105 protein-coding genes and 1 pseudogene (1 of these 106 running past the window's edge) are annotated in these 90,219 nt (G+C 27.0%); 56 read left to right on the top strand and 50 right to left on the bottom strand.

Going from position 1 to position 90,219, the window contains the following annotated elements; translation table 11 throughout:
* Window positions 1-33 precede the first annotated feature (33 nt).
* The 7 genes from MPF13_RS06810 to aqpZ all read right to left on the bottom strand — a co-directional run bounded on the left by MPF13_RS06810 (window position 34) and on the right by aqpZ (window position 4,358).
* Entirely contained in the window at window positions 34-693 is a 660-nt protein-coding gene (locus tag MPF13_RS06810) for an SCO family protein (protein ID WP_249981599.1), read from the bottom strand.
* Window positions 677-1,276 (bottom strand): toxin-antitoxin system YwqK family antitoxin, encoded by a 600-nt coding sequence (locus tag MPF13_RS06805; protein WP_249981598.1) that lies wholly within the window; start codon window positions 1,274-1,276, stop codon window positions 677-679. The genes MPF13_RS06810 and MPF13_RS06805 overlap by 17 nt, the downstream gene beginning before the upstream one ends.
* A gap of 3 nt (window positions 1,277-1,279) precedes the next feature.
* A complete protein-coding gene (locus tag MPF13_RS06800) occupies window positions 1,280-2,056 on the bottom strand; it encodes a YHYH protein (RefSeq protein ID WP_249981597.1) in 777 nt (258 codons plus the stop codon).
* 64 nt (window positions 2,057-2,120) lie between these two features.
* On the bottom strand, window positions 2,121-2,621 hold the full coding sequence (locus MPF13_RS06795) for a hypothetical protein (protein WP_249981596.1): 501 nt from the start codon (window positions 2,619-2,621) through the stop codon (window positions 2,121-2,123).
* A 5-nt stretch (window positions 2,622-2,626) separates the two neighbouring features.
* On the bottom strand, window positions 2,627-2,950 hold the full coding sequence (locus MPF13_RS06790) for a hypothetical protein (RefSeq protein WP_249981595.1): 324 nt from the start codon (window positions 2,948-2,950) through the stop codon (window positions 2,627-2,629).
* A 58-nt stretch (window positions 2,951-3,008) separates the two neighbouring features.
* Complete coding sequence (locus MPF13_RS06785; RefSeq protein ID WP_249981594.1) at window positions 3,009-3,587, bottom strand: RNA polymerase sigma factor; 579 nt, start codon at window positions 3,585-3,587, stop codon at window positions 3,009-3,011.
* A gap of 84 nt (window positions 3,588-3,671) precedes the next feature.
* Entirely contained in the window at window positions 3,672-4,358 is a 687-nt protein-coding gene (aqpZ, locus tag MPF13_RS06780; RefSeq protein WP_249981593.1) for an aquaporin Z, read from the bottom strand.
* Between the two features lie 141 nt (window positions 4,359-4,499).
* Between aqpZ and MPF13_RS06775 the strand changes: the two genes are divergently transcribed.
* From MPF13_RS06775 to lipA, 5 genes are all read left to right on the top strand, one after another.
* Window positions 4,500-4,706, top strand: a complete 207-nt coding sequence (locus MPF13_RS06775; RefSeq protein WP_249981592.1) for a membrane or secreted protein — start codon at window positions 4,500-4,502, stop codon at window positions 4,704-4,706.
* A gap of 12 nt (window positions 4,707-4,718) precedes the next feature.
* Window positions 4,719-5,822, top strand: a complete 1,104-nt coding sequence (locus MPF13_RS06770; protein ID WP_249981591.1) for a glycosyltransferase — start codon at window positions 4,719-4,721, stop codon at window positions 5,820-5,822.
* Entirely contained in the window at window positions 5,813-6,376 is a 564-nt protein-coding gene (locus MPF13_RS06765; protein ID WP_249981590.1) for an RNA polymerase sigma factor, read from the top strand. The genes MPF13_RS06770 and MPF13_RS06765 overlap by 10 nt, the downstream gene beginning before the upstream one ends.
* Window positions 6,377-6,378: 2 nt before the next feature.
* Window positions 6,379-7,599: an Nramp family divalent metal transporter gene (locus tag MPF13_RS06760; protein WP_249981589.1), complete on the top strand. Its 1,221-nt coding sequence runs from the start codon at window positions 6,379-6,381 to the stop codon at window positions 7,597-7,599.
* 124 nt (window positions 7,600-7,723) lie between these two features.
* A complete protein-coding gene (gene lipA / locus MPF13_RS06755; RefSeq protein ID WP_249981588.1) occupies window positions 7,724-8,593 on the top strand; it encodes a lipoyl synthase in 870 nt (289 codons plus the stop codon).
* A gap of 65 nt (window positions 8,594-8,658) precedes the next feature.
* Here the strand turns inward: lipA and MPF13_RS06750 are convergent, their stop codons facing one another.
* Both MPF13_RS06750 and pheT read right to left on the bottom strand, forming a co-directional pair.
* Entirely contained in the window at window positions 8,659-9,810 is a 1,152-nt protein-coding gene (locus MPF13_RS06750; RefSeq protein ID WP_249981587.1) for a tetratricopeptide repeat protein, read from the bottom strand.
* A 17-nt stretch (window positions 9,811-9,827) separates the two neighbouring features.
* Entirely contained in the window at window positions 9,828-12,254 is a 2,427-nt protein-coding gene (gene pheT, locus MPF13_RS06745; RefSeq protein WP_249981586.1) for a phenylalanine--tRNA ligase subunit beta, read from the bottom strand.
* A 132-nt stretch (window positions 12,255-12,386) separates the two neighbouring features.
* Here pheT and MPF13_RS06740 point away from each other — a divergent pair, with 132 nt between their 5' ends.
* Window positions 12,387-14,384, top strand: a complete 1,998-nt coding sequence (locus MPF13_RS06740; protein WP_249981585.1) for an LTA synthase family protein — start codon at window positions 12,387-12,389, stop codon at window positions 14,382-14,384.
* Here the strand turns inward: MPF13_RS06740 and MPF13_RS06735 are convergent.
* From MPF13_RS06735 to MPF13_RS06715, 5 genes are read right to left on the bottom strand one after another with little or no spacing between them, the layout of a single operon-like run.
* Window positions 14,377-14,937 carry a phosphatase PAP2 family protein gene (locus MPF13_RS06735; RefSeq protein ID WP_249981584.1) on the bottom strand — a complete coding sequence of 187 codons (561 nt, stop codon included), beginning with the start codon at window positions 14,935-14,937 and terminating at the stop codon, window positions 14,377-14,379. The two genes, MPF13_RS06740 and MPF13_RS06735, sit on opposite strands and share 8 nt — an antisense overlap.
* 1 nt (window position 14,938) lies before the next feature.
* Window positions 14,939-16,096: a peptidylprolyl isomerase gene (locus MPF13_RS06730; RefSeq protein WP_249981583.1), complete on the bottom strand. Its 1,158-nt coding sequence runs from the start codon at window positions 16,094-16,096 to the stop codon at window positions 14,939-14,941.
* A 7-nt stretch (window positions 16,097-16,103) separates the two neighbouring features.
* Window positions 16,104-16,802, bottom strand: coding sequence for an FKBP-type peptidyl-prolyl cis-trans isomerase (locus tag MPF13_RS06725; protein WP_249981582.1), 699 nt, complete (start codon window positions 16,800-16,802; stop codon window positions 16,104-16,106).
* A gap of 8 nt (window positions 16,803-16,810) precedes the next feature.
* Complete coding sequence (gldI, locus tag MPF13_RS06720) at window positions 16,811-17,341, bottom strand: gliding motility-associated peptidyl-prolyl isomerase GldI (RefSeq protein ID WP_249981581.1); 531 nt, start codon at window positions 17,339-17,341, stop codon at window positions 16,811-16,813.
* Entirely contained in the window at window positions 17,331-18,359 is a 1,029-nt protein-coding gene (locus MPF13_RS06715) for a DHH family phosphoesterase (RefSeq protein WP_249981580.1), read from the bottom strand. The genes gldI and MPF13_RS06715 overlap by 11 nt, the downstream gene beginning before the upstream one ends.
* Window positions 18,360-18,459: 100 nt before the next feature.
* Here MPF13_RS06715 and MPF13_RS06710 point away from each other — a divergent pair, with 100 nt between their 5' ends.
* The 4 genes from MPF13_RS06710 to MPF13_RS06695 all read left to right on the top strand — a co-directional run bounded on the left by MPF13_RS06710 (window position 18,460) and on the right by MPF13_RS06695 (window position 20,351).
* Complete coding sequence (locus MPF13_RS06710) at window positions 18,460-18,879, top strand: nucleoside-diphosphate kinase (RefSeq protein WP_249981579.1); 420 nt, start codon at window positions 18,460-18,462, stop codon at window positions 18,877-18,879.
* A gap of 165 nt (window positions 18,880-19,044) precedes the next feature.
* A complete protein-coding gene (locus MPF13_RS06705; protein ID WP_249981578.1) occupies window positions 19,045-19,278 on the top strand; it encodes a hypothetical protein in 234 nt (77 codons plus the stop codon).
* Window positions 19,271-19,822 carry a DUF1572 family protein gene (locus tag MPF13_RS06700; RefSeq protein ID WP_249981577.1) on the top strand — a complete coding sequence of 184 codons (552 nt, stop codon included), beginning with the start codon at window positions 19,271-19,273 and terminating at the stop codon, window positions 19,820-19,822. Before MPF13_RS06705 ends, MPF13_RS06700 begins: the two co-directional genes overlap by 8 nt.
* Window positions 19,823-19,847: 25 nt before the next feature.
* Window positions 19,848-20,351 (top strand): hypothetical protein, encoded by a 504-nt coding sequence (locus MPF13_RS06695; RefSeq protein ID WP_249981576.1) that lies wholly within the window; start codon window positions 19,848-19,850, stop codon window positions 20,349-20,351.
* A gap of 79 nt (window positions 20,352-20,430) precedes the next feature.
* Here the strand turns inward: MPF13_RS06695 and MPF13_RS06690 are convergent, their stop codons facing one another.
* Together MPF13_RS06690 and recF are read right to left on the bottom strand one after the other, a co-directional pair.
* The gene (locus MPF13_RS06690; protein WP_249981575.1) at window positions 20,431-20,727 is read right to left on the bottom strand and encodes a DciA family protein; all 297 of its coding nucleotides are present in this window, start codon (window positions 20,725-20,727) and stop codon (window positions 20,431-20,433) included.
* The gene (gene recF, locus MPF13_RS06685) at window positions 20,727-21,806 is read right to left on the bottom strand and encodes a DNA replication/repair protein RecF (RefSeq protein WP_249981574.1); all 1,080 of its coding nucleotides are present in this window, start codon (window positions 21,804-21,806) and stop codon (window positions 20,727-20,729) included. Before recF ends, MPF13_RS06690 begins: the two co-directional genes overlap by 1 nt.
* A 114-nt stretch (window positions 21,807-21,920) precedes the next feature.
* Between recF and MPF13_RS06680 the strand changes: the two genes are divergently transcribed.
* From MPF13_RS06680 to MPF13_RS06650, 7 genes are all read left to right on the top strand, one after another.
* The gene (locus MPF13_RS06680; RefSeq protein ID WP_249981573.1) at window positions 21,921-22,685 is read left to right on the top strand and encodes a tetratricopeptide repeat protein; all 765 of its coding nucleotides are present in this window, start codon (window positions 21,921-21,923) and stop codon (window positions 22,683-22,685) included.
* A 9-nt stretch (window positions 22,686-22,694) separates the two neighbouring features.
* The gene (gene ribH / locus MPF13_RS06675; RefSeq protein WP_249981572.1) at window positions 22,695-23,201 is read left to right on the top strand and encodes a 6,7-dimethyl-8-ribityllumazine synthase; all 507 of its coding nucleotides are present in this window, start codon (window positions 22,695-22,697) and stop codon (window positions 23,199-23,201) included.
* A 148-nt stretch (window positions 23,202-23,349) separates the two neighbouring features.
* Entirely contained in the window at window positions 23,350-23,625 is a 276-nt protein-coding gene (locus MPF13_RS06670; RefSeq protein WP_249981571.1) for a riboflavin synthase subunit beta, read from the top strand.
* Entirely contained in the window at window positions 23,625-25,439 is a 1,815-nt protein-coding gene (gene mutL, locus MPF13_RS06665) for a DNA mismatch repair endonuclease MutL (RefSeq protein WP_249981570.1), read from the top strand. Before MPF13_RS06670 ends, mutL begins: the two co-directional genes overlap by 1 nt.
* Window positions 25,440-25,441: 2 nt before the next feature.
* Window positions 25,442-26,170, top strand: a complete 729-nt coding sequence (locus MPF13_RS06660; protein WP_249981569.1) for a rhomboid family intramembrane serine protease — start codon at window positions 25,442-25,444, stop codon at window positions 26,168-26,170.
* Window positions 26,170-27,027, top strand: coding sequence for a rhomboid family intramembrane serine protease (locus tag MPF13_RS06655; protein WP_249981568.1), 858 nt, complete (start codon window positions 26,170-26,172; stop codon window positions 27,025-27,027). Before MPF13_RS06660 ends, MPF13_RS06655 begins: the two co-directional genes overlap by 1 nt.
* Before the next feature lie 3 nt (window positions 27,028-27,030).
* Window positions 27,031-28,047 (top strand): endonuclease/exonuclease/phosphatase family protein, encoded by a 1,017-nt coding sequence (locus MPF13_RS06650; protein ID WP_249981567.1) that lies wholly within the window; start codon window positions 27,031-27,033, stop codon window positions 28,045-28,047.
* Window positions 28,048-28,049: 2 nt separating this feature from the next.
* Here MPF13_RS06650 and MPF13_RS06645 read toward each other — a convergent pair whose 3' ends face one another.
* Together MPF13_RS06645 and MPF13_RS06640 are read right to left on the bottom strand one after the other, a co-directional pair.
* Window positions 28,050-29,219, bottom strand: coding sequence for an NAD(P)/FAD-dependent oxidoreductase (locus MPF13_RS06645; protein WP_249981566.1), 1,170 nt, complete (start codon window positions 29,217-29,219; stop codon window positions 28,050-28,052).
* The gene (locus MPF13_RS06640; RefSeq protein WP_249981565.1) at window positions 29,216-29,713 is read right to left on the bottom strand and encodes a GNAT family N-acetyltransferase; all 498 of its coding nucleotides are present in this window, start codon (window positions 29,711-29,713) and stop codon (window positions 29,216-29,218) included. Before MPF13_RS06640 ends, MPF13_RS06645 begins: the two co-directional genes overlap by 4 nt.
* A 91-nt stretch (window positions 29,714-29,804) precedes the next feature.
* Here MPF13_RS06640 and mtaB point away from each other — a divergent pair, with 91 nt between their 5' ends.
* The 4 genes from mtaB (at window position 29,805) to MPF13_RS06620 (ending at window position 33,515) form a co-directional block, all read left to right on the top strand.
* A complete protein-coding gene (gene mtaB / locus MPF13_RS06635) occupies window positions 29,805-31,118 on the top strand; it encodes a tRNA (N(6)-L-threonylcarbamoyladenosine(37)-C(2))-methylthiotransferase MtaB (protein ID WP_249981564.1) in 1,314 nt (437 codons plus the stop codon).
* Window positions 31,119-31,193: 75 nt separating this feature from the next.
* Complete coding sequence (locus tag MPF13_RS06630) at window positions 31,194-31,904, top strand: DUF6438 domain-containing protein (protein WP_249981563.1); 711 nt, start codon at window positions 31,194-31,196, stop codon at window positions 31,902-31,904.
* A gap of 2 nt (window positions 31,905-31,906) precedes the next feature.
* Complete coding sequence (locus tag MPF13_RS06625; RefSeq protein ID WP_249981562.1) at window positions 31,907-32,566, top strand: alpha/beta hydrolase family protein; 660 nt, start codon at window positions 31,907-31,909, stop codon at window positions 32,564-32,566.
* Window positions 32,567-32,612: 46 nt separating this feature from the next.
* Entirely contained in the window at window positions 32,613-33,515 is a 903-nt protein-coding gene (locus MPF13_RS06620) for a lytic transglycosylase domain-containing protein (protein ID WP_249981561.1), read from the top strand.
* A 3-nt stretch (window positions 33,516-33,518) separates the two neighbouring features.
* Here MPF13_RS06620 and MPF13_RS06615 read toward each other — a convergent pair whose 3' ends face one another.
* From MPF13_RS06615 to MPF13_RS06580, 8 genes are all read right to left on the bottom strand, one after another.
* Window positions 33,519-33,716, bottom strand: coding sequence for a YwbE family protein (locus tag MPF13_RS06615; RefSeq protein WP_284041150.1), 198 nt, complete (start codon window positions 33,714-33,716; stop codon window positions 33,519-33,521).
* A gap of 84 nt (window positions 33,717-33,800) precedes the next feature.
* On the bottom strand, window positions 33,801-33,992 hold the full coding sequence (locus MPF13_RS06610; RefSeq protein ID WP_077809452.1) for a cold-shock protein: 192 nt from the start codon (window positions 33,990-33,992) through the stop codon (window positions 33,801-33,803).
* 116 nt (window positions 33,993-34,108) lie between these two features.
* On the bottom strand, window positions 34,109-35,050 hold the full coding sequence (locus tag MPF13_RS06605) for an NAD(P)H-dependent flavin oxidoreductase (protein WP_249981560.1): 942 nt from the start codon (window positions 35,048-35,050) through the stop codon (window positions 34,109-34,111).
* Window positions 35,050-35,139: a T9SS type A sorting domain-containing protein gene (locus MPF13_RS06600; RefSeq protein ID WP_249981559.1), complete on the bottom strand. Its 90-nt coding sequence runs from the start codon at window positions 35,137-35,139 to the stop codon at window positions 35,050-35,052. The genes MPF13_RS06605 and MPF13_RS06600 overlap by 1 nt, the downstream gene beginning before the upstream one ends.
* 11 nt (window positions 35,140-35,150) lie before the next feature.
* Entirely contained in the window at window positions 35,151-36,731 is a 1,581-nt protein-coding gene (locus MPF13_RS06595) for a S8 family serine peptidase (protein ID WP_249981558.1), read from the bottom strand.
* Window positions 36,732-36,772: 41 nt separating this feature from the next.
* Window positions 36,773-37,960: a tRNA 2-thiouridine(34) synthase MnmA gene (gene mnmA / locus MPF13_RS06590; RefSeq protein ID WP_249981557.1), complete on the bottom strand. Its 1,188-nt coding sequence runs from the start codon at window positions 37,958-37,960 to the stop codon at window positions 36,773-36,775.
* Window positions 37,961-38,028: 68 nt separating this feature from the next.
* The gene (locus tag MPF13_RS06585; RefSeq protein ID WP_249981556.1) at window positions 38,029-38,721 is read right to left on the bottom strand and encodes a hypothetical protein; all 693 of its coding nucleotides are present in this window, start codon (window positions 38,719-38,721) and stop codon (window positions 38,029-38,031) included.
* Window positions 38,722-38,730: 9 nt separating this feature from the next.
* The gene (locus tag MPF13_RS06580) at window positions 38,731-39,447 is read right to left on the bottom strand and encodes a toxin-antitoxin system YwqK family antitoxin (protein WP_249981555.1); all 717 of its coding nucleotides are present in this window, start codon (window positions 39,445-39,447) and stop codon (window positions 38,731-38,733) included.
* 34 nt (window positions 39,448-39,481) lie between these two features.
* On the opposite strand from MPF13_RS06580, the gene MPF13_RS06575 reads away from it, so the two are divergent.
* The 6 genes from MPF13_RS06575 to MPF13_RS06550 are packed head-to-tail and all read left to right on the top strand — an operon-like array spanning window position 39,482 to window position 45,301.
* Window positions 39,482-40,078, top strand: a complete 597-nt coding sequence (locus tag MPF13_RS06575) for a HEAT-like fold family protein (RefSeq protein WP_249981554.1) — start codon at window positions 39,482-39,484, stop codon at window positions 40,076-40,078.
* A gap of 45 nt (window positions 40,079-40,123) precedes the next feature.
* Window positions 40,124-41,467 carry an adenylosuccinate lyase gene (purB, locus tag MPF13_RS06570; RefSeq protein ID WP_249981553.1) on the top strand — a complete coding sequence of 448 codons (1,344 nt, stop codon included), beginning with the start codon at window positions 40,124-40,126 and terminating at the stop codon, window positions 41,465-41,467.
* The gene (locus MPF13_RS06565) at window positions 41,467-41,886 is read left to right on the top strand and encodes a lipoprotein (protein WP_249981552.1); all 420 of its coding nucleotides are present in this window, start codon (window positions 41,467-41,469) and stop codon (window positions 41,884-41,886) included. The genes purB and MPF13_RS06565 overlap by 1 nt, the downstream gene beginning before the upstream one ends.
* Before the next feature lies 1 nt (window position 41,887).
* Window positions 41,888-42,652 (top strand): TerC family protein, encoded by a 765-nt coding sequence (locus MPF13_RS06560; RefSeq protein WP_249981551.1) that lies wholly within the window; start codon window positions 41,888-41,890, stop codon window positions 42,650-42,652.
* Between the two features lie 46 nt (window positions 42,653-42,698).
* Window positions 42,699-42,971 (top strand): hypothetical protein, encoded by a 273-nt coding sequence (locus MPF13_RS06555; RefSeq protein ID WP_249981550.1) that lies wholly within the window; start codon window positions 42,699-42,701, stop codon window positions 42,969-42,971.
* Between the two features lie 56 nt (window positions 42,972-43,027).
* Complete coding sequence (locus tag MPF13_RS06550) at window positions 43,028-45,301, top strand: TonB-dependent receptor (RefSeq protein WP_249981549.1); 2,274 nt, start codon at window positions 43,028-43,030, stop codon at window positions 45,299-45,301.
* A gap of 38 nt (window positions 45,302-45,339) precedes the next feature.
* On the opposite strand, the gene MPF13_RS06545 is transcribed toward MPF13_RS06550, so the two are convergent.
* Together MPF13_RS06545 and MPF13_RS06540 are read right to left on the bottom strand one after the other, a co-directional pair.
* Entirely contained in the window at window positions 45,340-46,647 is a 1,308-nt protein-coding gene (locus MPF13_RS06545) for an MFS transporter (protein ID WP_249981548.1), read from the bottom strand.
* Between the two features lie 84 nt (window positions 46,648-46,731).
* Window positions 46,732-47,547: a M48 family metallopeptidase gene (locus MPF13_RS06540; RefSeq protein WP_249981547.1), complete on the bottom strand. Its 816-nt coding sequence runs from the start codon at window positions 47,545-47,547 to the stop codon at window positions 46,732-46,734.
* 190 nt (window positions 47,548-47,737) lie between these two features.
* Here MPF13_RS06540 and msrB point away from each other — a divergent pair, with 190 nt between their 5' ends.
* The 13 genes from msrB (at window position 47,738) to MPF13_RS06475 (ending at window position 60,195) form a co-directional block, all read left to right on the top strand.
* Entirely contained in the window at window positions 47,738-48,226 is a 489-nt protein-coding gene (gene msrB / locus MPF13_RS06535) for a peptide-methionine (R)-S-oxide reductase MsrB (RefSeq protein ID WP_249981546.1), read from the top strand.
* A 45-nt stretch (window positions 48,227-48,271) separates the two neighbouring features.
* Window positions 48,272-49,768 carry a YfcC family protein gene (locus MPF13_RS06530; protein ID WP_249981545.1) on the top strand — a complete coding sequence of 499 codons (1,497 nt, stop codon included), beginning with the start codon at window positions 48,272-48,274 and terminating at the stop codon, window positions 49,766-49,768.
* A 198-nt stretch (window positions 49,769-49,966) separates the two neighbouring features.
* The gene (locus tag MPF13_RS06525; RefSeq protein ID WP_249981544.1) at window positions 49,967-50,491 is read left to right on the top strand and encodes a T9SS type A sorting domain-containing protein; all 525 of its coding nucleotides are present in this window, start codon (window positions 49,967-49,969) and stop codon (window positions 50,489-50,491) included.
* 4 nt (window positions 50,492-50,495) lie between these two features.
* Entirely contained in the window at window positions 50,496-51,185 is a 690-nt protein-coding gene (locus MPF13_RS06520; protein ID WP_249981543.1) for a hypothetical protein, read from the top strand.
* Window positions 51,169-52,305, top strand: a complete 1,137-nt coding sequence (locus MPF13_RS06515) for a hypothetical protein (RefSeq protein ID WP_249981542.1) — start codon at window positions 51,169-51,171, stop codon at window positions 52,303-52,305. Before MPF13_RS06520 ends, MPF13_RS06515 begins: the two co-directional genes overlap by 17 nt.
* 88 nt (window positions 52,306-52,393) lie before the next feature.
* Window positions 52,394-53,137, top strand: a complete 744-nt coding sequence (locus MPF13_RS06510) for a hypothetical protein (protein WP_249981541.1) — start codon at window positions 52,394-52,396, stop codon at window positions 53,135-53,137.
* A 148-nt stretch (window positions 53,138-53,285) separates the two neighbouring features.
* Window positions 53,286-53,927 (top strand): hypothetical protein, encoded by a 642-nt coding sequence (locus MPF13_RS06505; RefSeq protein ID WP_249981540.1) that lies wholly within the window; start codon window positions 53,286-53,288, stop codon window positions 53,925-53,927.
* Window positions 53,928-53,943: 16 nt separating this feature from the next.
* Window positions 53,944-56,031 (top strand): hypothetical protein, encoded by a 2,088-nt coding sequence (locus MPF13_RS06500; protein WP_249981539.1) that lies wholly within the window; start codon window positions 53,944-53,946, stop codon window positions 56,029-56,031.
* Window positions 56,032-56,100: 69 nt separating this feature from the next.
* Window positions 56,101-56,634, top strand: a complete 534-nt coding sequence (locus tag MPF13_RS06495; protein WP_249981538.1) for a DinB family protein — start codon at window positions 56,101-56,103, stop codon at window positions 56,632-56,634.
* Between the two features lie 14 nt (window positions 56,635-56,648).
* Entirely contained in the window at window positions 56,649-57,056 is a 408-nt protein-coding gene (locus MPF13_RS06490) for a hypothetical protein (protein ID WP_249981537.1), read from the top strand.
* 76 nt (window positions 57,057-57,132) lie between these two features.
* Complete coding sequence (gene ffh, locus MPF13_RS06485; RefSeq protein WP_249981536.1) at window positions 57,133-58,461, top strand: signal recognition particle protein; 1,329 nt, start codon at window positions 57,133-57,135, stop codon at window positions 58,459-58,461.
* Window positions 58,462-58,529: 68 nt separating this feature from the next.
* Window positions 58,530-59,405 (top strand): bifunctional methylenetetrahydrofolate dehydrogenase/methenyltetrahydrofolate cyclohydrolase FolD, encoded by an 876-nt coding sequence (gene folD, locus MPF13_RS06480; protein ID WP_249981535.1) that lies wholly within the window; start codon window positions 58,530-58,532, stop codon window positions 59,403-59,405.
* Window positions 59,406-59,490: 85 nt separating this feature from the next.
* Complete coding sequence (locus MPF13_RS06475; protein ID WP_249981534.1) at window positions 59,491-60,195, top strand: YwaF family protein; 705 nt, start codon at window positions 59,491-59,493, stop codon at window positions 60,193-60,195.
* On the opposite strand, the gene MPF13_RS06470 is transcribed toward MPF13_RS06475, so the two are convergent.
* The 10 genes from MPF13_RS06470 to MPF13_RS06425 form a co-directional block, all read right to left on the bottom strand.
* The gene (locus MPF13_RS06470; RefSeq protein WP_249981533.1) at window positions 60,192-60,560 is read right to left on the bottom strand and encodes a cupin domain-containing protein; all 369 of its coding nucleotides are present in this window, start codon (window positions 60,558-60,560) and stop codon (window positions 60,192-60,194) included. The genes MPF13_RS06475 and MPF13_RS06470 overlap by 4 nt on opposite strands.
* A 182-nt stretch (window positions 60,561-60,742) precedes the next feature.
* Window positions 60,743-61,309, bottom strand: a complete 567-nt coding sequence (locus tag MPF13_RS06465; protein WP_249981532.1) for a hypothetical protein — start codon at window positions 61,307-61,309, stop codon at window positions 60,743-60,745.
* A gap of 45 nt (window positions 61,310-61,354) precedes the next feature.
* The gene (locus MPF13_RS06460) at window positions 61,355-62,926 is read right to left on the bottom strand and encodes a helicase HerA-like domain-containing protein (protein ID WP_249981531.1); all 1,572 of its coding nucleotides are present in this window, start codon (window positions 62,924-62,926) and stop codon (window positions 61,355-61,357) included.
* A gap of 222 nt (window positions 62,927-63,148) precedes the next feature.
* A complete protein-coding gene (locus MPF13_RS06455; RefSeq protein ID WP_249981609.1) occupies window positions 63,149-63,904 on the bottom strand; it encodes a LytR/AlgR family response regulator transcription factor in 756 nt (251 codons plus the stop codon).
* A gap of 62 nt (window positions 63,905-63,966) precedes the next feature.
* Complete coding sequence (locus tag MPF13_RS06450; protein WP_249981530.1) at window positions 63,967-64,305, bottom strand: 2TM domain-containing protein; 339 nt, start codon at window positions 64,303-64,305, stop codon at window positions 63,967-63,969.
* Between the two features lies 1 nt (window position 64,306).
* Complete coding sequence (locus MPF13_RS06445; RefSeq protein WP_249981529.1) at window positions 64,307-64,606, bottom strand: 2TM domain-containing protein; 300 nt, start codon at window positions 64,604-64,606, stop codon at window positions 64,307-64,309.
* A complete protein-coding gene (locus tag MPF13_RS06440) occupies window positions 64,607-64,903 on the bottom strand; it encodes a 2TM domain-containing protein (protein WP_249981528.1) in 297 nt (98 codons plus the stop codon). It abuts the gene before it with no gap.
* Window positions 64,904-64,905: 2 nt separating this feature from the next.
* Window positions 64,906-65,229 carry a 2TM domain-containing protein gene (locus tag MPF13_RS06435; protein WP_249981527.1) on the bottom strand — a complete coding sequence of 108 codons (324 nt, stop codon included), beginning with the start codon at window positions 65,227-65,229 and terminating at the stop codon, window positions 64,906-64,908.
* Window positions 65,229-66,590 carry a 2TM domain-containing protein gene (locus MPF13_RS06430; protein WP_249981526.1) on the bottom strand — a complete coding sequence of 454 codons (1,362 nt, stop codon included), beginning with the start codon at window positions 66,588-66,590 and terminating at the stop codon, window positions 65,229-65,231. The genes MPF13_RS06435 and MPF13_RS06430 overlap by 1 nt, the downstream gene beginning before the upstream one ends.
* 38 nt (window positions 66,591-66,628) lie before the next feature.
* Window positions 66,629-67,042 (bottom strand): DUF2141 domain-containing protein, encoded by a 414-nt coding sequence (locus MPF13_RS06425; RefSeq protein WP_249981525.1) that lies wholly within the window; start codon window positions 67,040-67,042, stop codon window positions 66,629-66,631.
* Between the two features lie 611 nt (window positions 67,043-67,653).
* On the opposite strand from MPF13_RS06425, the gene MPF13_RS06420 reads away from it, so the two are divergent.
* From MPF13_RS06420 to argH, 11 genes are all read left to right on the top strand, one after another.
* A complete protein-coding gene (locus MPF13_RS06420; protein ID WP_249981524.1) occupies window positions 67,654-68,271 on the top strand; it encodes a GNAT family N-acetyltransferase in 618 nt (205 codons plus the stop codon).
* 4 nt (window positions 68,272-68,275) lie between these two features.
* Window positions 68,276-69,451 carry an argininosuccinate synthase gene (locus MPF13_RS06415; protein ID WP_249981523.1) on the top strand — a complete coding sequence of 392 codons (1,176 nt, stop codon included), beginning with the start codon at window positions 68,276-68,278 and terminating at the stop codon, window positions 69,449-69,451.
* A gap of 70 nt (window positions 69,452-69,521) precedes the next feature.
* Window positions 69,522-70,505 carry an N-acetyl-gamma-glutamyl-phosphate reductase gene (argC, locus tag MPF13_RS06410; RefSeq protein WP_249981522.1) on the top strand — a complete coding sequence of 328 codons (984 nt, stop codon included), beginning with the start codon at window positions 69,522-69,524 and terminating at the stop codon, window positions 70,503-70,505.
* A 148-nt stretch (window positions 70,506-70,653) separates the two neighbouring features.
* Complete coding sequence (proC, locus tag MPF13_RS06405; RefSeq protein ID WP_249981521.1) at window positions 70,654-71,445, top strand: pyrroline-5-carboxylate reductase; 792 nt, start codon at window positions 70,654-70,656, stop codon at window positions 71,443-71,445.
* Window positions 71,446-71,449: 4 nt separating this feature from the next.
* Complete coding sequence (locus MPF13_RS06400; protein ID WP_249981520.1) at window positions 71,450-72,580, top strand: aspartate aminotransferase family protein; 1,131 nt, start codon at window positions 71,450-71,452, stop codon at window positions 72,578-72,580.
* 19 nt (window positions 72,581-72,599) lie between these two features.
* Window positions 72,600-73,793 carry a glutamate-5-semialdehyde dehydrogenase gene (locus tag MPF13_RS06395; protein ID WP_249981519.1) on the top strand — a complete coding sequence of 398 codons (1,194 nt, stop codon included), beginning with the start codon at window positions 72,600-72,602 and terminating at the stop codon, window positions 73,791-73,793.
* A 1-nt stretch (window position 73,794) separates the two neighbouring features.
* On the top strand, window positions 73,795-74,559 hold the full coding sequence (gene proB / locus MPF13_RS06390) for a glutamate 5-kinase (protein ID WP_249981518.1): 765 nt from the start codon (window positions 73,795-73,797) through the stop codon (window positions 74,557-74,559).
* Window positions 74,560-74,565: 6 nt separating this feature from the next.
* The gene (locus tag MPF13_RS06385; protein WP_249981516.1) at window positions 74,566-75,504 is read left to right on the top strand and encodes an N-acetylornithine carbamoyltransferase; all 939 of its coding nucleotides are present in this window, start codon (window positions 74,566-74,568) and stop codon (window positions 75,502-75,504) included.
* Window positions 75,505-75,593: 89 nt separating this feature from the next.
* Complete coding sequence (argB, locus tag MPF13_RS06380; RefSeq protein ID WP_249981513.1) at window positions 75,594-76,373, top strand: acetylglutamate kinase; 780 nt, start codon at window positions 75,594-75,596, stop codon at window positions 76,371-76,373.
* A 1-nt stretch (window position 76,374) separates the two neighbouring features.
* The gene (locus MPF13_RS06375) at window positions 76,375-77,442 is read left to right on the top strand and encodes a M20 family metallo-hydrolase (RefSeq protein ID WP_249981512.1); all 1,068 of its coding nucleotides are present in this window, start codon (window positions 76,375-76,377) and stop codon (window positions 77,440-77,442) included.
* Window positions 77,443-77,554: 112 nt separating this feature from the next.
* Window positions 77,555-78,829 carry an argininosuccinate lyase gene (argH, locus tag MPF13_RS06370; protein WP_249981511.1) on the top strand — a complete coding sequence of 425 codons (1,275 nt, stop codon included), beginning with the start codon at window positions 77,555-77,557 and terminating at the stop codon, window positions 78,827-78,829.
* 71 nt (window positions 78,830-78,900) lie between these two features.
* On the opposite strand, the gene MPF13_RS06365 is transcribed toward argH, so the two are convergent.
* Both MPF13_RS06365 and MPF13_RS06360 read right to left on the bottom strand, forming a co-directional pair.
* On the bottom strand, window positions 78,901-79,497 hold the full coding sequence (locus MPF13_RS06365; RefSeq protein ID WP_249981509.1) for a hypothetical protein: 597 nt from the start codon (window positions 79,495-79,497) through the stop codon (window positions 78,901-78,903).
* A 3-nt stretch (window positions 79,498-79,500) separates the two neighbouring features.
* Window positions 79,501-80,286, bottom strand: coding sequence for a metallophosphoesterase family protein (locus MPF13_RS06360; RefSeq protein ID WP_249981507.1), 786 nt, complete (start codon window positions 80,284-80,286; stop codon window positions 79,501-79,503).
* A 251-nt stretch (window positions 80,287-80,537) separates the two neighbouring features.
* On the opposite strand from MPF13_RS06360, the gene MPF13_RS06355 reads away from it, so the two are divergent.
* Entirely contained in the window at window positions 80,538-81,155 is a 618-nt protein-coding gene (locus tag MPF13_RS06355; RefSeq protein WP_249981506.1) for a GDSL-type esterase/lipase family protein, read from the top strand.
* Window positions 81,156-81,187: 32 nt separating this feature from the next.
* Window positions 81,188-81,916: an esterase family protein gene (locus tag MPF13_RS06350; protein WP_249981505.1), complete on the top strand. Its 729-nt coding sequence runs from the start codon at window positions 81,188-81,190 to the stop codon at window positions 81,914-81,916.
* Here MPF13_RS06350 and MPF13_RS06345 read toward each other — a convergent pair.
* The 10 genes and pseudogenes from MPF13_RS06345 to MPF13_RS06310 form a co-directional block, all read right to left on the bottom strand.
* Window positions 81,905-83,197, bottom strand: coding sequence for a cryptochrome/photolyase family protein (locus MPF13_RS06345; protein WP_249981504.1), 1,293 nt, complete (start codon window positions 83,195-83,197; stop codon window positions 81,905-81,907). The genes MPF13_RS06350 and MPF13_RS06345 overlap by 12 nt on opposite strands.
* On the bottom strand, window positions 83,190-83,672 hold the full coding sequence (locus MPF13_RS06340; RefSeq protein ID WP_249981503.1) for an SRPBCC family protein: 483 nt from the start codon (window positions 83,670-83,672) through the stop codon (window positions 83,190-83,192). The genes MPF13_RS06345 and MPF13_RS06340 overlap by 8 nt, the downstream gene beginning before the upstream one ends.
* On the bottom strand, window positions 83,672-83,725 hold the full coding sequence (locus MPF13_RS15585) for a hypothetical protein (protein ID WP_349666025.1): 54 nt from the start codon (window positions 83,723-83,725) through the stop codon (window positions 83,672-83,674). Before MPF13_RS15585 ends, MPF13_RS06340 begins: the two co-directional genes overlap by 1 nt.
* A gap of 94 nt (window positions 83,726-83,819) precedes the next feature.
* A pseudogene (locus MPF13_RS15580) lies at window positions 83,820-83,972 on the bottom strand (tryptophan-rich sensory protein); the annotation flags it as partial.
* A gap of 42 nt (window positions 83,973-84,014) precedes the next feature.
* Window positions 84,015-84,146, bottom strand: a complete 132-nt coding sequence (locus tag MPF13_RS15575) for a hypothetical protein (protein ID WP_284041149.1) — start codon at window positions 84,144-84,146, stop codon at window positions 84,015-84,017.
* Window positions 84,133-84,834 (bottom strand): lycopene cyclase domain-containing protein, encoded by a 702-nt coding sequence (locus tag MPF13_RS06330; protein WP_249981500.1) that lies wholly within the window; start codon window positions 84,832-84,834, stop codon window positions 84,133-84,135. Before MPF13_RS06330 ends, MPF13_RS15575 begins: the two co-directional genes overlap by 14 nt.
* On the bottom strand, window positions 84,831-85,277 hold the full coding sequence (locus MPF13_RS06325; protein WP_249981499.1) for a sterol desaturase family protein: 447 nt from the start codon (window positions 85,275-85,277) through the stop codon (window positions 84,831-84,833). The genes MPF13_RS06330 and MPF13_RS06325 overlap by 4 nt, the downstream gene beginning before the upstream one ends.
* Window positions 85,277-86,119, bottom strand: a complete 843-nt coding sequence (locus MPF13_RS06320; protein ID WP_249981498.1) for a phytoene/squalene synthase family protein — start codon at window positions 86,117-86,119, stop codon at window positions 85,277-85,279. The genes MPF13_RS06325 and MPF13_RS06320 overlap by 1 nt, the downstream gene beginning before the upstream one ends.
* 1 nt (window position 86,120) lies before the next feature.
* On the bottom strand, window positions 86,121-87,587 hold the full coding sequence (crtID, locus tag MPF13_RS06315) for a bifunctional phytoene desaturase/3,4-desaturase (RefSeq protein ID WP_249981497.1): 1,467 nt from the start codon (window positions 87,585-87,587) through the stop codon (window positions 86,121-86,123).
* 60 nt (window positions 87,588-87,647) lie between these two features.
* A complete protein-coding gene (locus MPF13_RS06310) occupies window positions 87,648-88,553 on the bottom strand; it encodes a MerR family transcriptional regulator (RefSeq protein ID WP_249981495.1) in 906 nt (301 codons plus the stop codon).
* A 106-nt stretch (window positions 88,554-88,659) separates the two neighbouring features.
* On the opposite strand from MPF13_RS06310, the gene MPF13_RS06305 reads away from it, so the two are divergent.
* The 3 genes in view from MPF13_RS06305 to MPF13_RS06295 are tightly spaced (at most 8 nt apart) and all read left to right on the top strand, a layout consistent with a single transcriptional unit that may run on beyond the window.
* Complete coding sequence (locus MPF13_RS06305) at window positions 88,660-89,154, top strand: RNA polymerase sigma factor (RefSeq protein WP_249981494.1); 495 nt, start codon at window positions 88,660-88,662, stop codon at window positions 89,152-89,154.
* A gap of 3 nt (window positions 89,155-89,157) precedes the next feature.
* Window positions 89,158-89,772, top strand: coding sequence for a DUF8845 family protein (locus MPF13_RS06300; RefSeq protein WP_249981492.1), 615 nt, complete (start codon window positions 89,158-89,160; stop codon window positions 89,770-89,772).
* 8 nt (window positions 89,773-89,780) lie between these two features.
* A protein-coding gene (locus tag MPF13_RS06295; RefSeq protein ID WP_249981491.1) for a hypothetical protein crosses the window boundary here: on the top strand, window positions 89,781-90,219 show its 5' portion. It continues 71 nt past the right edge of the window; 439 of the gene's 510 nt are visible here — the first part of the coding sequence; it begins with the start codon at window positions 89,781-89,783; its stop codon lies beyond the right edge, outside the window.

Raw genomic sequence — 90,219 nt, 5'->3', positions numbered from 1 at the left:
AAAAAAAAAAAAAAAAAAAAAAAACTAACCTAGTTAATATTCTTGTTTTAATATTTCTATATGTCTTTTTAGTCTTTTAATATCTAAAGCTAGAGTACCATTATAAACACCTCTAATTCTACCTTTTGTATCTATTAAAACAAAATTTTCTGTATGTATAAATTCATTTTCATCCTTTGTCTTTTTAAAATCTTCATCTGCAAAATAGGAAGTTCTTGCTATGTTATAAATTTCATCTCTATCTCCAGTTACTAAATGCCATTTATTATCAATTACATTATTCTCTATGGCATATTTCTTTATTTTTTCTAAAGAATCTACCCAAGGCATTACAGAATGAGACAATAACAAAATGTCCTTATCATTTTTATATTCTTCTTGTAACTTACTCATGTTTTTAGCTAAAATAGGACAGATACTAGGGCATGTAGTAAAGAAAAAATCTGCTACATAAATTTTACCTTCAAAATGTTTATTACTTACAATTTTTCCATTTTGATTTGTAAATTTAAAGGGTGCTACTTTATGTATTCTATTATAATTAGCAGCAGTTTTTGAAATCCATTCTGGAGTAAAATCTTCTGAATTGTAAAAAGGAAGTGTCTTAGATTTATCTATTTCTTTTGTACAAGAAAAACTTAGTATGCAAAACAAAAAAAAGAATACAGCTTTCATTTTAATTATCAACTTCATTAATTACACTTACACAATTTTTTAATCCTATTAAACCATGTCTTTCATTATTTATAGTATAAAAATTTGCTCTAATTTTTCCATTTAATTGCCACATTTTTTGACTTCCATTTTCTTTTCCGTCAATAAAATTAAAATGTTTTGCAATTTGTCCATTTTGGTGCCAATCTTTTACATATCCATGGTAAACACCTTTATTATTTAACTGATATTCAAACATTTTACTACCATCTTTAAACCAACCTAAATGAGTACCTGTTTTTATTCCATTTTTATAAAAACGTTGAAAACTTTTATTTTTATTTAAATACCAACCAAAATATTTTCCTTCTCTTTTTCCTTCAAAATATTGAGATGTAGATTTAATATTTCCATTATCATAAAAATCATTAATTACACCAGAATAAACTTTATTTTCATAAAATAAGATGCCATTTTTTAAACTAAAATTTACATCATTCTTATTTTTTGTAATTGATGGAATTTTAATTTCTTTAATTATATCAATACTTTGATTGTTATCTTTATAATTACAAGAAGCAAAAAAATAAAAGAATAATATGCTATAAATAAAAGGCTTCAAAAATTATCTTGTTATAGTTCCTGCAGTTCCAAAAAATCCATTTCCATTTAAATAAGGAGCATCAGAAGTTATGTGATAATGATATATTCCGTCAGGAAAATCTGCAGTTGCAGAAGTATGACCATGATAATCATCTAAATCTGAAGAGGTAATTGTAGAACCGTTTTCTTCTGGACCATAGACAGGAAAACCGTCAGAAAGTAATCCTAAAAAAGCACTTTTACCAAATTCTTGTGTTAAATACGTTGGCTCTATATGATAATGATATTGTGTTCCTGCTGGGTGTCCTAACCATTGATCAAAAGAATCTATTTCATTTGTTAAAGCTGCTCCTCCTGCAGCATATTGATTAAAAAATACGACTCCATTTCTAGAAATACCAATTGGTCCCATTGGAGTATTTGATTTTATTTCTGCTTCTTTTGGTGTTAATGAAATTGTAAAAGTTATATTTTGCTCTCCAATAGAATTTGGGTTTTTTCTCCAATTAGAATTTGTTCCTGTATAGGCTTCATATAAAGGATGTGAAATATCCCAATATGGACTTGTATGATTAGGCAAATCTGTTGTTGTAAAAGTTACTGTATTTCCATTTACAGAATATGTTACAGCATCAATATTATCAAACATTTTTAAAATAGGTGTAATATTATATGATGTAGTTGTTGATTCTGTAACTTCTTCTTCAGAAATAGTTGCAGAAGAACTACAAGAACTTATAAAAATAATTGAGTATAAAATAAAAATTGCTCTTCTAAAAAATTGGTTTTTTTTCAACATAAGATTAAATATTTAATTCTTAGACCTCTAAAATTTTAAATAGTTTGAAAATTTATAAAAAAAATTATCTTGGTGGTGGAGGTGGCATTTCTTCATCTCCTGGAGGGCGATTCCTATCTCCACCTCTTGGAGGTCTATTTCCTCTTTCTCCTCCTTTTAATGCACTTTTAATAATTTTATCAAATTTTATAGTTTGTTCTTTTGTACATAAAGATCTAACTTTATTAAAAAAAGTGAAAATTTCTGTTTCTTTTTTAGCTTCTAACATACCTATATTATGGGTTAAAGAATCTAAATTAAAATCTTCTTTTTTAAAAAAGTTAAATAAAACATCTTTTTGTTCTTTAATATTATGCTGTATTTCCATCATGTTATCTCTATGAATTCTATCAAATTCTAGAAATTTATCTGTTTGTTTTTCTGAAAACTGCAACTCTTCTGCTAAAAAACTTTTTTCTGGTGGACCTACACTTTTTTCATGAGGTTTATTTATCAACATAAAAATTAAAAAACCATTTAGCAGAATTAATAAAAACAATATAATAGGAAGTAATTTTGTCTTCATAAAAATTAATTTAAAATAGAATTATTTTCTGATTGTAATGAATATTCTTGTGCAAAAGCATCTATACCAGATACTGTATTTGTATTATCTACAGAGTTATTAAAAAGATAAAAAATAGTACCAAAATTTAATAACAATAAAATACATAATGTAGCCAATTGTAATTTAGGTGTAAACCAATAAAAGATAGATTTTTTTTCTGCTTTTTCTACATTGATTTGTTGTAAAACTTTATGCTTAAAAAAATGATTTACTTTCACTTCTTCAATAGAATCTAATACTTTAAAAGTATCTTCTACTTGTTGGTTTATAACTTCTTTATTTTTCATTTTACTTTGTCTTAAAACCTTATAATTGTTTAGATGCAAGTTATTTAAAAAACTTGCGCTAATTTTCTGATTTATAAAAATATTCTAATTTTTGCTGTAAACCTTTCTTAGCCCTAAACATAATTGACTCTACAGAAGAAAGACTTTTACCTGTAATTTCTACAATTTCTTGATAACTTTTCCCATCTATTTTTGCTAAAGTAAATACTACTCTTTGGCTTTCTGGCAAAGTATTTATAGCTTTAAAAATGGTTGCAGATTTTTCTTTATTTTCTAATAAAATTCCAGGATGATTAACTTCTGTAAAATAACTTGTTTTATCTAAAGGAATTTCATTTCCTAAAATTGTTTGCATAAATGCAAACCTTTTTTTTGTATTCTTTTTTCTAATAAATTCTAAACATTTATTAGTAGCAATTCTATAAATCCAAGTGGATAGTTTTGACTCTCCTTTAAACTTATTTATAGATTTAAAAACCTCTAAAAAAACTTCTTGGGCAACATCTTCTGCATCTTCTTTATTAGGAATAAAAGAGATACAAGTACCAAAAACTTTTTGCTGATAATCGTCTAAAAGTTGACTATAAGCATTTTGTTTTCCTGCTCTTAATTGATTTATAAAATTTTCTTCGCTCAATTAGATATTTTAAAAAAGTAAACTTACAAAAAAACCAGATAAACATTACATTTATCTGATTTCACTTCGAATTAGGGACAAATATTATTCTTTATCAAAAAGTACTTTGTGTATTATTCCTCCTACAACAGCTCCTGCAATTGGTGCAACCCAAAATAGCCAAGATTGAGTAAGATATTCTCCACCTGCAAAAATTGCTTGACTCATAGAACGTGCAGGATTTACGGATGTATTAGTAATTGGTATGCTAATTAAATGAATTAATGTTAAACCTAAACCAATAGCAATTGGAGCAAACCCTTTAGGAGCTCTATCATTAGTACTTCCTAAAATGATTAACAAAAAGAACATTGTTAATAAAAATTCAGCTATAAATGCAGCTTGCATAGAATATTTATCTGGAGATAATTCACCATATCCATTTGCAGCAAAACCACCAATTGTTTCAAAACCAGATTTACCAGAAATAATTAAATATAATGAAGTAGCAGCCAACATTGCTCCTACTAATTGTGCTATGATGTAAGGAACTAATTCTTTTCCAGAAAACTTACCTCCTGCCCAAAGACCAAAAGATACAGCTGGGTTAAAATGACCTCCAGAAATATGACCAACTGCATATGCCATAGTTAAGACAGTTAAACCAAATGCAAGAGAAACACCAACAAAACCAATTCCTAAATCTGGAAATCCTGCAGCAAAAATAGCACTACCACAACCTCCAAATACAAGCCAGAAAGTTCCAAATAATTCAGCAAAATATTTTTTCATAATGTAAAGTTTTTAGTTAATTAATTAGTTTACAGTACTATTAAGACACTGCATTTTTTAAAAAGTCACAACAAAATAATTTTATTAGTTTTTTTAATTACATAATTAAGAATATGTATCTTTGTACTACAATTATTTTTTATGAAATTATTACTGCTTACTTTAGGTTTATTAGCTCTTGCTGTTGCTGGAATTGCAATTAAAATTTGGGCAAAAAAAGATGGTAAATTTGCAGGTACTTGTGCTAGCCAAAACCCGATGTTAAATGAAACTGGTGAATCTTGTGGGTTTTGTGGTAAAACTCCAGATCAGTTTGATACTTGTGCTGAACCTGAACATAAAAACTAATCTATTTTTTAAATGATTTTAACTGTACTTTTCTACTCTTTTGTAGTTTTTACAGCTATACAAATTATTTATTATTTATTATTTTCTACTTTTTTATTTGGTAATAAAAAGGATAAAAAAAAATCTTTAGAATTACCTATTTCTGTAATTATTTGTGCTAAAAACGAAGCGAAAAACCTTGAAGAGTTTTTACCTTCAATCATACATCAAGATTATACAGATTTCGAAATTGTTTTAATTAATGATGCTTCTTCAGATGCTACTGAAAGTGTCATGGAATCTTTTGCCAAAAAGCATTCTAAAATTAAAATTATTAATGTAGAAAATATTGAAGCCTTTTGGGGAAACAAAAAATATGCACTTACACTTGGTATAAAAGCAGCAACTTATGAGCATCTTTTATTTACAGATGCAGATTGCAAACCTGTTTCTAAGTATTGGATAAAAGAAATGTCTCAAAATTTCACCAAAAACAAAACCATTGTTTTGGGTTATGGAAAATATAAAAAAGAAAACTCTTTAGTTAATATTTTTGTTAGGTTTGAAACTTTATTAACTGCAATTCAATATTTAAGTTATGCTAAATTAGGTTCACCTTATATGGCAGTTGGTAGAAATTTAGCTTATAAAAAAAGTGAGTTTTTTAATGTAAAAGGCTTTATAAATCATATGCATATAAAATCTGGAGATGATGATTTATTTGTACAAGATGCTGCAAACAAAGTAAATACTACAATTTCTACATCAACAAATAGTTTTACAGAGTCCTTAGCTCCTAAATCTTTTAAAGATTGGTTTAGACAAAAAAGAAGACATATTTCTACAGCAAATCATTATAAATTTAAACATCAGTTTTTTTTAGCGTTGTTTTTTATCAGTAAGGTTTTCTTTTATATAACAGCTACTACTCTATTTTTCTTTTATTCATGGAAAATAATTTTACCAATTTTTCTATCATACTATTTCATACAATTTATAGTTATTGGTTTTTCTGCTAAAAAATTAAAGGAACCAATTATAACTTATTTTTTACCATTTTTAGAAATTGGGCTTCTACTATTTCACTTATCAATATTTATCACTAATTTGGCAGCAAAACCAAATCATTGGAAATAGATAAATCTAAACTTAACTTAAACATCTTAAAAGCTAAAAGCGGCAATCAATCTGCATTTAGGTTTTTATTAAATGTTTTTTGGGCAGACGTTTATAATTATCAATTAAAGCGTACACAAAGTGAAAATGATGCAGAAGATATTACTATCCAAACATTTTCTAAAGCTTTTGATAAAATTGAAACTTTTGATGATAAATATGTTTTTAAAACATGGTTGATTACTATTTCTAAGAATCTTCATATAGATTTAATTCGAAAAAAGAATGTATCCATATCTGCAGATACTTCTAAAGAACAAGAAGAACAAGCTTATTTGGTTGTAGATGAAAGCCCTACACCAGAAGATAAAATTATAACCGAACAAAACTTAGCAAAATTATTAAGAGACATTAAGCAGTTAAAACCTAAATACCAAGAAGTTATTCAGTTACGTTATTTCCAAGAATTAAGTTATAAAGAAATTGCTGAACAAATTAACGAGCCAATGAATAATGTAAAGGTAAAATTGTTACGTGCTAAAAAACTGCTTGCAGAAATCATTAAGAAATCTTAAAAATGAAAAAATCTTTCCTTCAATCTTTAGGTCCTGGATTATTATTTGCAGGAGCAGCTATAGGTGTTTCTCATTTAGTACAAAGTACAAGAGCTGGAGCAGAATTTGGTTTTGGATTAATTTGGGCTTTGTTATTGGTTCATATTTTTAAATATCCTTTTTTTCAATTTGGACCACGTTATGCAGCAGCAACAGGAGAAACTTTGTTAGATGGTTATCGTAAATTAGGAAAAGGAGTTTTAATAGCCTACTACATACTTAATTTTGCAACCATGTTTACCATACAAGCTGCAGTAACAATAGTAACAGCAGGTTTAGCTTCCCAACTATTTGGGTTTACAAATGATTTGGTTTTATGGTCTACAATTTTAATGTTTATAAGTTTACTTTTTTTAGTAGTTGGTAAATACAAATTGTTAGATAACTTAATGAAGTACATTATTTTAACCCTAACTTTTAGTACAATTATTGCAGTTTGTGTTGCCCTTTTTAGTAATAAAAGTCCTTTTGATGTAACTCAAATTTTACCATCTGGAACTGTAGAACTAACTTTTTTAATTGCTTTTTTAGGCTGGATGCCAGCTCCATTAGATGTTTCTATTTGGCACTCTATTTGGTCTGTAGAAAAAGACAAAACAACAGTTGTAAAAACAAAAAGAAGAGATGCAGTTTTCGATTTTAACATTGGTTATATAGGTACACTCTGTTTAGGAATTTGTTTTTTACTTTTAGGTGCATTAGTAATGTATAAATCTGGAGAAACGTTTTCTAATAAAGGTGGTGTATTTGCTTCGCAACTTATAAAATTATACACTAAAAATTTAGGAGAATTTTCTCATATATTTATTGCTATTGCTGCATTTACAACCATGTTTAGTACAACTATTACAACTATGGATGCTTCACCAAGAGCTATGAATAGAACTACTAAATTATTAGTTAATAAAGAACTAAAATTTGGGTATTGGTTTTGGATTATTTTTCTTTTTATAGGAACTTTTTTAATTCTAAAATACTTTATGGATGATATGGGTATTCTTATTAAAATAGCTACTATTTTATCATTTTTAACAGCTCCTTTTTATGCAATTTTAAACTTTAAATTAATTACAGGAATACATACACCAAAAAAACATCAACCTGGTATTATTTTAAAAATTTTAAGCATAATTGGTATTATATTTTTAATTGGTTTTAGTATTTGGTATTTACTAAGTTTATAATTTTTAAATTACTTTAAACATTTTAAAGAAAATAGTTAAGTTTTTTATAAAGTTCTATCTTCAATTTATTAAGACATATTTTCATTTTTTCCTTTGTATCTTTGCATTTCAAATTCAATAGAAAATGGCATTAGATTCTGTAATACTTCCAGAAAAACCTAAAAAACCAAAATGGTTACGTGTAAAGTTACCTGTTGGAAAAAAATATACTGAATTAAGAAGTTTAGTAGATAAATATAAATTAAATACAATTTGTACTAGTGGTAGTTGTCCTAATATGGGAGAATGCTGGGGTGAAGGAACAGCAACTTTTATGATATTAGGTAATATTTGTACACGTTCTTGTGGTTTTTGTGGTGTAAAAACAGGAAGACCAGAAACTGTAGAATGGGATGAACCAGAAAAAGTTGCACGTTCTATTAAATTAATGAAAATAAAACATGCTGTAATTACATCTGTAGATAGAGACGATTTAAAAGATGGTGGTTCTATTATTTGGGCAGAAACTGTAGATGCAATTCGTAGAGCTAACCCTAATACGACTTTAGAAACTTTAATTCCAGATTTTCAAGGAAACACAAAACAAATAGATAGAATTGTAGAAGTACATCCTGAAGTAGTTTCTCATAATATGGAAACTGTAAGAAGACTCTCTAGAGAAGTTAGAATTCAAGCTAAATACGATAGAAGTTTAGAAGTATTAAGATACCTTAAAGAAAAAGGTATGCGTACCAAAAGTGGTATAATGCTTGGTTTGGGTGAAACTGAAGAAGAAGTTTTACAAACTATGAAAGACTTAAGAAATGTTGGTTTAGATGTTTTAACAATTGGTCAATATTTACAACCTACCAAAAAACATTTACCTGTTCAAGAATTTATTACTCCAGAACAGTTTAAAAAATATGAAACTTTTGGGCTAGAATTAGGTTTTATGTATGTAGAAAGTGGTGCTTTAGTAAGATCTTCTTACAAAGCGCATAAACATGCTATTTAAAAAATAAAATATTATTAAATAAAAAAACCATCTCATTTGAGATGGTTTTTTTATTTCTGGTAAACTTAAATATTAAACCAATGTTGTACTTCTTTTACCCTATAAAAATTTGGATAGTTTTGTTTTAAATTGGTTTTTATCTCTTCTTTTGAAACTTCGAAATTAGAATTAATAGTTTTTAGAATATCTAAAGCTTTATTATTGTTTTTTCTTTCTATATATAATGCTAAAAGACTATCATATGAATCTATAAATTGTGGATATTCTCTTTTAATAAATTCATAATTTTCAATAGCTGATGTAAAATCTTTTTTCAAAACATAAACATTAGCTCTCATGTAATTTAAAAAAGTATCACCTTTTACTAAAGAATCTAATTTATTAATAGCATTTAATGATTTATCATATTCTTTTTTAATAATATATTTATCAATAGATATTAATTGAATACTTGGGTCATTTGGATATTTATCTTCATAATCTTTAAGTGCTTTTTCATATTGCTCTAAAGAAATATTACTTGAAATAGAAATGTTGATTAATTTGTAAATCTTCTCTTGTTTAGAAGTATTACTAATAGATTGATATAACTTTAAAGCTTTATCATATTTACCTAAAGAATTTAATTTTTGAATTCTTTTAAGTTTAGCCATATCTTTAACAAACCTACTTTTATTTATATCATTTGTAAGAAAATTACTACCATATAAAGCACTTTTATAAATAGTTCTATAAGAATCACTAATATTTTCTCCTGAAGTAAAATTGTAGGTATCTATAATTTTAGCTTCATTATTAATACTATTTACAAGATGGTCATGATAGTTTATACCATTATCTCCGAAAAATCTAAATAATAAATGATATTTACTATCATCATCTTTATAAAATTTTACAAACTCATAACTAGATCCATTTTTCTTTTCTTCATTTAAGATTTTACCAAAATTAAAATCTCTAGAAAAACCAATATAGAAACCTTTATTAAATTCAAAAACATTTTTTTTTGATGTTTTTATTAAAAATCTCTTAGCTAAAGAATACTTATCATATAATAAATTAATGCCTTCTATATCTTCATAAACATAGGCTTCTTGTAAATCATAACCAAGTTTTTCTACTTCTTTAAAACCAATTTCTTTTTTATTCGTTTTTACTTTGTCATTTCCACAAGAAGTGATAACTAATAAAATTAATAGAAAAAAAATCTTTTTCATAAAAAAGGAAAATAAGTTTATCTTAAAACAGCATCTAAATTCTTTTCAAAAGATTGCTGTAACTTTTGCATAATTTTATCTATCTGTTTATCTGCTAAAGTTTTTGTTTCATCTTGTAATAAGAAACTAACAGCGTAAGATTTTTTACCTTCTGGTAAATTACTACCTTCATAAACATCAAATAAATCTACATCTTTTAACAACTTTCTTTCAGATTGAAAAGCTAAATTATAAACTTCATTAAATGCAATTTTAGAGTCTAATAATAATGCTAAATCTCTTTTTACTGCAGGAAACTTTGGTAAATCACTAACTTTAATGTTTTTATTACCAACAAGTTTTAAAATAGTATCCCAATTAAAATCTGCAAATAAAACTTCTTGTTTAATGCCGAATTCTTTTAAAACAGAACGTTTAACTACACCAAATTCAACAACTTTAATTTTACCTAATCCAAGAGAAATTCCTTCAGAAAAAACATCATTTTTAGATGGAGATGTTTTTACTTTATCAATTCCTAATCTATTTAATAAAGATGTAATAATTCCTTTTAAATAAAAGAAGTCTGATGTTTTATTAGCTATACTCCAACTTTCTTTAGTTCTATTTCCTGTAACAAATAAAGTTAAGTGTTTGCTTTCTTCGTATTTTTCATTGTATTTATGGTATGTTTTACCAAACTCATAAAACTGTAAAGAATTATTTTTTCTATTTATATTATAAGCAACAGACTCTAAACCACTAAATAATAAAGATTGACGTAAAACTTTTAAATCGTTACTTAACGGATTTAACATTTCTACATTGGCTTCTTCATTAATATTCTCAGATAAAGATGCATACTCTGGCTTTGTTAAAGAATTTGCCATAGTTTCATTAAAACCTAAAGATGTTAATTGATTAGCAATAATATTTTCAACCTTAGTTTCTTTATTAGAGTCAAAAGAAATTGATGTATTTAATTTATGAGAAAACTCTATGTTATTATACCCATAAACTCTTAAAATTTCTTCAATAATATCTGCTTCTCTTTGAACATCTGTTCTATAAGAAGGAATTGTTAATCCAAGACCTCCATTAGTTTCACTATTAATTTTAATTTCTAAAGAAGCTAAAATGTTTTTAATAGTTTCTTTCGGAATTTCTTGTCCTATTAACCTATAAGCGCTTTCATAAGATAAAAACACTTGAAAATCTTCAATTTTTTCTGGATAAAAATCAGAAATATCTGATGCTAATTTACCACCTGCATATTCTTCAATTAACAAAGCAGCTCTTTTTAAAGCATATTCTGTCATATTTATATCAATTCCTCTTTCAAAACGAAAAGAAGCATCAGTATTTAGTGCATGACGTTTTGCTGTTTTTCTAACAGAAACAGGATTAAAGTATGCGCTTTCTAAAAAGATAGAAGTTGTATGTTCTGTAACTCCAGATTTTAATCCTCCAAAAACACCACCAATACAAAGAGGGTTAGAATCTGCATCACAAATCATAATATCTTCTGATGATAATTCTCTTTCAACTTCATCTAAAGTTGTAAATTTTGTACCTTCTTCTAATGTTTTTACAAGAATTTTGTTTCCTTTTATTTTTTGAGCATCAAAAGCATGCAAAGGTTGTCCTAGTTCATGTAAAACATAATTTGTAATATCTACAATGTTATTTTTTGGAGCTAAACCAATAGCTTTTAATCTATTTTGAATCCATTCTGGAGAATCTTTAACTTCTACATCAGTAATGGTAATACCACAATAACGAGGCACTAAATCTTTATTCTCTACTTCTACATCTAAACGTAAAGTTCTTTCATCTACATGAAAATTACTTACAGATGGAGATATTAATTCTAATTTAGTTTCTTGCTGAATTAATCCAGCACGTAAATCTCTAGCAACACCAAAATGGCTCATTGCATCAGATCTATTTGGAGTTAATCCAATTTCAAAAACATAATCTGTTTCTATATTAAAAACTTCTGCAGCTGGTGTACCAACAGCAAGTTCTTCATCTAAAACTAGTATACCATCATGACCTTTACCTAAACCTAATTCGTCTTCAGCACAAATCATTCCATGACTTACTTCTCCTCTAATTTTCCCTTTTTTTATTTTAAAACCTTCTCCTTTATCATCATATAAAGTAGTTCCAATAGTTGCAACAGGTACTTTTTGACCTGCATCAACATTTGGTGCTCCACATACAATTTGTACAGGTTCTCCAGTTCCTAAATCTACAGTAGTTACTTTTAATCTATCTGCATTTGGGTGCTGAATACAAGTTAAAACTTTACCAACTACAACACCTTTTAAACTTCCTTTTATAGATTCTTTGGTTTCAATTCCTTCTACCTCTAATCCTAAATCAGTTAACAATTCTCCTGTTTTTACAGGTTCCCAATCTACCTGCAAAAATTGCTGTAACCAATTGTATGAAATTTTCATATTCTATTTTTCGAGTTTATAAGCTGCAAATTTAATTAAAATCTACTTTTTTATACACTTTTTTTATTTTTAAATCGAAAGTTTATTTCATATAAACCTAAAATAAATACCTTTGTTTTCTAAATTTTTATAATGTTGAAAAGAATTCCTAATTATATAAAATACATTTTTACAAATGTTTTTTTCTTATTTGTATATGTTTTAATTTTAAGAATACTTTTTTATCTGTTTTTTGCTCAACTTAATGAGGTTTCATCAACAGAAATAAATACTGCTTTTTGGTTGGGTATACGTTTTGATATTAAATTAGCTGTAATTACATTTTTTCCTTTAGCTAGTATAATATTAATAGTTAATTATAGATTTTTTAAATATAATTTTTATAAGAAATTAGCTAATGTATATTTAGTTCTTGCTTACTTAACGCTTACTTTATTTTATCTTTTTGACTTTGGTTATTATGATTATTTAAGCATTAGATTAGATGCTTCTTCTTTACGATTTTTAACTAATTTAAAAATTTCTAGTCAAGTTTTAATTGAAAGTTACCCTATTTACAAAGGCTTATTAGGTCTTTTAATTCTTTGTTATTTAACATATAGATTATCAAAATTTATCTACAATATATATACAAATCAAAAAAAAACTATTTCTAAAAAAATAAAAGCGGTCTATTTAATTAGTACAGTTTTACTTTTGTCTTACGGAATTTACAATAGTATTACTCATTACCCTTTACGTTGGAGTCAAGCTTTTTTTTCAAAAAATAATGCTGTAAACCAATTTGCTTTAAACCCTGTATTATATTTCTTTGATAGTTTTGCTTACAGAAGTGAAGGTGTTAATATGGATGAGTTTAACAAATACTATCCTGTTATTGCAGATCATTTAAATTTACCAAAAAACAAAGTTTCTTTTAACAGAAAAGTTACTTTTGATACTACTTTTACTAAAAAACCAAACATTGTAATTGTAATGATGGAATCTGTTGGTGTAAAACCAATGAGTTATTATGGAAACCCTATTAACAGTACTCCAAAAATGGATTCTATCATTAAAAAAAGTTTAAGTTTTTCTAATTTTTATGTGCATAAATCTGGAACAGCTGCTAGTGTTTTTGCAAGTGTTTCTGGACTACCAGATATAGAAAACGTAAGAACTGCTTCTAGAAATCCTTTAATTCAAGATCAACGAATTATTTTTGATCAATTTCATGGTTATGAAAAGCTATATTTTTTAGGAGGAAGTGCAAATTGGGCTAATATTAGAAGTATTTTTCAATCTAATATAAATGGTTTAAAAATATTTGAAGAAGGTAGTTATAAAACCGAAAATAGAGCTGATGTATGGGGAATTGATGATTATGAATTATTTAAAGAGTCTAATAAAGAATTAGAAATATTATCTAAAAAAGACAAACCCTTTATTGCTTATATTCAAACTGCTTCTAATCATATACCTTTTACAGTACCAGATGAAAAAGAAAGCTTTAAACCATTACAAGAAAACGAAATTTCTGAAAGTTTAATAGAAAAAGCTGGTTTTAAGTCTGTTGCTCAATTAAATGCTTTAAGATATTTAGATTTTAATATTGGTAAGTTTTTAGAAAGAGCTAAAAAAGCTGGTTATTATGAAAATACCATATTTGCTTTTTTTGGTGATCATAATACTGCTATGAAAAGAACAGAAAACTTTACAAAAGAGCACGATTTAAATATACAATTACAGCATGTTCCTTTCTTTATTCATGCTCCTAATTATGTTAAAAATGAAACCATTTCTAAGAATGGAAAGCTAATAGATCTTTTTCCAACCATAGCAAGTTTAGCTAAAGTTAATCATACTAACTATACTTTAGGTAATGATTTATTAGATTCTATTCCAGGTAAAGACGCTTCATTTGTGTATTTAAAAATTAATGGAGAACCTGCTGTAGGTTTACTACAAGACAGTTTATATTACTCTAAAACAACAATAAATAAAACTGCAGCTTTATATAATTTAAACACAAAAGATTTAAATGATATTAAAGATAAAAACCCATTAATTACTAAAAAAATGGATAGTTTGTTGAATGCATTTTATCATTCAACAAAGTATTTATACTTCAATAATAAAAAGACTAAGTAAATAGTTTCTTATCTAATTTCTTAAATAAGAAAGCGTAGATATTTGCGAATATTATTCCAATAATTATTCCTGTTAAAATGTCTATTGGAAAATGAACACCTAAATACAATCTGCTATAAGCAAATATTAAAGGCCAAAATAGTATAAAATAAATATACTTGTATTTGTCTTTTAAAAGTAAAACTACAAACACTGTAAAAAATGTTGAAGTTGTTGCATGACCAGACATAAAACTAAAACTTTGAGGTTGTATTAAAGTTCTTAATAAATGTTTAATTTCTGGATCATTGTTAGGACGCAATCTCTCAAAAGAGTCCTTTATAAAGTTTGTAAATTGATCTGAAAAAGCAACTAGTAAAATCATTGATAAAATCATGAAACCACCACGTTTCCAACCAAAAGCTTTAATTGTTAAGTAGAATATAAAAATAAACAACGGACTCCAATATAATTGGTTTGTTATTACCAACCAAATTGGATCCCATTGTTCATTTCCTAAATTATTTAGGAAAATTAATATGTTTTTATCAAGTTGAATTAAATCTTCTAACAAATTATTTTCCCATTTTTATTACTTCAATTTCAAAAATCAAATCAGATTTAGCAGGAAAAGGTCCGTATTTTTCTTCTCCATAACCTAAATAATAAGGTATAAATAACCTTACCTTCTCTCCTTCTTTCATTGTTAAAACTCCTTCTTTAAAACCTGCAATCATTGGTCTGTTAACATCGTTTAACTGACAAATAAAAGGTTTTCCTTTTTTATCGGTTGTAGATTGTATCTTTTTACCATCTGCAGTATAAAGTGTGTAATTAATAGTTAATGGTTTATGATCTACTATTTTTTTACCAGAAGTTTTTTTCAATTTTAAAATTTGAAGACCAGAAGAAGTTTTTTCTGCTTTGGCAACATCCATTTTAGTAAAAAACTTTTCTTTTTCTACTAAATACTTAGAATATCTCGCTTTTTCAGCTTCTTCCTCTGCTTTTTTTCGTTCTTTTTCTGTATCAGAAAACTTTGCCAATTGTGCATCAAATACATTAGCTGCTTTAAATTTAGAAGCTTTAGCACCTAACTTAATTACATTTACTGTTATAATAGTATCGTTTTGTACAATTTTATTTACAACAGCCATTCTTAAAGAATCTATTGCATTGCTAAGTTTTAAAGAATCTTTAAATTTTGTTTGTAATTCTTTTAATTGAAGCGAATTGATTATTGTTTTTCCAAATACAGAATGCTTACCATCTAAATGTGGTATAGCTCTATGTGTTATAAAAAACTGACTATTATTAGTAGTTGGCCCACCATTTGCCATAGAAAGAATTCCTTTATCATCATGTCTAAACATTAAATCTCCATCTTTCTTTTTAGGAAATTCATCACCAAAAACATAACCTAAATTTTTTCTTCCAGATGTAGTAAAACCACCACCTTGAATAACAAAATTATTTACAACTCTATGAAAGATAATTCCTTCATAAAAATTTTTTCCTTTTAAAGAATCTACAAGTTTGCTATTTGTTCCTTTTACTAAAGAAATAAAGTTAGCCACTGTCATTGGTGCATCTTCAGCATATAATTCAAGTAAAATATCACCTTTATTGGTAACAATTTCTGCATAAACACCATCTTCTAATCCTTTGTACTTTTCTGGTGCACAAGAATTAAAAAGAACAACAAGTATTATTAAATATTTTAGATTCTTCATTAAAAAATTATTTAATTTCTAATAACTCTACTTCAAAAACTAAAGCCATTAAAGGTTTAATTACACCTGGTCTTGGGTTTGCTCCGTAAGCTAATTCTTCTGGAATAAAGAATTTATACTTAGAACCTACATTCATTAATTGTAAACCTTCTGTCCATCCTTTTATAACTTGAGTTACACCAAATTCTGCAGGAGTTCCTTTATCAACAGAACTATCAAAAACAGTACCGTCTAAAAGTGTACCATGATAATGTACTTTAACTCTAGATGCTGTAGTTGGTTTTTTACCTTTTCCTTCTTTTAAAACAATGTATTGTAAACCACTTGCAGTAGTAACAACTCCTTCTTTAGACTTATTAGCTTCTAAAAAATCTACACCTTCTTTTTTATAAACTTGAGATTTTGCTAAAGCTTCTTTTTGTTTAGCTAATTGCTTTTTTTGAAAGTAATTTCTTATTACATTTTGAACGTCTTTATTTTCAAGTAATAAATTAGTTGAATCTAAACCGTTTCTAATTGCTTGAGTTAAAACAGCTGTATTTACTTCATCAAAACCAGTTTTTAATTGACTAGACATAGTTAAACCAATTGCATAACTAACAGAATCTATTTCTGTTTCTAAAGATTTTACTTCTTTTACTTGGTTACCACATGATACCATTGATGCAACAACTGCAATTGATAAAATACTTTTTATTATTCTCATTTTTCTATTTATTTAATATTTATTAATGTTACTGTACTTTTTATTGATTGATTAACTCCTATTTTATTTCCATCTCCAGAAATACCAAAAGCATTATAAGATGGAATGACAAATGTAATGGTTTCTCCTACTTTCATCAACTTTATTCCTGATTGAAGTGCAGAAATAAAATCTTCTTTATCTACTTTGTATGTTTTAAGGCCTAAATTTTCTTTGGTATAAATTACATTACCATTTAAATCTGTAATATTATAAGTCAAAGTTACTTCATCTTCAGCTTTTGGTGTTGGCAACACACCATCTATTTTTGTAACATACGTGTACCAAAAACCTTTGGCAGAAACCAAATAATTTGTTGTAGAATCTTTTTTAATTAAATCTAAAATTTTTTCATCTTCAACTTTATTTAATCTTTTAGATTCTTTAATAGTTTCTTTTAAAATAGTTGTAGATGGTTTGGGTTTAATTGGTTTTCTAGGTGCCACTTTAGAGCACCCCAAACAAAACACACAAACAAAAATTAAAATTTTAATTTTCATAAGAAGCTTCTAATTCATTTTTATAATTTGGTAAAAGTGACGTAAATTTAGTTACTGTTTTTGCCATTGATTCGTCAGATTTTCCACCAGCTGCATTATCATGTCCACCTCCATTAAAATGGTTTCTAGAAAATTGATTTACAGAAAAACTACCTTTAGATCTAAAAGAAATTTTCACAATACTTTGGTCTGCATCTTCAATAAAAATAGCAGCAAAAATAATTCCTTTTAAAGAAAGAGCGTAATTTACAATTCCTTCAGTATCTCCTTTCTGAAAATCGAAACGCTTTTTTTCTTCGGTAGTTAAAGTAATATACGCTGTTTTATAAGTAGGTAAAATTTGTAAATTACTTAATGCTTGTCCTAATAATAACAATCTATTATAAGAATTTGCATCATACACATTATTATGAATTTTATCATTTTCTGCTCCTTTATCTATTAAAGCTGCAATAATTCTATGTGTTGTACTTGTTGTAGATCTAAATCTAAAAGAACCAGTATCTGTCATGATACCTGTATACAAACAAGTTGCAATATCTGCATCTATTAAATCTAAATCGTTATTCATTTCTATAAATTGATATACCATTTGGCAAGTAGAACAAATAGTAACATCAGAATACATATATTTTACATCATCTGGTTGTTGATGATGATCTATCATTGCAAAATTGTTTGGATATTTTTCTAAAGTATTTTGCATATCAGAACCTACCCTGTGTAAAGCATTAAAGTCTAAAAGAAAAATAATATCAGATTCATTAATTGCTCTTTGAGATTGACTATTTTGCCAATCAAAACGATACGTTGTTTTAGAACCTGGTAACCAATGTAAGAACTCTGGATATTCATTGGGCACTACAACTGTTGCTTTGTGTCCTTTTTTATCTAAATAATGCTTTAAAGCCAAAGTTGCACCCATAGCATCTCCATCAGGATTTCTATGTCCTACAACTACAATATTTCTTGGTTTTTCAAGAAAGCTTTTTAACTCTTCAAATCCTTTTAAAATCATAAGTGGCGAATATACAATTTAATTAAAAAAATTATGTAATTTCGCGGCGAATTTGTATAACAGATTTAATTAACCTTTTAGAAATTAAAAAGTCAATAATATGGCAACAAATAGAACATTTACAATGCTTAAACCAGATGCAGTTGAAAACGGTCATACTGGTGCAATTTTAGAAAAAATTAATGCTGCAGGATTTAGAATTGTAGCTTTAAAGAAAACTCAAATGACTGTAGCTGATGCTGAAACTTTTTATGCTGTGCATAATGAGCGTCCGTTTTTTGGTGAATTGGTAGAGTTTATGACACGTGGACCAATTGTAGCTGCAATCTTAGAAAAAGAAAATGCTGTAGAAGATTTTAGAACTTTAATTGGTGCTACAAATCCTGCTGATGCTGCAGAAGGTACAATTAGAAAATTATATGCTACTTCTATGGGAGAAAATGCTGTACATGGTTCTGATTCTGACGAAAATGCAGAAATTGAAGGAAACTTTCATTTTTCTGGAAGAGAGCAATTTTAATAGGAATATTAAAAATTCTTAGTTTAAAATATTAAAAAACTCACAACTTAGGTTGTGAGTTTTTTTTGTTTTTAATAACACATAAATAAATTATCTTTACATAAAAACTGCTGCTAACAAGTTGTATGAAAAATTCTCTTCATTGAGAAAAAACTGCAAACACAAATGCTGAAGAAGAAAATGATGAAATCTTACACAAAAAAAACACTAAAAACAGGAGTATTTACTGGAATTGCTTATGCAATTGCTACTGCTGGATTAAACTACTATGATGGAGATGAGTTTGAAATTTGGAAAATTATTTTTCAAACTTTATTTTTTACTTTTTTTATGAATCTTTTTTTCTATTATAAATTCAAAAAAGAATTTGACAAAAACAATCCTGTAAAAAATGAATAGCTATTTAGAAAGTATTAGAAAACAATTTGAATATTATAAAATTCTCGGAGATAAAACTTTTGAGCAAATAACAGAAGATAAGTTGTTTTGGAAAGCAAATGAAGAAAGCAATAGCATTGCTATGATTGTAAAACATCTAAATGGAAATATGCTTTCACGTTGGACAGATTTTTTAAATTCTGATGGAGAAAAAACATGGAGAAAAAGAGATGAAGAATTTGATAATGATATAAAAACAAAAAAAGAGTTACTATCTAAATGGAATGAAGGTTGGGATTGTTTGTTTAATGCCATTATCCCATTAACTGAAAATGACCTAGAAAAAGAAGTTTACATTAGAAATATGGGGCACTCAGTTGTTGAGGCTATAAATAGACAAATTGCTCATTATTCTTATCATGTAGGACAAATTGTATTTATTGGGAAAATAATTCAAAATGAAAATTGGAATTCGCTCTCTATCCCAAAAGGAGAATCCAAAAAATACAATAAAGAGAAATTTTCTAAACCGAAAAGAAAAGAACATTTTACAAACGATTTATAAATTAATTACTAAAAATCAAATGAAAATGAATAAAATAATAATTACAATACTTTCTATTGTTATTATAGTTTTAAGTTTCCTTTATTGCAATCTAAAAAAGGAAAACAAATACTTAATGGACAGTAAAAATTTTAGTTTTGAATGGAGTGAAAATGAAGAAATATTATACAGTTATTGGAAGAATAACAACAAATTAGCGAATAAATTTATAGACAAAAACTATGATAACAACTATGAAGTTATTACAGTTCATGACATATATGGCAATAGAGTTCTCTCAAATTATGATTTAAATGAAAATGGAGTTTTTGAAAAATCTATCAATTATAATTCTTACGGAAATATAATAGGAAAATGTGTAGACAAAGACGAAGATGGAGCCTTTGAAGAGTTTAGTATTGTTTTAGAAAATAATAATGAGTTAACATTTATAGATCTTAATAATAACGGACAGTATAATAAAATAGTTTTGTTTCATAAAAAAGATAATAAAAGGACTGAAAAATTAATTGAAAACCTTTTTGAATAAACTGTTCCTAAAAAAGAATACAAACACTTCTAATATTTCATTAACAAAAAAAACTGTTTTACAATAAGAAGTTAAAATATTAAACCAACATCAATTTAGAAATAACTCCCTCTCCTATTTCTTCATTCATCATTTTAATAATCTTATCTTTTCCATAACTTAATTCTTCACGCAAAACAGAAGAAGACAATTGTATTACCAATGTTTTATTTTGTAATTTAACAGAAGTTGTATGGTTTGCAACACCTGGTCCCATCATTTTTGTCCAAGTTTCTTCTACTTTTATTTTTTGCATTCCTTTACTCAAGTTATTTTCCTTAATAAAAGACTTCATTAAATCTTGTATTGAAAATGAATCGTTTTCTCTTTTTGCCATTACAACTTAAATATTTGATATTCTTTGTTTCCTTGTTTTAAAATATTTTCTGTTCTTTCAGAATGGGTATCTGTTATAAATATTTGACCAAATTCATCATTATTTACTAAGTCAATAATTTGGGCAACTCTATTTTCATCTAACTTATCAAAAATATCATCTAGCAACAATATAGGTGTTACATTAGATTGTTTTTTTATAAACTCAAATTGTGCCAATTTTAAAGCAATTAAATACGATTTTTGTTGTCCTTGAGAACCAAATTTTTTAATAGCATAATCTCCAATTTGAAAATTTAAATCATCTTTATGTACACCAACAGTTGTGTATTGAATTATTTTATCTTTATGTAATGAACTTTGTAATAAGTCTTGCATAGAAAAATCATGCAATTGACTTTTATATTTTAAATTAACACGTTCTTTATCTCCAGATATTATTTGATACTTCTCATTAAAAATAGGAATAAACTCTTCTAAAAAACTTTTTCTAACTTCATATATTCTGCTTCCAAAATCTGTAAGTTGCTCATCGTAAACACTTAAATTTAAAGCATCAAAAGTTCTATTTGCTGCAAAATATTTTAACAAAGCATTTCTTTGACTTAATACTTTATTATAAGACAATAAATCTTTTAAATAGCCTTTGTTTTGTTGAGAAATTACACCATCAATAAATTTTCTTCTAGTATCACTTCCTTCTGTAACCAAATCTCTATCTGCAGGAGAAATTATTACCAAAGGTAATTGACCTATATGTTCAGAAAATTTTTCATAATTTTTACCATTACGTTTTAAAACTTTCTTTTGTCCTTTTTTAAGACTACAAACAATTGTCTCTTTTCTATCTTTTAAAAGGTAATCTCCTTCTATCATAAAAAAGGCTTCACCATGTCTAATATTTTGTCCAGCAACAGAATTAAAGTAACTTTTTGTAAAAGATAAGTAATAAATTGCATCAAGAACATTTGTTTTTCCAATACCATTATTACCCACAAAACAATTTATTTTTTGCTGAAAATCAAAAGATTGCGACTCTATATTTTTAAAATTAACTAAAGAAATTTTTTGTAAATACATGAATAGAATTAGATATTGAAAACGTTTTGCAAATTATTGAAAATTTACCGAATTATACGCTTTTAAAATCCAATTAAAAAAACTATTTTTGTCGCCACTAATTTTTAAGGAAATATGGCAACATACAAGAAGAAATATAAAGCAGTAGGTAAAAAACAAGAAAATCAAATTGATGAATCAGAATACGAAACAGCTGGAGTTTTAAATACTTTAGACGAAACTGCTTCTAAATCTGAACAATGGATTGAAAAAAACAGTAAACCATTATTTACGGCTTTAATAGCTGTTGTTGTTATCTTTTTAGCATATTTAGGTTATAACAAATATGTTGTAGAACCTAATGAAACAGAAGCTTCTAACGAGTTAGCTTTTCCAAGAAAATATTTTGATGAAGCTGCAACTGCAGGATCTGGAATTGACTCTTTATTAACGTTAGGTTTAGAAGGAGCTGATGGAAAATATGGTTTTTTAGATATTGCTGAATCTTTTAGTGGTACAGAAGCAGGAAACTTAGCAAACTATTATGCTGGTGTTTCTTACTTACAAATGAAAAAATATGACAAAGCAATTGAATTTTTAAGTAAATTTAATTCTGATGATGAAATGTTAGGTCCTGTATCTTTAGGAGCAATTGGAGACGCTTTTGCAGATATTAATCAGCCAAAAGATGCTTTAGATTATTATGAAAAAGCAGCTAACAAGAAAAATAATGAATTTACTACTCCATTATATTTATTTAAAGCAGGTCAAATTGCTATGGATTTAAAAGATTACAGTAAAGCTGAATCATTATTTTCTAAAATTAAAACCAACTTTTCTAAATCTGATCAAGGTAGAGATATAGAAAAATATATAGCAGCTGCTAAATATGCTAACTAAATAAAACATATGGCAACTACAAACTTATCATATTACGATAAAGCAACAATCCCAAATGCGAATTCTTTTCGATTTGGGATTGTTGTTTCAGAATGGAATCCTGAAATTACAGAAAACCTTCATAAAGGTGCAATAGAAACATTAATAGACTGTGGTGCAACTAAAGAAAACATAATTTCTTGGGATGTACCTGGTAGTTTTGAGTTAGTTTATGGTTGTAAAAAAATGATAGAATCTCAGCAAGTAGATGCTATTATTGCAATTGGAAACGTTATTCAAGGAGAAACAAAACATTTCGATTTTGTTTGTGAAGGTGTTACTCAAGGAATTGTAGATTTAAATATTAAATACGATGTTCCTGTAATTTTCTGTGTTTTAACAGACAATACCAAGCAACAATCTTTAGACAGATCTGGAGGTAAATTAGGTAATAAAGGTATAGAATGTGCAGTAGCTGCAGTAAAAATGGCTGCTCTTAAAAACATTGATACTACTACAGAAAGTATAGGTTTTTAATCTATTATTTTTTTTAATAGAATATTAAGAACACTTTTAACATCATTTTTTGAAGAATTCCTTTAATTTATTTAAATTTGGAATACTTATACAATTGGTATAATAATTGATTTCTCTAAATCATTTTTAACCAATTATTTATAAAACTATGGGATTTTTAAAACGTACACATAAAAAATTTGATTACCAACCTCGTTTTTATAAAGGAGAAGGAAATCCTTTTAAAATAGAGCATAAACTAGATCAGTTTAGAACTACTACTGGTAAAAATAAAAGCTTAAAAGGTAAGTTTAATGATGCAATGTATGATTTAAAAAATTCAGATAAAAGTGTAAACAAATCACTTTTAATTATCATCGCAATTTTAGTACTTATCTTTTTGTACATTATAGATTTCGATTTATCTATTTTCAAAAGAAATTAATGTCGGATATTATTCAACTATTACCAGATCATGTTGCTAACCAAATTGCAGCAGGAGAAGTTGTGCAAAGACCTGCTTCTGTTGTTAAAGAATTATTAGAAAATGCTATTGATGCTGGTGCAACAAACATAAAATTACTTTTAAAAGACGCTGGTAAAACTTTAATTCAGGTTATTGATGATGGTAAAGGCATGAGTGCAACTGATGCTAGAATGTGTTTTGAAAGACATGCAACTTCTAAAATACAGAAAGCAGAAGATTTATTTAATTTATGTACCAAAGGTTTTAGAGGAGAAGCTTTAGCCTCTATAGCTGCTATTGCTCATGTAGAGCTAAAAACAAAACAAGAAAACGAAGAATTAGGTACTTCTATTAAAATTGAAGGAAGTAAAATTATTTCTCAAGACTTTGTTTCTACAAGTAAAGGAACAAGTTTAGCTGTTAAAAACTTATTTTACAATATACCTGCAAGAAGAAATTTCTTAAAGTCAGATACTGTAGAAACACGTCATATTATAGATGAATTTCAAAGAGTTGCTTTAGCACATCCAACCATTGCTTTTTTATTACATCATAATAACAATGAAGTTTATCATTTAAAAAGTAGTAATCTTAGAAAACGTATTGTTGCAGTTTTTGGTGCTAAAATGAATGAAAAGTTAGTACCTATAAACGAACATACAGATATTGTTTCTATTGAAGGTTTTGTTGCAAAACCAGAGTTTTCTAAACGTAAAAGAGGAGAACAATTCTTTTTTGTGAATGATCGTTTTATAAAAAGTTCTTACTTAAATCATGCAGTTGTAAATGCATTTGATGGTTTATTAGAACAAGGTTCACATCCCTCCTACTTTTTGTATTTAACAGTTCCTGCAAATACAATAGACATTAACATTCATCCTACAAAAACAGAAATTAAGTTTGATAATGAAAAAGCATTGTATGCAATGTTAAGAGCTACTGTTAAACATAGCTTAGGACAATATAATGTTGCTCCATTATTAGATTTTAACAGGGATGCAAATCTAGATACACCTTATCATTTTAATTCAAAACCAAAATCTACTTCAGTTCCAAAAATAGCTGTAGATCCAGATTTTAATCCGTTTAAAGAAGAACAAAAAAAAGAAATTAATTTTCCCTACAAAACAGAAAAACATACAGAAAGTTGGGAATCTTTATATACTTCTACTTCAATAGAAACAGTAGAAAAACAAGAAGAATTATTTGACAATCAACAAGAAATAAAAACCCAAAAAACATTTCAAATTCAACGTAAATATTTGTTGAATTCTATTAAATCTGGTGTTGTTTTAATAAATCAATCTTTAGCACATCAACGTATTTTATATGAAGAGTTTTTAGAGAGTATTACTGTTAAAGAAGCAAATAGTCAGCAATTATTGTTTCCTGTTAAAATTTCTTTTTCTTCTGCAGAAATAGAAATGATTTACACTATTAAAACTGAGTTAGAAAACGCAGGTTTTTCTTTTGATGAGTTTACAAAAGATAGTGTAACAATAAAAGGAATTCCTGTTTCTGTAACAGAAAGTAAAATAACTATTATATTAGAAGAGTTATTAAGTGATATAGATTTAGAAGTGCCAGATGCAAGTTTTAGTCATTTTGATGTAATGGCAAAGTCATTTGCTAAAACATTATCAATAAAAACAGGCACACAACTATCTGAAAAAGAACAAGAAGGTTTGGTTAATGATTTATTTTCTTGCAAAGAACCTACTATTTCTCCTTTTGGAAAACCAACTTTTAAAACATTAACTTTAAACGAGATAGATAATTTATTTAATAGTTAATTATGAATAATAAACTAACAGAAGCAATAAAACACCTTATAATAATAAATGTAATTTTATTTGTTGCACCACAACTTTTAAAATTAGATTTTTCTAATGTGCTTGCTTTACATTATCCTAAAAATGAACATTTTGGTTTTTGGCAATATGTAACACATATGTTTATGCATGGTAGTTTTGGTCATATATTATTTAATATGTATGGTTTGTGGGCTTTTGGTACACCTTTAGAACAAATGTGGGGAAAAAATAAATTTATATTTTTCTATTTTTCTGCTGGTATTGGTGCTGGTTTAATTTATACTTTGGCAAACTATTATCAATTTAATGGAATTTATGAGCAACTGTTAGACTTTGGTTTATCAAATGCAGAAATTCAAAATATTTTAAATGTAGGAAGTTATAACGATTCTAGAATTACAATATCTAATGAAGAAATGATTAAGTTTTATAGCTTGTATCATACACCTGCTGTTGGTGCATCTGGAGCAGTTTATGGAATTTTAGTAGCTTTTGGTATGTATTTTAAAGATGCAAAGTTAGCTTTGATATTCTTTCCAGTTCCAATAGCTGCTAAATATTTTATTCCTGTAATTCTTTTAGGTGATATTTTCTTTGGTATGACTAAATATTCTATTGGAAATGTAGCACATTTTGCACATATTGGTGGTGCTTTAATAGGTTTTATCATTGCTTGGTATTGGAAAAAAAATCAATTTAAAGTACATTAATGAGTTTTATAAACGACATAAAATTACGTTATAAAAAAGGGAATATTGTAGAAAAATTAATCTACATAAATCTTGCTGTATTTATACTAACGCTATTTATAAATGTTTTTCAAGGTTTATATAAAGGAGAATTAAATTTTGTTTTTGAATGGTTTTCTTTAGATGATAGTTTTTCATCTGTTTTAACAAAACCTTGGTCCATTATTTCTTATGGTTTTTTACATGCTGATTTTATTCACATTTTAATGAATTTAATAGTTTTATACTTTATAGGAAACTTGTTTATAGAGTACTTCACTCAAAAACAACTATTAAGTTTTTATTTATTGGGAACCTTATTTGGTGGGATTTTGTTTTTATTAAGTCAAAATTATTTTCCACTATTTGATAATGAATCTTCTGTTTTAGTAGGTGCTTCTGCAGGTATTTCTGCTATTTTTATAGGTATAGCAACATACATGCCTAATTATCAATTAAAATTTAGGTTTATTGGTTTTGTAAAATTATGGCACTTAGCTGCCATTTGGGTTGGTTTAGACATTTTAGCTTTATCTGGAGGAAATGCTGGTGGAAATTTTGCACATTTAGGTGGTGCATTGTTTGGTTTTTTATATGTAAAACAAGCTTCTAATAAAGAAATTAAAATTTTTGATGGTATATCATCTTTGTTTACTTCAAAAAAGACGCCATTTAAAAAAGTGTATAAAACACCGAAGAAAAAACCAGTAAAATCAAATCAAAATACATCATTAAATCAACAACAAATTGATAGTATTTTAGATAAGATAAGTAAATCTGGTTATGATACCTTAACCAAAGCAGAAAAAGAATTTCTGTTTAAACAAGGAAGAAAATAGCAAATGAAGAAACTATCCCCCATAGATAAACTCTTATATATAATAAACTCTTTAATAGCAACTCTATTGTTATTATCTTATTTATTGCCTTATGTTTCTCCTACAACAATACCTGTATTTGCAATTTTAAGTTTATTTGTTCCTATTCTGTTATTAATAAATATTGCTTTTGTTATTTATTGGTTAATTAAGCTAAAAAAACAACTTTTACTTTCCTCATTTATATTATTAATAGGTTGGTTTACAATTACACCATTTTATAAAATTTCTAAAAAAAATACTTCATTAAATTCTGATTTGAAGATAATGAGTTATAATGTTAGAATGTTTAATCATTGGAAATGGTTAGATGAAGAAAATATAGAAAACAAAATTTCTTCTTTTATTAAAGAAAACGATCCAGATATTTTAACTGTTCAAGAAAACATGTCTAACACAAAATATATGTTGGATTTCCCTTATAAATACATTCAAAAAAAATATGCTAGAGGACGTTTTGGAATGGCTATCTACTCTAAATTACCTATTGTTAAAACGGGGTCTTTAAAACTAGAAAACACATCAAATAATATCATTTTTGCAGATATTGTTAGAAACCAAGATACAATTAGAGTTTATAATTTGCATTTACAATCGTTAAATATATCTCCAGATAAAGAAAATTTTGGTCAAGAAAACTCAGAGAAATTAATTCAAAGATTAAAAGCTGGTTTTAAACAACAAGCAGAACAAACAGAAATATTTTTAGCTCATGAAAAAAGTTGGGAAGGGAAAAAAATTGTTTGTGGCGATTTTAATAACACAGCATATTCTTGGGTTTACAATCAAATTTCTAAAAACAAAAAAGATGCTTTTATAGAAGCTGGAAAAGGATTTGGAAAAACTTTTAAATACCCTTTTCCTATGAGAATAGATTTTATTTTTACAGACGATAAAGCAGTTATTAATCAATTTAATTCTTATTCTGTAAAATACTCAGACCACTACCCTATTCTAGCTAGAGTTAATTGGACAAAATAAAATTAATAACTTCTTTTTTTTATCAAACTATAAGATCTAGCTTCAATACTTTTTTTGAATAAAAATATAATACTATAAAATAGGGCTTTAAATTTTGCTATTCGTAAAGTAAAATGACTAAACTTTAATAGTTTTTTAAATTCTCTTTTTAAATCATTCTCGTAATTTTTTAATTCATTTAAACTGTAATTATTGTTTTTTATACATTTTTCAATGTTTTTTGCAGCAATAATACCAGACATCATACCTGTACCAATTCCTTCTTTATAAAATGCATTTGCTAAACCAGCTGCATCACCAACTAATAAAAAGTTATCTCCAATAATATTATGATTTCCAAAATGAAAAGGGATAGTCCAACCTCTCCAAGGCTTAACTTTAGAAGCATTTAAAAAAATATCCTTTACATTTTTATTTGAATTAATTATTTCTTCTATTTCTTTAATTAAATTAATATCATATTTTTTAATATGATCAGAACGTCCTCCTAAACTTACATTTACTTGTCCATCAGAAAGAGGAAAAATATAAAAAAACAAAAGCATTTTTTTGTAAATTAATCTAATTTCTGCTCTATTATCTGATGGCAAATTATTTACATCTTTAAAATAAGTACTAACAAAAGTTGATGTTAAGTTTTTAAAAACTTTATTTTTTGCTAACTTTCTAGATACTATAGAATTAGCTCCATCTGCACCTACAACTAATTTTGTAAATATTTCTTTACCATCTTTTAATTTTATTAGAATACCATTTTTATCTTTTTTTAAAGTCTTTACCCCATTTCCAAAATATGTTTTTGCGTATTCTTTAGATAAATTTTTAACCAAGAAATCATCAAAATCTATACGTTTTGCATAAGAAATAACCATATTTCTATCTTTACTTTCTCTAAAATTTAAATTTAAAGTATTGCTAACATTAAGTTTAATGCGCTTACTATGAATAAACTTAGGATGATTTAAAAAATCATTAAACAGGTCTTCTCCTAAGGTTTTTAAAGATTTATATGCATAAAGTATTAAACCATCTCCACATGTTTTATCTCTTGGAAAAGTAGCTTTATCAATAATACAATGTGGTATATTTAGTTTAGATAACATAATAGAAGTAGCTGCACCAGAAGGACCAGATCCAATAATGCAAACATCTGTTTTTTCTATTTCATTCATAAATACAATTCATATTTTGTTTCTGGTAATTTTATATCATCACTTATAAACTTCTTAACAACCTTAAAATTATTCTTTTCTAATATTTTAGCAGAAGCTTTATTTACGTCTACAACATTACCAATTATCTTTTTCAAACCTATTTTTTTACAATAAGTAATTAACCCCTTACATAGTTCAGAACCATAACCTAAACCCCAAAATACTTCAAGAAAACGATACCCAATTTCATCCTCTAAATTATCTTTTACCAAGGCAACTGTACCTACAAAAGTATCATCTTCCTTTCTTATAATTGCAAAAATCCAAAAATCATTATTGGGTTTTTCATACTTCAAAATTAATTCTTTTAACTCTTTTTCATTTTCAAATAAAGACTTAGGATTTCCTGTAGCATATTGTAATACTTTAGGGTTACTTTCAAGCTCATGAAAGCCTTGTAAATCATCTAAAAGAAGTCTTCTAACTAATAAGTTTTCTGTTTCAAAAATCATGAATAATATCGTACTTTTGCATTTGCTTAACTGTCTAAGACAGTTATTTGTAAATATACAACTAGAACTTTAAAAGTTTATATAAATAATAATGAACGCAGAAAAAAAAGTTGCTTTTTACACCTTAGGATGTAAATTAAACTTCTCAGAAACTTCTACTATTGCTCGTAATTTTGTGAGCGAAGGTTTTGAACGTGTAGATTTTGAAGAAACTGCAGATGTGTATGTAATTAATACATGTTCTGTTACAGACAATGCAGATAAAAGATTTAAAACAATTGTAAAAAATGCTTTAAAGAAAAATGAGGAAGCTTTTTTAATTGCTGTAGGATGTTATGCTCAATTAAAACCAGAAGAATTAGCCAATGTAGATGGTGTTGATTTGGTTTTAGGTGCCACAGAAAAATTTAATGTAACAAGTTATATTAATGATTTAACCAAAAATAATATTGGAGAAGTACATTCTTGTGAAATTTCTGATGCTGATTTTTATGTTGGCTCTTATTCTATTGGAGATAGAACTCGTGCGTTTTTAAAAGTACAAGATGGTTGCGATTATAAATGTACTTACTGTACAATTCCTCTTGCTAGAGGTATTTCTAGAAGTGATACTTTAGAAAACGTAATCAATAACGCTAAAGAAATATCATCTAGAGGAATAAAAGAAATTGTTTTAACTGGTGTTAATATTGGCGATTATGGAAAAGGAGAATTTGGTAATAAAAAACACGAACATACTTTTTTAGAATTAGTAAAAGAGTTAGACAAAGTTGATGGAATTCATCGTTTAAGAATATCATCTATAGAACCAAATTTACTAAAAGATGAAACTATAGAATTTGTTTCTAAATCAAACTCATTTGTACCTCATTTTCATATTCCATTACAATCTGGTAGTGACAATTTATTAAAGAAAATGAAACGTAGGTATTTATCTAACACTTACACAAATAGAGTTACAAAAATTAAAGAAGTAATGCCTAATGCTTGTATAGGTGTTGATGTAATTGTTGGTTTTCCTGGTGAAACAGATGAATTATTTTTAGAAACCTACAATTATTTAAATGAAATGGACATTTCTTATTTGCATGTATTTACATACTCTGAAAGACCAAATACTGAAGCTGTGCATTTAGAAGGTGTTGTTCCTAAAAAAGTTAGAGCAAAACGTAGTAAAATGTTACGTGGTTTATCTGCTAAAAAAAGACGTTCTTTTTATGAAACTCAAATAGGAAATACGTTAACTGTTTTATTTGAAAGTGAAAATAAAGAAGGTTATATACATGGGTTTACAGAAAACTATGTAAAAGTAAAAACACCTTGGAATCCAGAATTAGTAAACACTTTACACACAGTTACATTAACTGAAATTGACGAAGATGGCTTAGTAAGATTCAATTTTTAAATAAACACTTAACATATAATTGCTATGAAATATTTCTTATTATCATTTTTTCTAATTACTCTGAGTTGTATAAAAGTGCAAAAAAAAGAGACTAAAAACAAAATTATTAAAACAGAAAAAGTAAATAAAGAAGAAGCTATAAGTAAAGAAATAAAAGAAAAAGTAATTGTAAAAACTCAAGAAGAATTAATTATTGTTCTTAAAAACCCAAAAAAAATTGCAGATGCAAAAGCATTAATTGAAAACAGTAGCTTAAAATGGCAAGAACTTGTTATAGATAATACATACTTAAAAGCTGCTTTAATTCAAGTACCTATAGATAAAAAAGACTTTTGGATAGAACGTTTAAAATCTTCTAATGAATTTACTTCTGTAGAAATTAATACATCAAAAACTATTGACAATATTAAAAACATTGCCGAAAATACTTTTGTAAAAGTGAGTAAAACACATTGTTCTGGAGATTGTGCTGTTTACGATGTAATTCTTTTTAAAAACGGAACTGTTATTTTTAACGGAATTGAAAATGTTTCAACCCTAGGAAAACAAGAATTTACAATCACAGAATCTCAAATGAATAAGATAAAAAACATGTTTGATAAAACGTCTTTTGGCACTTATTTTGATAGCTATTCTACCAAATCTGTAATGGATTATCCTAGTACTTTTATTACACATAATAAAAAGCAAATAGAAATTAAACTTTGGAAAAATGTTCCTTTAGAATTGGCATTGGCATATGAAGCATTCGAAGATATTTTGTTTGAAAAAAAATTGATTGAATAAGAATGAAAAAAACTCCAATATATTTTGTTCCTGGTTTAGCTGCAGGTCCAGAAATTTTTGAAAATTTAAACTTACCAGAAGACAAATACGAATTACATTATTTAGAATGGAAAACTCCCTTAGCATTAGAAGAAACAATTGCTAATTATGCTATGAGAATGAGTGATGATGTAAAAGATAAAAACCCTGTTTTAGTGGGGGTATCTTTTGGTGGAATTATGGTACAAGAAATGAGTAAATATATAGATGCTAAAAAAGTAATTATCATTTCTAGTGTAAAACATCATAATGAATTACCTAAGAGATTTCAAATGGTAAAATTTACAAAAGCTTATAAAGTTTTTCCTACAAAAGTTGTTTCTAATTTTGAAGATTATGCTCAATATTTCTTAGGAAAATCTTTAAAAAAGAGAGCAGATATTTATAAAAAATATTTATCGGTCAGAAATCAATTGTACTTAAATTGGTCTATTAGAAATGTTATTAAATGGGAACAAAATTTAGCAACAGAAAACATTGTTCATATTCATGGAGTTAAAGACAAAGTGTTTCCTATTAAAAATATAAAAAACTGTATTAAAATACAAGGTGCAAACCATGTAATGATTATTACAAAAGCAAAAAAAATATCGAAAATTATTGATGAAGTTTTAACTTTTTAGTTTCCAATAAATTTCATACTTTAAAAAAAAGAAAAACTGCACAATCATGAATAGATCTTTACGTATACTATCTTTACTAAGCGTACTAACAATTACGTTTTTATTTTACAACGCAATTAACAAATCTGTTTCAGACCCAAAAACAAGTACGCATAAAACTTATAAAATTAAGTCTTTAAAACTACCAGATAATTTAAATTTAGCAGGAGAAAGAGTTCCTTTAGAAATTTCTGATGTTAGAGAAAGAATGGATAGAGAGCTTTTAGTAAATACTTATTGGCAATCTAATGGTTTATTACTTATAAAAAGAGCTAATAAATACTTTCCTATTTTAGAACCTTTATTAAAAAAGTATGATTTACCAGATGATTTTAAATTTTTAGCATTGGCAGAAAGTGCTTTTATAGATGAAACCTCTTCTGTAGGTGCTGCTGGTATGTGGCATTTTATGAAAACCACAGGTAAAGAATTTGGCTTAGAAATAAATAAAAATGTAGACGAACGTTATAATATTGAAAAATCTACAAAAGTTGCTGCAGAATATTTAAAAAAATCTAGAGAACGCTTTGGTTCTTGGACACTTGCTGCTGCTGCTTATAATGCAGGAAATTACGGAATTGCTAAAAGATTAAAATCTCAAGAAGTAGATAATTATTATGATGCTTTATTACCAGATGAAACTGAAAGATATGTTTTTAGAATCATAGCCTTAAAAGAAGTAATTACAAATCCTAAGAAATATGGTTTTGTTTATGATCAAGAAGACTTATATACACTTGCTAAAACAAGAACTATAAGAGTAGATACTGCAATTTCTAATATTACAAATTTTGCTAAAAAATTCGGACTAAATTATAAAGAATTTAAAATGCATAATCCTTGGTTAAGAGAAAATAAATTGAATAATAAAAGTAGAAAGTTATACGAAATTAAAATTCCTATAAAATAATCGTTACTCAATAATATTTTTAACTCTACCTACTATTCCAGATTCTAGCTGAACTTTAATTCCATGAGGATGATTTGGAGATTTAGTTAATATTTTAGCTATTTTACCTTCTGTTAGTTCTCCTGATTTTTGATGTGGTTTTTGTACAACAGCTACAAATAAACCAATCTTAATATTTTTTCTTTGTCTTCCGTCAATCATAAAAATTAATTATAAATCTAAAATAAAAAAAGCCTATCAATTATTGATAGGCTTTTTGATAAAAAATTAACTAGTAATATATAATTATATAACTCTTACGTTTACTGCGTTTAATCCTTTTCTTCCATCTTGTAAGTCAAACTCAACTTCATCGTTTTCACGAATTTCGTCAACTAATCCTGACACATGTACAAAATGTTCTTTGTTTGTTCCTTCTTCAGTGATAAATCCAAATCCTTTAGATTCATTGAAAAATTTTACGGTACCTTTATTCATTATAAAAAATTATTGTGTTGTTAATTTAAGTACTAACAACGTTTTATTGAATTGCAAAGATAGTGCCAATAATTTTAGAATAGCATAAAATGTTGACTTTCTTTTAATTAACCTTGCTAAAACCTATGAATTAAGGACTTAACACTATTAAATTCTTCAATTATTTCATTAAAAACTTCTTTTACAGGTTTAATTTCATGAATTAAGCCTGCAATTTGACCAATTTCTAGCTCACCATTCACTAAATCTCCTTCAAACATTCCTTTTTTTGCTCTTGCTCTTCCTAATAATTTATTTAATTCTTCTTTAGATGGATTTGTTTTATATAATTCTTGTACTTCATTAAAAAATTGATTCTTAACTAATCTTACAGGTGCCAATTCTTTTAAAGTCAATTGTGTATCTCCATCTTTTACATCAACAATAACTTCTTTAAATTTTTGATGAGCAGAAGATTCTACTGTAGCAGCAAATTTACTTCCAATTTGCACACCATCTGCCCCCAAAACCATTGCTGCTAACATTCCTCTTCCAGAACCAATTCCTCCAGCTGCAATTACTGGTATTTTAACTTGTTCTGTAACCATAGGTATCAAAGTAAAAGTAGTAGTTTCTTCCCTTCCATTATGACCACCTGCTTCAAAACCTTCGCAAACAACTGCATCTACTCCAGCTGCTTCAGCTTTTAATGCAAATTTTACAGAACTAACAACATGTACAACAGTTATACCTTTTTCTTTTAAAAAAGAAGTCCAAGTTTTAGGGTTTCCTGCAGAAGTAAAAACAATCTTTACTCCTTCTTCTATTATAATATCCATTATTTTTTGAATATCAGGATATAACATTGGCACATTTACACCAAAAGGTTTGTCTGTAGCTTTTTTACATTTTTGTATATGTTCTCTTAATACTTCTGGGTACATAGAACCAGCACCAATTAAACCTAAACCACCAGCATTAGAAACAGCTGAAGCTAGTTTCCAACCAGAAACCCAAACCATTCCTCCTTGAATAATAGGAAAATCAATATTTAAAAGTTCTGTAATTTTATTTGTCATTATTCTTTAATCAATTTTAAAGTTTTTTGTTGATTATCTTTTGAAAATTTAAGAATATAAATTCCAATTTCTAAAAACGAAATATCCATAATTTTAGAGTTTAGACTTTCTTTTTCGAATACTTTTCGCCTAAAACATTAAAAATTTGAATATGAGTATTTTCTAATTCTGTGTTTTTTAAATTAATAACAAATGTGTTTTTTACAGGATTTGGAAAAATTTTGATATTTGAAAGTTCATTTTCGGATAAAGAACCTGTACTTCCAATATAGTTCTGAAGAGCTATTTCAAAATTTGGAATTCCATAACCATGTTGATTTGTAGGATTGTTATATCTATCTGCAGATTCGTAAACAGCTTGTTTTAAAAAAGTATTAAAATTAAACTCAGAAGAATTTTCTTTTCCAGAAGATTTTAATAAAAATCCTTCATTCTGATTTAAACACGCAATTAAACCTGCCATAATTGGACCAGAAAATGAAGTTCCACTAGAAGTAGTTTTTACCAATCCTGTATTATAATCTATTAAAGCTGGATTTTGACCTTGAGCTAAAATTTCTGGTTTTATTCTTCCATCAGCAGTAGGACCAAATGAACTAAATGAAGCAATTTCTTTAGTAGATTTTACAGCACCAACAGAAATTACAGATGGTGCATCAGCAGGAGCTCCAATATATTTCCATGAACTGCTACCACTATTACCTGCAGAGTTAACTAAAAGCAAACCTCTAGAAGCACCAATTTCTGCACCTCTAGAAATAAATGTAGTTTTTCCATCCATATCTGCATAAGTATGGCTATGATTTGCATTATCATAAGTAGTATATCCTAAAGATGTGTTTATTACATCTACACCTAAACTATCTGCTCTTTCTGCTGCTTCTACCCAAAGAGATTCTTCTAAAACAGTTTCTTTTTCTGAAATTTCTGTAATAAATAAATAAAATTTAGCATCTGGAGCTGTACCAACAAATTCGTTTTCTATATAACCAGCTATAGATGATAACACATGTGTTCCATGACTACTTCTTGTATAAAAATTGGTATTTCTATCTGCAAAATTATAGCCTCCTAAAATTTGGTTATTATCTCTAATTCTTTGAAAAGCAGATAATGTATTTACGTTTGGAAAACCTGCATCAATAATAGCTATGGTTTGATTGCTTCCTGTTAAACCTTGTTGATGCAAATATTCTCCTTTCAACATTTTAATTTGATTATCTGCATCACCATAATTAAAATCTGTTCGAATTTCAGAAAATTTATGATGATGATTGGGAGTAATTTTCTTTGATTTCGTTATTGATTTACTAGAATTATTTAAAGATTTATTAGCAAATTCTATGCTACTTATAAAACTATAAGTTGATAATAATTTATTAATATCACTAACTTCTCCCTGAATATGAATTGCATTTAACCATTTAGATTTTGCTAATACTGAAATAGTTGCGTCATTTTTTAATTGATTATAATAAGTTTCTTCAATAGGAACATCAATATTGTCTAGCGAAATATTTATTCTAGCTCTTCTATCTAATGCTTTTTGAGAAAGCATTGTTAAAGGGTTTTCTAAAAAAGTTGACGCACTTGGTTTATCTTTTAAAAAAACCCAAGCATCTTCTTGTGCATTTACTTTTAAAAAAGTTATTATAAATAAAAAAAGTAGTAATTTCTTCATATTTCGAAATTACTACTTTTTTACGATTTTATAAATTATAATTATGATATTACTCCAGAACCAAGTAACTCTTCATCTTTATACCAAGCAACAAACTGACCTTCTTGTATAGCAGATTGTTTATTTTCGAACTCAACATACAAACCAGATTCAACTCTATATAATATGGCATTTTCTAAAGGTTGTCTATATCTAATTCTTGCATCAACTTGCATGTTTTCTCCAACTTTTAAAGTTAAATCTTCACGAATCCAGTGTATTTCTTCATTAGAAACAAACAAAACATTTCTATACAAACCTGGGTGATTTTTACCTTCACCTGCGTAAATTACATTTTCTACAACATCAGTTTCTATAACATACAAAGCTTCTTTTGTTCCTCCAACATTTAAACCTTTACGTTGACCTTTTGTAAAATAATGTGCTCCTTGATGTTTGCCAACTACTTTTCCATCTTCTTTATTATAAGAGAATTTAGTTGAGAAATAATTTAATTCTGCTTCTTTATTTTCAAATTTTGGAGCAGATTTTGTGTATTGTTCAAAATCTGAAGGTATTGTTACAATAACACCATCTTTTGGTTGTAATTTTTGTTGTAAAAACTCAGGCAAACGAACTTTACCAATAAAACATAAACCTTGAGAATCTTTCTTTTCTGCAGTTATTAAATCTGCTTCTTTAGCAATTTCTCTAACTTCTGGTTTTGTTAATTCTCCAATTGGAAACAAAGCCTTAGTTAATTGCTCTTGAGATAATTGACATAAAAAATAAGATTGATCTTTATTATTGTCTTTTCCTCCTAATAATTTATAAACAGGTTTACCATCTATAATTTCTTCTCCTTTTCTACAATAGTGACCAGTTGCAACATAATCTGCACCTAATTGTAAAGCAATGTCCATAAAAACATCAAACTTTATTTCTCTATTACAAAGTACATCTGGATTTGGTGTTCTACCTTTAGAATATTCATCGAACATATAATCTACAATACGTTCTTTATATTGCTCGCTTAAATCTACTACTTGAAAAGGAATTCCTAATTTTTCTGCAACAATCATTGCATCATTAGAGTCTTCTAACCAAGGACATTCATTAGAAATTGTTACAGAATCATCGTGCCAATTTTTCATAAAAAGACCTATAACTTCATAACCTTGTTCTTTTAATAAATGTGCAGTAACACTACTATCTACTCCACCAGAAAGACCAACAACTACTCTTTTCATTTTATAATTTTAGAAGATGCAAAGTTACAACTTTGTAAACGATTTACTAATTGAAAGAATTGATAGATTTATTGAGGAAATTGATGAATTCTAGAATAAATTAATTTCTCTTTAGTATCGCTTTTAATTAAGGTTAATTCATTATTTGAAATAGAAAATTTATAAAACTTAAATTCTGGATTATCACCATAATTTACCATTTGAAGTTCTGGTTTATGTCCATGAATTTTATAAATTCCATATTCTTTTTTGTCAGTTTCACTTTGCAGTATATACCTATTATCCCAACTAATGTAAAGTGTTTTAGTTGAATTAATTTCTTCTGAATGGTTGTTTAAATTAACTTTTTTCAACTTCCACAAACCCATCAATTTATTACCTTCAGAAGTAGGTATTTTATCAATTCGTTCTAAAAATACGTTTACATTTTCACCTTCTTCCTCTCTACTCCAAGTCATAGTAGAGTTTTCTAATTTTACTTGAAAAGGTGCAGCATTATCTTCTAAACCATTTGTATTTTTTATCAAAAGTTGATTGCTTTTAAAACTCCAAGTTCCAACAGAATGTTGCAACCAGCCATTTCCAGAAGTTTGAGTAGAATCTGTATTAAATTTCATCCATCTAGAAATTGGTGTTATTTCTTTATTACCAACTTTAACTTTTTTAACAATCCAAAGTCCATCTATATTAGATACTTTTTGTTCTTTCTTAGAACAAGAAAAAGCCATTACAATTAAAAATAATGTTACTAATATTCTCATAATAGTGTTTTAATTTTCCTTCTTTTTATTAAAAGAACTTCTTTTTGCTTTTTTATCTTTTTCAGAAGCTATTTCACCATCTAAATAAAACTCCCACTTTCCTACTCTTTTTCCATCTTCATAATGGCCTGTTTCTTTTAAATCACCATTTAATTCAAAATACTTAGCCAATCCATTTGGTATTCCATTTTTATAAGTAATCTCTTCTATTAAAATTCCTTTGCTAGAATATTTACTAATAACTCCATGTTTTAAACCATTTTTATAAATAGCAAATTCTGTTACCTGACCATCTGGATAATAAATTAATTGCTCTCCTTCTAATTTTCCGTCTTTGTAATTTTCTTCAGACATTAAAGAACCATCTGCATAAAAATATTTCCAATTTCCTACTCGTTTTCTTCCATTTAAAACACCTTCAGTTTCAATTTTACCATTTAATGTATAAAACTGTACAAATAAAGAATCTGAATCTTGAAAAAAAGTTTTTATAATAACAGGAAATTTAGATTCTCTTATATCATAAAACTTAAAAACTCCAACTTCTTTTCCGTTTTTAAACTGACCAACATAACGTATTCTTTTGTTCGAATAATATTTTTTCCAAACACCAGTTCTTTTCTTATTTTTATCAAACTGATTTATTTTTTGAGAATTAACATCTTCACTTATAAAAAAACAAGCTAAAAAAGCTAAAACAAAAAACAGTCTTTTTATATTTATCATTTTAATAGAATTTTAAAACAAATATACATTAATAGTGCCAAAATCAAACTTACTATATATAACTGAAGAACTTAATAATCTTGGTACTGCTAAAAGAGATAACAGACAAAGAGTAGCTAATATTGTATTAGAAAATCCAGATTTATTTAAAGAGTTGGTAACCATTACTTTTGATGTTGATAACAAAACTTCTATTAAAGCATCTTGGGTATTAGAATGGATTTGTACACATCATCATTTAAATTGGATTTTACCACATTTAGACACTTTTACATCTCAGTTATATCATTTAAAATTTGATAGCGCAACAAGACCTTGTGCTAAAATTTGTGAACATTTAGCAGTTGCCTATTACTCTAAAAATGATAATGATGTAAAAAAAGCACTTACTGTAAAACATATAGATGCTATTGTAGAAGCTGGTTTTGATTGGTTAATTACTCCTCAAAAAATTGCAGTTAGAGCCTATACAATGAATGCTTTGTATTATTTTGGATTAGAAAAAGATTGGATTCATCCTGAATTAAAACACTTAATAGAAACTAAAATTATTCACGAAAGTAAAGGCTGTAAAGCTCGTGGTAAACATATTTTATTTTTGATAGAAAAACATCGAAAATCAAGATTATAAATCTGTTAAATTGACTATTTTTGCATTTCACAACACAATTAAAAAATGGAATTAACACAATTAAATGCCATCTCACCAATTGATGGACGTTACAGAGGTAAAATAACAAAATTAGCAGACTATTTTTCTGAAGAAGCTTTAATAAAATATAGAGTTAGAGTAGAAATTGAATATTTTATTGCTTTATGTGAAATTCCTTTACCACAATTAGCAGATTTTAATAAAGATTTATTTGACGATTTACGTAAAATATATACAGAATTTACTGCAGAAGATGCTCAAAAAATAAAAGATATTGAAAGCATTACAAATCATGATGTAAAAGCTGTTGAGTACTTTATTAAAGAAAAATTTGATGCTTTAGGTTTACAAAAAGATAAAGAATTTATTCATTTTGGATTGACTTCTCAAGATATAAACAATACAGCTGTTCCTTTATCTATTAAAGAAGCTATGAATGATGTTTATGTGCCTCATTATTTAGAAGTATTAGATAAATTACAAGAATTAGTTGTAGAATGGTCTGATATATCAATGCTTGCTAGAACTCATGGTCAACCAGCATCTCCTACAAGATTAGGTAAAGAAATAGAAGTTTTTGTTGTTCGTTTAAAAGAACAATTTAATTTATTAAATGACATACCAAGTGCTGCAAAATTTGGTGGTGCAACAGGTAATTATAATGCGCATAAAGTTGCGTATCCAAAAATAGATTGGAAAGAATTTGGAACTTCTTTTGTACAAGAAAAATTAGGATTACAACATTCTTTTCCAACTACTCAAATAGAACATTATGATCATATGGCTGCTTTGTTTGATACTTTAAAACGTATCAATACAATCATCATAGATTTAGATAGAGACTTCTGGACCTATGTTTCTATGGATTATTTTAAACAAAAAATTAAAAAAGGTGAAGTAGGTTCTTCTGCAATGCCACATAAAGTAAATCCTATAGATTTTGAAAATTCTGAAGGAAACTTAGGTATAGCAAATGCCATTTTTGAACACCTTTCTGCTAAATTACCTGTTTCTCGTTTACAACGTGATTTAACTGATAGTACAGTATTACGTAATGTTGGTGTACCTTTTGGACATACAATTATCTCTTTTACATCTACTTTAAAAGGTTTAAATAAATTATTAATAAACAAAGAAAAGTTTGAGCAAGATTTAGAAAATAATTGGGCTGTAGTTGCAGAAGCAATTCAAACTATTTTAAGAAGAGAAGCATATCCTAATCCTTATGAAGCTTTAAAAGGATTAACTAGAACTAACGAAAAAATCAACCAAGCATCTATTGCTAATTTTATTGATACGTTAGAAGTTTCTGATGCAATAAAAGAAGAATTAAAATACATTACTCCTGCAAATTATACTGGAATTTAATGAAAAAAATCATAGGAATACTTACAATAATTATAGTTTTAACTTCTTGTAATACAGAAATTAAAGACAATTCTAATCGTTTTAAAAAAGGAATTTTCGAAATTCCTGCTGGAGAAGGTTATGGTAAAACTACCATTACAAGAATAGACAGTTTACAAATTGAAGAATATGATAAAGTTGTAAGTATTTCTAATGATAGTGTTACCACTGAAAAAAAAGTGAAACATATAGATACTTTATACATAAAATGGAAAAATAATTTCTTTTATACTTTAAAAATGAAGTCTCCTAAAAAGAAGTTAGACAAAGACCCAATTTATGTTCAAATTACCAAAGTAACAGATAATTCTTATAGTTTTACAGCCAAAATTGGGTTTAGTAAATTTACCACAGATGGTACTATTTATAAGGTAAAATAAAATGGAAATTTTTCTTCAAGTAGATACATGGGTTGCTCTATTAACATTAACTTTCTTAGAAATTATACTAGGAATAGATAATATTATATTCATATCTATATCTGCAAATAAATTACCAGAAAACCAAGTAAGAAAAGCTACTCTTTTAGGGTTGGCTTTAGCTATGATTACTAGAATTATATTACTTTTTAGTGTTTCTTATTTAATTGCTTTAAAAGATCCTTTTTATACTATTAATACAAGTTGGCTAAAAACTGGTTTAACTGGTCAAAGTATAATTTTATTTTTAGGTGGAATATTCCTTTTATATAAAAGCACCAAAGAAATACGTGAAAAAGTAGAACACACTAATGAAGAAGAAGTAATAAAATCACCTAAAGTTGTTTCTTTTTCTAACGTAATTATTCAAATTATTTTAATTGATATCGTTTTTTCTTTTGATAGTATTTTAACTGCTGTTGGTATGACAAACGGAATTGATGGAGCTTTAATAATTATGGTAATTGCTGTAATTATTTCAATTTTAATTATGATGCTGTTTTCTAAACCTATCAGTAATTTTGTAAACAGAAATCCAACAATACAAATGTTAGCGCTTTCTTTTTTAATTTTAATTGGTTTTATGTTAATTACAGAAGGTGCACATTTATCGCATACAGAAATTTTTAACAAATCTGTAGGGGCTATTCCAAAAGGTTATTTGTACTTTGCCATCGCATTTTCATTAGGAGTTGAAATGTTAAATTTAAAAATTAGAAAAAAATAATTACTTGTTTAAAAAATTACTAAGCATATTTTTTCTTTTACTGTTGATGATACCAACATCAATAGAAATTATTCATGATTTAGAAAATCATGAACATTCTGTTTGTACTTCTGTTACAGAACACCATATACATAAACAACATTTAGATTGTGGTGAGTTTCATAAACAACTTACTATATTTTCTATGGATTTTACATCTAATTTTGATGTAATTCCTACTCATTTTTATACCTCAATTTTTGTTGATAAACCTCAAGTTATAAAAGAAGTTTGTCAGTCTACAAAACACTCTAGAGGACCACCAAATTTTACTATTTAAAATCGAATTGTCTTACAAAAGACAAGTAACATTTAGTAATTAGTAAAAATTAAAACATGAAAACATTTATAAAACTGCTATTTATAATAGCAGGATTTTCTGTGAATGCTCAAAACAGTATTTCCGGAAAAGTTACAGATATGGATAATAATGCCTTATCTGAAGTACAAATTTATGCACCAGAATTACATAAAGGTAGCACAACAAATAAAAATGGAACTTATATTTTAAACAATGTTCCTAGTGGAAAAATAAACTTAACTTTTTCATTTTTAGGATATAAAACAGTGATTAAAACTGTAAATATTACATCAGATTTAGAAGTTAATATTCAATTAAAAGAAACTCCTTTTGAAATGGATGAAATTATTGTTTCTACTCCATTTAATAAATTACAATCAGAAAATGTAATGAAAATAGAAAGGTTAACATCTAAGTCTATTAACAAACTTGGAGCTACAACTTTATCTGAAGGAATTACTAATATTCCAGGAGTTAGTCAAATTTCTACAGGGTCTTCTATTGGAAAACCTGTTATTAGGGGTTTAAGCGGAAATAGAGTTTTAGTTTACACTCAAGGAATAAGGTTAGAAAATCAACAATTTGGAGGTGAACATGGATTAGGAATTAATGATGCAGGAATTAGTAGTATTGAAGTTATAAAAGGACCAGCTTCTCTACTTTATGGTTCTGATGCTTTAGGTGGAGTTTTGTATTTAAACCCAGAAAAATTTGCCCAATTAAATTCTAGTAACATTAACTTAAATCAACGTTTTTTTAGCAACACACTTGGTACCAATACATCTTTAGGATATAAAAGTTCTAATAATAATTGGAAATTTTTAATTAGAGGAACTTATACTACTCATTCTGATTATGAAATACCAACTGAAGAAAAAGTAACAAATACTCGTTTTAATGAACAAGATTTTAAAACAGGAATTGGTTATTCTAAAAATAATTTTACATCAGAAGTTAGATATAATTACAATAAATCTAAATTGGGGTTAACAGAGGGAATTACTGAGCAAACATCTAGTAAAACGTTAACACTACCTTATCAAGAAATAGACAATCATGTTTTAAGTAGCCATAATCATTTCTTTTTTGGTAATTCTAAATTAGATATTGATTTAGGTTATACATTTAATGATAGACAAGAGTTTGAAGAACATGAAGAGCATCATGATGAAGACGAAGATGAACATGAAGAGGAACATGAGGAGGAACATGAGGAACATGAAGAAGCTGCTTTAAGAATGAAATTAAAAACATTTACTTATAATGCAAAATATCATTTTCCGAAACTAGGTAATGTAGAAATCTTAACAGGAATACAAGGTTTACATCAAACAAACACTAATTTTGGTGAAGAAATATTAATTCCAAATGCAACTGTTAAAGATTTTGGTATTTTTACAACTGCAAATTATAGTTGGAACAATAATACATTACAAGCAGGTATTAGATATGATAATAGAAATATTGATACAGAAAAACATGAAATAGAACATGAAGATGAAATACATGTTTTTGAACCTGTTAATGAAACTTACAATAGTTTTACTACTTCTTTAGGATTTAAAACTTCAATTACAAAAAACTTTACAACAAGAATTAATGTAGCTTCTGGTTTTAGAGCCCCTACTTTAGCAGAGTTAGCATCAAATGGTGTACATCATGGTACTAATAGATTTGAAAAAGGGAATAGTAATTTAAATTATGAAAAAAATACACAGTTAGATATTTCAATTGAATATAAAACAGATCATTTTGAGTTTTTTGCTAATGGTTTTTACAATCATATAAACGATTATATTTTTATAAGTCCAACTGGTGAAATTGAAGATGAAGAACCAGTTTTTTCTTACATTCAAGAGAATGCAAGATTATTTGGAGGTGAATTTGGAATGCATTTCCACCCACATCCTTTAGATTGGTTGCATTTAAAAAGTACATTTGAAACCGTAGTTGGTAAACAAGATAATGGAAATTATTTACCTTTAATTCCTGCAAATACTTGGAAAAATACTTTTAGATCAGAATTTAACATAGCTAATTGGTTGCAAAAAGGATATAGTTCTTTAACATTAGAAAGTACTTTTAAGCAAAATAATGTTGGAATCTATGAAACTGAATCACCAGGTTACAACATAATAAACTTAGGATTAGGAGGAGATATTACTTTAAAAAATATAAAGTTTAACGCTAATTTAAGCGCAAATAATATATTGAATAAAAAATATATAAATCATCTTTCTAGGTTAAAATCTGATGGAATTTTAAATCAAGGAAGAAATATTGTACTAGGAATTAATTTTAATATATAACATCAAAAAGAAGAGTTGCTAATTGCAACTCTTTTTTTTTAATGCACATATTTTGTCTTCTTAATTCTACTAATACTAAGAAAAGCAGCTAAGAAAAAAATAGCCAATGCTAATACACTAGATTGTATAGATAAAATTGAATTTAAAGCTCCAAAAGTAACCATACCAACAACTAAAGCTATTTTTTCTGTAACATCAAAAAAGCTAAAATAAGATGCATTATCTTCTGTTTTTGGTAATAATTTAGAATACGTAGACCTAGCCAATGATTGTATTGCTCCCATTACTAAACCAATTAAGCCTCCAAGAATGTAAAAATACATTTCTATATTAGGTGTATCTTTTGTGAGGTTAAAACCAATAAAACACACTAAACCCCAAATTGCTATTGTAATTTTTAATGTTTTAATATTTCCAATTTTATTAGAAAGTCTAGAAAAAATAAAAGCACCTAAAATACCAACAAATTGTACCAATAAAATTGTAGCTATTAAATTTAATGTTGCTAATCCTAAAATGGTTCCAAAAATACCTGCCATTAAAATAATAGTTTGCACACCAATACTTAATAAAAAGAATGAAATTAAAAATATTTTTAACTCTCTATAAGCAAATAATTCTTTTGCTACTTTTTGAATTTCTTTTAATCCTTTAGTAAAATAATTATCTTTAGGTAAAGATTGTTTTTCTTCATTTGGTAATTTTGCATACGTAATTTGTGCAAAACCTAACCACCATAAACCTACTAAAACAAAAGAAATTTGTGAACCAAATTGTTTATCATACATACCAAAAACTTTAGTTTCTATCAAAACCAAACATAAGAGTAACAATAAAATTGATCCTGAATAACCAAGCATAAATCCTTTAGCACTTACATTATCTTGTTGCTCTGGATGTGCAACTTCAGGCAAATAAGCATTATAAAAAACAATACTTCCCCAAAAACCAATACTAGCTAAAATTGTAAAAAGTATTCCTACCCAAAGCGTTTCTTTTCCCGTAAAAAAGAATAAACTCATTACAGACAAAGAACCCAATAAACAAAATCCTTTTAAAAATTTTTTCTTATTTCCAGCATAATCTGCAATACCAGATAACATTGGCGAAATTAAAGCTACAACTAAAAAAGAAAAAGCTAACGCATAATTATATAATGTAGTTGGCGTCCATAAAGTTCCTAAAAAAGAAATCTTTCCTTCTGCATTAGCAAAACCTTCAGAAGCAGTTAAACCTGCATAATAAATAGGAAAAACAGCAGTACTAATTACTAATGAATACACAGAATTTGCCCAATCATAAAATGCCCAAGCATTAATTAATTTTTTATCTCCAATTTTTAACATAGAATTTATTTTATAAAAAAACCGTTCAAAAAAATATTTTTTTTGAACGGTTACAATATAGGAAATCTATTCCTTTTTAATTTTTTATTTTACAATTCCTTTTGCATTATATTGAGCAGCATATTTTTTAGCTGTTGGTAAATACGTTTTTAAATCTTGTATTCTAGCTTCATTAGAAGGGTGTGTACTTAAAATTTCTGGTTGAGATTTCCCTTTAGATAAGTTACTCATTCTAACCCAAACCTCAGCAGCTTCTGTACCATTATAACCAGCCATTAACATAAAAACCAACCCTAACCTATCTGCTTCTTGTTCATGAACTCTACTAAATTTTAACATTCCTAAACCAGAACCAATACCAAATGCTGTATTCCAAATTGCTCTAGTTTTAGCATCTTTATTAGATGTACCTAATGCTACAGCAACACCTCCTAATTGTTGTAATTGCCCTTGAGACATTCTTTCTTGTCCATGTTTTGCAAAAGCATGAGCTACTTCATGCCCCATTACAGCAGCTACTCCATCTACATTTTTACAAATTGGCATTATACCTGTATAAAAAACTACCTTACCTCCTGGCATACACCAAGCATTTACAGTTTTATCTTCAATTAAATTAAATTCCCATTTGTAAGAATCTGCTTCTGTTACCATATTATTAGCTCTCATAAAACGATCTACAGCTGCAGAAATATTTTTACCAACTTCTTTAATCTGATTACTCATTGCTTTATTAGTAGACAATTTATTTTCTTCTAAAAAACCTTTGTATTGTGCAAAACTTGCTGGTAAAACTTGAGCATCACTTACAAAATTAACACGTTTTCTACCTGTAATTGGTACTGTACTACATTCTACAAAAAGGAAAGCTACAAAAACTAAAACAACTATTTTTTTCATCTATATTTATTTTTAATCACTATTTTTAAGACACAATATTATGCAAATTGTCACTATTATAATAAAATTTGCATCATATAAAACTACATATTCTAATTTTATCAAAAAAATAAAAGTAATTAGAAACTTTTATTTTGTAATTTCTTTAAATATTATTCGTCAAAAAAAAAAACATGCAATCTATTTAAATATGAAAAATATTTTCACTTTCGTAATTATTCTTTTTTTAATCAATTATTCTTGTAACTCACAAAATTCATCAATTAAAAATAAAATATATAAAATTGAAAAAACGGATGCTGAATGGAAAAAACAACTTACACCTTTAGAGTATAATGTTTTACGAGAAGCAGGAACAGAAAGAGCTTTTTCTAGTGAATTAAATCAAAATAAAAGGAAGGGAATTTATACTTGTAAAGCATGTGAAACTCCTCTATATAAATCTGAACATAAATATAATTCTGGTTCTGGATGGCCATCTTTTGATAGAGCAATTAAAGAGAATGTAGAATTAGATATAGATTATAAAATAGGGTATGCAAGAACAGAATTAAAATGCAATACTTGTGGTAGTCATTTAGGGCATTCTTTTGATGATGGACCACAAGAAACAACAGGGAAAAGACATTGTATAAATGGGGTTGCATTAAAATTTATTCCATATAAAGTAACTAAATAATAGGGTTGAAAATAGTATCTTTAAAGCCTTAAGTAGATTTTAAAGATGAAAAAAATAAAGTTTCCTAGTGCACAATCTGTTTTACTTTTAATTGCTGCTTTTGTAGCTTTGTTAACTTGGTGTATTCCTTCTGGACAATATGATAGATTAGCATATAATAAAGAAGAAAATTCATTTGTAAAAACCAGTTTAGAAAATTCTATTACTTTAGAAGCATCTCAAAAAACTTTAGATGGTTTAGGTGTTAAAATCCCTTTAGAAAAATTTACATCAGGAGCAATTTATAAAGCAATTAGTATTCCTGGAACCTATCAAAAATTAGAAGCAAGACCACAAGGTTTTAAAGAATTTATTTTAGCGCCTTTAAAAGGAATAATTGCAGTTGCAGATATTATAATTTTAGTTTTATTTATAGGAGGTTTGGTTGCCATTGTAAATTATACTGGTGCTTTTGAAGCAGGTATAACAAGACTGTCTAACTTACTTAAAGGAAAAGAATATATTTTAATTATTGCAGTAACTTCATTAATTGCATTAGGAGGAACTACATTTGGTTTAGCAGAAGAAACAATTGCCTTCTACCCTATTTTAATTCCAATTTTTATTGCAGCAAAATACGATGCAATTGTAGCTTTGGCTTGTATTTATATTGGTAGTACTATAGGTACAATGGTTTCTACTACAAATCCATTTAGTACTATAATAGCATCAAACTCTGCAGGAATAAATTGGACTACAGGTATAAATGGAAGAGTAATAATGCTTTTAACAGGATTAATAATCTGTATTGCATATATTATTAGATATGCTCAAAAAGTAAAAAAAGATCCTTCAAAATCTATTATTTATGATCAAAAAGATAGTATTGAAAAAATGTTTTCTTTTAAGACTTCTACAGAAAGCATCAACTTTACATTACAATTAAAGTTGGTCTTAACTATTTTTATTACTTGTTTTATAATAATGGTTTATGGTGTTGTAAATTTAGAATGGTGGTTTTTAGAAATGACAGGTGTTTTCTTTGTTGGTGCTGTTTTAATAGGTTTTATTTATAAAATAAATGAAACCGTTTTTGTAAATACTTTTATTAAAGGAGCTAATGAGTTATTAAGTGTTGCTTTTATAATTGGTTTAGCAAGAGGTGTTACTATTTTAATGGAAGATGGTTTAATAAGTGATACATTATTATATTATTCTAGTTCTTTTACTGATGGAATGAACAAGGGGCTTTTTATAAACTCTACAATGTTTGTGTATAGTGGATTGTCATTTTTTATTCCTTCTTCATCTGGTATGGCAGTTTTAACAATGCCTATAATGTCTCCTTTAGCAGATACTGTATCTTTAGGTAGAGAACATGTTGTAAATGCTTATCTTTTAGGAGTTGGTTTGTTTAGTTTTATAAACCCTACAGGTTTAATTTTAGCTTCATTAGCAATTGTTAATGTTGGATATAACAAATGGTTAAAATTTATAATTCCTTTGGTTATAATTTTAGCATTAGTATCTATATTATTTTTAACCATATCTGTTTATATTTAAATTACAATTCATTTATATATTATTAAATATCAATTTAAACACAATAATTTTTAAATTGGTATTTATAGTTATACTACTCTTTTAAAATTATGTATTCTGTTCTTTTATTTTTTAAATAATAAGTAGAATAAGAAATTTACCTATTGAGTTACCTTAGTATCTTATTTACATTTATAGTAGAACAAACAGCATCTATAAATGAAAAATTTCTCCCTATTATTTTTATTTATTTGTCATTGTTTTGCATACTCACAGCAATCAACAATAAAAAAGTACTCTGTACAAAGAGCAACTTTAACTTTTGTTGGATCTACTACAGTTTACACAAGTAACAATAAATACAATATTCAACAAAGTATTGGACAAACTGGAATAATTGGCATAAAAAAAGTTAAGCTAATAACAGTACAAGAAGGCTTTTTAAACAATAACATAAGTTTAAAATTAGACAATACAAATAAGGATTTCTTTAAAGAAACTTTAGACTTTGTAATATCTCCAAATCCTTTTATAGACTACATAAAAATTGATTTCGCTAAAAAAACTACCCATAATGTTTATATCAGAATTTTTGATATAAATGGAAAAGTACACGCTAATAAAAAATATAACCCAACAGACAAGATTTTAATTTCTATGAAAAATTATAGTCTAGGTACTTATTTGATTGAAATTCAAAGTGGAAAAATTTCATCAACTAATAAAATTTTAAAAGCAGAATAATTATATGTTAAAAATTAAAGCTAAATATAGATTCTTAATACTTTTTACTTTTCTTTTTTTAGAAGTAAATAGCCAACAAGTGTACTTAGAAACAGGTATAGAAAATGCTTACTTTAAAGATTATGTTAATAACAAAGGTGCAAACACCTTAAAATTAACGTATTATAAATTATTTGAGTTTTTTATAGAAAGTGGCTATAAATTAGACATTTATAAAAATCGATTAAAATGGGAATCTGGTATTAGTTATAATAAATATAAAATTATTACGGGTTTTACAACTGGTAAAGAGTGTGTTCCTTTAACATATAACTTAACTTCTTTTGGTTTAAAAACCGGATTTAATTTTGCTGTAATTAATGAACCTTTTTTTAAAATTCAAGTACACTCTCATCTTTCTCATGATTGGTTAATTACAGGTACAAATGCATACAATGATGTTGTAAATGACATTTTTAATGATAATACTTTCGATAAAACTTTTATTCGTTTTCATAAAGGTGTAAGTGTAGAATATATAATTTCAGATGAAATAGCTACTTACATAAGCTTTAGTACTGCAGATAGTTTTAGGGAATACAATCAAGACAGTAATGTAGAAGAAAAATATACTTTTCGTACAAATTCTATTTCATTTGGAATCTCATTTAGTATAAATAATTATAAAAACAGATGTCATGGAGGATTTTATTAAAAAAATTGGGCTTTATCTGTTTTTATTAACTAGTACAATTGTACTTAGTCAAACTCCTGGGTTTAATTATCAAGCATTAATTTTAAATAATGAAGAAATACAAATACCAGGAACAGATGTAACAGGAAATAGTATTCCTTTAGGTTCAGAAAATATTATTCTTCGTTTTACAATTACTAACGAAACAGGAATAGAATATGTAGAAGAACATAATATTATTACTGAAGAAAATGGAATGGTTTCTCTTATTGTTGGAGAAGGAACTCCAATAAACTTCACTTTTGGAGATATTATTTGGGATGGTAAACTAAAATATTTAAATGTAGAATTAAATATTCTTAGTAATGATGAAGGTTTTGTCTTTTTAGATTCTCAAAAGATATTATATATACCTCACAAAATTAATGGAGATAGAAATATTAAAATAGTAAATTCCTTAGAAGATCTAACACCACCTCATAATATAGGAGAATTAATTTGGCATACAAAATTCGGTAAAAATAGAAATCCTACTTTATTAATTTGGAACAACACAAATTGGGTACCTGTAAATGATGATTATGATAATTCTAATGAATTAGGACTTTTAGTTGTTACAGATGATTCTGCAAGAACTAAAAAGTTTCAAAATCCGGTTGTTGGAGATCAAGTTTGGAATAAAACATTAAAATGTATTGAAGTTTACGATGGTACAAATTGGGTTTCTATAACAACAAAAGTTTTAAACGGACTTCAACAAAAAGAGAACATCATAAAATTAGGAGGTAAATTAACAGAACCTACAAAAATTACAACCAACAATACAAACACATTAGCTATTGAGGGTTTACAAAACAGTGTTAATAATGAAGACTTAGTTGTTGTCATTGATAAAAATACAGGCGTTTTAAAAAAGAAAAACTTAATTCAAGTTTCTCAACAAAAACAAGTAGTAATTCTTGCTAAAGATGGACAACTTGAATTTACAATTCCTTTAAATTTTACAAATACAGAAAATATAGATGTATATAGAAATGGAGTTCTAATAAATTTTACAGCTATTAATAGTACAACTATAAAATTAGAACCAGAAGCTATATGTTATAAAAACGATAAAATTAGAATAGTACAATTATTCTAAACTTAATATAAACCCTTAAACCCTACAAAGTATGAGAAACAAAAAATGACGATTTATTAAAAAGTATAAACAAATTAAAAATTATAAAATGAAAAAATATATAAAATTAGTAGCTATTAGCATAATAATGATAATTAGTTATAACGTACAAGCACAACAAGTAACAGGAGATGCAACAGAAACAGATGGAACAACCAAAATAGGTAAAAAAGAAGATGTAAGTAAATCTTCTGTATTAAATGGAACCATTAGAGTTATTGACAATAAAGGAACTAAAAAATTCTTACAAGTTAAAAATGGTATAACACTGTTAACAGATACAACTACAGATGGTGGTATTATTTCTACTTGGCAATTAGGTGGTACTTTAACAGATAGTACTTACATAGATGCAACAAATAGAATATTTGCTTTAGATGGAATTAAATTATTGAGTCCTACATTAACTGCTGGTGAAGCAACAACTGCTGCTATAGCATCTACAGCTTCAGATGCAAGTTCTCATGGAGGTACTGGAACTGGTTGGACAGTTTTAATTAGAGATGAAGCTACAGGTGAAACAAAAAAATTATTAGCTACAAATTTAATTACTGCAGGTCGTGCAGAATTTTCTATAGCTGCAGATGGAAACCTTACAGTAACTGCAACAGGTTTAGCAATGGGAACCTCTATAAATAAAATTTCTGTATACAGAAATGGAGCAAAACTTAGAGCTTCTGTAGATTATTCACTTACTGCAGATGATACTATAACACTTAATGTAAGTGCTACAGCACCAAATGATTGGACTACTTATGCTGGTGATCTTATTGAAGTGCAATGGATTTACTAAATTAAAATACGAACCTACAAAAAGTTATGTTTTTATGTTTAATCATATAATTTATTTAGGAGAGTTAATTAATATACAAATTCACTCTCCTAAATTATATGTTTTTTAATCACATTAATTTTTTATTTATAAGATTAAATAAAGAACAATGTTTTATAAAGGAATCTTAAAAATTCTAATATTGATTCTGTGTGCAAATAGCATACAAATAAGTTTTGCACAAAAAGTAAGAATCATAGATAATAAAGGAACCTTAAAAACAATTATAAATAATAAAGTTACAACTTCAGAAACTGCTCCAGAAACTGCATTATTAGGTGATATTTGGTTTGACAATACAATTATAGATAAAATTAAAACCAAAATTTACGATGGTACAAATTGGAAACTAGTTAATACTAAAGTTGAGTTGTTATTAGATTTAACTAATTCTCAAAAACTAGCTTTAATTCTACCAACAGAAACAAGTACATCAGAAATAACAACTCCTACAGATGGAATGTTACTTTATAGTTCTGGAAATAACAATGCCTATTTAAGATCAGAAAATACATGGAAACCTATTGCTTATAATTCTGTAAAGAACGAACTCATTTTTGATGGTGATGATGATGCAGATTCTTCTAACGATAATTATAGATATGTATCATTAATTGTTAATGGTAATTGGAAAGTAATTCGTTACAATAAAAATGATATAAATGTAGAAGATGTTGCTACTATAAATAACAATCCTAGTCAATCCACACAACCTACAAGTTTAGCTGTTTGTGCTAGTTTAACGTATTAATTTATAAAACATTAAAATGAAAAAAAGATTACTTACATTTTTGTTTTTTACAGTTACATTGTATGTACAAGCTACATTTACATTAACAAGTTCTACAACTATAACACAAACAAATACTGATTTAGATTTATCAGGATTGGTAGGAATTTCTGGTGTTAATATTGTTCAAGTTGGTTTAGGCACAGATTCAGAATATACTATTTATAGTATTGGTAATAGACAATTAATTATTAATGGAAATCTTACTATAGATGCTTCAAAAGAAATTTTAATAATTGGTGTTTCTGCTCCAAGAAGTATTGTAAAAGTAAATGGAACTTTAAATATAGAAGATTTTGAAACTATTAATGGTTTTACATCCTATTTACAAAGAACTGCAATTAGAACAACTTTTGATAGAAATGACTGTTGTGCAAATTTTTCATTAGATGTAAGTGATTCTGGTACTTTTAATATGCAAGGTGGTGGAATTGAATGTTCATCTTCAATAAAATTTTACACAAATTCTACAGTAAATATTCAAGATGGAAGAATAGAATTATTAGCTACCCCACATCCACAATATCAAATAAGACAATTTTCTAATAACTTAACAGCAGTCAATTTTAAAATGGTAAAATATGCAATGACTATGATTGGATCTCCAATTAAATTTGATGGCTACACTCCTACTATTGCAGATGAAGGAATTAGTTTTAGCGTTAATTCTCCTAACACAGAATATACTCTAAGAGATTATTCTGGAGGTGGAAGAGGAAATAGATTAGACTTGGGTCTTTGGCAGTATAAAAAAGGGAAAATTATAAATTCTGCTAGTGGTACAAATTTAATTATACAAGAACATTTAATTGGTAATGGAAATTCTACAGGTACTTGGCAAATAACAAAAGAAATAGAACCTACAATTATAGATGATAATGGTTTACCAATACAAAATGCAAAAATGTTTATTAGAGATACCAATAACAATCAAAGAGTTAATGGTAATGGTTATACTTTTTCTGATGACAGAACTTACTTTAAAACATCAAATTCTAGTGGATTAATTTCTACAACAGAAATACTTACTGGTGTTGTTAATCATTTAAATACTGGAACCGTAGTTTTTGATAGAAGAAGTAAAAACAACAATACAGATGATGAATTTGATATTTATTTTTATCATTATAACAAAGTACTAACAAAATCTATTCAAAAATTAAAAGGAACTAGTAAATTAACTTACGATTGGACAATGTTTGAAGATACAAGTATTACAGAAAAAGATGTTGCTGTAGTTGCTGGTTATACTTCAATAGAAAATCTTGGTCAATTATATGATTATGCAAAATATTGGAAACAAATAAATCAAACCAATTTAGAAATACCAAGTATTAATAAATTACTAATGATAAACGAAAATTCTTTGTTAGATATTGGCGATTATAATTTAGTGGTAGATGCAGCAGCAAACTCAATTTTTACAGTAAACACAGATACCAAAACCATTACAATAAAATCTAACACATTAGTTACTACAAATAAATTTAAAGGCATTAAAACAACTGCAAATATTACAGTTAGCAATGGTGCTACATTAGAACATGGTTATATTGATAGTAATGGTGTAAACAAGTTTGTACATTTAAGATGGAATCAAGGAACAACAAACGATGTAGCAATAATAAATAAAGACGACCTTTCTAAAATTTATTTTTCGTCACCAGAAACTACACTTTTTAAATGTCATTTTTTAGTACCAAGTACAGTACCTACAAACGGAATTGAAATTCATGTAGATATATTATCTGAAGGTCCTAATTTATTTAAAGAAATAATACCAGAAGAAGATATAAATTATGTAAGACTAGATATTGATTTAATTGATTTAGGTACAGAACTAAATCAGCAAGAAATATTAAAAATTACAGAACGATTATTAGTAAAAATTGAAGCAATTAATAGTTCTCTTAACTATACTACCCCTCCAACTTTAATAATAAATGAAACTATAACCAATAGTTTAGGTGATGCTACTTTAGAAAACCAAGAAACTATTATATTGATTTTAAAAAGATTATTAAGTAAAGTTACAGCAACAAGACAAGCTGTAAAAACAGAATAAGCTAGTGTAACTTAAGAAATTAAGTTAGTATAATATTTTTTTGTATTTTTCAAAATATATCAATTAAGAATGACAAAAGAAGAAATAGCAGATTTACTAGAAAAAAAACATCAAATATTATTTAATTGGCTAAACAATCAACCCAAAAACAATTGGGAAAAAGGACCAGATAATAAATGGACAGTAGGACAACAAATACTGCATTTAGTAAATAGTTTACATGCTTTAAACAAAGCTTTAAGTTATCCTAGGTTTTTTCTAAAATACAAATTTGGTTTATGTAATAGAGAACCAAGAAATTATAAAACTATAGTAAATAAGTACGAAGAAAAATTACTTAAAAACACAGATAGAGCAAGAGTTTTTAATCAAAATTTAAAAAAACCTTTACTAAAAGATAGAGAGCGTTTATTAACAAAATTGCAAATTCAAAATAAAAAATTACAATATAAGCTTCATAAAATTAGCGATGTAAATTTAGATACGCTTGTTATTCCTCATCCTTTAATGGGTAAAATGACCCTTAGAGAAATTATAATGTGGACTGCTCATCATACAGAACATCATACAGAAACATTAATGATGACTTATAGCGAAAATTAAAAGGGTTTTTAATTATGAATAAAATAATATCAAAACCTCATCTTTTTTTCTTTGGATTGGTTCCAATATTTATAATCATTAGTTTATTTAGTAATGACAATGCATTTACTATCAGCATAGAAGCAACATATTTTGTTATTCCTTACTTTCCTTTTTTTATTTTCTCAGCAATTTATTTTACAATGATAGGTATCAATTATTTTTCTTTAGTTTGGGCAGATAAACCACCTAAAAAATGGCTTACTACTATTCATATTTTACTTCAAGTATTAGCTATAATTTTATTATTTACACCAAATATTTTAAGTTCTTTTAGTAAATATTCAAACTCAATAATTGTTATTTCTTTTTTAATTTTCTTGCTCTCTGCATTTATACATTTAATAAACTTCTTTACTTCTCTATTATTAAAGACAGAATAAGTAAAAAACTATTCTAATCACTTTACAAATCATCTCTAATTCTTATATTTGTGCTTCCTAAAAAAGAACACAATTTATGTTTAATAATTTAAGTGAAAAATTAGATAAAGCCTTACACACCTTAAAAGGTCATGGTAAAATTACTGAAGTAAATGTTGCAGAAACGCTAAAAGAAGTAAGAAGAGCGTTACTAAATGCCGATGTTAACTTTAAAATTGCCAAAGAATTCACTAAAAGAGTTCAAACAAAAGCCATAGGTCAAGATGTATTAACTACATTAAACCCTGGTCAATTAATGGTAAAATTAGTTAAAGATGAATTAACTGATTTAATGGGTGGAGAAACTGTAGGTGTTAACCTTGCTGGGTCTCCAACAGTAATATTAATGTCTGGTTTACAAGGTTCTGGTAAAACAACTTTTTCAGGAAAATTAGCAAACTTTTTAAAAAATAAAAAGTCTAAACAAGTATTATTAGTTGGTTGTGATGTTTATAGACCTGCAGCCATTAATCAATTACAAGTTGTTGGAGAGCAAATTGGTGTAGAAGTTTATGCAGAAGTTGGTAATAACAATCCTGTAGAAATTTCTCAGAATGCCATAAAACATGCAAAAGCTAATGGAAAAAATGTAGTTATTATTGATACAGCTGGTCGTTTAGCAGTTGATGAAGAAATGATGACAGAAATTTCTAATATTCATAAAGCTGTTACCCCACAAGAAACTTTATTTGTTGTAGATTCTATGACAGGTCAAGATGCTGTTAATACTGCAAAAGCCTTTAATGACATCTTAAATTTTGATGGAGTTGTTCTAACAAAATTAGATGGTGATACACGTGGTGGAGCTGCATTATCTATTAAATCTGTTGTAGACAAACCAATTAAATTTATTGGTACTGGAGAAAAAATGGATGCTATAGATATTTTCCATCCAGATAGAATGGCAGATCGTATTCTTGGAATGGGAGATGTTGTTTCTTTAGTAGAAAGAGCACAAGATCAATATGATGAAGAAGAAGCTAGAAAACTACAAAAGAAAATTGCTAAAAATCAATTTGGTTTTGATGACTTTTTAAGTCAGATTCAACAAATTAAAAAGATGGGAAGCATGAAAGACTTAGTTGGTATGATTCCTGGTGCTGGTAAAGCAATGAAAGATGTAGATATAGATGATGATGCTTTTAAAGGAATTGAAGCAATTATTCATTCTATGACACCATTAGAAAGAAGTACACCAACAAGTATAAATGCAAGTAGAAAGAAAAGAATAGCAAAAGGTTCTGGAACATCTATTCAAGAGGTTAATCAATTAATGAAACAATTTAACCAAATGAGCAAAATGATGAAAATGATGCAAGGTGGTGGTGGCCGAAAAATGATGCAAATGATGAAAGGAATGCAATAAAAATTAAAAAGAAAGATAAACGCACGTTTATCTTTTTTTTATTCTATAAAACAACACATAACAACAAAATGATTTTATTAGACGGAAAAAAAACTTCTGCAGAAATTAAAGAAGAAATTGCTTTAGAAGTTAGAGATTTAAAAGATAGAGGTAACAAAACACCACACTTAGCTGCAGTAATTGTAGGTAATGATGGTGCAAGTATTACTTATGTTAATGCTAAAGTAAAAGCTTGCGAAAGAGTTGGTTTTGAATCTACTTTATTAAGGTTACCAGAAGAAACAACAGAAGAAGAATTGTTAAATGAAATTGCAATTCTTAATATAGATAAAGATATAGATGGTTTTATTGTTCAACTTCCATTACCAAAACATATAGATGAACAAAAAGTATTAATGGCTATAGATCCAGATAAAGATGTAGATGGTTTTCACCCAACTAACGTTGGAAAAATGGCGTTAAACTTACCTACATTTATCTCTGCTACTCCTTTCGGAATTTTAGAATTGTTAGAAAGATATAATGTTGAAACTTCTGGAAAACATGTTGTTGTTTTAGGAAGAAGTCATATTGTAGGAAGCCCAATGAGTATTTTATTAGCGCAAAAAAGAAAAGTTGGTAATGCCACAGTAACTATGTGCCATAGTAGAACTAAAAACTTAAAAGAAATTACTTTACAAGCAGATATTGTTATTGCTGCTATTGGAATTCCTGAGTTTTTAAAAGCAGATATGGTTAAAGATAATGTAACAGTTATTGATGTAGGAATTACACGTTTACCAGATTCTAGCAAAAAAAGCGGATTTAGATTGGTTGGTGATGTTGCTTTTGAAGAGGTTGCTAAAAAATCTGATTTTATTACACCTGTTCCTGGTGGAGTTGGACCAATGACTATTGCAATGTTATTAAAAAACACTTTATTAGCTTGCCAAAGAAATAGCTAGTATTCAGTAATAAATATTTTACAATAAAACGAGTTAATTTTTAATTAGCTCGTTTTTTTTATATTGCAGAAATAACAAAATACAATTGAACGACTTTTTCTTAAAAAACAATTCTGATTTTACTCCTTTTTCATTACAACATTTACTTGTAGTTTTTTGTTGTTTTATTTTAGGAACATTATTAATTAATTGGGCTAAAAAACAATCAATTAAAAAACAAGATAGAATTGGAAATATATTTGCTTTTTCTATTTCTTTAATGGTTGTTTTTGGTACTTATATTAATGTTATTAAAGATGGTTACCATGCAGAAACAGATTTACCTCTTCATTTGTGCAATTTTATGGCTTTATTATTACCTTTTATTTCGGTTTCTAAAAAGCACATTTATTACGAAGTTTTACTGTTTTTAATACTTGCAGGCACTATGCATTCTTTAATAACACCTACAGAATATAGTTTTTTAAACTTTGCTTTTTTTAGATATTGGTATGTGCATGCAGGTTTAATTGCTTTTATGATGTATGCTACATTTGTTTATAAAATGAGACCTACTTTAAAAAGTGTTTTTAAAGCTTTTATAGGAATGCAAGCATATATGTTACTTATGTTTGTTGTAAACAGTTTTCTTGGATCAAATTATTTTTACACAAATAGAAAACCAAATGGCGCTACTTTATTAGACGTTTTTGGTGATTGGCCTAATTATATTTTTATAGTAGAATTAATTGTAATTCCTTACTTTTTAATTTTATACTTACCTTTTTATTTAACAAGAAAAAAGGTTTAATCTTCTTCTCTATTTACCAAATCTATAGAAAAAGCAGGTAAACAAATTGCTAAATAATCACAAGGTTCTTTAAAGGGATTAGAGTATTGTACTCTGGTATGTTTTTCAATTTTTATAGATTGTCCTGCTTCTAAAACAACAGTTTCTCCTTCTATTATAAATTGCTTTTTACCTTTAATTATATAAGTATATTCATCAAACTCTGGAGTTTGAAAAGGCTCACTCCAACCAGATGGTGCATTCATATGAGCAATACTTATTTGAGAATTATTATCTGTAGCATTGCCAAAATGCTCTTCTATTAATTTTCCATCTGTTGTTGGTACTATAAATGGAGCTTTCTGAATTGAATATTTTTTCTTCATACTAATTGGTTTTGCGTAAGCGATTGAAATGGCATCCTTTTTATGCTAAAAACACTTATTAAATAAAATAGCAAATTTGTATTTATTAGATAAGTGTTTTTTAGAATACTGAACTTTTACAGCATAAAAAGATATAATGGAAAGCGCGGTTTTGTTTTAAAATAAAACGAACAAAATACGCCCTAATTAAACCAAACTACAAACGATTTCATTTTAGCTAAATCAGGAATTTGTTCTTTAGATACTTTTTGAGTATTAAATTCTTTTAATCCTAATTCTTCATTGTCTATAGTAATAGTTGTGTTTAAATTGTCTAAAAACAACGTTGCAGATCTTAATGTAGATTCTACTCTATTAATGTTGTTGTTGGCATTAATTTCTGAAAAACTAGAGTTTAATGTAATGCCAGATTCTGTTTTAAAACGTACATCATGTATTTCTACACTTTTTATAGTTGATGTAGAATCTAACTGCTCTTTAGGCATTATTTTTAACAGTAACTTACCTCCTTTTTCATAAATAAAATACTCATCATCTTCTTGAAAATAATTTTCTCCTTGAGCACCTTCGCTTAAATTACTTACAATAGAATCGTTTTTAAAAATTGTATTTAATTCTTGTATGGTTGTTTTTGTTGTTAATGCTCCTACTTTTCCTTTTTCTATTTTAAATTTATTACTGTTACTACAGCTAACGATTAATAATGAAAATGCAATTAATAGTAGTGGTAAGATATTTTTTTTAATCATTTTATTGGTTTTGTTCGTTATTTAAACGTTCTTTTTTGTGATTTGTTATTTCAATACTTTTTTTAAGATTCCGAAAGCTGCTCTAATAAAAGTTGCACTTGTTAAAACTTTTACTATTGGGTTTTGTCTTGTACTTCTTCTTCTAGATGAAGTTCTAGATGCTTTTGCTTCTCTTTGTCTTTCTTTCTCTTTTTCTTTTGCTCTTTTTTCTCTTTCTTTTTTATCTGCTGCTTGTTTTATGGCTTTTTCTTCTGCTTTATTAATTTTATCAATTTTAGAATTTAGCAACTCATAAGCACTATCTCTATCTAAATTTTCATTGTATTTGTAATATAAACGAGAGTTGTTTATTACATTTTTTAATTCTTTGTCTGTAAGAATATCCATTCTACTCATTGGAGCACGTAACATGGTTCTTGCTAGTGGAGTTGGAATTCCTTTTTCGTTTAAAACAGATACAAATGCTTCTCCTATACCTAATTGTGTTAATACTTCTTTGGTATCATAATACTCAGAATCTGGATAGTTTTCTGCTGCTAACTTAATAGCTTTTCTATCTTTTGCAGTAAATGCTCTTAACGCATGTTGTACTTTTAAACCTAATTGTGCTAAAATATCTTCTGGCACATCTTTAGGGTTTTGTGTTACAAAGTACAGCCCTATACCTTTAGAACGTATTAACTTTACAATACTTTCTATCTGACTTAATAATGCTTTTGAGGCTTGCTCAAAAACTAAGTGAGCTTCATCTATAAAAATAATTAGCTCTGGTTTATCACTATCTCCTTGTTCTGGAAAAGTTTCATAAACTTCGGCTAATAGTTGCAGCATAAATGTAGAAAACAACTTTGGTTTGTCTTGTATATCTGTTAAACGTAAAACAGAAATAATTCCTTTTCCATCTTCATCTACTCTAGTTAAATCTTCTACATCAAAAGATTTTTCTCCAAAAAACAAATCGCCACCTTGTTGTTCTATTTCAATAATTTTACGCAAAATTGCACCTGTACTTGCTGTAGAAATTCTTCCATATTCATTCTGAATTTCTTCTTTACCTTCATTGGTTACAAACTGTAAAACTTTTTTAAAATCTTTTATATCTAAAAGTGGTAATTTATTGTCATCACAATATTTAAAAATAATAGCAACAATTCCACTTTGAGTTTCTGTTAAATCTAAAATTCTTGATAATAAAACAGGTCCGAATTCTGAAATAGTTGCACGTAATCTTGTTCCATCTTGTTCAGAAATTGTAAGAACTTCTATTGGGAATTTTTTAGCTGTAAAAGGAAAACCAATTTTTGTATGACGTTCGTCTATTTTTGCATGCCCAGGACTTGCTTTTGCTAAACCAGATAAATCTCCTTTAATATCCATTAATAAAACAGGAACTCCTTTATCTGATAAGTTTTCTGCTAATACTTGTAACGTTTTAGTTTTACCAGTACCTGTTGCACCAGCAATTAAACCATGTCTGTTTAAAGTTTTTAAAGGAACTTTTACAATAGCATTTGTAATAGTTTCTTCGCCTAACATGGCTGCTCCTAACTCTAAAAAATCTCCTTTGGTTTTATAACCGTTATTAATGTATTCAAAAAATTCTTCCTTCTGACTCATCCTTCTTAAATTTTGATAAAAATAATCAAAGTTTAAGAGTTGTAAAATTATTTGTTGATTTTGTTAGAAAATTGTTTTTACAAGTAAGTTTGGAAACTTGTTCTCGTAAATCATCGAGTTTTAATTCGTTATTTATGAAGTTAGTGAAGTTATCAGAAAATAAGTTAAAAACAAACTTAATTATCATTTTATAAAAAATGATAAATACAAAAACTAACTGCGTTAGTCAATCCAGTTTTTAAAGTCTTTTACACGTTCTCTACTTACAATTATTTCTGAATCATTATATGAGTTTAAGATCAGTTTTAAACGAGAATTAGAATAGGCTATTATATCTTTTATAGCGTTTATATGTACTATAAATGTTCTGTTTACTCTAAAAAATTGTTCTGGATCTAATTGTTCTTGCCAGTTTTCTAAAGAATGATCTAATAAATAATTTCTGTTTTCTATTGTGTGTATGTATGTAGATTTATTTTCGCTGTAAAAACACTCTACTTCATCTATTGGAATAATTTTAATATGCTGACCAACTTTTATAGTTAATCTCTTTTTAAATTTTCTATCAACTGGATTTACCAACAACTTTCTAATGTCTTCTATATTTACTTGAACATCTGCTTGTTTTGGTTGGTTTTCTTTAAATTTATCTACAGCAACTCTTAATTCATCTTCATCTAAAGGTTTTAGTAAATAATCTATACTATTTAATTTAAATGCTTTTAAAGCATATTCATCATAAGCAGTTGTAAAAATGATGGCAGATTTTACTTCAATTTCTTCAAAAATTTCAAAAGACAAACCATCTGAAAGTTGAATATCTAAAAAAATTAAATCTGGATGTTCATTATTTTGTAACCAGTTTAAAGATTCTTCTACAGAATGCAACATTTGCTGAACTTCTATTTTTAGTTCTGCTAACATTCTATTAAGCCTCCTTGCAGCAGGCTTTTCATCTTCAATAATTAATACATTCATCATATTACTAAATTAGTTTTTTTTTAAATTTTTCTTTTTCTTGATTCATTAAAAGCTAAAAACTATAGTCTTTTACTCATCTTTTTTTCTTCTTCTTCCATCAATTCTTTAATCTTTCTTTCTTCCCAATCATTTCCAAATCCTATAGATTTAAAACCAAAAACACCTAACCAATGAAAAAACATTCCTATTCCCCAGAAAACCCAAGTAGAATATACTCCAAAATTAGAAAAAGTATCTACAAATTGATAACCACTTTCGGTTAATCCCCAAATAATAATTCCGCTAATAAAAATATTTACAACAACGTAAACTATTAAATGAACATAAAATCCTTTAATGGCTTTTACCCTTTTTTTTGCTCTTAAAAAACTATCTTCTTGTATAAATTTATTATCCATTTTAAATTTCTTTTTTTAAATGTTCTTCCATTATTTCTTTAATCTTATTTTCTTCCCAATCTTTTGTAAAACCTAAACCTTTAAGTCCAAAAACGGATATACCATGAAAAAAAATTGCCAATCCCCATCCAAAAACAGAAAACCAAAAATAATGAAAACCAGGTACAAACATTAAGTTTGTTAATATGATAATAGGTAAAGAAAAGAATATAATTACTAAATGAATATAAAACCCTTTAATATCTTTTACCTTCTTTTTTGCTTTAATATATGCTTGTTCTTTTTTAAAGTTATAATCCATTTAATGATTTCTGTTTTGTTCTTCCATATATTTTTTAATCTTTTTCTCTTCCCAATCTTTTCCTATTCCTAATAACTTAAAACCAAAAACTGATAACCAATGAATAAGAAGACCAGAACCCCAACCATAAACAGAAAACCAAAACCAATGAAAATGAGGTTCAAATGTTAAGTTTGCATAAATAATTATAGGAATTATAATACAGTATATTGTTAAATGTACATAGAAACCTTTTATGTCTTTTACTCTTTTTTCTGCTCTTAAAAAAAGCTGCTTTTTTGTAAATTTTGTTTCCATAATTATCTTTTTCTACTTTGTTCTTCCATGTATTTTTTAATCTTTTTCTCTTCCCAATCTTTGTTAAAAAACAATTTAACTCCAAAAGTATTTAAGGCTTGAAAAACGATTCCTATTCCCCAATACAACCAAATTTTATAATTATGATAGTTTGTAAAAGCTTCTGTAAAAGTATCTCCATCATTCATATCTCCTACTATAAAAATAGCCGATAAAAATATATTTACAACAACATAGGTAGCTAAGTGTTTATAAAACTTACTTATTTTTTCTACTCTTTTACGAGCTAAAACATATTTCTGTTCTTGTGTAAATTCTCTTTCCATTATCTATAGTTTCTTTGTTTATTTTCACTATCCATCAATTCTTTAATCTTTTTATCTTCCCAGTTTTTACCTAAGAAAATATTGTAATTATTTACTTCTAAGAAATGAAATACTAATCCTAATCCCCATCCAAAAACAGGAAACCAAAACCAATAAAATTGTGGTGAAAATCTTAAGTTTATAAATATTAAAAAAGGAATTACTAAACAGTATGAAGCTAAATTTTGATAAAATTCTTTTAATTTTTCAACTCTTTCTACTGCTTTTACATAGTTACTATTTTCTAAATCTTCTGAATACATAATATTGTTCATTTTATATAAGAGAGGCAAGCTCACCTTAAATGTTTTGTTGTTATTTTCTATTTTCACTCCTTTTTGAGTGATTAATCCATACCTATCAGCAATATTTTGCAAACCAACTTTGGTACTTTTTCCTATTGCTTCTTTAGGATTGATATTGTTTTCTATAATTAAATAATTGTTTTCTTCATAAATAGATATTTCTAAAGGCTTAGAAGAAGAAACCACATTGTGTTTTACAGCATTTTCTAATAATAACTGTAAAGAAAGGGGTACAATTTTTAATTCATTATTACTTATAGTTGTTGGTATATTAAACTTTACAGCGTCTTCAAATCGCATTTCTAAAAGTTGCATATACGTTTTTGCAAAATTTAATTCTTCTTCTATTGGTACTAAATCTTTATTTCTTTGTTCTAAAACATATCTATATACCTTAGAAAGCTTAGTTGTAAATTTTTCTGCCTGATATGGGTTTTCGCCAATTAAACTTGTTAATACATTTAAACTATTAAATAAAAAATGTGGATCTAATTGATTTTTTAAAGATTCAAACTTTGCTGTTTCTGTTTTAGCTACAATTTCTTGTTTTGTAGTTTCTTTGGTCATGGCAGATTTCCAATTAATCATAAAACCTCTGGCATGTAAAAAAGTAGAAATCCCTAAAGAAAGTACTATATAAAATAAGTGAACCCACATAAAGTCTCCTTTAAAAAAGTTATCTCCACTATTATTATTTATTACTACAAAAACAATATAATCTATAAATAAAACTACAGGTACTGTATACAAAACTGTTCCTATAATTCCTGCCCAAACTCTTTCATTAGTTTGTGTAATCCAATCCCATTTTAAAGACAAGTAATTATTTATAAATCCGTTACCAAAACCAATACCAAAAGAATACATTCCAGATATTAAAAAGGTCCAAAAAAATCCTTCTAATGATGTTTGACCAAATATGAAACCGAAAACTACACCAAAAATGATCGTAATTTTTAAGCAAAGAATTGCTCCTTTTTTAACACTTCTAATTGTAAATACTTCTCGGTTTTCCATTATTATCTAATTAAATTCTAAATTTGATGACTAATTTACTAAAATCTGATTTCTAAAGATACATTTTTATCAAGAACAGTAAACTTTGCATCTTCAAATTGTGGTGGTCCAAAAGACATATTATTATTTGAAGCTCCATAATCTTCTAAAGGCATTCTATTTGAAGAAAAATCCATTTTACCATTATTATTTTTATCATGGTAACAAGTAATTGCATATACTCCTTGTGGTACGTTTTCAAAAACTACTGTTGTTTTTCCGTCTTTAATTTTGCCTTCTTTACCTTGTATTGGTTTCATCATAAAATTATCTTTATTATACAATGCAAAACCTACTTTTCCAGAATCTGAAGATACATTTACTACAGTTGCTGTAATTGTTTTGTTTTGTGCTAGAATTGAATTTGAAATAAATAACATTGTTGCTGCTAAAAGTCCTACTATAAGTTTCATAATATTTTGTTTTAATGGTTAATTATGATACAAATATGCAACTGAAGTCTAGTTTTTTAAATAAAAGAATACCGAACTGTAATTTTTTTGTACTGAATTGTAACTTTTAATCAAAACAAACATCTTTTATGCAAAAAACTTAGATTTTTTATCAATTTTAAATTATTAAAAAACGATTATTTAAGATTTATATTGATTTATTTTCAACTCAAATTCAAAATCTGTTTAAAATTCATAAAACTTTCAAAAAAGCGTTCCACTTTTAGTAATACGTTTAAAAAAATATATACTTTAGCAGTATGATTACTTCAAGAAATAAATTATGTACTACAATAGTTCCCAGCTTGCGCTTACGCAACCGACGTCGCTAATACTCTTTTTTAGCAACATTTCTATTTATTACAGTAATTAACAATTTATTTTTTTATCGTGAATTTTTCTATCAAAACTTACTTATTTTCTACAGTTATTTTAACAAATAACAAAAATAATGTACGACGCAATTTTACTATTCGCCCTTAGGGTGTTTATTATATTTAAGAATTTAGGTGAGTCCAATTCTACAGTCAAACAAAACAAACAACAATTTTATAAAATAAAAACACAATGCAATGGAAATTGTAATTGCTAATAAATCACATACTACTTACGCAGAAATTATTTGCAAAACTATAGAAGATGCTGCACAAGTAAGAGGTACTGGTATTGCAAAAAGAAAGCCTGAATATATTGCCACTAAAATGGAAAATGGTAATGCTGTTATTGCTTTAGACAATGGCAAATTTGCAGGATTTTGCTATATAGAAAAATGGGGACATGGAAAATTTGTTGCCAATTCTGGATTAATTGTTCATCCTGATTATAGAGGTGTAGGTTTAGCTAAAAAAATTAAACTTATCATTTTTGAACATTCAAGAAAAAAATATCCAGATGCAAAAGTATTTAGTATAACTACAGGCTTACCTGTAATGAAACTGAATAGTGATTTAGGTTATAAACCCGTAACTTTTTCAGAATTAACAGACGACCAAAGTTTTTGGGATGGCTGCCAAACATGTAAAAACTACGATGTTCTAACAAGAACTAACAGAAAAATGTGCTTATGTACTGGAATGTTGTTTGATCCTAAAAATAAAAGTGAAGAAGAAACAACGAAAGTAAAAGAAAACGTTTTTAAAAGATTAAAAAGAATGAAACAAAATTTGTTTCTAAAAAAGAATAAAAAATAATATCATGAAAAAATTAGTAATAGCGTATAGTGGAGGATTAGATACTTCTTATTGTGCAGTAAGTTTATCAAAAGAATATGAAGTACATGCTGTAAGTGTAAATACAGGTGGATTTACAAAAGAAGAAATTAATCATATAGAAAGTAACGCTTACAAAATGGGTGTTGCTACATATAAAAATATTGATGCAATTGCTACTTTTTACAATAAAGTAGTAAAGTATTTAATTTTTGGTAATGTATTAAAAAATGCTACCTATCCTCTATCTGTTAGTGCAGAAAGAATTATACAAGCAATAGAAATTGTAGAATATGCTAAATCTATTGGTGCAGAATATATTGCTCATGGTAGTACAGGTGCAGGAAATGACCAGGTAAGATTTGATATGATTTTTCAAACTTTAGCTCCAGGTATTAATATTATAACTCCTATTAGAGATCAAAAGTTAACAAGACAAGAAGAAATAGATTATTTAAAATCTGAAGGAATTGATATGCCTTGGGAAAAATCTAAATACTCAGTAAACAAAGGTCTTTGGGGTACAAGTGTTGGTGGTGTAGAAACTTTAGAATCTGAAAAACCATTACCAAGTGAAGCCTACCCTTCTCAATTAGAAAAAGAAGGTGAAGAAAAAGTAACTTTAACTTTTAACAAAGGAGAGTTTGTTGCTTTAAATGGTCAAGAAAATGCTCCTGAAGTTAATATTGAAAACTTAAACAACATTGCTTCTGCTTATGCAATTGGTAGAGATATTCATGTTGGAGATACTATTGTTGGTACAAAAGGAAGAGTTGGTTTTGAAGCTGCTGCTGCTTTGATTACTGTAAAAGCGCATCATTTATTAGAAAAACACAACCTTACTAAATGGCAATTACAACACAAAGAATATTTATCTAGTTTCTATGGAATGCATTTACACGAAGGTCAATATTTAGACCCAGTAATGAGAGATACTGAAGCTTTTTTACAAAGCTCACAAGAAAAAGTAACAGGAAATGTTGTAGTTACCCTAAAACCATATCACTTTTCTTTAGATGGTATTGTATCTGACCACGATTTAATGTCTAGTGCTTTTAGTACTTATGGAGAAGAAAACAAAGCTTGGTCTGCAGATGATGCTAAAGGTTTTATTAAAATTTTAGGGAATCAAAATAAAATATATCAACAAGTAAATAAATAAGTTAAATTGTGAAACTGTTAAATTTTATAGCAAATTTTTACACAATTAAACTTTTAAACAATTTTGAAGTATGAAAAAATTACAAGTAGGAATTATAGGTGGAGCTGGTTATACTGCTGGAGAATTGATAAGATTATTATTAAATCATCCTAAAACAAATATTAATTTTGTGTACAGTACTTCTAATGCTGGAAATAAATTATATAAAGTGCATCAAGATTTAATTGGATCTACAGAAATTAGTTTTTCTAGTGATATAAATACTGATGTTGATGTTTTATTTTTATGTTTAGGACATGGAAATTCTACAGCTTTTTTACAGAACAATTCGTTTTCAGAAAACACTAAAATTATAGATTTAAGTAACGATTTTAGATTAATCGCTGATAAAAATTTTGAAGGAAAAGAGTTTGTTTATGGTTTACCAGAATTAAATAAAGAAGCAATTATTTCTGCAAAAAACATTGCAAATCCTGGTTGTTTTGCTACAGCTTTACAATTAGCTATTTTACCATTAGCTGCAAACGGATTGTTAAAAGATGATATTCATATAAACGCAGTAACTGGTGCAACTGGTGCAGGAACATCTCTTTCTGCAACAACGCATTTTACTTGGAGAGACAACAATTTTTCTCATTACAAAGCTTTTAATCATCAGCATTTAGGAGAAATAAATCAGACTGTAAATCAATTACAAAATGATTTTAATTCTGAAATTAATTTTATGCCCAATAGAGGTGATTTTTCTAGAGGAATTTTTGCAACAACCTATACAAAGTTTGATGGAACTTTAGAAGAAGCTAAAAAAATATATAAAGAATTTTATAAAGATGCTGCTTTTACAATTGTTTCTGATGAAAGTATTTTTATGAAACAAGTTGTAAATACAAATAAGTGTTTGGTTCAATTAGAAAAACACGGAAATAAATTATTAATAACAAGTACAATAGATAACCTTTTAAAAGGTGCTTCTGGAGCAGCTATTCAGAATTTAAATTTAATGTACGGTTTTGAAGAAACATTAGGGTTAAATTTAAAAGCGAATTATTTTTAACAGTTACCAACTGCGTTAGCGATTGAAATGACATCCTTTTTTGAGAAACGAAAAAAAGATATAATGTAAAGCGCGACCCTTGTGGTAACGCCAACTAAAAAACTCAACAACAAACAACACAACTAATAACAAATAACAACTAGCAATTATGAAAGTAGCAATTATTGGAGCAGGAAGTTTAGGGCAATCTATAGCTAAAGGTATGCTTAAAAATCATATAGCAAGTACTTTGTATTTAACAAAACGAAATACAGATTCTCTTAATGATTTTAATGCTTATGAAGAAGTAATTATAACATCTAATAATGTAAAAGCAGTAAGAAATTCTGACATATTAATTTTTGCTGTTCAACCAAGACATTTAAAAAACATTTTAGATGAGCTACAATATAAATTTAAAAAAGGACAAATTATTATTTCTGTAATTACTGGTTTTTCATTAGCTAAAATTGAAAACATAATTGGTAGCAAACATAATATTATTAGAGCAATGCCTAATACAGCAGCATCTGTAGGGCAATCTATGACTTGTATTTCTGCTAATGAAAAAGGAAAAGAAAAAATAGAATTAGCCAAAACAATTTTTAATAGTATGGGGCTTTCTATGGTAATTCCTGAAGAGCAATTACAAGCTGCAACTGTAATTTGTGCTAGCGGAATTGCTTTTTGGATGCGTTTAATAAGAGCAACAACACAAGGTGCAATTCAATTAGGTTTTGAAGCTCATGAAGCGCATGAACTAGCAATGCAAACGTGTTTTGGAGCTGCTACCCTTTTAAAAGATTCTGGTAATCATCCTGAAGCAGAAATAGATAGAGTAACAACTCCTGGTGGTTGTACTATAGAAGGTTTAAACGAAATGGAACATCAAGGTTTAAGTTCTTCTTTAATAAAAGGAATTAACGTATCTTTTAATAAAATTAACCAAATAAAAAATTAATGCTATGCCACTATTTAATGTTTACCCCCTGTATGATGTTACACCTGTAAAAGCAAAAGGAGTTTATGTTTATGACGAAAATAAAACAGAATATTTAGATTTATATGGAGGTCATGCTGTAATTTCTATTGGTCATGCACACCCTAAATATGTTGAAGCTATTTCTCATCAAGTTAAAAAGTTAGGTTTTTATTCTAATGCAATTCAAAATCCTTTACAGCAAAAACTTGCAGATAAATTAGAAGCGCTTTCTAGTTGTAAAGATTACGAACTATTTTTATGTAATTCTGGTGCAGAAGCTAATGAAAATGCGTTAAAACTGGCATCGTTTAAAACTGGTAAAAAAAGAATAATTGCCTTTAAAAATGGATTTCATGGTAGAACGTCTGCTGCTGTAGCTGCTACAGATAATAAAAATATTATAGCTCCTATAAATGCTCAGCAAGAAGTAACTATTATAGATTTAAATGATATTGATAGTGTAAAAGCGGAATTAGAAAAAGGTGATGTTTGTGCTGTAATACTAGAGTTTATACAAGGTGTAGGTGGTTTAGACGAAGCTACTAAAGATTTTTACGAACAAGTAGATGTTCTTTGTAAAGCAAACAATACGTATTTAATTGCAGACGAAGTTCAATCTGGTTATGGTAGATCTGGTAAGTTTTTTGCTTTTCAACATTATAATGTAACTCCAGAAATTATTTCTATTGCTAAAGGAATGGGTAATGGTTTTCCAATTGGTGCTATATTAATTCACCCAAGTATAGAAGCTAAATTTGGAATGTTAGGTACTACATTTGGTGGAAATCATTTAGCATGTGCTGCAGGATTATCTGTTTTAGATGTTATTGAAGAACAAAATTTAATAGATAATGTAAATGAAATGTCTTGCTACTTCATTAAAATAGCAAAAACAATTCCTCAAATAAAAAACATTAAAGGAAGAGGCTTAATGTTAGGTTTAGAGTTTGATTTTGAAGTTGGAGATTTACGTAAAAAACTAATTTACAATTATAACATATTTACAGGAGGAGCTATGAATAAAAAACTGTTAAGAATTTTACCTCCATTAACAGTAAGAAGAGATCATATTAATCAATTTTTTGAAGCTTTAGTTGATGCTTTAGATAATTAGAAAAATAAGAAGTAAATAAATGAATACCTTATTAAATATAGAAACTAGAAATGCTGTTTTATTAACAATGGCAACACTTTTAGAAGATGAAAGAGAAGCTATTATTAATATTAATAAAAAAGATTTAGAAGCTTATACAGGTGATGATATTTCAATGTTTGATCGTTTAAAAGTAAATGATGCAAAGGTTAATGAAATGATTGCTGCTGCTACACATTTAGCATCTCAAGAAGATCCTGTTGGTGTAGAACGTTTTAGTTTTAAACATGATAATGGTATGCAAGTATATAATAAAACTGCTTCATTTGGTACTGTTTTAATTATTTATGAATCTAGACCAGATGTTACTGTAGAAGCTGCTGGTATTGCCTTTAAATCTGGAAATAAAATTCTTTTAAAAGGTGGTAAAGAATCTTTACAATCTAATTTAAAAATTGTTGAGCTTTGGCATAAAGCTTTAAAACAACACAATACATCTACAGATTGGGTAGAATATTTACAATTTAACAGAACAGAAACACAAGCATTTTTAGAAAAACCAACACAAAGAGTAGATTTAATTGTACCAAGAGGTGGTGAACGTTTAATTGCTTTTGTAAAGCAACATGCAACTTGCCCTGTTATTATTAGTGGTCGTGGAAACAACTTTGTTTATGTTTCTAAAGAAGCAGATTTAGATATTGCTATTGATATAATTTTAAACGGAAAATCAAAAATATCTGCTTGTAATGCTGTTGATAAAGTTTTAATCGATAAAAACTTATCTAATAAAGAAGATTTCATCAACAAACTAATAACTAAATTAAACGAAGTAAAAATTCAGGTTTTAGGTGATGAATTAGTTGCTAAAAATCATCAAATAGAACAAATTTCATCAAACGAAGTTTGGTATGAAGAGTTTTTAGATTATAAAATTGTAATTGGAGAAATTGCTTCTAATGAAGACGCTATTTCTAAGATTAACAAATATGCTGGAGGTCATTCTGCAGCAATTATCACAAAAAATGATGCAGAAGCAAAATTATTTATGGAAAATGTAGATTCTGCTGCAGTTTATCATAATGCTTCTACACGTTTTACAGATGGTGGTCAGTTAGGTTTAGGTGGAGAATTGGCAATTAGTACAGATAAATTACACCAACGTGGACCAATAGGTTTACAACATTTAGTTACTAATAAATGGTATGTTCATGGAAATGGACAAATAAGATAATATGCAAAAGAAGAAACGAATTTTATTAAAAGTAGGTTCTAATACACTTACAAAAGAAACCAATAATATCTCTAGAGGTAAAATTGAAGATATTGCAAATCAAATTGCAAAACTTAAAGATACTTGCGAGTTTATTATTGTAAGTTCTGGAGCTATTGCTGTTGCTAAACAATTTGTAAAATTAGAAAGTAAACAAGAAGATGTATTCGTAAAACAAGCATTGGCATCTATTGGTCAGCCACATTTAATTAGAATTTATCAAGAAATATTTAGAGAATATGGTTTGCTTAGTTCTCAGTGCCTTCTCTCCTATTCAGATTTTGAAAAGTTAGAAAGCAAAACAAATATTGTAAATACAATAAATGTATTGGTTAATAATAACTACATACCAATTATCAACGAAAATGATACAGTTGCCACTGATGAAATTAAATTTGGAGATAATGATAAATTAGCTGCTTTAACTGCTAGTTTATTAGATGTAGATTTATTAATAATTGCAACAAATACAAATGGTATTTATACCAAAGAATCTTTTAAAAATGATACACCAATAACCATTAAAGAAGTTATTAATTTTGAAGATTTAAGAAAAGAAGTTGTTAGTTCTAAATCATCACATGGTAGTGGTGGTATGGAATCTAAAATAGAAGCTGCTTCATTAGCAAAAGGAGCAAATATAGAAACATGGATCGTAAACGGATTGGAAGATAATTTTATAACCAATGCATTTGAAGATAAGATTCCGTTTACAAAAATCAAATAATACAAAATGAAGAATTACACATCCATAAATGAAATTGAAAATATAAATTCTTGGATAGAAGAAGCCAAAGAAATTAAAGAAAATCCTTTAAAAAACAAGGATTTAGGAAAAAACAAAACTTTAGGTTTGTTATTTTTTAATTCTAGTTTACGTACACGTTTAAGTACACAAAAAGCAGCTTTAAATTTAGGCATGGATCCAATAGTAATGAATGTTTCTGGTGATGCTTGGGGAATAGAATTTGGAGATGGAACTGTAATGAATGGCAATACTGCAGAACATATTAAAGAAGCTGCAGCAGTTGTTTCTCAATATTGTGATATTATTGCAGTAAGAGCATTTCCTAGTTTAACTGATAAGGAAAAAGACGAATCTGAACAAGTTTTAAATTCATTTAAACAATTTGCTTCAGTACCAATTGTAAATATGGAAAGTGCTACTGGTCATCCTTTACAAGGATTAACTGATGCCATCACAATTTCTGAATATAGTACAAAAAAGAAACCTAAAGTAGTTTTAAGTTGGGCTCCACATGTTAAAGCTTTACCTCATGCTGTAGGAAATAGTTTTGTACAAGCAATGCAAAAAATGGATGTAGAATTTGTAATTGCAAATCCAGAAGGATATGATTTAAACCCAGAAATTACTAAAGACACTCCTATTTACCACAATCAAGAAGAAGCTTTTAAAGATGCAGATTTTGTGTATACTAAAAACTGGAGTTCATATGAAACATATGGTAAAATTTTAGAAGTTGATGAAAATTGGACAATCACAAAAGATAAAATTGGTAATGCAAAATTTATGCATTGTTTACCTGTAAGAAGAAATGTAGTTGTAGAAGATGCTGTTTTAGATTCAGACAATTCTATTGTTATTCAACAAGCAAATAATAGAACTTTTGCAGCTCAATTAGTATTAAAAAAAATATTAGAAGAATTATAAAATTGTCAGTTCGAAAGGAATGATAATGAAGTTGAGAAATCGTTTTAATTTAGATTTCTCCTCAAAGTCGAAATGACAAAAGAAATAAAATGAAAGAAAAACTATCAATCATAAAAATTGGAGGAAACATTATAGAAGATGAATCTTCTTTAAATGATTTTCTAAAATTATTTTCTAACCTAGAAGGAAAGAAGATTTTAGTTCATGGAGGAGGAAAACGTGCTACTCATATAGCATCAAAATTAGGTATAGAGTCTAAAATGATAAATGGTAGACGAATTACTGATACAGAAACTCTAGAAGTAATTACAATGGTTTATGGAGGTTTAGTAAACAAAAATGTAGTTGCCAAACTACAAGCTTTAGGAACTGATGCAATTGGTTTAACAGGTGCAGATATTAATAGCATTCAATCTGATAAAAGACCTGTTAAAGAAATTGACTATGGTTTTGTAGGCGATGTTAAAAAAATTGCATCTAATTCTATTGATAAATTAATTAAAGCAGATTTTACACCTGTTTTCTGTGCAATTACACATGATGGAAATGGACAATTACTAAACACAAATGCAGATACAATTACAAGTACGATTGCTGTGGGAATGAGTGAAATTTATGAAACATCAATTTACTATTGTTTTGAGTTGAATGGTGTTTTAAAAGATTTTAATGATAAAAATTCTGTTATAAAAAACATTAATTCTAAAGATTATAAAGCTTTATTATCAGAAGGAATTATTGTTGATGGAATGATTCCTAAATTAGACAATTGTTTTGATGCCCTAAACAATGGAGTTTATAAAGTTCACATTGGTAACACATCAATGTTAACAAAAGAAAACGATAATTTTACAACAATTACATTATAAAATGAATATTGAAAAATTAACAGAAAACGCAATTTCTCTTTTAAAAAACTTAATTGAAACACAATCGTTTTCAACTGAAGAAGATAAAACTGCTCTTTTAATTGAAGCTTGGTTTAAAGAAAACAATATACCTTTTAAAAGAACAAAAAATAATATTTGGGCAACTAACAAACATTTTGATGAAAGTAAACCAACTATGTTATTAAACTCTCATCATGATACAGTACATCCAAATACTGCTTATACAAGAAACCCTTTTAAGGCTGATGTAGAAGATGGTAAATTATATGGTTTAGGTTCTAATGATGCAGGTGGATGTTTGGTTTCCTTAATAGCAACTTTTACAAATTTTTATGCACAAGAAAACTTAAAATACAATTTGGTAATTGTGGCTTCTGCAGAAGAAGAAAACTCAGGACCTGATGGTTTAAACAGCATGCTTTCTATCATTCCTCATATTGATGTAGCAATTGTTGGTGAACCAACATTAATGAATTTAGCTGTAGCAGAAAAAGGTTTGGTTGTTTTTGATGCAGATGTAGAAGGAACTCCAAGTCATGCAGCACATCCAAATGATAATAATTCTATATACAACACCATAGAAGTTTTACAATGGTTTAAAGATTTTCATTTCGAAAAGAAAACTGAAGCTTTAGGTGAAGTAAAAATGACAGTAACTCAAATTAATGCTGGTAAGCAACACAATGTTGTTCCTGCACATACAAATTTAGTTATTGATGTTCGTGTAAATGATGCGTATTCTAACCAAGAAATTGCAGATATTTTACAAGAAAAATCTCCTTGTACAACTATTACACCAAGAAGTTTACGCTTAAATTCATCATCAATTTCTACAGATCATGCTTTGGTAAAAGCAGGTATTGAAATGGGAAGAGAAACTTATGGTTCTCCTACCCTTTCTGATCAATCTGTTTTAAGTTGTCAGTCTTTAAAATTAGGACCTGGAGATAGCACTCGTTCTCATTCTGCTGATGAGTTTATTTATCTTGCAGAAATAGAAGAAGGAATAAAAATTTACATTGAATTGTTAAATCGTGTAATTATTTAATTTGATAAAAAAAATATAGTTGTCATTTCGACCTTGTGGAGAAATCTAAATTAAAAAGATTTTAAACTTGAATACATTTCGCTCAAAATGACAAACAAAAACAATAAAAAATATGAAACTTTGGGATAAAGGATTTTCAATAGACAAACAAATAGAAAACTTTACTGTTGGTAATGATAGAGAAATTGACATGCATATTGCAAAATATGACGTGCAAGCATCTTTAGCGCATGCAATTATGTTAGAATCTATTGGTATTATTACTACAGATGAATTAACAGATTTAAAAAGAGGTTTGCAAGAATTGGCTTCTGATATTGAAAATGAAACTTTTATTATTGAACCTTCTTTTGAAGATGTACATTCTAAAATTGAGTGGGAATTAACTCAAAAGTTAGGAGAAGTTGGTAAAAAAATTCATACTGCACGTTCTAGAAACGATCAAGTTTTAGTTGCTTTACAATTGTACTATAAAGAAAACATTGCTATTGTTAATGACAAAGTAGAATCTTTATTTGACACGCTTTTAAACCTTGCAGAAACTCACAAAAAAAGTTTATTACCTGGTTATACACATTTACAAGTAGCAATGCCTTCTTCTTTTGGATTATGGTTTTCTGCCTATGCAGAATTGTTAATTGACGATGTTTATGTTTTAAATGCAGTTTCTAAAATAGTAGACCAAAATCCATTAGGTTCTGCTGCTGGTTATGGTAGCTCCTTCCCTATTGATAGAGAATTAACTACCAAAGAATTAGAATTTGCAACTATGAAATATAATGTTGTAGCTGCTCAATTAAGTCGTGGTAAAAGTGAGCGTTCTATAGCTTCTGCTTTAGGAGGATTGTGTAATACAATTTCACGATTTGCAATGGATGTTTGCTTGTATATGAGCCAGAATTTTAATTTTATTTCTTTTCCAGATGAATTAACAACAGGAAGTAGCATTATGCCACACAAGAAAAACCCTGATGTTTTTGAATTGATTCGTGGAAAATGTAATAAAATTCAAGCTTTACATACAGAAATGGTAATGATTACTAATAATTTACCAACAGGATATCATAGAGATTTTCAATTATTAAAAGAAAATATAATTGCTGCTTTTGAAGATGTAAAAGACATTTTAGATATCTGTAATTACTCTATTCAACAAGTAATTGTTAAAGATATAGACTTAAATGATGAAAAATATCAATATTTATTTACTGTAGATAGCATTAATAATTTAGTAGTTGATGGTATGTCTTTTAGAGAAGCTTATCAACAAATTGGTGGTCAAGTACAAGGTGGAAATTATAAACCAGATTTAGGTAAAAAACATTCTCATGTTGGTAGTATTCATAATTTATCTTTAGATAAAATTAAAGAGAAGTTTCCTAAATAAAATAATTAACTTAATAAAAAAATCCAAATTCATAATGAATTTGGATTTTTTATTTAATTTAGTTTAAGGTTTTAAAAGTGAAAATTTACACCTACAGAAATACTCATAACATCTAGCAAATCAACTTCTTTTGTTGTTATAGCATACCATAAATAAGTTTCTACTGTACCCGCTTCTAAATAAAAATCAACTCCAGAAAAAGTTTTAGAATTGTTCATTTTCTTGTGCATTAATATGCCACCATAAACTGTAAAATGTACAGCAGTTGGCACATAATATCCTTCTGGGTATTTACTTGGTAATGTTGTAAAAGAATTTGTACCAATATCTAAAGTTGTTGTTAAACCTGCAATTGGAACTAATGTCCAATTTTGATTAATTTTTTTTCTATAAAGTGGAAATGTGTTTTTTATCGTAATTAAATGAATATTATCAGCTCTAGAAGCCCATTCAGGAACAAAACCGTATAATAGTTCTGTGTATAGAACATCATCAAATAACTTATAACCAACTCCTGCTGAAAAAAGACCGATATTACCAGCAAATTGTGTTTTTACATAATCTGGCACATACCAAGATTTTTTATCTATCGGTTTTGTTTCTTGCGAAAAAGAATTGAAACAAATTAAAAGTAATATTGATAAAATAACTATTTTTTTATTTCTCATCTCTTAAAGCTCTATTAATTCAACTTCAAAACCTTTCTCTTTTACAGATACTATATTATAAGCTTCCTCTTTAACTGCAGGAGCTGTTAAATAACTAACATCTCCTTCTATAAATTCGAAAGTGTGAGTATGACCATGTATAGATAATGGCACATTGTTATCTTTCATTAAATTTCTGTATTTATCTTCTAATTCATCATCAAATTGATCACCATTTGGTGGAATATGAGTAATTACAAAAACTTGATTATAATTAGAATTGTTTTGTAATTCTGAGGATAACCAATCAAAATCTAATTCTTTTTCACTTTCCCAAACAATGTCATCAAAAAGCACAAATTTGTTATTATTAAACTCAAAAGAATAATTATAATCACCAAACATTTTTTTATAAATAACCCCTCCATTTATATTGTAATCATGATTACCAATTACAGTTAAATATGGTTTTTTGAGATTTGTCATAACATCATGAAAAATTTCATATTCTGTTAACAAAGCTTGATCTGCAATATCTCCTCCAAAAACAACAAATAATACATCATCTCTTTTGTTAATATCATCCACCACTGATCTAAGTTGATCATAGAAAAAATGAACATCAGATATAAAAGCAAATTTAAATTCTTTAGAATCTATTGTAATATCATTCAATAAATCTAAATTTTTAACAGTTGTATTTTTATGTCTACTTTTTACATTAGCTTCATAAACACTAAACTCAAAAGGGTGCTTACATGTTGTAAAAATTATTACAAAAAACAGTAATACAATTTTTATACTTTTCATTTTTTATAATTTAAAATTATAGCAAGCAAAACTATTGAGTATAAAGAAAACAAAGAAATATAATCGTTCTTATTTTATATAAAATATCACTATTTTAAATTTTAATTTTTACTATTAAAATTATGAATTTCATTATAATTTAGTAATGTTTTAAAACTCTCTTTAATTATTTCTTAAATACTTTAAAAAAATGTAGAAATAATTTAAAAACTTTATATTTGTCAACTAATTTTTAAATAGAATTACAGTTCATGTTTTGGTATAATGAAGATATAAAACGCTTAAAAAATGATATCGAAAAATTAGATTATAATCCAAAACTAGTTTTTTACGGAAGTTCTACTTTTACTCTTTGGAATGAGCTAACATCAATTTATAGTGAGTATAATCCTATAAACTTAGGTTTTGGAGGTTCTACTTTAGCTGCTTGCACCTGGTTTTTTGATGATATTTTTAAAGATATTAAAAACATCGAATCTATTGTAATTTACGCTGGAGATAATGATTTAGGCGATGGAAGACACCCTGAAGAAGTATTATTATTTTTAGAAAATTTATTAGCTAAAATTGAAGATAAATTTGGAGAAATAAAATGTTCTGTAATTTCAATTAAACCAAGTATAGCTAGAAAAAACTTACAAGGAAGCATACATTTTACCAATAGTAAAATAAAAGAATTGCTTTCTAAAAAACAAAACCATTTTTATATAAATATCTACGACTTACTATTAGATGAAAATGGTAATCCTAATCATAAATATTTTGAAGAAGATGGTCTTCACTTTAACAATTTAGGTTATCAATTGGTTTTTAGAACTTTAAAATTAAATTCTGAAATATTTCCTGCAAAATTAGTACAAGAAATATAGACAAAGGAGTTATATTTACATAAAAACTCCTCATGAAAAGAGAATATCATAAATGGTATAGCCATAATCTTGAAAAAGATATGGAACTATTGATATTTGGATATGCAGGTGCTAAAGTTTTATTCTTTCCCCCTAGAATGGGTCGATTTTATGATTACGAAAATTGGAAAGTTATTGAAGCTTTAAAAGAAAAAATTAACAACGGAAAACTACAAGTTTTTTGTGTAGATAGTGTAGATTTAGAAACTTTTTACAACAGTTTTGTAGATCCTGGTTACAGAATACACAGACATATTCAATATGAAAAATATGTTTTAGAAGAAGTTTTACCTCTAGCTAATTTAATCAATACAAACACCAATGTAATTTCTGCTGGCTGTAGTTTAGGAGCATATCATGCAGTAAACGTAGCTTTACGTCATCCTCATTTTTTTTGCAAAGTTTTAGGAATGAGTGGTAGGTATGATTTGACAAAATCTAAAGGCTATTTTAAAGATTTATTAAGTGGTTTTCACAATGATTTTGTGTATTTCAATATGCCAAACCAGTATATGAAAAACTTAGAAGATGTAAACTTAATTAATCAAATAAGAAATATGGATATTGTTTTAACAATTGGTAAAGAAGATTCTTTTTTAGAAAGCAATTATAAACTTTCTGGTATTTTTAATGAAAAGGAAATTCCTCATCAATTAATTGAATGGAATGGTGAAGCACATAAAGCAGTATTTTGGCGAAAAATGGTTGATTTATATCTCTAATAAACCCTTTTTATAGGTATTTAATGCTCTTTCTCTTGCTTGTTTATGTTCTACTATTGGTTTAGCATATGTTAATTCGTCAAAATCTAACACCCATTTTCTTACATACAACAACTCTTTATCAAACTTTTTTAACTGAGTTTCTGGATTAAAAACTCTAAAATAAGGAGCAGCATCACAACCTGTTCCTGCAGCCCATTGCCAATTACCATTATTAGATGACAACTCATAATCTAATAACTTTTCTGCAAAATAAGCTTCTCCCCACCTCCAATCAATCAACAAATGTTTGCATAAAAAACCAGCAGTTATCATTCTTACTCTGTTGTGCATATAACCAGTGGAATTAAGTTGTCTCATTCCTGCATCAACTAAAGGATAACCTGTTTCTCCTTTACACCACAATTTAAATTCTGACTCATTGTTTCTCCAAGATATTGCATCATATTTTGCTTTAAAATTATTAACAACAACATTTGGAAAATGAAATAATACTTGCATAAAAAACTCTCTCCAAATTAATTCATTTAAAAAAGTTAAATTGCTTTCTAATGCCACTAACACAATTTTGCGAACACTTACCAAACCAAATCTTAAATATGGTGATAAATAGGATGTTTTATCTTGATATGGAAAATCTCTTACACTATCATAATTATTAAGATTGTGCAAATTAAAAGGTTTAACTTTTATTTTACTTTCTATAAATCCTAAAGACTTTATTAAGGGAAATTGGTGAGAAAATTGATGAAAATTTGAAAAATCTAGATGATAATTTTTGGTATCTCTTAATTTATCAAATTTTTGAAGCCATTTATTTTTATAAGGTGTATACACAGTATATGGTAAACCATCATTTTTAACTACTTCATTTTCTTCAAAAATAACCTGATCTTTAAAACTTAAAAATTGAATATTGTTAGATTTTAAATATTCTTTAATTTCTTTATCTCGTATTAAAGCATAAGGTTCATAGTCTTTATTTGTATAAACCGATTTAGCATTAAATTTTGATACTATTTTTTTTAAAACTTCTAACGGATTTCCTTTTTTAACCAATAAGGAAGATCCTACTTTTTTTAATTGTTGATCTATTTTAGATAATGTTTTATAAATAAATGAAACTCTTGCATCGTCTTTAGGTAAATTCTCTAAAATTTCTTCATCAAAAATAAAAATAGGAATTACCTTAAAACCAGACTTTAATGCATTACTTAAAGCAACATTATCTTCTAATCTTAAATCTCTTCTAAACCAAAATATCAGATTTTTTTTATCCATTAAACAACTTTTCTAAAGTTTTAAAACGATGCTTAAAAATAGTTTTTAATTGATTTTTTATAAAAACAACTTGTGCAAAATGTCCTAGAATACCAAAAGGAATCTTATAAGAAATCTTATCTTTCATTAACGTTTTTCCGTTTTTTAAATCTTCAAACCAATGTTCATGATGCCACATTTTATAAGGCCCAAATCTTTGTTCATCAATAAAAAAACGTTGATCTTTTACTTGTGTTATTTCTGTTACCCAATTTGTTTTTATTCCTGGTAAAACTCCTACTTTATAAGTAATTATTTGTCCTTTATATGCTTTTTTATCAACGGTACTAGTTATAGTGAATCCCATATGTTTGGGCGTTATTTCTTCTAAGTTTTGTGGAGCACTAAAAAAGTTCCATGCTTCTTGTAAAGAAACATTTAAAACTTGTTCTGTAGTAAGCGTATAAATACCCGAATGTTTTTTAAATTGAATCATTAATTATAAAATACGATGTATGCATTTAAACTTGTTGCAATAGTCATCCAAATTAAATAGGGTACAATTAATAAAGTATACCATTTTACTTTTTTTTAGATAATTAAAAGTGAAATAGCCAATTAATAACCATAATAATGTAATAACTACTAAACCTAATTCTGTTAAATGTTGATTAAAGAAAAAGTAGTTCCAACTTACGTTTAAAAACCATTGCACAGTAAATAATGTTATTAGTTTTTTATCTAAATAGTAATACTCTAAACTTAGTTTTGTCATGTAAAAAGAAAAACAAAACATTATAGAAGACCATGCTACACCAAAAACCCAATTTGCAGGTGTTCAAGGAGCTTGATTTAAAGTTTTATACCATTCAGTTTGAGGTCCATTATTCATTAATAAAACACCTAAACCTAATGCTAAAAAATTAACAACTACGAACGTTAAAAATCGCACATATTTATTCTGAAACATCTTTTTTTGTTTTAAAAGCATTAAATATTAATTGTATAGAAAACAACAAGTTAAAAGCATAAAAAACATCTTCAACAGGAATTGTAAATAATCTAAACCCTAAGTTTTCATTGTTATTATACCATACTACTGGCTCTTCAATAAAGCTTCCAGTTAATACTCCATTTACAAGTAAAAACGGAATTAAAATGACTAAAAAACTAGGCAAATATTCTTGTAGTGTATTTAATTTTGTTTTTAATCCGTAGATAATTACTATTAAAAAAAAGATGAAATTTATAGTGGTATAAAGTTTTCCAAAATTTATAAAAAGTAATATTCCAGTTAAAACAATTAAAATTACACTTGTTATTATAGTTAGATTTTTCACTAACTTAAACTTAGGAAATAAATATTTTAAAACTTCATGCGTAAACAAACATGCATAGGGTATACAAAAGAAAAACAACCATTCTTCTATTGGCATTTTAAATAAATAAACAGATAAATGATACTTAGAATTAAAGCCCCAAACTCCAATATCTGTAAATATTCCATCCCAAATTAAAAAAGGAATTGCAACAATTAAAATACTTTTAAAAGCAATTTTAAAATGTTGTATAAAATGAAATTTTTTCTCAAAAATGCTATACAACAAAGGCACACTTAAACTACCCAATGTTAAAAAGAGGTACAAGTATTTTATCATTGTCTTTTTTTAAAGTATTTAAAGGGTACAAATAACATTCCAAAACATTCTCCTTCTTCTTTTCCTAAATGTTTATGATGAATTTTATGAGCTTTTCTTAGCCCTTTTAAATATGGATTATTAGTGTTTTTAAACCATTTAAAACGTTGATGAATTAATACATCATGTATTAAAAAGTAAGCAATACCATAACATAAAATTCCTAAACCAATAAAGAATAAAAAAGTAAATTCTGTATAAGTACCATAATAAAAAAGTAAAATACTTGGAACCGCAAAAACCACGAAAAAAGCATCATTTTTTTCAAAAACACCTTGGTATTTTGGTTGATGATGGTCTTCATGTAAATACCATCCAAAACCATGCATTACATATTTGTGTGTACACCAAGTTACACACTCCATAAATAAAAAAACTGCTATAGTAATTAACACATAAATCATTAAATAATATTTAGTTTATACTTTACATAACTTCTAGCTAATAAATTAATTTTCATGTAATTAGGAATTCTAATTCTTGTATCCATAATTTTTTCTGATGGAACTTTTTTTAGTTTTTTTAATAACCTTTTATAATATCTGTAAGCTAAATAAACTCCAAATTTAGCTTCAATTGGTAATTTAAGAATTCCATTTTTAAAAGCATTTTCAAAATCTTTTTCAATTTCATCTATAATAATTTGTTTAGAATCTGCATTCAGTTCTCGTAAATTAATATTTGGAAAATAAGATCTATTTAAAACTTCATAGTCATCTTTTAAATCTCGTAAAAAATTTACTTTTTGAAAAGCTGACCCCAAACTCATAGCAGCTTCTTTTAATTCATTATACATTTTATCATCTCCATTTACAAAAACTTTTAAACACATTAACCCAACAACATCTGCAGAACCATAAATATATTCATCATATTCTGCTTTTGTTTTATAAGTTGTTTTGTACAAATCTGCTCTCATACTTTTTAGAAAAGCCTGAACCATTGTATCTGGTATTTGATATTTATTTACTGTTTGTTGAAAAGAATTTAAAATAGGGTTTAAACTAATACCTTGTTCTTTAGCAAGATAATAATCTTTTTCAAATTGATTCATCAATAATTCTTTATCAAAATCATGAAAAGTATCTACAATTTCATCTGCAAAACGCACAAAACCATAAATATTATAAATGTCCTTTCTTATAGTAGGTGCTAATAAATTTACAGCCAATGAAAATGAAGTGCTGTATTTTTTTGTAACTATTTTGCTACAATCATTAGAAACGTTGTCAAATAATTCTTTCATTTTATTTTAAATTTTTAATGATTAATTCTGAGGCTATTTTTCCTGATATTAATGCTGGAGGAACTCCAGGACCAGGAACAGTTAATTGACCTGTGAAATACAAATTATTAACTTTACTACTTTTAATTTTTGGTCTTAAAAAAGCTGTTTGAAATAAAGTATTTGCCATTCCATATGCATTTCCTTTATAAGAATTATACTGTTCTTTAAAATCGTTTACACAAAAAGACTTTTTAAACAATACACTTTCTTTTACATTTTGATTTGTTAATTTCTCAAATCTATCCATAATTTTATGGAAATAAATTTCTCTTAATTCCTCAGTATCTTCAATTCCTGGAGCTAATGGTATTAAGAAAAAACCAGCTTCTTTTCCTTCTGGTGCAGATGTTTTATCAGTTATTGATGTAAAATTAGCATAAAATAGAGGGTCTTTTGGCCATTGAGGATTGTCATATATTTCTTTAGCATGCAAATCAAAATCTGTATCAAAAAATAATGTGTGATGACTTACATTTTTTATTTTTTTATTAAAACCTACATAAAATAAAAGAGAAGAAGGCGCAAAAGTTTTTTTGTTCCAATAATCTTCAGAATATTGTTTTAAATTATCATTTAATAATGTTTCTGTATGATGATAATCTGCTCCACTTAAAACCAATTCTGTATCTACAACTTTACCATTTACTCGTAAACCTATTACATTATTAGATTTGTTTGTTATAATTTTTTCGACATTAGAATTTGTTTTAAAACTAACTCCTAAACTTTCAGCTAAGGAAACCATAGCTTCTATAACATTATACATTCCTCCTCTAGGATGCCAAGTACCCAAACCAAAATCTGCATAATTCATAAAATTATAAAAAGCAGGTGTATTACTAGGTTTTGCACCTAAAAACAAAACTGGAAATTCTAAAATTTGAATTAACTTTTTGCTTTTTATGTTTTTTCTAACTTGTTTTCTAATAGTTGAAAAAAATTGAGAAACTCTAGAAATAGTTGTAGTATTTACCAATTCTAATGGAGATACTCCTGGTTTGTAAACTAAATCTTTAATAGCAGTATCATAATTATTTTTTGCAGATTTTAGAAAAGATTTTAGATGTTTAGCACTACCCTTTTCTTCTTTTTCGAAAAGCGAGTATATATCATTTAAACTACTAGATATTTTAATAGAAGAGTTTTCTCCAAAATAAACTTCATAACCAGGATTTAATTTATCTAGAATATAATAGTCTGATGGTTTTTTATTAAAATCTGCAAAAAAACGTTCGAAAACATCTGGCATCCAATACCAAGAAGGTCCAATATCAAATGTAAAACCGTCCTTTTTATATTGTCTTGCTCTTCCTCCTAGCGTATTATTTTTTTCTAAAACAGTAACATTATAACCTGCTTTTGCCAAATAACAAGATGCAGATAATGCAGAAAAACCAGAACCAATTATGTAAATTTTTTTACTCATAAATTATTTTGTTTAACAAACATACAAAAATATTAAACAAAATAATTTTAATTTATAAAATTATATTTCTTTTAACAGTTCTGTAACAGAGTCATAAACTTTTATATTTGAAGAAAAAACATGGTTTTTAACTAATTTTGTCTTTTGGCCAATTGCTATAAGTTTATGTTTTTTTGTATTTAAAGCATTATCAAATATTTTAAAATACTCTTCTATTTTTGCATCAAAAGGCATAACAGTCATAGAAGTAATAAAACAAAATGGTTTTTCGTTTTCAATAAAATATTTTAAATTATCAAAGGGTAAACTCTGACCAAGGTAAATTGTATGATCTCCTCTTAAATTAAGTTCGTAATTTAAATACAACAATCCTATTTCATGAATTTCATTTTCTGGTAAAAACAAAACGTAGTTGTTTGTAGAATTAGATATATTATATTGTAATTTCTCTGTATTTATTTGAATTTTTTGAGATATTAAATTAGTAATAAAATGCTCATGTGCAGGTAATAATGTATCTGTTTGCCACAATAAACCAATGTGATCTAAAAACGGAACAAAAATGTCATTAAAAATTTCTCTAAAAGTTTTGTGTTGCAGCAATTTACTGTAAGTAGCATTAAATAAAGATTTATCAAACTGAAACATAGATATTTTTAAAGAATTAATAGCATCATCATTTACAAATGCAGAAAGAGCTAATTCTCTTGAATGAAGAATTAATTCATCTTCAGACATTTTTGCTATTTTAGAAATCTTAAAATCATTATTATTTAAAAAAACAATATTTAAAATTTTTTGTAAATTTTCTATTGTATAATAACGAATATTCGTTTCTGTTCTTTTTGGGATTAATAAATTATATCTTTTTTCCCAAATACGAATTGTATGCGCTTTTACACCTGAAATATTTTCGAGATCTTTAATTGTAAAACGCTGCCTTATATTGTTCAATTTATTACTCATTTAGTTAAACAAATCTATAAAAAATATATTAAATAAAAATAATTTAAAAAAAATGTAACAATTATTACTTTTACACTACTAATAAGTAACTAACTAATTTACACAAGTGCAAAAAGATTTAGAAATTAAATTTTTATCGGACTTTGAACAAAACCAAAATATAGCTCATAAAATTTGTAGAGTTTACACTACAAATCAAAGTGCTCATAATGATTTGTTTCAAGAAATAACCATTCAACTTTGGAAAAATTACCCAAAGTTTAGGGGAGATTCTAAATTTAGCACATGGATGTATAGAGTAGCTTTAAATACAGCAATTTCATTGTATAGAAAGTCTACAAGAACTGTTAAAACTCAAGATATTAGTGATTTTGCTTACAAAATAAAAGCTACTGATTATGATGATACAGAAGAAATTCAATTAAAAGCTTTATATAAAGCTATACATAAATTGAATGATATTGATAAAGCTCTTATTTTCTTGTATTTAGAAGATAAACCTTATAAAGAAATTTCTGAAACACTAGGTATTTCTTCCGTAAATGCAAGAGTTAAAATGAATAGAGCAAAAGAAAAATTAAAAAACATATTAAACCCATAAATTATGGATTTATTAGACAATTATAAAAAAGCTTGGGAAAATCAACCAGAAGACACCAACAAAGTATCTTCTATTGAAATTTACAAATTGGCCCAATCTAGATCTTCATCTATTGTAAAATGGATATTTATTATAGGAATTTTAGAATTTGTAATTCTAAACTCTCTATATTTTATTGTAGATATGGATGAAGCCATGATAGAATATAGAAAATTAGGAATAGAAAGCTTTGTTTTTTACTCTCAAATTGCAGCTTACATAATATTATTCTATTTTTTATGGATGTTTTATCAGAATTATAAAAGAATTTCTGCCATAGAATCTACAAAAACTTTAATGAAAAAGATTTTAAAGACTCGTAAAACAGTTAGAAATTATGTATTGTTTAATTTAGGGTATATAACTTTATTAATGATTGTTACTACCATTGCAAAAGTAACTACTAACTTAAATGACTATTCTAACAAACAATTACTCATATTAATTTTAGTAACTACAATAGCTACTTTATTATTTTTAGGTGTTGTTTGGTTGTTTTATCAACTTATTTATGGAATTTTATTACGAAAATTAAATAGAAATTATAAAGAATTAGCTAAATTAGACAGCACAAATTAAGCTGTATCATGAAAAAATATATTCTTCTATTATTTTTAAGTTTTTCATTAACTATAGTTTCTCAACAAAAAAAGATTTCAAACGAAGAAAAATCAGATTTTTGGGAACATGTAAGATATGGAGGTGGTTTTAGCATGAGTTTTGGTTCACAAACTACCATTGGTATTGCTCCAAGTGCTATTTATGATTTTGATAATGGCTTTTCTTTAGGTGCAGGTGTTAATTATATTTATAATGAAATAGGTTCTGTTACTACAAATGTTTATGGAGGTAGTATTATTTCTTTATACCAAATACCTAAAATAGGGATTCAACTTTCAGGTGAATTCGAGCAATCTTTTGCAAAACAAAAAAATAGTTTTGGAAATACAAACTCAACTAATTTTCCTGCTTTATATTTAGGAGCTGCATATAACAAAGGTAGATTTGCTTTTGGTTTTAGATACG

The sequence above is a fragment of the Polaribacter sp. Z022 genome (genome assembly GCF_023555495.1).
In the GTDB taxonomy this organism is placed as follows: Bacteria; Bacteroidota; Bacteroidia; order Flavobacteriales; family Flavobacteriaceae; genus Polaribacter.
The sequence above is the reverse complement of the archived record's forward strand: the minus strand, read 5'-3'. Positions and strand labels throughout refer to the sequence as shown.

Excerpts from the sequence above, each read along its gene's own strand:
- MPF13_RS06325 (WP_249981499.1), bottom strand. The coding sequence starts at position 85,277 with ATGATTTATGTGTTAATTACTATAGCAGTTTTTTTATTTATGGAGTGT.
- MPF13_RS06800 (WP_249981597.1), bottom strand. The coding sequence starts at position 2,056 with ATGTTGAAAAAAAACCAATTTTTTAGAAGAGCAATTTTTATTTTATAC.
- MPF13_RS06395 (WP_249981519.1), top strand. The coding sequence starts at position 72,600 with ATGAATACCTTATTAAATATAGAAACTAGAAATGCTGTTTTATTAACA.
- MPF13_RS06760 (WP_249981589.1), top strand. The coding sequence starts at position 6,379 with ATGAAAAAATCTTTCCTTCAATCTTTAGGTCCTGGATTATTATTTGCA.
- MPF13_RS06545 (WP_249981548.1), bottom strand. The coding sequence starts at position 46,647 with ATGTTAAAAATTGGAGATAAAAAATTAATTAATGCTTGGGCATTTTAT.
- mtaB (WP_249981564.1), top strand. The coding sequence starts at position 29,805 with ATGAACGCAGAAAAAAAAGTTGCTTTTTACACCTTAGGATGTAAATTA.
- MPF13_RS06605 (WP_249981560.1), bottom strand. The coding sequence starts at position 35,050 with ATGACAAATAAAATTACAGAACTTTTAAATATTGATTTTCCTATTATT.
- lipA (WP_249981588.1), top strand. The coding sequence starts at position 7,724 with ATGGCATTAGATTCTGTAATACTTCCAGAAAAACCTAAAAAACCAAAA.
- purB (WP_249981553.1), top strand. The coding sequence starts at position 40,124 with ATGGAATTAACACAATTAAATGCCATCTCACCAATTGATGGACGTTAC.
- msrB (WP_249981546.1), top strand. The coding sequence starts at position 47,738 with ATGAAAAATATTTTCACTTTCGTAATTATTCTTTTTTTAATCAATTAT.
- MPF13_RS06420 (WP_249981524.1), top strand. The coding sequence starts at position 67,654 with ATGGAAATTGTAATTGCTAATAAATCACATACTACTTACGCAGAAATT.
- MPF13_RS06640 (WP_249981565.1), bottom strand. The coding sequence starts at position 29,713 with ATGATTTTTGAAACAGAAAACTTATTAGTTAGAAGACTTCTTTTAGAT.
- argB (WP_249981513.1), top strand. The coding sequence starts at position 75,594 with ATGAAAGAAAAACTATCAATCATAAAAATTGGAGGAAACATTATAGAA.
- MPF13_RS06645 (WP_249981566.1), bottom strand. The coding sequence starts at position 29,219 with ATGAATGAAATAGAAAAAACAGATGTTTGCATTATTGGATCTGGTCCT.
- MPF13_RS06450 (WP_249981530.1), bottom strand. The coding sequence starts at position 64,305 with ATGGATAATAAATTTATACAAGAAGATAGTTTTTTAAGAGCAAAAAAA.
- MPF13_RS06625 (WP_249981562.1), top strand. The coding sequence starts at position 31,907 with ATGAAAAAAACTCCAATATATTTTGTTCCTGGTTTAGCTGCAGGTCCA.
- MPF13_RS06705 (WP_249981578.1), top strand. The coding sequence starts at position 19,045 with ATGCTGAAGAAGAAAATGATGAAATCTTACACAAAAAAAACACTAAAA.
- MPF13_RS06385 (WP_249981516.1), top strand. The coding sequence starts at position 74,566 with ATGAAGAATTACACATCCATAAATGAAATTGAAAATATAAATTCTTGG.
- ribH (WP_249981572.1), top strand. The coding sequence starts at position 22,695 with ATGGCAACTACAAACTTATCATATTACGATAAAGCAACAATCCCAAAT.
- MPF13_RS06555 (WP_249981550.1), top strand. The coding sequence starts at position 42,699 with ATGATACCAACATCAATAGAAATTATTCATGATTTAGAAAATCATGAA.
- MPF13_RS06500 (WP_249981539.1), top strand. The coding sequence starts at position 53,944 with ATGAAAAAAAGATTACTTACATTTTTGTTTTTTACAGTTACATTGTAT.
- MPF13_RS06365 (WP_249981509.1), bottom strand. The coding sequence starts at position 79,497 with ATGAGAAATAAAAAAATAGTTATTTTATCAATATTACTTTTAATTTGT.
- MPF13_RS06660 (WP_249981569.1), top strand. The coding sequence starts at position 25,442 with ATGAATAATAAACTAACAGAAGCAATAAAACACCTTATAATAATAAAT.
- MPF13_RS06700 (WP_249981577.1), top strand. The coding sequence starts at position 19,271 with ATGAATAGCTATTTAGAAAGTATTAGAAAACAATTTGAATATTATAAA.
- MPF13_RS06620 (WP_249981561.1), top strand. The coding sequence starts at position 32,613 with ATGAATAGATCTTTACGTATACTATCTTTACTAAGCGTACTAACAATT.
- MPF13_RS06540 (WP_249981547.1), bottom strand. The coding sequence starts at position 47,547 with ATGAAAAAAATAGTTGTTTTAGTTTTTGTAGCTTTCCTTTTTGTAGAA.
- crtID (WP_249981497.1), bottom strand. The coding sequence starts at position 87,587 with ATGAGTAAAAAAATTTACATAATTGGTTCTGGTTTTTCTGCATTATCT.
- MPF13_RS06340 (WP_249981503.1), bottom strand. The coding sequence starts at position 83,672 with ATGATTCAATTTAAAAAACATTCGGGTATTTATACGCTTACTACAGAA.
- folD (WP_249981535.1), top strand. The coding sequence starts at position 58,530 with ATGATTTTATTAGACGGAAAAAAAACTTCTGCAGAAATTAAAGAAGAA.
- MPF13_RS06505 (WP_249981540.1), top strand. The coding sequence starts at position 53,286 with ATGTTTTATAAAGGAATCTTAAAAATTCTAATATTGATTCTGTGTGCA.
- MPF13_RS06520 (WP_249981543.1), top strand. The coding sequence starts at position 50,496 with ATGTTAAAAATTAAAGCTAAATATAGATTCTTAATACTTTTTACTTTT.
- MPF13_RS06465 (WP_249981532.1), bottom strand. The coding sequence starts at position 61,309 with ATGATTAAAAAAAATATCTTACCACTACTATTAATTGCATTTTCATTA.
- aqpZ (WP_249981593.1), bottom strand. The coding sequence starts at position 4,358 with ATGAAAAAATATTTTGCTGAATTATTTGGAACTTTCTGGCTTGTATTT.
- MPF13_RS06715 (WP_249981580.1), bottom strand. The coding sequence starts at position 18,359 with ATGATTTTAAAAGGATTTGAAGAGTTAAAAAGCTTTCTTGAAAAACCA.
- MPF13_RS06415 (WP_249981523.1), top strand. The coding sequence starts at position 68,276 with ATGAAAAAATTAGTAATAGCGTATAGTGGAGGATTAGATACTTCTTAT.
- MPF13_RS06790 (WP_249981595.1), bottom strand. The coding sequence starts at position 2,950 with ATGAAAAATAAAGAAGTTATAAACCAACAAGTAGAAGATACTTTTAAA.
- mnmA (WP_249981557.1), bottom strand. The coding sequence starts at position 37,960 with ATGAAAAGAGTAGTTGTTGGTCTTTCTGGTGGAGTAGATAGTAGTGTT.
- MPF13_RS06455 (WP_249981609.1), bottom strand. The coding sequence starts at position 63,904 with ATGAATGTATTAATTATTGAAGATGAAAAGCCTGCTGCAAGGAGGCTT.
- MPF13_RS06655 (WP_249981568.1), top strand. The coding sequence starts at position 26,170 with ATGAGTTTTATAAACGACATAAAATTACGTTATAAAAAAGGGAATATT.
- MPF13_RS06530 (WP_249981545.1), top strand. The coding sequence starts at position 48,272 with ATGAAAAAAATAAAGTTTCCTAGTGCACAATCTGTTTTACTTTTAATT.
- MPF13_RS06440 (WP_249981528.1), bottom strand. The coding sequence starts at position 64,903 with ATGGAAACAAAATTTACAAAAAAGCAGCTTTTTTTAAGAGCAGAAAAA.
- MPF13_RS06525 (WP_249981544.1), top strand. The coding sequence starts at position 49,967 with ATGAAAAATTTCTCCCTATTATTTTTATTTATTTGTCATTGTTTTGCA.
- MPF13_RS06400 (WP_249981520.1), top strand. The coding sequence starts at position 71,450 with ATGCCACTATTTAATGTTTACCCCCTGTATGATGTTACACCTGTAAAA.
- MPF13_RS06710 (WP_249981579.1), top strand. The coding sequence starts at position 18,460 with ATGGCAACAAATAGAACATTTACAATGCTTAAACCAGATGCAGTTGAA.
- MPF13_RS06350 (WP_249981505.1), top strand. The coding sequence starts at position 81,188 with ATGAAAAGAGAATATCATAAATGGTATAGCCATAATCTTGAAAAAGAT.
- MPF13_RS06445 (WP_249981529.1), bottom strand. The coding sequence starts at position 64,606 with ATGGATTATAACTTTAAAAAAGAACAAGCATATATTAAAGCAAAAAAG.
- gldI (WP_249981581.1), bottom strand. The coding sequence starts at position 17,341 with ATGAAAATTAAAATTTTAATTTTTGTTTGTGTGTTTTGTTTGGGGTGC.
- proC (WP_249981521.1), top strand. The coding sequence starts at position 70,654 with ATGAAAGTAGCAATTATTGGAGCAGGAAGTTTAGGGCAATCTATAGCT.
- MPF13_RS06730 (WP_249981583.1), bottom strand. The coding sequence starts at position 16,096 with ATGAAGAATCTAAAATATTTAATAATACTTGTTGTTCTTTTTAATTCT.
- MPF13_RS06375 (WP_249981512.1), top strand. The coding sequence starts at position 76,375 with ATGAATATTGAAAAATTAACAGAAAACGCAATTTCTCTTTTAAAAAAC.
- MPF13_RS06775 (WP_249981592.1), top strand. The coding sequence starts at position 4,500 with ATGAAATTATTACTGCTTACTTTAGGTTTATTAGCTCTTGCTGTTGCT.
- MPF13_RS06740 (WP_249981585.1), top strand. The coding sequence starts at position 12,387 with ATGTTGAAAAGAATTCCTAATTATATAAAATACATTTTTACAAATGTT.
- MPF13_RS06615 (WP_284041150.1), bottom strand. The coding sequence starts at position 33,716 with ATGATTGACGGAAGACAAAGAAAAAATATTAAGATTGGTTTATTTGTA.
- MPF13_RS06345 (WP_249981504.1), bottom strand. The coding sequence starts at position 83,197 with ATGGATAAAAAAAATCTGATATTTTGGTTTAGAAGAGATTTAAGATTA.
- MPF13_RS06725 (WP_249981582.1), bottom strand. The coding sequence starts at position 16,802 with ATGAGAATAATAAAAAGTATTTTATCAATTGCAGTTGTTGCATCAATG.
- MPF13_RS06670 (WP_249981571.1), top strand. The coding sequence starts at position 23,350 with ATGGGATTTTTAAAACGTACACATAAAAAATTTGATTACCAACCTCGT.
- MPF13_RS06515 (WP_249981542.1), top strand. The coding sequence starts at position 51,169 with ATGGAGGATTTTATTAAAAAAATTGGGCTTTATCTGTTTTTATTAACT.
- MPF13_RS06650 (WP_249981567.1), top strand. The coding sequence starts at position 27,031 with ATGAAGAAACTATCCCCCATAGATAAACTCTTATATATAATAAACTCT.
- MPF13_RS06320 (WP_249981498.1), bottom strand. The coding sequence starts at position 86,119 with ATGAAAGAATTATTTGACAACGTTTCTAATGATTGTAGCAAAATAGTT.
- argC (WP_249981522.1), top strand. The coding sequence starts at position 69,522 with ATGAAAAAATTACAAGTAGGAATTATAGGTGGAGCTGGTTATACTGCT.
- MPF13_RS06585 (WP_249981556.1), bottom strand. The coding sequence starts at position 38,721 with ATGAGAATATTAGTAACATTATTTTTAATTGTAATGGCTTTTTCTTGT.
- ffh (WP_249981536.1), top strand. The coding sequence starts at position 57,133 with ATGTTTAATAATTTAAGTGAAAAATTAGATAAAGCCTTACACACCTTA.
- MPF13_RS06495 (WP_249981538.1), top strand. The coding sequence starts at position 56,101 with ATGACAAAAGAAGAAATAGCAGATTTACTAGAAAAAAAACATCAAATA.
- MPF13_RS06560 (WP_249981551.1), top strand. The coding sequence starts at position 41,888 with ATGGAAATTTTTCTTCAAGTAGATACATGGGTTGCTCTATTAACATTA.
- MPF13_RS06310 (WP_249981495.1), bottom strand. The coding sequence starts at position 88,553 with ATGAGTAATAAATTGAACAATATAAGGCAGCGTTTTACAATTAAAGAT.
- proB (WP_249981518.1), top strand. The coding sequence starts at position 73,795 with ATGCAAAAGAAGAAACGAATTTTATTAAAAGTAGGTTCTAATACACTT.
- MPF13_RS06460 (WP_249981531.1), bottom strand. The coding sequence starts at position 62,926 with ATGAGTCAGAAGGAAGAATTTTTTGAATACATTAATAACGGTTATAAA.
- MPF13_RS06430 (WP_249981526.1), bottom strand. The coding sequence starts at position 66,590 with ATGGAAAACCGAGAAGTATTTACAATTAGAAGTGTTAAAAAAGGAGCA.
- MPF13_RS06580 (WP_249981555.1), bottom strand. The coding sequence starts at position 39,447 with ATGATAAATATAAAAAGACTGTTTTTTGTTTTAGCTTTTTTAGCTTGT.
- MPF13_RS06610 (WP_077809452.1), bottom strand. The coding sequence starts at position 33,992 with ATGAATAAAGGTACCGTAAAATTTTTCAATGAATCTAAAGGATTTGGA.
- MPF13_RS15575 (WP_284041149.1), bottom strand. The coding sequence starts at position 84,146 with ATGTTTCAGAATAAATATGTGCGATTTTTAACGTTCGTAGTTGTTAAT.
- MPF13_RS06750 (WP_249981587.1), bottom strand. The coding sequence starts at position 9,810 with ATGAAAAAGATTTTTTTTCTATTAATTTTATTAGTTATCACTTCTTGT.
- MPF13_RS06795 (WP_249981596.1), bottom strand. The coding sequence starts at position 2,621 with ATGAAGACAAAATTACTTCCTATTATATTGTTTTTATTAATTCTGCTA.
- MPF13_RS06810 (WP_249981599.1), bottom strand. The coding sequence starts at position 693 with ATGAAGTTGATAATTAAAATGAAAGCTGTATTCTTTTTTTTGTTTTGC.
- MPF13_RS06600 (WP_249981559.1), bottom strand. The coding sequence starts at position 35,139 with ATGGATATTTCGTTTTTAGAAATTGGAATTTATATTCTTAAATTTTCA.
- recF (WP_249981574.1), bottom strand. The coding sequence starts at position 21,806 with ATGTATTTACAAAAAATTTCTTTAGTTAATTTTAAAAATATAGAGTCG.
- MPF13_RS06300 (WP_249981492.1), top strand. The coding sequence starts at position 89,158 with ATGGATTTATTAGACAATTATAAAAAAGCTTGGGAAAATCAACCAGAA.
- pheT (WP_249981586.1), bottom strand. The coding sequence starts at position 12,254 with ATGAAAATTTCATACAATTGGTTACAGCAATTTTTGCAGGTAGATTGG.
- MPF13_RS06690 (WP_249981575.1), bottom strand. The coding sequence starts at position 20,727 with ATGGCAAAAAGAGAAAACGATTCATTTTCAATACAAGATTTAATGAAG.
- argH (WP_249981511.1), top strand. The coding sequence starts at position 77,555 with ATGAAACTTTGGGATAAAGGATTTTCAATAGACAAACAAATAGAAAAC.
- MPF13_RS06550 (WP_249981549.1), top strand. The coding sequence starts at position 43,028 with ATGAAAACATTTATAAAACTGCTATTTATAATAGCAGGATTTTCTGTG.
- MPF13_RS06695 (WP_249981576.1), top strand. The coding sequence starts at position 19,848 with ATGAATAAAATAATAATTACAATACTTTCTATTGTTATTATAGTTTTA.
- MPF13_RS06425 (WP_249981525.1), bottom strand. The coding sequence starts at position 67,042 with ATGAAACTTATAGTAGGACTTTTAGCAGCAACAATGTTATTTATTTCA.
- mutL (WP_249981570.1), top strand. The coding sequence starts at position 23,625 with ATGTCGGATATTATTCAACTATTACCAGATCATGTTGCTAACCAAATT.
- MPF13_RS06680 (WP_249981573.1), top strand. The coding sequence starts at position 21,921 with ATGGCAACATACAAGAAGAAATATAAAGCAGTAGGTAAAAAACAAGAA.
- MPF13_RS06330 (WP_249981500.1), bottom strand. The coding sequence starts at position 84,834 with ATGATAAAATACTTGTACCTCTTTTTAACATTGGGTAGTTTAAGTGTG.
- MPF13_RS06490 (WP_249981537.1), top strand. The coding sequence starts at position 56,649 with ATGAATAAAATAATATCAAAACCTCATCTTTTTTTCTTTGGATTGGTT.
- MPF13_RS06355 (WP_249981506.1), top strand. The coding sequence starts at position 80,538 with ATGTTTTGGTATAATGAAGATATAAAACGCTTAAAAAATGATATCGAA.
- MPF13_RS06770 (WP_249981591.1), top strand. The coding sequence starts at position 4,719 with ATGATTTTAACTGTACTTTTCTACTCTTTTGTAGTTTTTACAGCTATA.
- MPF13_RS06565 (WP_249981552.1), top strand. The coding sequence starts at position 41,467 with ATGAAAAAAATCATAGGAATACTTACAATAATTATAGTTTTAACTTCT.
- MPF13_RS06510 (WP_249981541.1), top strand. The coding sequence starts at position 52,394 with ATGAAAAAATATATAAAATTAGTAGCTATTAGCATAATAATGATAATT.
- MPF13_RS06470 (WP_249981533.1), bottom strand. The coding sequence starts at position 60,560 with ATGAAGAAAAAATATTCAATTCAGAAAGCTCCATTTATAGTACCAACA.
- MPF13_RS06595 (WP_249981558.1), bottom strand. The coding sequence starts at position 36,731 with ATGAAGAAATTACTACTTTTTTTATTTATAATAACTTTTTTAAAAGTA.
- MPF13_RS06360 (WP_249981507.1), bottom strand. The coding sequence starts at position 80,286 with ATGAAAAGTATAAAAATTGTATTACTGTTTTTTGTAATAATTTTTACA.
- MPF13_RS06435 (WP_249981527.1), bottom strand. The coding sequence starts at position 65,229 with ATGGAAAGAGAATTTACACAAGAACAGAAATATGTTTTAGCTCGTAAA.